The organism is Aequorivita vladivostokensis (assembly GCF_000952855.1).
Classification (GTDB): Bacteria; Bacteroidota; Bacteroidia; order Flavobacteriales; family Flavobacteriaceae; genus Aequorivita; species Aequorivita vladivostokensis.
In genome coordinates this window covers 1-114,382 of record NZ_JSVU01000007.1, presented here as the reverse complement: position 1 = coordinate 114,382, position 114,382 = coordinate 1, and the positions used below count along the sequence as shown (strand labels likewise).

Below are 114,382 nucleotides of genomic sequence, written 5' to 3'. Positions count from 1 at the left end.
TAAAATAATAGTAATAAAGGGTTAAAAACGAAAAAGCCCATTGCTGAAATTGTCGGCAATGGGCTTTTTTATCTAAGTTGTTATACTAAGCATCAATATTCGCATAAACCGCATTCTTCTCTATAAATTCACGGCGTGGTGGAACCTCGTCGCCCATCAGCATAGAGAATATTCTGTCGGCTTCGGTACCATTATCGATGGTTACCTGACGCAGGGTGCGAAACTCAGGATTCATTGTTGTATCCCAAAGCTGCTCCGCGTTCATCTCTCCAAGACCTTTGTATCGTTGGATGGAAGCACTACCTCCAAACTCCTCGTTCAATCTGTCGCGCTCTTTATCGCTCCAAGCATACGCCTTCTTTGCGCCTTTCTTGAGCAAATATAACGGCGGAGTGGCGATGTAAACGCAGCCAGCTTCCACCAGTTCTCGCATATAACGGAAGAAGAAAGTCAAAATCAAGGTTGCAATGTGGCTACCATCCACATCGGCATCACACATAATTACTACTTTGTGATAGCGCAGTTTCTCGAGGTTCAGGGCTTTGCTATCCTCTTCAGTACCGATGGTTACACCCAGTGCGGTATAAATATTTCGGATTTCCTCGTTTTCAAAAACCTTGTGGTGCATTGCTTTCTCTACGTTCAGAATTTTCCCGCGCAGCGGAAGGATAGCCTGAAAATTACGGTCGCGGCCCTGTTTTGCAGTACCGCCCGCAGAATCTCCCTCCACGAGGAATACTTCACATTTTTCGGGGTCCTGTTCAGAGCAATCTGAAAGTTTCCCGGGCAGGCCACCACCGCTCATCACGGTTTTGCGCTGTACCATTTCGCGGGCTTTTCGTGCCGCGTGACGGGCCTGTGCCGCCAATATTACTTTTTGGACGATGGTTTTTGCATCATTGGGATGCTCTTCCAAATAATTTTCAAGCATTTCAGAAACCGCTTGGCTTACTGCTGCCGTAACTTCACGGTTACCCAGTTTTGTCTTGGTCTGGCCCTCAAATTGAGGTTCCTGCACTTTCACCGAAATAATGGCCGTCAACCCCTCACGGAAATCATCGCCGGCAATTTCAAATTTCAGTTTATCGAGCATTCCGGAAGCATCTGCGTATTTTTTCAAAGTACGCGTCAATCCTGCGCGGAATCCCGAAAGGTGTGTTCCCCCCTCGTGAGTGTTGATGTTGTTTACGTATGAATGTAAATTTTCATTAAAGGAAGTATTATAAACCATAGCCACTTCCACAGGAATGTCGTTCTTTTCGCCTTCCATGGAAATTACTTCGGCAATTATAGGCTCGCGGTTTCCATCCAAAAAACGGATAAATTCCTTCAAGCCTTCCTGACTGTGGAATTTTTCAGTGGCAAATTCGCCGTTTTCGTCCTTTTGCCTTTTATCGGTAAAGTAAATCGTAATTCCCTTATTCAAAAAAGAGAGTTCGCGCATTCTGCTGGCAAGCGTATCATAGCTGTATTCCAACGACTGCTGGAATATCTGCGGATCTGGCTTAAAGGTAACGACGGTACCGCGATAATCGGTCTCCCCAATAGATTTTACAGGATATAGCGCTTTACCGCGCTCATATTCCTGTTGCCATATTTTACCATCGCGATGGACTGTGGCTGTCAAGTGCTCAGAAAGTGCGTTCACCACGGAAACACCTACACCGTGCAGACCTCCGGAAACCTTATAGGAATCTTTATCGAATTTACCCCCAGCTCCAATTTTGGTCATTACCACCTGAAGCGCAGAGACGCCCTCCTTTTTATGCAGATCTACTGGAATTCCACGACCGTTATCCTTTACAGTTATTGAATTATCTTCATTGATCCAAATTTCAATCGTGTCGCAATAGCCGCCCATTGCCTCATCGATGGAGTTATCCACTACCTCGTACACCAAATGGTGCAGCCCTCGCACTCCCACATCGCCAATATACATGGAGGGGCGCATACGCACGTGCTCCATTCCTTCCAACGCTTGAATCTGATCGGCGCCGTAGCCACCTTTTTTCTGTTCTTCGCTCATATAATAATTTGAATGATTTTCAGTTTTTTTCGTAACGAACAAATATAACCAAATCCCCAATAAAATTAAGGGTTTACGCATTTTATAAGCGGTAAGTTATTAACAAATTACTGTGAAAAAAGCCATCATTTAGGCCTGCGCGATGACGATCTGGATTTTGGCGCAATAGTTGCGCACTAAATTTGGCCAAATTAGCGTTTTATGATTGTGTTTTATTGAGTTTTGATGAAACTTTTTATTAAAAATTACGTCTAATTTGAACATTTTATAAAGTCTAAAATATTTCATATGAATAAAATATTTCTATTTGCTTGCCTTCTAATCGCATCGTTTACCTTCCAAACCGGCCAGGCGCAAAGCTTTCCGCAGATGGATGCTTCACCAATGGATTTGGTAATGGCCAGACCGGACAAGAACAGTCCGCCCTTGGCACGTGTTATCTATAGCCGACCCCAAAAAAAGGGACGCGATATTTTTGGCGATTTGGTTCCTTACGGCGAAGTGTGGCGAACTGGCGCCAATGAAGCCACCGAGCTCACCATTTATACTCCTCTTAAATTTGGAAATACGACGCTAAAGCCTGGAACCTATACCCTGTACACCATTCCGGATGAAGATAGCTGGACTATCATCATCAACAGCGACACCAATGTTTGGGGAGCGTATAGCTATAAAAAGGAAAAAGACGTGGCCAGAATGAATGTTGTTGTTAAAGATGCCGCAGCACCCATTGAGTCGCTATCCATGATCTTTAGACCCGAAAGCAACGGAACTACGCTTATGATAGGCTGGGATGACGAATATGTTGAAATTCCCTTTAAAAAAGTCTGACTAATTTTTTAAAGGGAATTTCAAAAAACAAATATTAAGCACCAAATTCCAATGGTTCACTTTTGGAATTTGGATTTTTTTACGGGATATTCAAGTATTTATGGGTTTGTAGCGAAACCTTCCATTTTGGGTTTTGCATCACGTAATCCACAATTAGCGGACTCATCTTTTCACGTTTGCTCCATTCTGGCTGCAAATAAAGAATACAATCTGGGCCTACTTTGGCAGCTTGTTCTTCCGCAAAGCGGAAATCGTCTTTGTTGAAAACGATTACTTTTAATTCGTTTGCAGCTTTATAGACTTCTTGTGTGGGCAGTTTCATTTTTTTGGGGGAAAGGCAAACCCAATCCCAAATACCGGTTAATTCATAGGCTCCCGAGGTTTCAATATGAATTTGCATACCTCTTTCCTTCAGCATTTGTGTCAATGGCCCCATATCCCAAGTAAGTGGTTCGCCGCCGGTTATCACAATAGTTTTGGAATATTTTGCGGCATTTTCAACAATTGCCTCAATTGCCGTAGGAGGGTGTAGATCGGCATTCCAACTTTCCTTAACATCGCACCAATGGCAGCCCACATCGCAACCGCCCACACGAATAAAATATGCGGCGGTTCCTTTATGAAATCCTTCGCCTTGAATGGTGTAAAACTCTTCCATCAAGGGAAGCATCACTCCTCTATCCACTAACTGCTGTACTTCTTTTTTCATTGGTGCAAAGGTAGAAAAAGTGAAGTTGATAAATTCCCGAAATCCTTTAATTAAATTGTAGAAAATGGAATGTTCATTAACCAATAATCTGATTTAAGTATGTATTAATCGAAAAATCAGACAAAAAATACTGTGATTTTTTTTTCATCCCGTTATACACCATATTTTTCACGCCAATTATTAACTCAAAGTACCCCTCAAAAATGATTTTATTTAACAAAGCATTTGGACATATTCTGTCCTGTACACTTCTTTTTGTTTTTTTCTCAACGGCCCAGTCTCAGGTTGCCATTGGCACAACCACCCCTGACGATGGATCTGCATTTGAAATTGAAAGTACTTTAGGCGCCTTTGTTCCGCCACGAATGACTGATGTTCAAATGCGAAACATACCTACCCCATTGGACGGAGCGGTAGTTTACAATACTACCACGCAGAGTTTGTTTGTTTTTTCAAATGGAAGTTGGAAAACCACTACAAATCCTACTTTGGTCCTCAATAGAGCGGGAGGAACAGTTTCAACAATGAATAATACCTATTATAACTTTCCGCTTAATTCAACCCATGTACAAATAAACGACCCAACGACCTTTACCATAAGTGCCAATGGCACTATTGTCATCAACAAAACTGGCACATATGCCATTTCGGCTTCTTTCTCAACCAGCAATATTCCTTCGGGAAGCCACAAATATATTATTGGGGCGTATAGGAACAATTCTTTGGTAGGCTATCTTTCCAGAGGCTTTGTTTCCGTTCCCGGAACAGGTACGGATTATTTTGGAGCCAGTGGCATATTGACGTATTATCTAAATGCTGGAGACATTTTAGAACTTCAGTACGTACTCAATAATGACAACAATCCCTTAAATGCGGCTTTCTTTAATATTGGGATAACCAAAATGAATTGACCCCGCAAATATTAGTATTTATATTGTAAGATATTTCAGAAGCTTCATTACAATTGCTACTTTTGAGCAAAATTTAGTGCGATGGCAGACAAGCAAGCTTTTTTAGAGTATATAAATAACGGTTACACCACAAAAGGCGATTTTATAAACCTTGGTGCGGCCATGCTCAACGGTGAGACCGTAAAGGATGCTTACGTAAAAATTCCATTGAAAACCTTAAATCGGCACGGGCTGATTGCCGGCGCCACGGGTACCGGAAAAACCAAAACGCTTCAGATAATTGCTGAAAATCTTTCGGAAAAGGGAATTCCTGTGCTTTTGATGGACATAAAAGGCGACCTCAGCGGGATTGCACAACCCGGATCCAACAATACGAAAATCGAGGAGCGCCATGCGGCTATTGGTTTTCCGTATGAAGCAAAGAAATTTCCCGTGGAAATCCTCTCGCTGTCAGACCAAGAAGGCGTACGACTGCGCGCCACGGTTAGTGAGTTTGGCCCCGTCCTACTCTCCCGCATCCTCGATTTGAGCGACGTGCAGGCCGGCATTGTTTCGGTAATCTTCAAATATTGCGACGACCACAAAATGCCTTTGCTGGACTTAAAGGATTTCAAAAAAATATTACAATACACTACCGATGAAGGCAAAGATGAGTTTGCCAAGGAATACGGTCGCATTTCCTCTTCTTCCACGGGGGCAATCCTTCGGAAAGTAGTGGAATTGGAACAGCAAGGCGCCGATCTTTTCTTTGGCGAAAAATCTTTCGATACGGACGATCTGCTTCGCATTGATGAAAACGGACGAGGTTACATCAATATCATCCGCCTGACGGATATTCAGGATAGACCGAAGCTCTTTTCAACTTTTATGCTGAGCCTTTTGGCAGAAATTTATGCCACGTTCCCAGAACAGGGCGATAGCGGCAGACCCGAACTGGTTATTTTTATTGACGAGGCACATTTAATTTTCAATCAGGCCAGCGGAGCCTTGCTCGACCAGATAGAGAGCATCGTAAAGCTGATCCGTTCCAAAGGGGTGGGGCTATATTTCTGTACGCAAAACCCCACGGACGTTCCCGATGCCGTTTTGAGCCAACTGGGGCTGAAGATACAGCACGCGCTTCGTGCCTTTACGGCGAAAGATAGAAAAGCAATCAAGTTGACGGCCGAAAATTATCCGCTTTCCGATTACTATAAAACCGATGAGATCCTAACCGCTTTAGGAATTGGCGAGGCTTTGGTGAGCGCGTTAAACGAAAAAGGCATCCCAACCCCTCTGGCCCGAACTATGCTGCGGGCGCCCATGAGCCGGATGGATGTTTTAACAGACCAAGAATTGAAGGATTTACTGAAGGCTTCAAAACTGATCCCAAAATACAACGAAGTGATCGATCGCGAAAGTGCCTATGAAATGTTGACCGAAAAGATTGAAACGGCAAATAAGGAAGAGGCCAGGGAAAAAGCCCAAAAGGAAAAGGAAGCGGCAAGGAAATCTACCTCGAGCCGCAGATCTTCCAGTGGAAGGAGGACCGCAAACCCCTGGATAAAAACGCTCTCTAGCCCCACTGTAATTCGCAGTGTTTTGGGGATTTTGGGCAAAATGATGAAATGATTAAAAAATTCCAAATACCAAATACTAAATTCCAAATACTAAATTCCAAATACCAAATACCAAATTCAAAAATTTCATCCTTTATACATTCCGAACTCAAATTCAAGACGATAAAGAAAAGTCCCATAAACCCCAAAAACTTAATAACCAAATTACTTTTTAACTCAATAACTTAATAATTCAGTAACTAAAAACTTCAATGAAAAAAACACTCTTAATAATTGGAATAGTTTCACTCGCTTTTGTACAATGCGGAAAGGACAGTGATCCTTTTTTAATTAAAAATGGCTCCGTTGGAAATTTGAACAAGGAAATAAAAATGAAGCAGATTGATTCCATTTTTGCGGAAGATTCCATCGTAAAAATCAATTCGTCGCCCAATGCTCTTGAAACACAGGGCGAGGTAGAGATTTATGAAAAAGGCGGTAAACAACTTCTGTTGCTCTCGCCAAACGACGAGAACGATCCCAATTCAACGATAACGAATATCCAGGTTTTCGATTCGCGCTATAAGACCGAGAAAGGGCTCACCACCGCAAGTACCTTTAAGGACGTAAAGGCCAATTACACCATCGACAATATCGAAACCACCATTAATGCGGTCGTCGTTTTTCTTAAGGATTCAGACGTCTATTTGACTATTGACAAAAAGAGCCTGCCCGAAGAACTTCGCTACAATATGGACATTAAAGTTGAAGCCAGCCAAATTCCGGATGAGGCCCCCATCAAATATTTTATGATAGGCTGGGACGCGCCTTCGGAATAGTTTGTATCCTGCAAAGATTTTGTTAAGGTCCATTCCTGAATGAACGTTTTGCTTTAATTTTAATCCAATTAACCATCAAAATTAATGAATTATGATTAAGATTTTAGGTTTCATTTTAACGATTATCGGTGGATTAGGATTGGTAATGGGAATATTGGGAGTGTTCGGCAGTATGGACATAGGAATGAGTCCCTGGGCACTAATAATTTTGGGCATAGTTTTCTTTTTTGCCGGTATTGGATTGTTAAAAAACAGAAAAGATACTGATCAAAACTAAATATTAACTGCAAAAACCCTTTGTAATACAGAGGGTTTTTACTTTAAAACAAATTGTTATGCCAGATCCAAGAATTAAAAACGAAGACCAATACGAAGCCCTTCGCGATAAGGGTTATAGCAAGGAAAAGGCCGCTCGCATTGCCAACACATCAGACGCAGGCGAAAAGGGTGGAAAGTCTGAACCCTACGAAGAGTGGACCAAGGACGAACTTTATGAACAGGCCAAAAAGGTTGGTATTGACGGCCGTTCAAAAATGGATAAAAAAGAATTGATCCACGCCCTAAGAAATAATTGATGGATAACACTTTAAGACCCTTCCATCTAGCCATACCCGTAGATGATTTGGACGTTTGCAGAAAATTTTACGGCGAAATTCTTGAACTCCCCGAAGGGCGAAGTAGCGATCATTGGGTTGATTTCGACTTTTTTGGACATCAGCTTGTTATACATTTAAAAGAAGCCAATTCTCAAGAAAGAGAAATCGAAAATCCGGTGGATGGTAAGGCCGTACCCATTCCCCATTTCGGAATAGTCATGGATATGGGAAGTTTCAAGGAATTTTCTGAAAAACTTATTCGGAAAAACATTACCTTCATCATTGCTCCCTACCTTCGTTTTGAAGGGCAGGTGGGAGAGCAAGCAACGATGTTTTTTAAGGATCCAGCGGGGAACGCACTCGAGTTCAAGGCCTTTGCTGATATGACACAACTATTCGCCAAATGATCAAACAAATTCCTCCCCAAATAATAAGACAGGTTTTCGTTATATTACTCGTCTTATTGATAGGCAGTCTTATTTTTAGGGAGCTTCTGCCTTATTTAACGGGGGTTTTAGGCGCCATTACCATTTACGTGCTAATGCGCAAATGGATGGCCAAGCTTGTAAATAAAAAGAAATGGAACCCTTCACTTGCGGCTGGATTTTTAATGTTTCTCTCCTTCGTCGGAATACTGATTCCCATTGCCGGAATTATTTTAATGTTGACAAACAAAATAGGGGATGCCGTACAAAATTCCGCAGAGGTTATAAGGGCACTTAAGGAACAGTTGGGGAAAATTGAAGATTATGTGGGGTATGATCTAAACTCACAAATAGATCCCTCTGCCATAACCGGCTGGATTTCTGAAAATCTGCAAAGTCTCGCGGGCGGTACTTTTAATGCTTTTATAGCTATCGGGCTAATGTACTTTATGTTGTATTACATGCTTACCAATCGCTCCGATTTGAGGGAATCGTTAAAAGAATATATTCCCATGGACCGCGGCAACCTGAAGGAGATTGGCGTAGAAGTACAGGCTATGGTCCGTTCAAATGCACTGGGCATTCCGTTGGTGGCCGTTGCTCAAGGAATCGTGGCACTTATCGGTTTTTTAATCTTTGGCATAGACGACCCATTTTTTTGGTTTGTCATTGTAACTATTGGGAGTATGATTCCTTTCGTGGGAACGCTCGTGGGCATACTACCGGTTTTTGTGCTCACGCTATCCACCGGGCATAGCTTTCAGGCGTGGGGAATCCTTATTTACGGGTTTGTAGTAGTAGGATCAACCGATAATATAATCCGTTTGTACGTGCTGAAAAAACTGGACAATGTACATCCGCTAGTAACCTTAATTGGGGTTATTGTGGGCGTGCCGCTGTTTGGGTTTATCGGCTTAATTTTTGGACCGCTACTTATCAGTCTTTTTATGGTTATAGTCCGCATTTACAGAAAGGAATATGGAAAAGAAGACACCCCTACTGATGAGGAGCGCCTGTAAGAAATGATAGCACATGTTTGCCAAAATAGAAACAACAGCCTACCCTCCCACTGAGAAACCTATGATGGTTTGGGATGGCGAATGCGGTTTTTGCAAATTCTGGATTACCCATTGGCAATCAAAATCCAATGAAAATATAACGTTTAAAACCTATCAGGAAGTTTCGGGCAGATATGCTGATATTCCCCTTAAGGAATTTAAAAAAGCATCTAGGCTTATTGAAACGGATGGGCGCATTTATAGCGGACCGAATTCTGCCTATAGAAGTTTTCTATATTTTGAAAATCCCGATAAAAAATGGCATAGGTGGTACAGTACTATTAAGTGGTTTCAAAAACTTAGCGACCATGCCTACAATTTTATAGCGAAGCATCGGGGGTTTATGTTTACGGTTACCAAAATTTTCTTCGGAAATAATCCACAGGCCCTTAAACCGTATTGGTTTTTAATCCTTCTATTCGGTTTTTCAATTATTTATTGGTTTACTTAGTTTTTATAACAAAATTTTAAAACTTTACTTTTTCCCAAAAGCTTATCTTTAAAATAAAAAAATTATGTCGTTCAAAGGAATATTATCAAAAATGTACTTCAACCCCGGAAATCGCGATACAGGTACTAAGGAATATATGGAGGAAGAAGTGACCAAAATTGAGGATGATGATGTAGAGGTGGTGCTGGAAAATGAAGAGGCCATCAACAAAAAATTTAGCGGTGCCAATTCCCTTTCAAAATATGCCGAATTGGGAAAAATTATGGTGGGCATGCTAAAGGATGTAAAGAATAGTGTTTACCCGCATGTGCCTTGGTTTACTATTGCTACCATAGTACTTGCCCTGCTCTACGTACTCAATCCTTTTGATATTATTCCAGATTTTATACCGGGAATTGGGTTTATTGACGACGTATCAGTATTGGCTATCGGCGTAGGCTGGATTGAAACAGACCTTCACAAATATTTAGACTGGAAAATTAAGGAAGGCAAAGGCCTATAAAATTATTTTCGCTGTTCTCTTGCCAAAAGCGTATTCTTAAGGAGCATGGCAATGGTCATTGGGCCAACGCCTCCGGGAACGGGTGTGATAAAGGAAGCTTTTTTGCTTACATTTTCAAAATCAACGTCGCCAGTAATTACGTAGCCTTTCGGATGACTTTCATCTTCTACCCTGGTGATTCCCACATCTATAATCACTGCATCATCCTTAACCATTTCGGCCTTCAAGAAATTGGGAACTCCCAATGCTGAAATAATGATATCTGCCTGGGTGGTTATTTGCGCTATGTTTTTTGTATTGCTGTGCGTAAGTGTTACTGTACTGTTTCCGGGCCAGCCCTTACGGCTCATTAAAATGCTCATCGGGCGGCCAACAATGTGACTTCTTCCAATAACAACCGTATGTTTGCCCTTGGTATCCACCTCATACCGCTGTAGCAGTTCAAGAATCCCAAACGGGGTGGCAGGGATGAACGTACTCATATCCAAAGCCATTTTACCGAAATTTTCTGGATGGAAACCGTCCACATCTTTTGAAGGATCTACGGTAAGCAACACTTTTTGGGTATCAATTTGTGGAGGCAACGGCAGCTGCACGATGAAACCGTCTATATTGTCATCCTCGTTTAATTCCTTAATCTTTTTCAGTAATTCCAGCTCGCTTGTGGTGTGCGCCATTTTCACCAAAGTAGATTCAAAACCAACCCGTTCGCAAGCCTTAACCTTACTCCCAACGTAGGTGAGGCTGGCACCATCGTCGCCAACAATAATTGCGGCAAGGTGAGGCACTTTTTCACCATTGGCCTTCATTTTTTCAACTTCAGCGGCTATTTCATTTTTTATGTCGTTGCTTACTTTCTTTCCGTCTAGTATTATCATGTTCTTTAGTTTTCAGTCTCAGTCGCAGTTTTCAGTGGGGAAATTATAATTAAAGACCTTCTTCATCTACTCCGAACTTCCCTGGATTGTTTATCATAAAATTGATTAATTTCCCTATTTCGATATTTTCTTGAGTCAATTCCTTATAAAGATTTTCATTCAGGTATTCACAGGCAAAGGCATAATCGAGCCATACACTTGTTTCCGAATTCTCACCATCAGAATCGGTTAATTTGCTGATATAATGTCGCGGATATTTTCTTTTTCTATAAGCCTCTGCAATATTAGCGGAAACAGAACGTGAACTTCGCCGTATTTGGTCTGTTAATGAATAGGTTTCTTCTTTTGGAAATGATTTTGAAACATTATAGATAGCCATCCCCAAATCGAATGATTTTTGATAAGCTATCAATTTTTTAAAATCCATATCTAATATCTGTACTATAACTAAATCTGAGACTGAGACTGAGACTGAGACTGAGACTGAGACTGAGACTGAGACTGTAATCTAAATCAACGCATCTTCCCCATAGCCTGCATCATCTTGCGTCCGCCGCCGCCTTGCATCATCTTCATCATCTTGCTCATTTGGTCGAACTGTTTTAGCAATTGGTTTACCTGCTGAACGCTGGTGCCGCTTCCTTTAGCGATTCGTTTTTTTCGGCTTCCGTTTATAATTGCCGGCTCGGTTCTTTCTTTTGGAGTCATTGAGTGGATAATGGCTTCAATTCCCTTAAAAGCATCGTCATCGATATCAACATCTTTCAAGGCTTTTCCTGCTCCGGGAATCATTCCCACCAAATCCTTCATGCTTCCCATCTTCTTAACCTGTTGGATCTGGTTAAGGAAATCATCAAAACCGAATTGGTTCTTCGCAATTTTCTTTTGAAGTTTTCTGGCTTCCTCTTCGTCAAACTGCTCCTGCGCACGTTCCACAAGCGAAACAACGTCGCCCATCCCCAAAATACGGTCGGCCATACGAGCAGGGTGGAACACATCAATGGCGTCCATCTTTTCACCGGTACCGATAAACTTGATAGGTTTATCTACAACACTCTTAATGGAGATGGCCGCACCCCCGCGGGTATCACCATCTAATTTGGTAAGCACAACGCCGTCAAAGTTCAATCTTTCGTTAAAAGTCTTTGCCGTGTTTACCGCATCCTGTCCGGTCATCGCATCGACAACGAAAAGGGTTTCCTGCGGGTTGATGGCTTTATGGACGTTTGCAATTTCCGTCATCATCGCCTCGTCTATCGCAAGACGACCGGCAGTATCCACAATTACGACATTAAAGCCATTTTGCTTGGCGTGGGCAATTGCGTTCTGTGCAATCTGGACCGGATTTTTATTTTCGGGTTCGCTGTAAACCTCAACGCCTATTTGGTCTCCCACCACGTGCAATTGGTTAATTGCCGCAGGACGGTATATATCACAGGCCACCAAAAGCGGTTTTTTTGTTTTTTTGGTTTTAAGATAATTGGCAAGTTTTCCAGAGAAAGTAGTTTTACCACTACCCTGCAATCCGGACATTAAAATTACCGTAGGCGAGCCACTTAAATTAATGCCAGCGGTTTCGCCACCCATCAGTTCGGTAAGTTCGTCCTTTACCAATTTCACCATCAATTGACCGGGCTGCAAGGTGGTAAGTACGTTTTGGCCCAGGGCCTTTTCCTTTACGGTATTGGTGAATTCCTTGGCGGTTTTAAAGTTGACGTCGGCATCCAAAAGGGCACGGCGCACTTCCTTTAAGGTTTCGGCTACGTTTACTTCGGTAATGCTGCCGTGACCTTTCAGTACATGCAGCGCTTTGTCCAGTTTATCGCTTAAATTATCGAACATATTCTTGCTTTCTTTTTGAGAGTTGCAAAGGTAAAAAAAAGTTGGCAGTATTCAGTTGCAGTATTCAGTATTCGGTACCCTGCAATTCGTCATATAGTTTTCTGTAGATTTGCTGTTTCCATTTTTTTTAAATGAAATTTTAAAAAATAAACAACAAAAAATATTTATACGGCTTTTGTATATTGCCAACTCGCAGAAAACTTATGATAAAAGAAAAAATACTCTCACCTTTTCAGAAATTCGTCAACCTTCAGAGCTCTACCGGGATATTGCTTTTGGCAACCACTATCATTGCACTGGTCTGGGCCAATTCGGCCTTTTCGGAGAGCTATCAATCTTTTTGGCAATATGAAATCGGTATTGTTACGGACAGCTTTGAACTCGTAAAACCATTGATACTTTGGGTAAATGACGGATTGATGTCTATTTTCTTTTTCTTAATCGGGCTGGAAATAAAACGCGAATTTTTAATCGGAGAATTAAATTCCACCAAAAAGGTAATGTTTCCACTATTTGGAGCTTTGGGCGGCATTGCCCTGCCCGTGATTCTATATTTGGTCCTCAACCAAAATCCGGACACTCTAAAAGGTTGGGGAATACCCATGGCTACTGACATTGCCTTTGCCCTGGCTGTATTGAAAGTACTCGGAAACAGGGTTCCCACCAGTTTAAAAATCTTCCTTACCGCCTTTGCGATTGTGGACGATCTTGGGGCGGTGCTGGTAATTGCCATTTTTTACAGTGGTGACTTAAATTTACTCATGTTGGGCGGCGCCTTGGGCATTTTGGTCTTTATCTATGTTTTGAGCTACAGAGGTCTGTATTCCGAATTTGTAACCATTATTGCCGGATTTATCGTGTGGTTGTTGTTTTTAAAAGCGGGTCTACACCCCACCCTGGCGGGAATCCTAATGGCATTTGCGGTTCCGGTTCGTCAGAAAATAAGCACCGATGAATTTACCGACCAATTGGACAGTATTGTAAAAAACATAAAGGAAAGCACCATTCTGCAAAAACCCGTTCTTTCTGGCGAACAGCTCGAACTGATCGACGATTTGGAGGACTGGTCTGATAAGTATCGATCTCCCTTGCAGCATTTGGAACACAAACTGCACAACTGGGTGGCATATTTGGTGATTCCTATTTTTGCACTTGCCAATGCTGGAGTAGCTATCAATGGTGAAGGTGGGCTGGAAACGGCCTTGGTCGTGAACATTATGATCTGTTTGATTTTGGGGAAAAGCATCGGGATTTCAACCGTTATCTTTGCGGCGCGGAAGTTAAAGCTAATTGATGTGCCTTCAGATATTACAAACAGACAGATAGTCGGAGTTTCATTTTTGGCGGGAATTGGGTTTACCATGGCCATATTTATTGCCGGTCTTGCCTTTAACAGTAGCCCGGAATATATAGATTCCGCTAAAATAGGAATCTTGATAGGCTCGTTTATTTCTGCCATTCTTGGGTATGGAATCCTTCGTTTCAATTCAGTAAAAGGAAAGTTCGGCCCTGCTCCGAAAGCTTAACAAAATCATTATTTAAATTATTTTAGGGAAGCCCTGTCTTCCCCGCGCCCTCCACTGCCACGATGCGATGTGGAGGGAAATTGATCATTTAAAACAGTTTACTGGCCTTTCAAAACAATAATTGGTCATTCACCGCATAATCGAATATCTCCAAACCGTTTCGACTTAATTTCACTTCCTCATACAGCTTTCACAACCAAAATTTAAGCTATAATTCGAATCTATTATGACGAAACCATTACTACTTTTCAGCCTTTGCTTCTCTTTATTTTTCGCCGAAAAAACAAGGGCACAATCCTTTGAGGAAACCACTTTTGAAGATATTACCACCACGCCTTCGGCCTCGCGAAGTGCCAATTTTATTGATGTGAACGGCGATGGATGGGATGATATATTTTTCACCAACGGACCAGCCGCGGGGCAAAACAATATGCTCTATTTAAACAATGGCGATGGCAGTTTTACCACCGTAATTGCAGACGATATTGTTTCGGACAACGACCGCTCAGACGGTGCCAGCTTTGCCGATGTTGACAACGATGGCGATTTAGATGCCGTGGTGGTCACTTACGGCAGAAATGGTACGGGGAAGAAAAATTATTTTTACCGAAATAATGGCAACGGCACTTTTACATACGAACCCGATAACGCCATTGGAATTCCGCTGACCTATTCTGAAATGGCAAATTGGATAGACCTCAACAACGATCAGTATTTGGATTCCTATATTACAAATAGCGTGGTTTCCACCCGAAATCTCTATTTTGAAAATCAGGGCAATGGTTCTTTTGAAGCGGTGTCCGGCCTGTCAATTACCAGTGAAACGCTTGCTTCGCGCTCCATAAATTGGATAGATTACGACGGCGATGGCGACAGCGATTTGTTTATTGCAAATGAAAACGATGCCAACAATTCCCTTTTCAGAAATGATGAACCTGATAATTTCACGCAAATCACCAATCTGGCCATCACCCAAAACGGAAAGAATTCCGCCGGCAGCTCGTGGGCCGATGTGGACAACGACGGCGATTTCGATCTTTTTGTGGCAAATTGGGACGGACAAAGCAACCAACTTTTCCTCAATGAAAATGGAACTTTTGTAGAACAGACAAGTTCTGCCATTGCGCTGGAAATTGGAAGTTCATTTGGTTCCGCCTTTGCCGATGTTGATAACGATGGCGATTTGGATCTATTGGTTTGCAACGCCTATTTTCCGGGCCAAATTACAAATTCACTCTTTATAAATGACGGGAACGGTGTTTTTACCAAAGACACTGGCAGTGCGCTGGCAAACCATCAGGGCAATACGTTTGGCTGCGCTTTCGGCGATTATAACAACGACGGGTGGCTGGACGTTATATTGGCGAATACCTTAAATGAAAACCAGGCCAATTCACTTTTCAAAAACACTGGCAGTGGAAACAATTGGATAAAGATTCGTTGTGTTGGCGATCCGTCCAACGGTTCTGCGGTGGGCGCCAAAGTGCGGGTTCGGGCGAACATTAACGGAAACGAAGTATGGCAAATCCGACAAATTGAAGCCGCCAGTGGCTATTGCAGCCAAAACAGTTTCACCAACCATTTTGGATTGGGCAACGCTACAAATGTGTCTGAAATTAGGGTTGAATGGCCTTCGGGCACGGTGGAAACTTTTACCGATATTGAAGAAAATAACACCTATTTGGTCGTGGAAGGCAATGGCATTCAGTTGGGAGTGACAGCTAACGCAAAGCACGATTATATAATTTACCCCATTCCGGCGAAGGATGTTTTGATGATCAATTTTCCTACAAATGGACTCGCTTCAAAGGTGGAAATTTTCGACTTGAATTCCCGTAAATTAAAGGAAGAAAGCAAGGTTTCAGAGTTGTCTTTTGCGATGGACGTGAGCCAATTGAGCGCGGGGGAATATATTCTGAAAATCATCAATAACGCCGGCATTACTTCAGAAAAAATCATAATTAAATAGCAACCTACTGTTCCTAAATGTTGGTTGGAAAATGAACGTGTTGGATTTTCACAATGAAAATTCAGCGCGTTTTTTTATCTTCACTTTGCCAATATCCAAAGTAGATGAAGCTTTTACGCACAGATTCCAACAACCCAGATTTTGTTGAATTGGTAAAACAGCTGGACGCAGATCTTGCCATTCGCGACGGGGAGGACCATGCGTTTTATGATCAATTCAATAAATTGGACGCTATAAAACACACTGTTGTGGCCTATAATGAAGCCAATCGTGCAGTGGGTTGCGGTGCCATCAAGCAGTTTGAAACAGAAACTATGGAAGTAAAGCGAATGTTTGTTCCCCTTGAAGAACGCGGAAAAGGAATTGCGGGGGAAATTTTAAGAGAACTGGAAATCTGGGCAAAGGAATTGGGCAATGACAAATGTATTTTGGAAACCGGAATAAAACAGCCGGAGGCCATTTCGCTATATAAAAAAAGTGGCTATAGATTTACTGATAATTATGGCCAATATGCCGGGGTGGAGAACAGTGTTTGTTTTGCGAAACTTTTAAAATAGAGGAAATTGAAGATAAAATCCAATGCGGCTACCGGCGAGCTCTCCTCTCCTTTTTATAAAGTGAACAAGGATTTCTGTAAAGCATTTGAAGAATTTATAGCCCATAAAAATGGAGAGGTAAAAGGAACATACAATGCTTGGTCTTATTTAGTTGAGGGAAGAATATCCCATCCAAAACCGTGGCGATTGAGGTATAAAAAAGCCACATACACCTCAACAGGCAACCTCATACTTTCCGCAAAAAAACAAAGCCTGTTAACTTTAGCTGAATGGTCGGCTCCGTGGGCTGCATCAAGCAATTCAATTTTTTCAATTGTCCGAAAGCGCGATATTGGTTTTTTAAAGAAATTTTTCAGTCCGAATTTTAATGGATATCCCTTTTCAAAAAAATATGTTGTTACGGGTGCAAATTCCAATGAAGCACTTATCAAAAATCTTTATATAAAATTGGAGCCACTTTTTCTTTCAGAAGAGTTAAAATCAATAACTTTAAAAAACAATATCCTGTTAATTTCATTAGATACCGATAAACATCATTTCAACATTTTTGAAAATCTGTTTGATTTATAGGAAAAATGAAGAATTCCAAAGACTCCATAAAACTGAAAGACGCCGTTGCCATCGGTATCGGCGGGATGGTGGGCGGAGGAATTTTTGCAGTTTTGGGGCTTGCGGTCTCGCTCTCCAAAGGCGGTACTCCCGTGGCATTTTTAATGGCAGGTATTATTGCCCTTTTTACCGCATACAGCTACTCAAAGCTGTCGCTTGCCTTTCCCGACCGTGGCGGTACGGTTAAATTTGTAAACGAAGGTTTTGGTCGGGGTATTTTTAGCGGGGGAATCAATAACGTGCTCTGGGTGAGCTATATTATTATGCTTTCGCTTTATGCCAGCGCCTTTGGCTCGTATGCGCCCAACCTTGTTTCCATTACCGGTTCAAAAGCGATGGACACACATATTTTCGTATCGGGGGTTGTATTGTTGGCAACGCTGATAAACTACTATAGTCTAAAAGTGGTGGGCGAAATTGAAAGCCTTGCGGTTTTCGTAAAACTCTTTATTTTATTGGCTTTTACGGGGATTGGAATCTACGGCCTCTTTGGCAGCGCCAATATTGACCAACTAAACCCCGCCAATTGGGAAAGTCCGTTGCAACTGCTTACGGGCGGGATGGTGATTTTTGTGGCCTATGAAGGTTTTGAGCTTATTGCCAATGCCGTCCCCGACCTAAAAAACCCAGAAAAAAATGTTGCGCGCGCCTATTTTATATCGGTTGGGTTTGTGGTTTTGCTATATATACTTATTGCCATGGTAACCGTCGGTTCCTTGAGTTTTGATAAGATTGCAACCGCCAAGGATTACGTTTTGGCCGCGGCCTCCAAACCGATGATCGGGCAGATTGGTTTTACCGTAATGACTATTGCCGCACTTATTTCAACCTTTTCTGCAATAAACGCAAGCCTGTATGGCGGGAGCCGGGTAAGCTATGAACTTGCCGAGGATGACGAACTGCCCCACGCCTTTACCGATCAGTTTTGGAACAAGCCCATTGGCCTATTAATTACCGTGGTGCTCACCCTGCTTACCGCCAATTTTTTAAACCTTGAGAGCATATCCACTTCGGGCAGTGCCGGCTTTCTGCTAATATTTGCCGTGGTAAATTATGTAAGTTTTAAAAAGGCCAAAAAGATACATGCGAGCAAAACCATCAGTTTGATGGGCGCCATACTTTCAGCCGTTGCCTTTATAGTCCTGATAATCCAGCAATCTACCTCAAACTTATTGGGTGTGTCCATTTCGTTGGGAATCATCTGTATTTGCTTTGTTATGGAGTGGATTTACAAAAGGAAAATTTCAAATAAGGATTCATAAAATTTCATTTTTATAAAAAATTTCTTTGTGCTTTTATTCTTTAATCGTAATATTGCAATGACCTTATAAAGCAATTATGGGAATCACAAAAACTGAAATATTTACCGAGCAACAAAATGAAATTGCAACTTTTGCCAAAGCTTTTGGGCACCCGGCGCGCGTGGCCATTCTTCAGCATCTTTTCAAAATAAACGCTTGTATCTGTGGCGATTTGGTGGAAGAAATCGGTTTGGCGCAACCTACAATTTCACAACATTTAAAGGAACTAAAAAACCTCGGCCTGATTAAAGGAAGTATTGAAGGCACTAGCATTTGTTATTGCATAGATACAGGAAATTGGACCAAAATGAAGAAAGTAATGATGCAGTTTTTAGATCAGGATATTTCCAAAGAAAGCTGTTGCTAAAAAAGTTTAAACTGAAACACAAACCAAAAATTTCAAAAAAATGAAAAACGAGCAACAATTAAAAGACATCGTAAAAGACCGATACGCCAAAATAGCCGAACAGGGCAAAGCTGAAAATGCTGCTTCCTGCTGCGGTGCAACAACGCCTTCAAATAAGGTTTATAATATAATGATGGATGACTACTCAGAAACGGGCGGTTATGTAGAGGATGCAGATTTAGGGTTGGGCTGTGGGCTTCCTACGCAATTCGCAAAAATCAAAAAAGGCGACACCGTAATCGATTTGGGCTCCGGCGCGGGTAACGATTGCTTCGTGGCAAGACACGAAACGGGGGCCGAAGGCAAAGTTATCGGGATCGATTTTACGCCGATAATGATAGAAAAGGCCCGTGCAAACGCGGAGAAATTGGGCTTTAATAATGTAGAATTCCGCGAAGGAGATATAGATGCGATGCCAGTAAGTAACAACGTTGCGGACGTAATAGTGAGCAATTGTGTTTTAAACTTGGTACCGAACAAACAAAAGGTAATCGGCGAGATTTTCAGGGTTTTAAAACCGGGCGGCCATTTTAGTATTTCCGATATCGTTTTGATCGGAAACCTTCCAGATGCCCTTAAGGAAGACGCCGAAATGTATGCGGGATGCGTGGCGGGAGCAATCCAAAAAACGGAATACTTACAATTTATAGAAGATGCGGGGTTTCAGAATATTCAAATTCAAAAGGAAAAACCGATCGTAATCCCGAATGATATTCTTGAAAAGTATCTTTCCGAGGAAGAAGTGAAAACCTTCAACAATGCAGGAACGGGTATTTTCAGTGTTACAGTCTATGCTGAAAAACCGGGAACAAAGCCTGAAAAACCGAAAAGACAATTGACTGAAATAAATGATGAGCCCTGCTGCTCCCCAGACGGTAATTGTTGCTAGTATGAATCTGATTGAAATTTCAGAAGAAAACTATCCGGAAGTCGCCCGAATTTATGGCGAAGGCCTGCAAACGGGCACTGCAACTTTTGAAACCACCATCCCCAGTTGGGAAAAGTGGGACGCTGGGCATCTTCACTTTGGAAGAATAATCGCCGTTGAAGATAACAACTATTTGGGTTGGGCCGCCCTCTCCCCTGTTTCCAGTCGCTGCGTTTACGGTGGCGTTGCCGAAGTGAGCGTATATGTTGCGGAAACGGCAAGAGGAAAGGGTGCGGGAGCATTTCTTCTGAAGAATTTAATAGAAATTAGTGACGCCAACAATATCTGGACATTGCAATCGGGAATTTTTCGTGACAATGTAGCCAGCCATAAATTGCACATAAAATGCGGCTTTCGTGAAGTAGGTTACAAAGAAAAAGTGGGACAACTCCATGGTGTTTGGAAAGACAACGTGCTTTTGGAACGCCGTAGTAAAGTAGTGGGTATATAAAAATTAAATAATGAAACTATTGAAACCAATCCAAGAATTTATTGATGAACTGGTTACAGCAAATCTTTCCGAAGAAAGAAAAACTGTTCTGCAACCTCTTATTGATTATATAAATTCAAAAAAGAAGGAAGACAAGCCAATCCAGCTTAACTTCATCTGCACACACAACTCCCGCAGAAGCCATTTGGCGCAGATTTGGGCGCAGACCGTGGCGGAATACTTCGGAATTAAAAATATAACGTGCTATTCCGGCGGGACGGAAGCTACCGCCGTTTACCCAATGGTTGTAGAGACCTTGGAAAACACGGGCTTTGAAATTTCGAAAGAAGGAGACAACAAAAACCCCATTTATAGCATAAAATACGCTTTGGAAAAGTCACCGATTATTGCTTTTTCAAAAAAATATGATGACGAGGCTAACCCCGCAGCAGGTTTTGCCGCAATTATGACCTGTTCCCAGGCAGATGAAGGCTGTCCTTTTGTGGCTGGTTCGGAAAAACGGATTTCAATAATGTACGAGGACCCAAAAATTTCGGACGGTACACCTCAACAACAAAAAGTATATACGGCGCGGAGCGAACAGATTGCGATTGAGATGAAATTTGTTTTTTCACAAATTATTTCATAAAAAATGGCTTCAACTAAAAAATTAAGTTTTCTCGACAGTTATCTTACTCTTTGGATTTTCATAGCGATGGCCTTGGGCGTTGGCATAGGTTATTTCGCGCCTAATTTTCCAGAGTTTCTGAATTCCTTTAATAGTGGCAGTACAAACATTCCCATAGCCATTGGTTTGATATTAATGATGTATCCGCCCTTGGCAAAGGTGAATTACGCACTATTGCCAAAGGTTTTCCGGAATACAAAAATCCTTTCCATTTCGCTTGTTCTCAATTGGATTATTGGTCCTGTGTTGATGTTTATTCTGGCAATTATCTTTTTAAGCGATTATCCAGAATATATGGTCGGACTTATTTTGATTGGTCTGGCGCGTTGCATCGCCATGGTTTTGGTTTGGAACGACCTGGCCGAAGGTAGCAGTGAATACGGTGCCGGTTTGGTTGCGCTGAATAGTATTTTCCAGGTTTTTGCCTATAGTTTTTACGCTTGGCTTTTTATTACGGTGCTTCCGCCCTATTTCGGGTTTGAGGGCGCCATTGTTGATATTTCCATAGCAACCATAGCCGAGAGTGTTGCCATTTATCTGGGGATTCCGTTTGTAATGGGAATATTGAGCAGGCTTATTTTAGTGAAATTTAAAGGCGAAGTGTGGTACAATCAGAGATTTATTCCCACAATTTCTCCCATAACCCTGATTGCGCTTTTGTTTACCATCGTAGTCATGTTTTCCCTAAAAGGTGAATTAATTGTGCAAATACCCATGGATGTTTTGATTATCGCCGTGCCCTTGCTTATTTATTTTGCATTGATGTTCCTTATTGGATTTTTCGTTACAAAAGCGATGGGGACAACCTACGACAAAACTGCAGCGGTTGCCTTTACGGCGGCCGGCAACAATTTTGAATTGGCCATTGCAGTGGCCATTGCCGTTTTCGGATTAAATTCCGGGCAAGCTTTTACGGGGGTAATTGGCCCATTGGTAGAAGTTCCAGCTTTAATTTTATTGGTGCGGGTTTCTTTTTGGCTACGGAAGAAATATTTCACAAAAGAAACACTTAAACCACATTCCTGATTTAAGTTTTGAATTTGAGTGAAAAAAATGTTTTATTTTGGCTTAATGAATCCAAAACTAAAAGCCAAAATATTCAGGTTCAGTTTTTTGCTGAATGCCTTTATCTTTTTTATTGGCGGACTGGGCCTAGTGGAGGATGGCAAGACTGGGCTGGCAATGCTTCAATTTGTAACAGCAGTTTTTAACCTATTTATGGTACTGGGCAAACTTTCCCCAAAAAAATACTTAAGACTGAACTACACTATACTCGGCCTCAATATACTTGTGGCTGCAAGTACGGCTTTTGATTATTATGTGATGGGGAAGGGAAAAATTACCTATGTCTGGTTTTTTGCAGCCGCTATGTACGCTATTGCCCTCGGAGTACAAATAGTAAAACAGCGGCGCGCCGTATAAAGGATGTGAGTCCTGGGACGGGCAAACTGGAGGCAAATAGGAAGTATCTATGGGGTATATATGAAGTATAGTCGGCATGGAGTCGGCATAAGTCGGCTTACGGTCGGCTTGCAGTCGGCATGGTGTCGGCTTGAAACACTTGTTTTTGAGAGAAAATGTTTCTAAATTTATATTAGAAACCAACAAGTGGTAATTATGGGAGGATTTAACTACGAAAATAATAAAAAAAATCCCCGGATTTACAAGAACAGCGAAGAATTAACATTGTGTAGCGTATTTGTCAAGGAATTCAAGATTTCGCTACATCCTATTCTTTGCCATTTAAATGACGGCAGCCTGCACCAACGCCTGATGCAATTATTCCTGAAAATCAAGGCGCTTGATAAAGATTCCGTCCCCGGATCCAGAAATGTAGGGCAAGGGTTAAAAACGCTAAAGGGACAGCAGTTACTACGGGAATTCGTATTTACGCCGAAGGCAGGCATACGGCAGCATTTTGGAAATCCGAGGATCGACGCCTTGGATTTTTCATTGGAGTGGGCAAGATTTAATCCTGCCGCTGCCAAATTTCCCAAAGGCGCCACCCACTTTGAGCTATTCTATTGCCTGCTTGTTTACGATGCAGCTACCAATACCTTTGTTACTTATGAGGCTCCTATCCTTAGGAGATCCAAGGAGGATCGGTCTGAAAGATTAGTGCAAACACTTGAGGGGGGACCCACAAAAGAAGAAGGACTACAGTATATACCTGTTTTGGGTTTACGGTTTATGGAGGTCCTGGGGGAAGAGGAATATGCAAATTTTGGCAAGGATGCGGTTGGGATTGAGGTTTTAGGGGTATATATGAGTTGAAGGGGTGATTTTTAAATTACAAATCACAAATTCCAAATCACAAATTCCAAATCCCAAATCCCCAAATTCCAAATTCCAATCCCAAATCCCAAATCCCAAATCCCAAATTCCAAATTCCAAATTCCAAATTCCAAATCACAAATTCCAAATCACAAATAATTTTAAATACTCAATATTTCAATACAGTATAGGAGGTTGCGAGGGGGAGATGTTTTGCGTTTAAGGGAAGGGATATTTGAAGGGATGATGGCTACATTTTTATAAAAGACAGTAAGGGCAAGCGCGACCGGCATACGGTATTGAGCCCTGTGCTCCTGGTACTCTTGCGACAATATTACAAGCAATTTAAACCCGCTTACTGGTTGTTTGAAGGCCAGGATGGGGGGCAGTATTCTTCCAAAAGTATACAGAGTATTTTTAGAAGTGCGGTGAAAGCCACCAATTCAAATCCGTGGAGCACGCCGCACACGCTTCGGCACAGTTTTGCCACACACCTTATGGAGCGCGGGGTGAACATCCGCTACATACAAAGTGCCCTAGGCCACGCCAGCACAAAAACAACTGAGGTTTACACCAGAGTTATAGGCATTAACAACAAAACTTTAAAGAGTCCTTTGGATACTTTGTATGAATCGGTTACATTTGATAAATCACAGAACACATGACATGCGCACATGTGCGGGATAGCAGCAATAGGCATGTCGTATATACACATGTTATCTCTTATTATGAAAAAGCACCTTGGGAATATAATTTTAGTAATAGGATTGATTTGTAGCCAAAACAACTTCAGTCAAGATTCTGCTGAAATCAAAATTCTGGAAACTCGTGATGGAAAAACAATTAAACTATTGCCAAATAATAGAGTTTTATTTGAAGTAATTGAAAAAGTAAACTACCCTGATAGTACGAATATAATTGGAACAACGGAGGATGGAAGGGAAATATGCGGAGTTCGAATTTCAGCTGTGATTCACCAGAGTTATGGTTTTTATGAATATGACGCACAAAATTTAGTTCTAAATCTTACGGATGAAAATCCTATCGAAAGATTAGTCATACGAACTTTAGAAGAAGAAACAAATGAACAAAAAAGCATAATTAAGGTTAGTAAGAATTTCGAAACATTTTATGATTTGTCCGTATATCAAAATAATAAATTAATTTGTTTAGTTCCGCCATTTGAGGAAAATTGGGAATTTACTATTGAAACAATTGATAGTCCATTGGTTTTAAAGTATAATAACCATATTAAAACCATTAAGCTGGATTCTTATAAGAATACGGAACTAATTATATCAATTAATGATTTAAAGGCAGAAAACTATATTAAAAATGAAAAATTAGTTTATCCAATTAACCAACTGACCGAAAAATAACAAGAGATAACAATGGTAACCGTTGCACAACCCCTTAATTTTTTTAGATCTGAACCAATATAAGCGGTTTTAAGCGGCCTTGCTTTTTTGGTCAGGCTTGAGTAGGAACCAGATTTGGTCCTCTTAAAAAATGCCATGCTACATTCTGGAGCACTGTTTTTGGCAAAAAACACAAGAAAAGGCTTTCCGCCCCGCTCTTTGCGCGTTTTTGGACGAACTTGAGGTATTTCTTGAGGTTGTAGGCCATTGCCGAGAGGTGCATGCATTTGTTGGCCTGTTTGATGCCAATGGTATTGACCTTGCGAAGCCCCATAAACTCCTTGAGGGTTCCAAAGACAGGCTCCACGGTGCTTTGCCGTTTGCTTTTTAGATACCGACCAGTGGGGCTTTTTATTCTCGCTATGTTGCGTTCATATTCTTCCCGGTAAGCAGTGATATTGATCCGCTTCTCGTGGCTTTTACCTATACAGCTTTCTTTGATGGGACATCCCTTGCAATCACTTCGTTTTGTAAAATAATTATCCTTTAATGTGCCTTTTTCAAGTTTCTGCTTGCGGAAGGTTACTTTCTTTCCCTGTGGGCACAGCCAGTAGTTACCTTCTTTTATATATTTAAAGTCTTCGGGGCCGCCTTTGTAAGTTCCGTGGGGCGGAATGTAGCTTTTAATGCCCTTGGCTTCCAGATAGGCATAGTTCTCCCCACTGCTGTAGCCGGTGTCTGCCAAGAGGTGCTCCCAAATCATTCCCTCCTTTCTCAATCGCCTGTTAAGTCTTGCCACGGTGTCCTGCAAATACTGGTTGTCTTTCTTATCGGCGTGGTAAGCCTGCACATCGGTAATCACGTGGCCCCCGGTATCTACGCTTATGTTGCACAGGTAGTTGAGCTTTCTTGCTTTCCCGGGCTTGACACTTATTCTGGAATCGGGATCGGTAGGACTATAATGGGTTTTGTTGCTGGTGTAACGGCTGCCTTTGTTCTTGGCTCCCGGGCGCATATCCTGGTCTTCGCTCCATCTTTTGTTACGGCTCTTGATCTCCTGTAATTCTTTTTTACTGGCCGTTATTTCTTGTTGTTCTTTAGGCGCTTTGTTCTCTTTGGCCTTTCTGTCCCTGCTGCTCTGTACGCGCACTTTGGAAAGGTGTTCTTCAAGTTCATCTGCCGGCACTTTGATCTCAAGACTGTCCATCGAGGCATTGGCCTTTACAGGAGCTGAATCGATGGCCTGGGTATGGCCGCTTACCAGACCGGCTTGTATGCACAATTTCAAAACACGGGTAAAGACTTCTTCAAAAATATCTTCCGGGAAAAGTTGCCGTGTGCGGCTGATGGTGCTGTGCCAAGGTAAAGGCTCGTCAATATCATAGTCCAGAAAATAAAGGATGTCCATGCGCATACTGCAGTGATCCATTAGGCCACGGTCTGTGGTTATGTTTTCCAGATAGCCCACCAGGCATATCTTAAAAAAGACCACGGGGTCTATGCTCTTTTGCCCACTTTGTCCATAGAACTTATTGGTGAGCGGGTAAAGAAAGTCCAGGTCTAGAACTTCTTTTAGCCGTCGGTAAAAATTTTCTTTTGAACCCCTGTCGCTTAGCTTAAAGCTTGTGAAGAGTTTTTCCTGATAGTTTTTCTTGCCTTGCATAGGCATGAAATTAATAAACTTCTCAATTTTATACAAGCCTTTTGCTATATTTGAAGAGGTGGTTGTGCAACAGGCACAATGTATATAAAAAATAGCGCAAGTCGTTGTTAACACGTAGTCTTGGGCATTTCAGGAAAGTCGCCAAATTTTTAAATTTGACGATTTTCCAAGTAAAAAATAAATAGTAAAATTTAAAAATTCGGCTTGTGTTTCATCCGAAAAGAAACCGCTTATTTTCAGCGCTACTTTTCATATACGGAGCCGTTGTGAGTAATTAATTTGACTCTAATTTAGCAAAACCAACTGTCTTACGATAAATATCAGGCGATACTCCTACCTTCTTTTTAAAAAAACGACTAAAATAGAATTCATCGTCAAAACCTAAAAAAGCAGCAACTTGTTTCACTGGTTTAGAAGTTAGATAAAGTTCTCGTTTCGCCTCAATAATGATCCTATTTGAAATTAAGGATGAAGTCGTTTGATTGAGATATTTCTTGACGATACTGGCTAAAGTTTTAGTACTTACACATAGTTCATCTGCGTATTCTTGGGGAGAATGGAATTTGCAATAATTACTCTCAATTGCATCGACTAAATTTTGTAAAATTTCTGTTTTTGAATCTGACAATCTGGGAGTTAATTGTTGATCAAATTGTTTCTTATGTCTGACCGCTTCTATTAAAAACACTTTTAAATATGCCACAAGAACTTCATGCTGAGCGATTGAGTCTTTGTCCATCTCTTTCGAAATTTGATCAATCAAATTAAGAAATAGGCTTTGCTCGTTTACAGTAAAATAGGGTAAACCATGGAAATTATTAAAAAGGAATCCCTCGGTCTCTATTTCGTTTTGATGTCTATATGTACAAAAAAAATCGGGATGAAAATTCAATAAATAACCCTGACACTTTTCTTCAGAACGTATCATGAAAGGTTGATACGGAGCCAAACAAATCATTTGATTTCCTTGCAATTTAAAACTTTGAAAATCAACGCTTAGTTCATAGCTAATTCCACATAACAAAACGATAGAATAATAATTTCTTCTTTGTAAATGATCAAACTGGCTTAGGTCGTTGAACTCTTCTAATCTAAACGCAAGTTCCCCGTTTTGTTTGTCTATAATTATTTGGGCCATACTAAATTTATTTTTTAACTTATTCAAATTTTTAAAAAAAAAGGAGTACCAAAAGCACTCCTTTCTTAAATCAAATATTTATTTTGAAGCTAGAATGTTAATTTTTTGAATTGCTGAAGCATCAAAGCCTTCCAAAATTACAGGCGCATTCTCCATCAACGCTGCTGCTACTTTCCCTGTCAAATGAGCATCTCTGCCAGCGTCATCTGCAAACGTATCAAAAATGGCATAGGTTTCTTCATTGATTTTAAAAGCATACCATGATAAAGTTGCAGGCTCAGAACTTACCAATGACTTGCCCGCTTGTAAGAAATCCTCCACTGCAGATGTCTTTCCTTCTTTGGCTTTCATAATCACCAACAATCCGTTATTCTGATTACCCACTTTATGATTACTTGCTTGAACATCAACGGTCTTAATGTCTCTGCTAGAATCAAAACCTTCTAAAAGACCTCCAGCATTGGCCAATAAGGCTTTTGCCACTTCTCCTTTTAAGTGTGCCTGTCTGCCTTCTTCAGCTTCAAATGTGTCATAAATTCCGAAAGTTTGTTCATCTATTTGAAATGCAAACCAAGATTCAGTTTTTGGTTCTGCATTTACCAATGATAAACCACCTAGAAGAAACTCTTTCACTTCTTGCTCCTTACCTTCTTTCGCTTTCATGATTACTAATAATCCGATTTTTTCATTTTTTGTGTTGTCCATAATATTACTTTTTTTAGATTGAGAAAATGTTTGAATTGTTATCCCTAGAATTAGAACTAGGCTACTTAATTTGATTAAACTTTTAAATTTCATTTTGACTTATTTTTGTTACACTGCAAATGTAGAACTAAATAAGGGGCCTTGGAATGGAGATAAGAGACTTAAGCATGGACAATTTTCCAGTGACAATGAAGAATGTAAAAAAGCTCATAACACTGTATATGAAATCATAGCCCCCATTCGGGCGCTACGCTTCATATACTAAACGTTGGTAGTAATTAAAACTGAAATTCATTTGGCGTAAACTCTACACGAAAATTGCAACCATCGTTTATATACCTAATCATACCTAATTGAACACCATCATAAGCAAGTATATATTTGCTACTGTCGTTTATGTGAAAAGCTCTCTGTACTTTTGGGGCATCTTCTAAAGTGAGTTCTTTACCTGTGTATTGTTTAATTACTTGTTTAATGCAATTTTCTTCACATTCTAACTGCTTTTTTGCAATATCTCGGCTTAAATCATAACTACTGCCAACATCGGTAACCGTTGCACAACCCCTTAATTTTTTAAACCTGAACCAATATAAGCCGTTTTAAGCGGCCTTGCTTTTTTGGTCAGGCTTGAGAATGAACCAAATTTGGTGCTTTTAAAAATGCCTTGCTACATTCTGAAGCACTATTTTTGGTAAAAAATATAAAACAAGGCTTTCCGCCCCGCTCTTTGCGCGTTTTTGGATAAACTTGAGGTATTTCTTGAGGTTGTAGGCCATCGCCGAGAGGTGCATGCATTTGTTGGCCTGTTTAATGCCAATGGTATTGACCTTGCGAAGCCCCATAAACTCCTTGAGGGTTCCAAAGACAGGCTCCACGGTGCTTTGCCGTTTGCTTTTTAGATACCGACCAGTGGGGCTTTTCATTCTCGCTATGTTGCGTTCATATTCTTCCCGGTAAGCAGTGATATTGATCCGCTTTTCGTGGCTTTTACCTATACAGCTTTCTTTGATGGGACATCCCTTGCAATCACTTCGTTTTGTAAAATAATTATCCTTTAATGTGCCTTTTTCAAGTTTCTGCTTGCGGAAGGTTACTTTCTTTCCCTAAAAAGACCACGGGGTCTATGCTTTTTTGCCCACTTTGTCCATAGAACTTATTGGTGAGCGGGTAAAGAAAGTCCAGGTCTAGAACTTCTTTTAGCCGTCGGTAAAAATTTTCTTTTGAAACCCTGTCACTTAGCTTAAAGCTTGTGAAGAGTTTTTCCTGATAGTTTTTCTTGCCTTGCATAGGCATGAAATTAATAAACTTCTCAATTTTATACAAGCCTTTTGCTATATTTGAAGAGGTGGTTGTGCAACAGGCACAAGGTGTATAAGCAATAGCTCGTGCAAAGCCAACTCGCAAAAGCCGCTACTGCTCATACACAAACCGTTGGCAAACATTAAAACGAACCTCTGTTCCAAACCAAAGAATTGTAGTCCATAAAAAATGAATATTGAAAAAATCTTAAATGAAATTGGAGAAACTTATTCACCAATATCCATTGAATGCCAAGAGGAATTTATTGCCAATTCAAAAATTAGCACGTTTAAAAAAGGGGAAATTGTGGTTCGTGAAGGACAATTTTCTAAAAAAGGATATCTAATTGTGCAAGGTTGTTCTAGAGCCTATTATCTAAAAGACGGAAAGGACATTTCTGACTGGTTTACTTTTGAAAATCAGATTATGGCTTCAGTAGTGAGTTTTTTCAGCAAAGAGCCGAGCCCTCATTATATTGAGTTCATTGAAGATTCAACAGTAATTGAGTTTTCAAAAGATACTGTTGATATACTTACTGATAAATATCACGATTTTGAACGTTTTATAAGCAAAGTAGTAACCGAAACTATGTTAGGTTTGTGCGAAAGATTGTATACCATTCAGTTCAATAAAGCCGAGGAACGATACAAACACCTTTTAGCCATTTATCCTGACATAACAAACAGAATTCCGCTTACTCATATTGCTTCTTATTTAGGCATTACGCTTGAAACTTTGAGTAGAATAAGAAACCCCAAAAACCGAATTTGATCTATATCAAATGATACCGCTTCCTTTAGTTTGACCTTTGCAATAAATAATTACAAATGGGAGAACAAAATACACAACTAACATCAATTTGGGGAAAATGGTGGGTATCTATTAGAAAATGGTTTTATCCTGCTTGGTTAATCTACGAAACCACCGTTCGCTTTTACGACTATTCAGAAGCTACCTATCTTTTTTTCATCACAGAAAATTATATGGGAGAACTTGGTTCACAAATCTTAGCTGTGCTCTGTAGCATTGCCACTTTTGCAATTTGCAGCTTCTTTTTAACCGTTCCTACCACTTTTATCCTCTATAAATTCTTCAAAATAGAAAATTTATCAGGAACACAATTTGAATCAAAAATCAAAAAATATTTCTAAAATAGATGAAGAAAATACTCATTATAAATGGGCATCCTGACAAGGAAAGCTTTAGTTTTGGACTTTCAGAAGCCTATAAAAAAGGTGCTGAAAAATCAAATGCTGAAATAAAAGAAATTAATATCCGAGAATTAACCTTCAACCCAAACCTAGAATTTGGCTACAGAAAACGAACCGAATTAGAACCCGATTTACTAGATGCACAGGATAAAATAAAATGGGCAGACCATATAGTTTGGGTTTATCCTGTTTGGTGGAGCTCTGTACCAGCAATAATGAAAGGTTTTTTAGACCGGATTTTACTTCCAGGATTTGCATTTAAAAAAAGAGAAAATTCATTGTTTTCTGATAAATGCCTAACAGGTAAATCTGCCAGAATAATTTGCACAATGGATCAACCAGCTTGGTTTTACAAATTGGTTTACAGAAGTCCTAGCCACAATGCGATGAAAAAAGGAACATTACATTATATTGGCATAAAAAAAGTGCGAATTACAGCCATTGGACCTATACGTCTTTCTACAGAAGAATTTAGAGCAAAATGGTTGAATAAAGTTGAAAAATTAGGACAGATGAATAAGTAATAACAGAAACAATTAATACAAGCTTGTGAAGAAATAACGTTTGCCAACACTGTATCCTATGAAAAGCACTAATCCCGTTCTTCAAAAATAATATTTTTATTTTAATTATCTCATAATGATGATTTTGGGGTGTTGGAATGTTGATAATTCCGATAGGATTATCAATATTTCAATACCATATAACTTGCTCCGCATCCTATATGTGATCCATCGTCCAAGCGCGGTCACCGGCATCTGTATGATTATAAGTTATAATAAACCTGGTCACTTGCTAAAAAGATGTGGTCTAAATTTAATCCAGCCACCTACATTGTTTTGTGATATAGGCTTTTAATACTTCTTTGTGAGCTTTGTTATCTGTTTATATTATTATTCAATGCCCTATCGCATAAGGAGTTTCTGTTTTTATGACAGCCAAGGTCCTGTTCAATAATTTACGGGCCACCTTGATTATTATTGATTTGACGTTCTTGCCCAAATGCCTGCGGTAATAGGCCTGCATTATGGGGTCTGTCCTGATGGCCTGCCAGGACGCTTCTATAAAATAACTTCGCATCAATCTATGGGCGCGCATTGTAATGCCCGTGCTCTTTTGGTTGTCGCCACTCTGGTGGATGCCCGGAGCCAGCCCAACATAGCCCGCAAGATGTTTTATGCTGTTAAAGCGTCGCAGATCGCCAAGCTCGCAGATAATGCCGCAGGCCACAATCCCGCCTATTCCCGGAATACTTTTCAATAAATAATAATCCTTCTTGTAATGCTTGCGGCAATAGGCGCGCATCTTTGTGGAGACATCGCGCAGCTCCTGGTCTATGAACCTGAAGCTCCGCATCCTGCTGTCCAGCGTCTCGCGCGCCGATGGATATGCAAAGACTACTTCGTCCACCCAACCGCGGAACTTGTGGCTCCAATGGTCATTGTCAAACTCCTCGGGAATAGCAATGCCAAAATACAGCAACTGCATTTTTATAAGGCTCTTGATACGCCTGTAATCCTTAACCAGATCGTTCCTTCTTCTGAAAAGACTGCGCAATTGCTCCCGCTCCACATGGGGAACGTGAATACTCTCAAGTCTGCCATCCTTAAGCTCTCTACTTATCAATTGGGCATCTATTTTATCGGTCTTGGTAAAACGTTCTTTTCCCTTGCGGTGGATGTCGGCAGGGTTCACTACTAGGGAATGCCAGCCGTATGCCTCAAAACTACGGTGGGCGTAATAGCCGCAACAACCTGCTTCATAAGCTGTAGTAACCTGATGGTCGGGAAAATGTTTGGCTACATACTCGTATAATACTTCAGGCTTTGGGGGCATAGCGAATGACTTGCCACCAAACAGATCGGTGGCGCAATGAACTTTCCAGCTACGCTTGTGAATGTCGATGCCAATGTATAACTTTGGTTGGGCAGTGGGTTCTAATTTCATATCTTATTGTTTTGGTGAACTTTAAAGATACGAGACTCGCTGCTTTTTCATAGATGCTAACCGCAATTACGGCGGATTCGACTACGTCCGAATCCATTCGGAATTGCTAACGTCTGTGCCAAACCGAAAAGTCTGCGTATATTAACCCGTAACTGAAGGTTATGCGAGACCGTTATGGCCAATTAAAGAATATACATTTGAAGAAACTTATACTTTTATTAGCTTTTTTACTATTTACAATAAGCTTTTCCTTCTCACAGGTTTTAGAGTTAAATTTAACCGTAGGAGAATCATATTATCACGATACTGAATCCCAGGTTACTATGACTCAGGAACTCCACGGGGAATCATTTATTTCGGATATATCTTATGGGGGTAAAATGAGTTTCTTGGTAAAAGAAAAAATAGATTCCGTTTATCATTTAGAAGTAAGATTTCTGACAATGTATTTGAAAGTGAATACTAACGGAAATGAAATCTCAGCGAACTCTCAAAAAGTTGATTCTACAGATATTCTTAGTTTGCTTCTAAACGAATTGACGAAATCACCCTTTTATATTTCTATTATGAAATATGGAATCGTTAAAGAAGTCAAAATGGAGAAAATCTTTGATAACCTATTTAGTTTCAATCCTGATATACCTAAGCTTGAAAAAGCAAGAATGATATATATGTTAAAACAATCTTTCGGAGAAAAAGCAATGAAAGGATCAATGGAAATGCTAACAGCAATCTATCCAAAATCACCTGTTAAAGAAGGAGATAGGTGGAAAAATAAAATAAGACTTGAAACTGTATCTGGCGTAACAATGGAAAATGAATTTGTATTAAAGGAACTAAACAAAGACTTTGCTATCATTAATAGCCAATCGAAAACAATCTCAGATGACAATAACTCATTTATAAAAATAAAAGGTGAATTATTAAGATTTAACTCTATCGGAAATATGACTTCGACTTTCAAGATTGACAAAAATACTGGTTGGATTAAAGAATCCGAGATAAAACAAAGTATCTCAGGAATGAACGAAAAAAAATGGCGAGAAGAATCTGAAATTATCTTAAAAATTCCATTTGAATATGTCGGTTCAATAATAGTGGAGAATGAATAACTGGTCACAACACGAGTATCAACACAATAGCGGATTAGTGCTTAATCCAATAGTAATTTTATAAATTTAATGTCAGTTATAAACCGAAGTTTAATACGTAAATCCCGCTACTGCGTTTATACCAAACGTTAGGCAACATTTGAAAAAAATTCTGCAAACATTCAAAAATATGCTTACCCTTGACGTTAGCGATTAAGCAAATATTTTGGGAATTCTGCAAAATTCTGGCTCGGTCTTCAAAATGATTTTGATATCGAAGAAGAAAAAGAACTGAGCGAAATAAAGCAACACGTGGATAAAAACGTTGCCTAACAAGGTATAATAAAATAGAGCAAGCAAGTGCCAAACCCAATGTTTTGGCATATTGGCGAGCCTGCCTGTTGTGCCTCCGGTAGGCAGGGTCGCCAAATCTTTTAATTTACGACTACTTTTTTATTTTATATTTAGGAAGTCGTAGTCCTGCGGTAGGCTTTTAGAAAATTACATCGAAAAAAATGCAAAAGATTTGCGTTTAAAAAATAAAGGAACTGCTTCTTTCCAAATTTCATTAGCAAACTTAAATTATAAATGAAGAAAAAGAAACTCAACTTAAGAGATTTAAGACCAAGTTCAGAAGCAGCACATAGTCACGACGATGGTCACGACCATAGTGGTCAACCCAGTAATTTCAAAGCCTACATTCCAGCAATAATTAGTTTTGTGATGTTGATTATTGGCATTGCATTAGACTATTTTAATGCTGTTTTTTTTAAGGATTGGCTACGCATTATTTGGTACACAATTGCATATTTGCCTGTTGGATTTCCTGTTTTAAGGGAAGGTTGGAAAAACATTAAAAAAGGCGATGTTTTTACGGAGTTTTTCCTAATGTCAATAGCCACAATTGGTGCATTCATCATTGGCGAATATCCCGAGGGGGTTGCAGTCATGTTATTTTATGCAGTGGGAGAATTGTTCCAAAATGCAGCGGTTAACCGATCAAAGACCAATATTAAAGCCTTACTTGATGTAAGACCAAATGAAGCTTCGGTGTATCGGAATGGGGACTATATTTCCGTAAATCCTGAAACGGTTGAAATAGGTGAAAAAGTCCAAGTTCGTGTTGGCGAAAAAATACCTTTGGACGGTATTTTGCTATCGGAAAAAGGGTCATTCAACGCCGCGGCTTTAACTGGCGAAAGCAAACCAGAAACTATTGCAAAAGGCGAAAAAGTCTTTGCCGGAAGTATCAATATGGGTGGAGTAATTGAAATTGAAACAACCAAAGAATTTAAGGATAGTTCAATTGCCCGAATTCTTGATATGGTACAGAATGCAACCGCCCGGAAATCAAAAACTGAATTATTTATTAGAAAGTTGGCACGTATTTATACTCCAATTGTTGTGTTTTTGGCAATAGGAGTTACCTTTTTACCTTACTTTTTTGTAGACGATTACGTTTTTAGGGATTGGTTGTACCGGGCATTGATATTTTTGGTTATATCGTGTCCTTGTGCATTGGTTATCTCTATTCCGTTGGGGTATTTTGGCGGATTAGGAGCTGCTTCCAAGAATGGAATTCTATTTAAAGGAGCTTCTTTTCTCGATGGGATGACCAAAATAAATATGTTGGTAATGGACAAAACCGGCACTATTACCAAAGGTGTTTTCAAAATTAAAGAAGTTAAGGCTATCGGTTGGAATGAAACCGAATTTATGAAATATCTAATGGCGATGGAGGAACAATCAACACACCCAATCGCAAAAGCTATTTTAGAATACAAAGCAGAAGGTTCCGATTACTACGCTACGGAAGTTTCAGAAATTGCCGGTAAAGGCTTGAAAGGAAGTGTAAATAATAAGATTGTTTTGGTTGGAAATAAAGCGTTGATGACAGCCAACAATATTGAAGTTTTATCGGAAACGGAAAATATTGTAGAATCGATTGTTATGGTAGCCATAGATAATAAGTTTGCAGGCTATGTAGTAATTGCAGATGAATTGAAAGACGATGCAAAGGTAACAATAATCAATTTACAAAAAGTAGGAATTGAAAACATTATGATGCTTTCGGGCGATAAGGATTCCATAACCCAAAAGGTCGCTTCCGAATTAAATATCATGCAAGCCAAGGGCGGATTATTGCCCGAGGACAAATTGAATGAAGTTGAAATTCTAAAGAAAAATCCAAAAAACAAAATTGCATTCATTGGCGATGGAATTAACGATGCACCAGTTTTGGCAGCAAGTGATGTTGGAATTGCTATGGGTGGTTTAGGAAGTGATGTGGCGATTGAGACCGCAGATGTAATTATTCAGACCGACCAACCTTCGAAAATTGTGAGAGCAATTAAAATAGGTCGTTCGACACGTAAAATAGTTTGGCAAAACATAGGCTTGGCCTTTGGCGTAAAGGTTATTGTACTGATTTTAGGCGCAGGCGGTTTAGCAACAATGTGGGAAGCAGTTTTTGCCGATGTTGGTGTGGCTTTATTAGCAATCTTAAACGCGGTACGGTTACAGAAAATGAAGTGGGATTGACCTTCTGAATAAAAAAGGTTTTCATAACTTCAATATTCGATAAAAGAAAATCCAACGCTACAAACCATACATAGCCACAATGGCTACAGCCAACCCATCGCCAAAAAAGTAAAGGAATATGTCTCTGCCAAAGCACCCATTTGAAACAACATCGGAAACTACACAGCTCATGCCAGTTCTGTGCACAACACCTTGGTACCACCCTATAATTTCTTAGAAATCGATGCTGGACAAGCTGCTTTAAAGGGCGTACCTTTTATTTAGGCTTGGAAGGTCGGTATTGTCAATCGTTAAAAAGAATGCTTTAGGTTTGTGAGGCGGTATCTTGGATTATGTTTTGGTATCGTACAGTTTTTAGCACCGGTTACCTCTTCCCCCTATTTCTATTGCTGTTCTTTTTAGAATGGGTATTCACTTTAGTGCCGGCATTCCGTCCACGGCTATGGCGCTGTGCCTTTTGTCGTTTCTTTTCTTCCTCTGCTTCTTTTACGTCGGCCATAGTTTCTGTAGGTTGAAAATTTGGTAGGGTTTTGGGCTGAAGGCGCTCGCCTATCAACTTTTCAATATCCTTTAAATAGCCAACCTCATCGAGACTTACCAAAGAAAGCGCTTCCCCACTGGCGCCTGCCCTTCCGGTACGGCCAATGCGGTGAACGTAATCTTCGGAAACGTTTGGCAATTCAAAATTGATAACGTGCGGCAACAACGGAATATCAAGGCCACGGGCTGCAATATCGGTTGCAACCAGAACGCGTACTTTCCCTTCCTTAAATCCGGACAATGCTCTGGTACGCGCACCTTGGCTTTTATTGCCGTGAATGGCGGCAGAAGTAATTTTCGATTTTTCAAGTTTTTCGCTCAAACGGTTTGCGCCGTGTTTGGTGCGTGTAAAAACCAAAACCTGTTGCCAATTGCCTTCAGAAATAAGCTTTATGATCAAATCTGTTTTTTGGGCTTTATCGACCCTATAAACGGTTTGGTCTATTTTTTCAACCGTGGTATTTTCCGGTGTTGCTTCAACTAAAACGGGATGTTGCAAAAACTCATTGGCCAGCTTTTTTATTTCCTTTGAAAAGGTTGCTGAAAACAATAAATTCTGTCTTTTTGAAGGCAAAAGGGCGAGTATCTTTTTAATATCACGTAGAAAGCCCATATCGAGCATTCTGTCGGCTTCGTCCAAAACAAGGATTTCTACTTTTGAAAGGGAGAGCGCATTTTGGTTTTCCAAATCGAGCAATCTGCCCGGGGTCGCCACCAAAATATCCACGCCGTTGCGAAGGGCGCGAATCTGTGGGTTCGCGCCCACGCCGCCAAAAATAACGGTGGAGCGGAGGTCTGTAAATTCGCTGTATTCCCTAAACTCATCCTGCACCTGTGCGGCGAGTTCGCGGGTGGGGGTGAGTATCAAGGCGCGAACGGGGCGTTTTCTCAATGCGGGTTCGCCGTTCAATATTTGGAGCATCGGCAAGGCGAAGCCTGCGGTCTTCCCGCTACCGGTTTGGGCGGAAGCGAGTACGTCCTTGCGTTCCAAGATTAAAGGGATTGCTTTTTGTTGAATTGCCGAAGGCGTTTCATATCCTTTTTTGCTGATTGCTTTCAGCAGGGCATCGGACAGCCCAAGGGATTTAAATGACATTTTTTAGATATTAGATTTTAGACATAAGACTTAAGATTGAATGACCTAAGACTTGAGACCAAAAAAATGAGTATTATATGATTTTGATTATTTGTGACCGCTGCGCTTGGAGATAGTATATCGCGGCGCTTTTAGATTTCGGTCTTTTTAAGAACCATTAAAACTAAGAAGACGGTTTTAATAAGTGGCGAAGGTACGGCTAATTTTCTCCACGGTGACTTTTCTTTTATTTCTCTTATAAAAACCTTTTAAATTTCACGAATTACAGAAACCCAAAACCTTTAAATGTTTTCTCGCCGTACGGGCAGGAACTATATTTGCTGGAAATAAACCTTATATGAAAACCATGAAAAATTCTACACATTCAGTTAAAAAAGCAATCCTAATTTTTTCAGTTTGTCTGGGAGCCATTTTTGCCTCCAAGGCACAAAATTTTGAGTACAAAACCACCGGAACCGATTTTATACTTTACGACCTTGCCATTCCCGAAGGTCAGAACGATATAGCATACGCCGCAGGCTCCAAATTTACTTTTGATACCGAGGGAATTATTATAAAAACCGTTGATGGCGGCGAGACCTAGACCACCATCTATCCCACCAGCGGTACTTCGCCGAGTTTTGAAAAGATTGAGTTTGTAAGTGAAACCAAAGGTTTTGTGGCTGGATACGACCTATTTATGAAAACCGAGGACGCCGGCGCCACTTGGACGCCTATGACCGTGGGTACCGACGTTTATCTTTACAACAACCTTTCCTTTTACGATGAAAACATTGGCTTTGTCTCGGCGCAGTTAAATGACGCTCCCTTTTTTGCAATATACCTCACAACAGACGGAGGCGATACCTGGACCGCCGCGACCGATGTAATGGATGCAGGGGGAATTAACGTGGGATATGCAGACCAGACTACACTGTATTCCGTAGGTGCCGATGAACGCATCGCAAAAGCTACTGACGGGGGCAATACGTGGACACAGATCTATTCAGGAGTTATCCAGAATTATTTTCTGTCGCTCCATTTTAAGGATGCCGATAACGGAGTAATAGCTGGGGAAGATGGCTTGCTCAAAACCACCCACGACGGAGGCAGTACCTGGAGCGATTTTGCCACTGGCTACCACCATTTTTACGCCTTGGCGTATAAAGGGGACCAATTGATGGCTGGGGGAACTGATACCGATATTTATTTTTCTGAAGACAACGGTGCCAATTGGAACCAAATATTTGTGGGCAACGGCCAAAATCAATTGTACGAAATTGCATTTTTTGAAAATGGCTCTGGCCTAATCTGCGGCTCTGGCGGAGTGATGCTAAAGTTTGACGATGTGTTTTTGGGAACCAATGACCATCAATTGATTGACGAATCCCTAATCGGTTTTTACAATGAGCACACCCAGAATTTCGAGATCCGCGCTTCCAAGGGAAAATTGGATACTGTTCAACTTTTCAACCTAAATGGCCAACTTTTGGGAACTTATGAAAATGAAAATGAACTGTGCCAGATAAAGGCCGCGCACCTGGCCAACGGCTTGTACATAGTCCATGTTTTAAGTGAAGGCAGAACAAGCAGTCTAAAAGTTTTGAAAAGATAGGAAATTTTGAAAGATTTGAGAAAGCCGCACTATATCGCGGCTTTCCTTATTTTGGAAAGCCCCTTAAATATTCTGGATTTTTACCATCACCATTTCCACCATCAAATCGCATTTTTGGTTTCCAAATTCATAGATAGAGGCATCGTGGGTATTTTTATATAATTCTTCCTTCAGTAATTTCTTGGCCCGATGCAGGCGCACCTTTACATTGCTGTCGCTTAATTTTAGACAGGTCGCAATTTCCGGATTGGAAAGTCCCTCTACTTGGTGCATAACAAATACAACGCGGTACTTTTCTGGCAACCTGTCCACCGCCTCTTCAATCAAATGGTGGGTCTGGGTTCTAATGGTATGCTTTTCTGGGTTCATCTGGTTTGGATCTGGCAAATGGAAAACGTTGTCTAAGCGTTCCGTTTTTCCGTAATTATTGGTTTGTCTTTTGTTCTTTCGTATTTGCTGCAAGGCTTCATTTATGGCAATCCGAATGAGCCAGGTAGAAAATGAGGCTTCATAGTTGAATTGTTCCAACTTGGTATAGGCCTTAACATAGGCATCCTGCATAATATCCTTAACGTCATCTTCTGAATGGATGTAACTACGAACCACCCTAAACAGCCGCTGGTTATACCGTCGCAATAAAATTTCAAATAGTTCCTTCTCCCCTTGCAAAACCCTTTCAACAATAGTGGAATCGGGCAATTTAGTCAAGGTAAATGATTCGAGATGGTTTGCTTTCATACTATGTTCTTTCCCTTTTGATGCCATAAGCTGCCTAAAGTTACAAATTTTGTAACCGCGACCCGTCCATGGCATCAAACCTATAGAACCAAAAAATTCATTTAATCATGGCAACAGTAACAAAAACTTCGGAAATCAACAATATCCAGAACCTCCTAAAAGCGGTGTTCATCATCGTACCCATAGTTGCGGGCTTGGACAAATTCTTCAACATTTTGGCGCAGTGGGATACCTATCTGGCCCCCGCTACTTTGGAAATGCTTCCCTTTAGCGGCGAAACCTTTATGAAAATAGTTGGTATAATCGAGATTGTGGCAGGTATAATCGTAGCCATCCGCATCCAGATAGGCGCCTATATCGTTTCACTCTGGCTGCTACTTATTGCGCTCAGCCTCATTTTTACATGGCACCACCCCGATGTTGCCGTACGCGACATCGTGATGGCCATTAGCGCCTTTATTCTGGCCTAATTAAGTACGCCCGCGTCAAATGCAGGCTAAGCGCTAATTCTATTTGCTTGTATTGCAAACTTCCCTTCGGAAAAAAATTCCAAAGGGAAGTTTCGTACTAAATGCAAGGTGGCTGTTGGCCTGAAATATTATAAAATATTGATTTTAAGACGCTTTGGCTCGTACGCTATTTTGAATTTTTATTCGGTATTTTCTATTTCCAAAAAAATAGTCGTACATTTAAAATCAACAAACAACCCATCACAACCAAAATGAAACGACTATTACTCTTTGTAGTATTAGCGTGCGTTTCGTGGAGCAGTCTTCCCCAAACTCCTTCCAAAACAAAAGAAGACACGCTTAAAAATTCCGATCGGGAAGCAATTCCAGGGGTTGAAGATACGCTTCAGCAGTACAAAAATTTCAAAAAAACCATTCAGCTTTCCCAAAAAAACAAGGATTTCCAGACTCTTGGCGAGGCCTATATCGGGTTGGCGAAATGGCACGAGGACCATACCGTGCTGGATTCTTCCATCGTTTATTTGAAAAAGGCCATTTCGGTTTACGAAAAACAGAAAATGACCAAACAACTGGCAGACACCTATCTCCTGTTGGTTATGAATTACAGCGGCACGGCCGAATACGACAAGGGTTCCGAAGCCGTTTACAAAGCATTGGCGCTCTACGAAAAAACAGGTGACCAGCGCGGCATTGGGCAATGCTACACAAAAATTTGCGACCTACTTTATTATTCGGACAGCTATGCCGAAGGGGCGGAATACTGCCAAAAAGCAATTGCAATCCAGGAGAAAAACGGGTATGAGGAAGACTTGGCGCTCTCCTATCGCCGGCTTGCCGAAAACCAATTGTTTTTGGGAAATCTGGACGAAAGTTTGGCGAGCATGAATACCGCCATCAACACATATAAAAAGATGGGCGAAACCGGGCCACCGCTATTGGCGTGTTACAACGGCCGCGGAAATATCTATAAATATATGGAGCGTTACGAGGAAGCCATTGCCGATTACAACCGCTGCTACGAGGGCGCGAAAGCCATAGGGCTGGAACGCTATATGATGCCGCCCACCGCAAACATCGGGCACGTATATATTTTGCAGGGAAAATACGCCGAGGCCCTACCCTACAATCTGCGCGCGATTGAAATTATGAAACGCTTAGGCAACACCAAAAATCTTTGGGAAAACTATATGCACGTTTCCAACATTTACAGTGAATTGGGCGACTATAAAAATGCCCTGGAATATCATGAATTATACGAACAAGGCCATACGGAATACCTCAACACCATCATTGCGCGTAAGGACAGCGAGTTGCAAGTAAAATATGAAACGGCCCAAAAGGATATGGAAATCATGGACAAAGAGGCCAAGATTGCACAACAGCGAAAGACCCAAACCCTTTATATTGTCTTGGCCGGAATGCTTGCAATTATACTGTTTGGAATGTTTTTTACACTGAGAAATATTCGCAAGAAGCGAAAAGCGCTGGCCACGTTAAACGCCGAACTGGATGCAAAGAACAAACAAAACGAACTGCTGCTAAAAGAAATTCACCACCGCGTAAAGAACAATCTGGAAATGGTGAAAAGCCTCATTGCCCTACAATCGGCAAAACTGGAGGACGGGGCAAGCAAGGAAGCCATGCTCGCCAGCCAGAACCGTGTGCAAAGTATGGGCATTATCCATCAAAAGCTGTATCAGGGTGAAAATTTGGGCAGTATAGAAATGAAGAATTATTTTATGAATTTAAGCGAAGGTATTTTGGATACATTCAATGCCGAGGAAAAGGTGAAAATAGAATGCGCCATGGACAATCTCAACCTGGATGTGGACACCGCGGTTCCCATTGGACTTATTGTAAATGAACTTTTGACCAACGCCTTAAAATACGCTTTTCCGGAAGGAGAAAAAGGAAAGATCAACATCAGTTTAAAACAGGAAAACGAAAGACTATTTCTAAAAGTCTCAGACAATGGCATTGGGAAGACCAAGGATTCAAAACCTCAGGGCACTGGTTTTGGCACACAGCTAATCCAACTGCTCACACAACAACTTAACGGCACCATAACCGAAGAACACATTAATGGCACCACGGTTTTCTTCAACTTTAAGAACTTTAAAATTGCTTGATGGACAAAGCCGTAAAAATATTGATTGTAGAGGACGAAATGGTAATTGCCGCCAATATTTCACTGCAGTTAAGCGAGTTGGGCTATGAGATAACGGGCATACTTCCGCAGGGCGACGAAGCCATTTCGCATATACAGATTAACAGGCCCGATATTATATTGTTGGATATTCGGCTCAAGGGCGATTTGGACGGTATTGAAACGGCACAAGCAATCCACAAGATACACCCTATCCCCATTATTTATTTAACGGCAAATACCGACGAGGCACATTTTAACCGCGCCAAGGAAACGCATCCGTATGCCTTTATTTCAAAACCCTTTAAAAAACTTGATCTGCAACGCGCCATTGAATTGACCGTTGACAGGATTTCGTTGGAAAAAGATTCAGAAAACGACAATGGGCCAACGGCAGCCACCGGAAACGATACCGACTTTATTCTGAATGACAGAATTTTTGTGCGCCATAACGAAAGGATGCTGAAAATAGACATCAAGAATATTCTCTATATTGAGGCAGACCGCAATTATTGCCGCATATTTTCGGAGGGCAGGGAATATCTCTTGGTGATGACCCTCAAGAATATTGATGAGAAACTTCCACAGAAACACTTCCTCAGAATACACCGCTCCTATATTATCAATCTTTCCCGAATAGACGAAGTGGCTGGCACCCATGTAGTTATAGCCAAAAAAGCCATCCCTATGAGCAGGGCGATGCGCACGGAGCTCCTTAAACGGTTGCAAACTATTTAAATGCAGGCAAGTCTTATTCGGGCAACGCATACATCTTCTATAACATACTGACACCCTACACTTTAAAATTCCAAATTCAGGTTATTATCTTCAAATAGGGTCTTCGCAATAGGCCCAATCCACGTTTTATTCTTGGGGAACAAATATTATCCCTTCGGACAACCTCAACCCCTTTTCATCCTAACTCACTTGTTTTCAGATAGTTTATTCAATTCCTTTGGTATAAACCATAAATAAATAGAATTATGAAAACACTTAGCACCATTATTATTTTCTGTTTCCCATTATTAATTGGTTTTCAGGCCACGGCCCAAATACACAAAAAGGGTGGGGCGGAATATCTGGGACCGGACTGGTACCGGACTATCGAAAACTTTAATAACAGTCCCCTTCCGGTCGTTCCCATAGACTATGTTCCCTATGCACTGCGAAAGGTGGAAAAAGCGGAGCAACTTCCTTCTCTTGATGTGTTCCATACAAACGAAACATCCAGATTTTCTCTGGCAGATGAAAAGAGACGTGATTCAATGCAACTGAAAAACAAGTTGCAGAAACAGAAGCTCGCGATAAAAAATAATAACCAATAGATAAATAATTCTGAGAACACATGAAAAAATTACTCTTTTTAGGACTTGCAATAGTCCTTTCCGTGGCAGCTTGCCAACAACAGGAAAAGCGCTACACCCAACAATCGCCTGAAATAAATTCATTAAAAGAAGTTATTGCATCGTATGAAAACCGCGATTGGGAAGCATTGGCAAGCCACTACGCAGATACGGCCAAGATAATGTACAATGTAGTTGAAGAAGATGGAAAAACACTGGCTCAACTAATGACAATGCACAAAGAAGACGCAACTATCTTTTCAGACTGGAAATATGTAGATGATGAATCTGAATATGAAATGGTAGTGACCGATAAGGGCAAAACCTATGTAAACTTCTGGGGCCTCTGGAAAGGCACACTCGCGGCCACCAACAAGACATATACCATTCCTACACACATTACGGCCCAATTTGTAGATGGCAAAATCGTAAAGGAATTTGGCTATTGGGACCTTTCAAAAATAATGCTGGATATGCAGGCTCTGCAAGAGGCCGATAAAAGTTCTGCCGAAGCAAGTGAAATGGACGGCGCCACTACCCCTGAAGCAGCGGGCGAACAGTAATTACCCAGGCCTAACGGGCATTACAAGTGAGGATGTAGTTAACCCGTTAGGTCTAATTTAAAACCAAAATTATGAAAACAGTAGGTATCATAGGAGGCTCTGGCTTTATAGGAAGTTACACCACCAAGAAATTTCTGGAAGAAGGATACAATGTAAAAGTATCTGTAACCGACATCAAAAAGAGCGAAAAGTACCAACATCTCTTCAGTCTGGAAAATTCCGACAACCTCAACATCAGCGGGCTGAAGGTAGAGGACTTGGAAGTGTTGAAAGATTTTGTGAGCGATTGCGAAATTGTAATCCACGGCGGCACGCCCTTTCAACTGGATGTAAACGATCCGCAAAAAGAGCTCTTTGACCCCACCATCAAGGGCACCGAAAACTTTTTGGAAGCCATTAAGGATGCGCCTTTAATTCAAAAAGTGGTTTTCATAGCCTCGGTGGCAGCCTATAACACCAACTTTCCATTAGCGGCATACGGCAAGACCACCACCGATTCCTTTGATGAAACCGATAAAAAATACATAAGCGTCGAAAGCCATCCGTATGCACAGGCCAAGTTTATGGCCAACCAAACGGTGGAAAACTTTATAAAGAAAAACCCAAATCTTTCCTTTGAAATCACTTCGGTATCGCCGGTTGGGGTTATGGGGAAATCTCTGTCAAATAGGGAAGATTCTACTTCCACTGGAATGCAGTTTCTCTTTAAGAACAAAATTGCCCCCAATCCATTTGTGCAAATGCTTTATGACACCAATCCCGAAATGGCCGTAGTAGATGTTAACGATGTAGCGGAAGCCATTTTTAAAGCCGCAACAATTTCCGGCCTGCACGGCAAAAACTATTTGCTGAGCAGCGAAAGTTACCCAGTGAGCGATATGAGCTTAATGCTGAACCACAAAGAACCGAAAAGCAAAGGAAACATAATTTACAAAAACCAATTGGCAAGGCACGATCTGGGCGTGAAATTCAGACCAGTTCAAGAGACTTTAAACAGTTATTCAAAATAGTAAAAAGAAAGAAGTTATTGAGTTATTGAGTTATTTAAGAAGCCCTCTTAATCATTTATAAACCAACAATATAAAACCAAATATTAACCAAATACATACATAAAAATGAAAACAACAATTCTATCGGCAATGCTACTCATAGCTTTCATTGCCACAGCACAGAAAAAGAACGGAACGGTCTATATAGAGCATCCGGCAATTGACGTAGTTAATGATTTCACCAAAGCATCGGCAGCGGGCGACAGAGCCAAAATGGCGAGCTACCTGACCGACGACTTCAAGGCCTATAACGGTACTTCAGACAACGACAACGACAAGGGGATGGATAAGGAAGCCTTTCTGGACAACCAAATGCTTTACCACGATAATTTGGACTACTATGCCATTGAGACATTTCCCGGATCCTACCCAGATGCCATAGAGTATAAAAAGGACAATCCGGATGGCGATGTGTGGGTACAGACCTGGGATTTAATAAAGGGCGTCCACAAAACCACTGGCGTGAAGATTGATGCCGCTTCGCACCGGCTTTATACCCTTACCAAAAACAGTAAAATAAGCAGGCTCATCACATACAAAAACGACGGGGTAATTGATGAAATACGCTCCAGTTTTTCCGACAGGAAAAACGGCACAATCTACAACCACCACGATTTTATAAATACAGTGAGGAAAATGATGTACGCCATCGAGAACAACGACTGGGACAAGGCATACAGTTTTTATGATAAAGACGCCCGGTTTGTCGATTCCAGTTCACCCGATTTCAAGAGCATTTCGCTGGCAGAGCAGAAAGCCATAGACAAGCAGATACTGGACAAATTTGACGTAGCCAGTATTGATGTGGTGGGCTATCCCGATTATTTACATTACGAAATGGGTGATGCCCACGTAGTGCAGTCCTGGTGGAACATCAACTTTATGCGCAAATCGGACAAAAAAGCAATCACGGTCCCCATCCACTACCAAATGTATTTTAATGAGGATGGTAAGATAACCAGTGAAACCGCCTATTACAACCCGAAATTGTTGGATTAGAGCGAAATCGAGGCGAAATCGAAAGCGAAATCGAAATCGAAATCGAAATCGAAAGATGAAGCTGAAAACGAAGTTGGAAATATTGCGGAAATGACAAGCATTGCAAATTCGTCCTACGTCCTAAAGTCTTAAGTCAAAAGAAACTCCCCGGTTTATAAAGCGAAACAATTCAATTTTAACCCGTTTCCGCCTATCGTGGAAACACAAATTTAAAATCATGAGAAAATTACTTTTTACACTGCTTTTACTGCCTTTTTTGGCACTATCGCAAAACAGCACCGAATACGCCGTATTCGAAAATGACGTGTTAACGCCAAATCCCACACAGATAAGCCAATTTGAAAGAGGGATTACCGCGCACAACAAAAAATACCACGGCGACGGACCCCATGGAGTTCGCGTGTATTGGATTTCCAATGGACCCAGAACCGGTCGCTACGTTTGGGTTATGGGCCCATTCCCATGGAGCTCCATGGACCATGGCCCCGCACAAAAAGAAGGCCACGATGCCGATTGGCGCGACAACGTAAGTCCATACCTCATGCCTGGTAGCGGATTCGAGAGTTCATATTGGAAATTCAATGCAGACATGTCGCGCTTTCCAAAGGACTTCACCATTAAGAACATGGCCGTGGATATGTGGGATATTAAACGCGGTAAATACAAAGAGGCAATGGCCTTGGTTAAAAAAGTCCACGATGTGTACGCCGCAAAATCGCCTAATGAAACCTTTGGTATTTACACCAACGAATTCCCCAGTACCAAGGAAGGAAAGGATCTGGCGGTCATTTCATTTTTTGACAAATCGGCATGGCTGGGCGAAGACCACAGCATCGCCAAAAAATACGATGAAATGAACGGCACCGGAAGTTGGGACCAGTTTTTAAAGGACTGGATGGACGTGACCAATGGCGGCGAGACCGAAATTTGGATGTATGTCCCGGAATTAAGTGGCATTAGTGGCGACGTAAAAGCCGCTGCTAGAAACTAACAAAACTTTGCGCCCTTTGCGCCCCTGCCTACCAGACGGTAACGGCAGGCAGGTTTGCGGTAAAATGTACCCACCGCAGAGGCGCAGAGTACGCTAAGAAATTGTAGAAACAATAGTATGAAAACTTACGAAACCCAATGGAGCAAAGCATAGCTGAAAACATACATTCTGATGCTCTGCGCCAAAGCAGATAAATTGGAAACCGAGGAAGAAATAGCCCTGATAAAAAAGAAACTTCTGAAGAAATGTTCGAAAAAATGTACCGGGAATTTCAGAATGATGACGAAGATGAAAGCCTTGAAAAAATACAGGACGCACTGGAACGGCACCAATACTCTGAACTGGAACTGTGCGAGCTGAAAAACGAAATCCAGCAAATCTTTGCCGCAGACCGCAAGGTTCCGATGGCCGAAAGCAATCTGGGAAGGATTTTGGAGAATATTATTTACTGAAATCGAAATCGAAATCGAAATCGAAACTGAAACTGAAACTGAAGATGATCGTGGTAACCACGTGAAAAGATGAATTTCCTGCAAAATATTCCCCGCCCTTCAGCGCGGCTCCTTGTAGGTATAATCATCGAAGTTGTAAATGAAAATTAAGAAATAATGAAAATTATAATACAAATCCTGTTTTTGTTATTTGTGGGTTTCGCAATAAACGCCCAAGGCGCAGACCCGCATGGGAGTGCCGAATCTGCAATTACAGGAATGGTTTCTACGGGAATAAAAAACCATAAAAACTTAGATAAAATGGGTAGTCAAAAGCAACTAACTACTTCGGAAAAAGTTTATGCCAAAGACGAAGCAGAAATAAAGGCAACAATCGAACAATTTCTGATTGTAGCAGGCAACTACCAGCTCGACAAAATGGAAAAAATGATGGCCGACAATGCAAGTCTCGCAACCAAAAGATTAAGGGACGGCAAATGGACTACTGAAACCATGTTGATGCGCGACTATTTTGAAGCGGGGAAAATTAGAACAAACCGGCCTTATTTTGAACCCGTAAAAGAATACACAATACATGTAAGCGAGGGGCAATTGGCATTCGTAAAAGCCGATGCCGTTTTACATGCCTTTGGAGTGCCGCTTTTGCACAACATCGATTATTTCACATTGCTAAAGGAAAACGGAGCTTGGAAGTTTATCAATATTTCGTTCACCTCAACCCGTATTCCAGAAACTGAAAGAATTTACGACCCAATCGTCTTCGCCAAAAGTTACGCCCAGGCTTGGTGCAGCCAAAACCCCGATTTTGTGGCGTTGTTTTATTCCGAAGATGGCTCGCTTAACATAAACAATAGCACGCCTTCAGTTGGAAGAAATGCCATTGCAAAGTCTGCCAAGGCCTTTATGGAAAATTTCCCTGACGATATGGTCGTGGCTTTTGACAAATTGGTCAAAACTCCAATGGGAACAGAATTCCATTGGACATTGACCGGAACCAACACCGGCCCCAACAGCACCGGGAAAAAAGTAAACATAAGTGGTTTTGAACTTTGGCAGTTGGACGAAAACGGTTTGATAAAAGAATCCAAAGGCAGTTTTGATACTGAAGAATATAGCAGGCAGATTAAATATGGCGTGGGATATTGAAATAGATTTTTTACTCAAAATAAGTTTAAATGAAACCACAAAGAACACTAAGAAGACAAAGCACACAAAGCAATTCTTTGTGTACTCTGTGCAAAACATTGTGCCCTTTGTGGTTCAATATCGATAAACAACCATTAAAAACGATTCATAAAATGAAAACAACAAAACTTACAACAATAGCACTCGCTTTGGTAGCAGCAATTTCGCTATCTAGCTGTAACCAAAAGACCAAGACTGAAACAACAGTAGAAAAATCCGAACCCACGGAAACAGTTGTAGTAGATGAAACCCCGGACTATTTCCTGCTGCGTCCCGAAGTTGAAAAAGCCTATGGCTACTCGCATGCCGTAAAAATTGGCAACGACATAAAAATTTCCGGAGCGGTAAGTATGGACGACCAAGGCAACCCAACCGCTGTGGGCGACATAGAACAACAAATGAAAAACTGCTATGCCGATCTAGAAAAAGTATTGGCGCATTACGGCTGCACTTTTGACGATGTGGTCGTGGAAAATGTATTTACTACCAACATGCCCAAGTTTTTGGAAGTGGCGGCCTTTAGAGCAGAAATCTATAAAAACCATTTCCCCACAGGCTCGTGGCTTGGGGTAAAGGAATTGGCACTCCCGGAATTTATGATAGAGATTGAGATGGAAGTATACAAAAAATAGATTTACGAATACTAAAAAACATAATATGAAAACACTTAGAAATTACCTGTTAATCATTGCTGTCTTTGCAATAACGGCAGCTTCATTTGGCCAACAAAAATTGGATGCTTCAACTTTTGCCTATAATACAGGAAATCCTGCCGATTGGCCCGCAGCGCTGGACGCAGTGGTAGCCGCACCCCAAAACCATAAAATTTTATTGGAAAACGACAAGGTGAGGGTTTTGGAGGTAACACTTTTACCGGGCGAAAAGGAACCGCTGCACCATTATCAATGGCCAAGCACGCTTTATATACTAAGTGCGGGAGATTTTGTGGATTATGACGCCCAAGGCAATGTAATTCTCGATTCGCGAAAATTCCCCGAACAACCAAGGTTTCCGCTAACCATATTCAAAAATGCCGAAGCGCCGCATCAAGCCGAAAACCTGAGTAAAACAGAAACCATCAAGCTTATCCGCGTTGAGATGAAAAATGGAAATACGGCTCAAAATATAGCCGCTGTGGATGGTCTTTACAAAGCTTTTGCGGTTGGCGATATTCCAACCGTCCTCGCCAGCATGGACCCAAAAATAGTTTGGAATGAAGCCGAAAGCAATTCCCTTGCAGATGGCAATCCATACATTGGTCCGGACGCGGTGTTAAATGGCGTTTTCGCAAGGCTTGGCGCGGACCACGAATATTTTAAACTGGAAGACATCAAATTGCACAATATGGACAACGATCAAGTGCTGGCAACGCTTCGTTATGATGCCAAAGTAAAGAAAACCGGAAAGACCTATAACGCCCAAGTTGCACATCTTTGGACACTCAAGGATGGAAAGGTTGTCGCATTTCAGCAGTTTTTGGATACCGAGAAAGTGGCCGAGGCGATGGAAAATTAAATTTTCAACTAAAACGGAGCAAGCCGTAAACTGAAAAGAGTAGGCATTAACAATTTAAATCAAACAAAATTCAAGCAGAAAAGGCAGTTTCCCCATGTCGCCAATAAAAAAGGAGGATTTTAATCCTCCCCCTTAAAACCTAAAATCATGGCAAAAGAAACTATTATCAGAAAAAAAAGATTGGGCAGAATCTTAACCGATAATGCCTTAACCAGGTATATTACCTTTTCGGCACTTTATATCGCCCAGGGAATTCCCGAAGGCATTACCTTTTTTGCAATTCCCGCCTGGTTGGCGATGAACGGCAAGTCGGCCATGGAAATCGCAGCCTATGTGGGGGTTGTTGGGATTCCATGGAGCTTTAAAATTGTGATTGCGCCTTTGATCGATCGTTTCACCCTGTTGGCAATGGGCAGAAAAAGACCGTGGGTCATTTTTGGGCAGCTTGGTTTAATTATAAGTTTTTTATGTATCGGGTTGATTCCAGATCCATTGAACAATCTCTCCGCCTTAATGGTTGCGGGTTTTTTCATCAGTTTTTTCGGCGCATTTCAGGACGTGGCAACCGATGGGATGGCCGTGGATGTAATTCCCGAGAACGAACAGGCCCGGGCCAATGGCCTTATGTGGGGGGCGAAAACCATTGGCATTTCGGCGTCCTTGCTTATCGGTACTTGGCTTATCAATACGTTTGGTTTCCCAACGGCTATCTCTTCCCTTTCCATTGCGGTGGCAACCATTATGCTTTTCCCGATTTACTTTAAGGAACGGCCCGGCGAAAAGACAATGCCCTGGACAGCCGGGGCAGTTTCCCCAGATTCAAAGCAGACACAATTGCGGAGCTGGAAACACATTTTTAAATGCCTTTACAAGGTTCTTCGGTTAAAATCGAGCTTGGTGTTTGGCCTCGGGGTTTTTGCCGTGGGTTTAATGTTCGGACTTATTGACACGCTACTGCCTATTTTCAGCATTCAGGAATTGGGGTGGACAAATTCGTATTTTTCAAATGTATTTTCCATTACAACGGTTATTGGAGGCTTTTTGGGCATGTTCATCGGGGGCTATTTGGTGGACTATTTTGGAAAAATCAAAATGCTTTCATTGTATTTATTTTTCTTGACCCTACTTATAGCCGTATTTGCATCCCTATCCAATCTATGGGGCAATAATTTAATTGTTTACGCCTTTATCCTTTCCTATTACACGCTATATACGTTTTTGTGTATTGCGGTGTTCGCATCGGCCATGCACCTTTGCTGGAAAACCGTTGCCGCGACCCAATTCACACTTTATATGGCGCTTTCAAATATGGGGCGCGCTGCCGGGGCTGCAATGCTCGGGGTCTTGAAAACAAATTTTACTTGGGAAATCGTCTTTCTCATTATAGCCGCTATGCCCGTGATTATGATAATCCTTATTCAACTTATAAACTTTAAGAAACACCGGGTGACCGTGGATAGCTTTGTTATTTTGAAACAAACGGTCGTGGCGCCACCGGTATTAAAAGATTGATTTCAAAAAAGAAAATCCATTGCGGGAATTTTTTCGGGTTTTCAATGCGAATGAAAAAAATAAATTAGCACCACAGAGACACAGAGAACACGAAGAAATCTCTGTGCGCTCTGTGCGCTCTGTGCCTCTGTGGTGAAAAATTCAACTAACAAACAACAAATGATTCAAAAAGAAGAAGGATTAAAAAGAAGAGTTGGTGTATTCGGCTTATCGGCTAATATCGTCAACATCATCATCGGGTCCGGTATTTTTGTGCTGCCTGCTATTGTAGCAAGTTATATGGGAGCATCCAGCATCATTGCTTATCTGTTTTGCGGACTTTTAATGGCAATGGTAATGCTTTGCTTTGCAGAAGCTGGAAGTAAAGTTACAAACACCGGGGGACCCTACACCTACATTGAAACCGCTTTTGGAAATTACGCTGGCTTTGTAGCTGGTTTTTTTGCCGTTGGAAGCAACTTGTTTGCAGATGCCGCAGTTTCAAATGCGTTAGTAAATGTGGTCGCATCAGCATACCCAATATTTGAAACCGGATGGCTCCGTTTTTTGTTTTTATTTATTCTTTTTTATGGTTTGGTTTACGTCAATGTAATTGGGTTAAAACAAGGCATAGGCTTGGTGAAATTCAATACAATTGTAAAGCTAATACCATTGCTTTTACTAATTACTATTGGCTTTAAAGATGTATCGGTAAGCAACCTGTATTTTCAAAATATGCCAAGTCTCAAAACATTGGGTGAAACCTCGCTTATTTTATTTTTTGCTTTTCAGGGTTGTGAAACGGGAATTATTGTTGGCGGGGAAGTTGTCAACCCAAAACGAACAATTCCGAGGGCTATCTTAATAAGTATTACAACTGTTGCGGTTGTATATATCTTGATTCAAACTGTTTCACAAGGCGTTTTAGGCGATGCTTTACCAAATTTTACAGCGGCTCCACTCGCAGAAACCGCTAAAGTAGTTTTTGGCAATTTTGGATATATACTTTTAATTGTTGGCGCTGTTATCTCTATGTTTGGATATATGAGCGGCACTATTCTTAACAGTCCAAGGATTGTTTACGCACTTTCCAGAGATAAGGTAATCCCAATAAAAGCACTTTCCAAAATTCACAAATCGTTTGCTACGCCATACATATCCATTATTATTTATGCAACCATTGGCTTTATGCTGGCTGTTTCTGGCAGTTTTGAGCAATTGGCAGTCATAGCTAGTAGTTCTATGTTAATTCTTTATTTAGGTGTAGCACTATCTGTAATCAAGCTGCGTAATTCTAAAAAAGAATACGGTGGCGGATTTAAAATTCCCGGAGGTTGGGCGGTTCCCATAATAGCAATTGCTATAATTCTATACTTTTTATCAAGTCTTTCAGCAAATGAAATGATTGGTACGGGAGTATTTATAGGGGTGCTGTCTCTTATATTTTTCATTATTAAATTTCTAAAAAAGAAAGTGGTATGATAAAACTGTTCCGAAACCTACCCCGCCGGCAGCCATCTGCAAAAACCAGTTCGCAGACCCGGCTTGCGTAACTTTAGCGAAGGGTGGAGATAAAACGTCAAACAACTTTAAATCAATGATTCAATTTAAAAAAAAGAAAACCAAACTATTATTATTCGTTTTACTCGGAACGCTTCAACTAAGCGCGCAGAACTATCAAAAATATCCTTGGCGGTAATCTGCTCGGGTATTTAGAGCAAATGAAAACAACTAACCTAAAACCAACCATAATGAAAAATCTCAAGCAAATTTGTACTTCAGCTGTCCTACTATTTTTTGCCGGCAATAGTTTTTTAATGGCACAAAATAATACGGGCAATAACGAATTAACTTTTAAATCGCCTACTTATATAGCGTCAGCAATATTTAACTGGCCGCAATTAGATGCTGACAGCAAGGGTTATAATAATTTAGATTTCTTTCTTACCATAGAAAAAGAAGCCCCCAATTTCTATTGGGCACAGCAATTCTCTTTTAAAAATGGTAAAACAGGATATATGGGCCTTCAAAATTCGGCTTCATATAAAGGTGAGAAAACAAAAATTGCCATTTTCTCAATTTGGGAAGCAAAAACTGTCGAAAGTCCAAATGGTTTTGCCAAAGCCTTTGGGCATGAAGGTTTCGGGTATTCTTGCAGGATAAAATACAATTGGCAGGAAGGACGTAAATATCGCGTAAGGGTTTGGGAACTTGGCAAGGCAGAAGCACCAAATAGCGGAACTTGGTGGGGCTCTTGGGTTATGGATATGGAAACTGGAAAAGAGGAATTTATAGGAAAAATCTTGGTTCCGGATACTTGGGAATGGCTTAATGCTACATCCTACAATTTTACTGAATATTGGGGCTCACAAGATGGCAATAGACATCCATGTAGTAGTATTGGGTATACAAAAACCATTTATGATTTTCCAACAATGGCCAACGGAACTGTAAAACCTACCAAAGCTATTTTTGAAAGAAATGACGAATGCGCATCACTTACAACAACGGGACAAATTGGGCCAAATACCTATAAAGTAGAAGCAGGAAGCCAATAAATTCTGCAAAGTTATATAAACAATCAATCATCAAGTTACCCAATATCAACCCAATTGCAGGTTTTGGAAGTTCCAGAAAAGACCAATCAACATAAATAATGTTCAAAATTAATAACTAACAGAATATATTTTGAAGTTGCAAGCAAAACTGCTTTTACTGTATCTTTATAGCCTGAATAAAATCTTCAGAAAAATATGGATATAGCACAAATTTTTAAGAACAATCAAACCTGGGTGAGTGAAAAATTAGGCAACGATCCCGACTATTTCAAGAACCTAGCCAATGGGCAAAACCCTGACATCCTTTATATTGGTTGTAGCGACAGCCGTGTAACAGCAGAAGAGATTATGGGTGTAAAGCCGGGCGATGTTTTTGTGATGCGAAACATCTCTAATATGGTTTCCAATCTTGACCTCAGCGCAATGAGCGTTATTAATTATGCGGTTGATGTTTTAAAAGTGAAGCATATTGTAGTTTGTGGCCACTACGGTTGCGGGGGCGTAAAGGCGGCTATGGAATCAAAAGATCTGGGGATTCTCAATCCGTGGTTGCGAAACGTTCGGGACGTTTACCGACTGCACCGGGACGAGTTAAATAAAATAACCGATGAGGAAGAAAAATACCGAAGGTTGGTAGAACTGAACGTACAGGAACAGTGCGTAAACATTATAAAAACAGCTGACGTGCAATTAGGCGTGCGTCATGGCAATCTCACCGTTCATGGCTGGGTAATGGATATGGCCTCAGGAAAACTAATAGACCTGAAAATAGATTTCGAAAAGGTGCTGGAAGGCATTATGGAAATTTATCATTTGGATAAAGATGAGATAGAATCCAAGTAAAAATTCTATCATCAAATACCAATAAAAAGAAAGAGGCTGTTTATATAAACAGCCTCTTTCTTTAATGTAGCAGTTTTACCGCTTAACAACTTTAAAGGTTGCCTGCATATCTCCAGAGGTGGCATTGATAAAATACATACCGCTTTCCAAGCTGGCCATGTCAATTTCAGTAATATTGCCATCAGCAGCGCCTTGGGCCACTAATTTCCCCAGAATGTTATATATTTTATAACTATCCAATTTGTAAAGGGATGCCACCGTCAATTTGTTAGCAACAGGATTGGGGTAGAATGAAATATTCATTCTAAATTTATCCGCAATCGAGGCTACATTATCCACGGTAATAGTACCTTCCATACTGGAATGCACATCACATTCGTAAGGATTTACTCCTACTTGCGTAAACGTATAGGAAAATTGGCTGCCAGCACCGGTAAGGATTCCACTGTCAAAACTTTCCTGGCTGCCAGAATCACTTGTTACCGAATGCGGTACCTCATCTGTCCAAGTCCATCTTACAGTGTCGCCCGGTTCTATGGTTATACTCGCATTGGCATTCGAAATGCCTACAAACCAGTCCAGGTCAAAAGTTGTTTGTGCATTTGCCATGGAGACTGTAAGTGCCATCAAAAAAAATAGTTTAATTTTTTTCATAATATTTGATTTTAGATTAATAATTAATTGAACTGTCTTTATATTTTTTTTTACAATCAAGATTCTTAGAAAACACGACTGATATTAAAGCCAAAAAAGAAGTTGCCATCGCTCCAATCTCCCTGTCCCTGAACAATAAATCCTTCTTCAAACATAGCTTGTGCATTGGTAAAATGCATTTGGAATACGTGGCCACCCGTTTCAATATCTACCCCTACCGACAACGGATTTCTAAAACTGGAGTGATCATTTCGGTTCAAATGAAGGCCGTAGTCTGCGTTAATACTTACTCGATTTGAAATTTTATATCTGCCTCCCAAGCCGAGGGCGAATTGGTTTGCTTCTTCATCGTAATTTATTGTGGTTCCATTTGCCAAAACTTCGCGGCTGCGGGTTGCCAAATTTTCATGGATATAAGTTGGAGCAAGTAATAATGAAAATGATTCGCCAAATTTTTTCGATAACAATAATTGCGAAGTGTAGGTAAGCCTATCCTCAAATTCCAGCTTTGCGTATTGGTCTTTTTCCAAAGATGTGTTTATGGTAACCAAATTATAACCCACTATGGTTATTGGAAACCCTTCCCGCTCCTGCGGAATTAGGCGATATTTGAGATTCGCCCCGTATTTTTGTTGAAATGAGCTGCGTGCAACCCCTACATTCAACCAATTTGTAAACCCGTATATAAATTTCAACTGGGTTACAGCGTTGTCCAGACCGAAAAAATCTTTGAAACCATTTTTTACCGAACCAAAACGATGTGCTACAACAAAGTAAAAATCGTTTTTATCGGCCAGTTTTGTAGATTCAAAATTTACAACCTTCAGTCCTTTAAAAGTAGCAGTTACCGTTTTATCGATTACCGCTTCACTTTCAAGGTTGTTCAAAAGATCATCTTGCGAAAAAATTGATACCGGAAGTAAGAATATTAAAAATGCCCATTTTTTCATCATTGCGCTATTTTATAAGTGAACATTGATCCAGTTTCACGATTTCGAACAATTCGTCATACCCAATGCATCTACCTTTGATGCTTACTTTTTGATTTACCGATACATTTGAAAAAGACTCGTTGAAACTGGCGTAAACGCTTTCTTCCAAAGTAATTGCACCTTCTTCCAGATCTGTAACTATGCCCGTTACCGTTATAGTTTTATTCAGCAAGTCTTCGGCATCATTTTTTTTGAAACGTTCCAATAAATAGGGTGCCGTAATCTCCAGCTGTGAAGTCTCTGTCTTTATGTCTCTGTGATCCTGATAGAGGTAGTTATAGCCAAAAAAGCCTATCAATGCGAGTATCAGAACCAAGATTAGAAATTTTCTTTGCTTGCCCATGGGTTCCATTTTTATTGTTGCTGTAAATTGAATTCCACTGAAACGTTTACATCTTCAGCAATTTTATTACTTACAATTGAAGGAATTTTAATATTGAAATCTTCCGGATGCATTACAAAATGGGCTGTAAGCGATACAACATCGCCATTGACCGAAATAACCGCCGGCACCTCCATATTTTTATCCACACTATGAAGATTGAAAGTACCTTTGATTAAATACTCTTTCTTTCCAGCAACTTCAGAAATGTCAAAATCCTGAATTGTTCCTTTAAAAGTCGCTTTTGGATATTTGGACGATTCAATATAGTTTTCGTTAAAGTGTTCTTCCATCAGAGCCACTTTAAACCGAAAGCCTTTCATTAGCGCGAGTGCTGCAAAATTTCCAGAAGCCGCATCTAAAACTGCACTTACATCGGTGTTTTTCGCCTTTACCTCTTCAAATGAAGGAACGGAAGCTTCAAAGTTTATTTGTCCTGTTTTGGTGGCGTATTTTCCCTGCCCCATTGCCGAAGCAACACATGCAAAACAGATGATTAAGAAAATGGTTGTAGTTTTCATAATTATTAATTTTCCAGTAGTCCATCAATGTTCCACTGCATTATTAAATCAATTTGTTGTTGTGGCAGGCGCGGACCGCCCAAAGGCATCAATCCTTGCTCGCCTTCCTCTCTACTAATACGGTCTAAAAGGTCTCTATCTTCCACCGCATCTTTATTTTCGGAATAATTGGTTAACCCCATCGGCGCACCATTTTGCGGAGGATTGCTGTGGCAAACCGTACAATTATTTTGAAATATAAAAGCCACATCGTTGTAGGTTACCAGCTCCCCTTGATTTTCCTCTGGCATTTCTTCAATGTCATCATAGGTACTTGTGGTACAACCTACCAACAAAAGAGAAATTAAGATCTGCGCAACGGTTTTCATAAAGAGTTGTGTTTTCAATTTATATTTATTGAACTTGGGTTTTCAAAAGAAAATGAGCGATACTAGTTGGATGAAAAAAATCATCAGTGGTTACACAGTATCAATATTCCCCCAGCCCATAGTCAAAATTTAGGGCAGTTATAGTTTTTCAAAAGTCAAATAATCTGTGCCACCGTTACCACCACTAACATCAAAGAGTTCTACTCTAGTGGTTGTGTAGGTAACAACATCCCAATCGTCGTTCAATTCGTCAAAAGGAATTGCAGTTCCAAAATCTAGTATTACATCAAGACCGCTTCCGCTTGTTACGACACTCCATGTTCCGCTAATGGTATTATTGCTATTTACTGTAAGGACACTTCCATCTGCATTAAATGTAAGCGCATAGCCGTTGTAATCGTTTGTTTCGTCATCGCCGTCGTCTATGTAGCTTGCTACTAACCATTGGCCATCAATTAAGATATTTGTAAGCTCCGTTGTGTTTCCACCACCGCTGCAACCTTGGTACGGGTTTCTTCCGAAATCGAGATAATCCGTACCGCCATTTCCGCCGCTAACATCAATCAATTTTATTATTTGGGCATCAAAACTTAGTACGTCCCAATCGTCATTTAAGTCGTCAAAAGGATCGTCGCCGCCAGTTATTTCGAAGTTTAAAATAAGGTCTATGCCGCTGCTACTACTCGTAACCGCCCAAGTACCGTTTACTGTGTTGGTGGTGCTGGTAGCTGTAACCGTTTCATTTGCATTAAAGGTGAATTGGTAATCCACATAATCACAAGTTTCGTCAGTTCCATCGTCGTCTAAAAGGTTCACATACTAAACACTAGTTGTAAGATTATCAACAAAATTTGAAGTGTTTCCGCCCCCGCCGCCGTTAGGTGTGCGCTCAAAAGTTAAAAAATCTACGCTGCCATCGCCGCCGCTCATATGTTTCAATTTAATAATGTCTTGGGTGGCTTCAATAATATCCCAATCTTCGTCAAGCTCATCAAACGGATCGCTATTGCCGAAAAACAGTATTAAATCTGGAGTTGTGCTCGGCGTTAGTTGCCACGTGCCCGAAACAGTATTTGTGGAATTTTCGGCTTGCGCTGTATTGTCTGGTGCGAATGTAAATTCATAACCCGCAAAATCATCGGTTTCATCTTCATCGTCAAAGAAATAGGTAACAAACCAAGAGCCTGAAGTTAAAATAGATTCAAAGTTTGAAGGAGCCCCACCGCCATTTGAGATGCAGTCTGAAATTAAGGTTGTCAATTCCGCATTGCTATTAACCCCTACTACTGTTCCGTCATGTAAGACCACATTTATGGGAAACTGCAACGCTATATAAGTTCCATTTTCTAAAGAAAGCAGTAACGCCAAAAGTTCGGCATCGCTCCCAACCGTTTGGGTTCCGGTTTGCTGCTGATTTGAATTATATATAAAAAAAGTTACTGGGTAAACAAGGTCTATACCATCAATTGAGGATGTATTATTGCCGTCCGTGGTGCGAAGCAGCAAATCACCCAATTCAGAATCTACCGCTATTATATTGGTATCTGGGTTTTCAACGATGGGAGCGTCGTCTTCTGAACAAGCATTGGCCACAAGCAATGTGAGACAAATAAAAACGGTTAATTTGATCAATCGGTTCATTAAAATTTCTTTTAGGTTATATATGAATAAGACAGCCAAGCGATAAAAAACCCTACCCTATTTTTGAGAATTTTGAAAAATCCAGCAAGGGCACTGAAAATTTGGGCAAAAAAAATCACCCGTATATAGGGTGATCTGATGTGAATTAAAAAGATATGAAGTTTTACAAGTGCGTTTTCAATTTTTCCTGAAGATTAACGTATCCTCTATTTCTCCTTGGCTATTCCGGGTTATAAAAGTGACCCTAGTAGGAACGTATTGTAAAGCCTTATAATTTTGGTCGTCTGCCCTGTTAATTGGACTGTCCATATCAAATTCAAAATTGAGTTCTTGGCCGGTCACCGTAACAACCCAAATTCCGTAAACGTTCTCGGTTCCGTTTGTAGCATAAACAGTTTCGTTGTTGTAGAAGTTGAAATCGTAACCATTAAAGTCTGCAGTTTCATCATCGCCATCGTCCAAGAATTTTTCGACATACCAAGTGCCAGATATAAGAATATCGCGCAGTTCCTGTGGATCGGGACCTCCTCCACCGCCGCCATTTGGTTCACGGCCAAAAGTAAGGTAGTCTGTTCCGCCGCCACTTACATCGGAAAGTCTGATAATGGTTTGAGTTGCTTCCAGCACATCCCAATTATCGTTCAACTCTCCAAAATCACCATTGGTTGTAGTTTCAAAATTTAAGATAAAGTCTAAATTACCACTGTCCATTTGGGCAGTCCAGTATCCGTTGACCGTATCGTTATTGCTTACTGCGGTGGCAGAGCCATTTCCGAAAAAAGTAAATTCAAATTCATTGAAATTTGCGGTGTGGTCAACGCCATACTCTTCCAACAAATTAACGTACCAGCTGCCGGTTATCAAATTTTCAATAAAAAGATTGAGCTCTGTATTTGTCCCGCCAGTGTTCGGTTCGCGACCAAAAGTCAAGTAATCTATACTTCCATCGCTACCGCTAATGTGTTTCAATTTAATAAATTCTGCATTGGCTTCAATTATTTCCCAATCTTCGTCAAGTTCGTTGAGCGGAACACTACTTCCAAAGAATAAGTCCAATTTAAAATTTTCTACCAGGGCCCAAGTTCCACTTATCACCACCCCAGATTTTACGCTCTGTGCGGTGCCGTCTAGAGCAAAAGTAAACTCATATCCGGCATAGTTGTCAGTCTCATCGTAATCGTCAAAAAAGTAATCTACATACCAAATGCCGGTGGTTAAATCTTCTTCAAATTGCGAAATATCTATCGGGTCTTCATTGGTATTGGCTACACAATCTACAATTAATGCTTGCAGTTGCTGATTGGTGTTAACTTCCACTGAAGAACCATCTTCCAATTGTACCGTAATAGGAAAATCTATACTGATAAAATCATCTGGCCCCAAACGATGCAAAAAATCAAAAAGCTCCCAATCATTAGTAATAGTCACCGTTCCCGTTTGCTGCTGATCGGTATTATAGGTGAAAAAAGAAATAGGATAAACAATATTCAAACACCCAATTTCGGCATCGGCAATATCACAAGTTGCAGCAAGGGCATCCAAATCGGTTTGATTAGTTATCGTTACTTGGGTATAATCAAACAATTCCAAAGAAATTGGAAACATAATTTCCAAAGTATCCGTATCGTTAGGAAACAGATTAAAAATATCTTTAATAATATTTATGTCTTCAGGAGTATTTACCGTCACTTGCTGTCCGTTGGCAATTACCGTTACGGGTAAAATTACTGATGCGCAGCTATTTCCATCAATTATATCGTCATACGCGCCAGGATTTTGGGACGTTCGCAATAATAAATCGGTTAATTGCGAATTGGAGTTAATGGTTTCCTCTTCGGTTTCATCAATGTGCTCCTCTTCTTCTTTTTGGCAAGAAAAGATAAAAACACCTAAAAAAACCAACAATATTAAACGGAGGAAATATGTTTTTTTCAAATTATAGACCTTTATGCTACAGTAATAACAAATTAATAAAAATTAACCCTACCCTCCAAGTTGAATAACTTTTAAATATATTTGAAAACCATCAATTTCACGTATGAAACAATCTGAAAACGTCTGTAACGAAAATACATTCAACCAGCTGTATGAAGTGCATGGAAAACCAGTGTGGCGATTTATCTATTTTAGGTGTGGTGACCCGGCACAGGCAGACGATTTGGTACAGGAGGCATTTATAAAACTTTGGCAAAATTGCGCAAAAGTTACCCGAGAAAAGGCAAAATCATTTCTGTACACCGTTTGCAACAACGCATTTTTAAATGAAGTGGCCCACAAGAAAGTAGTTTTAAAACACGCCAAGAGACAAGCTGATAAAACCAATTATCAATCGCCAGAATTTTTGATGGAAGAAGACGAGTTTCGCGAAAAGTTGAAAAAATCACTTGAAAACCTCACGGAAGCCCAGCGCACCGCCTTTCTTTTAAATAGAATTGAAGGAAAAAAATACGCCGAAATAGCCCAAATGCTCAATATTTCAGTAAAAGCCGTGGAGAAAAGAATGAGCCAAGCCTTGGCAGTGCTTCGGAAGGAAATAGGAAATGTTTAAGATAAATGGTAGGGTAATGGTTTGCTGAACTGTTTCACCAATGAATACACTTGAAAATGGAAAATGATTATTTATTGCATAAATGGCTGAACAACGAGGCCACGCCGGAAGAACTGGAACAGTTAAAAGCCGATCCTAAATACGCTTCCTATATAAAGATTGCAGATGCCAGCTCAGATTTTGAGATTGCTGAAATGAATTCCCAAGCAAATTTTGAGGCTATTTCAAACAAAACAAAATCTGTGGGGCGCTTACAAAACCGGAATATTTTTTCAGTAGTCTGGAAGGTGGCTGCCGTATTTGCATTGTTGCTTGCAGGATACTATTACACAACAACCCTTGATACTTCAGTAAAAACCGAGATTGCACAAACCCAAAGATTTCTGCTCCCCGATGGGTCTGAAGTAGCGTTGAACGCTGCCTCCAAAATTACATACAACAAAAAAGATTGGGCCAATATCCGCGAACTTACGCTGGATGGGGAAGCATATTTCAAAGTAAAAAAAGGCAGTAATTTCAGCGTAAAAACCGATGAAGGAACGGTTAGCGTACTTGGCACACAGTTCAATGTCTCGGCTCGGGACGGTTTATTTACCGTCGCGTGTTTTGAAGGTTTGGTGAGTGTAGCCTTTAACGATACTTTGTTAAAACTTCCTGCGGGACAAAAAATACAGATAGAAAATGGTAAATTGATGCTAAATGAAGCCAACCCCAACCATTTGCCCGTATGGCTGAATGATGAAAGTAGTTTTGAAAATGTGTCACTTCAGCGGGTATTGGAGGAATTGGAAAGACAGTTTGCCGTTAAGGTAACCGTAAATAATGTAAATCTCGACAAGAAATTTACTGGCACTTTTACACACAAAAATCTTGAACTCGCATTAAAATCAATTTGTGAGCCCCTGCAATTGACCTATAAAATTAGTAATAACGGAGCAGTAACCATTGATGCCAAACATAGCAAGTAGCTACAAAGTCTTTCTTTTAATTTTGGTGTTCTGTGTTTTGGGAGCCAATGCCACAGCACAGAAAACCGAAGAAACCACACTTTTAGCTTATCTGGAAACTTTGGAAAAGAAGCACGATGTACGTTTTTCGTATGTTCACGAAGAAATTGAAGGGATAAAATTGATAAAACCTTCCGAAGATGTTGTGGGCATTGAGAATGTACTTTTATATCTTCGGGAAAATACACCCTTTCACTTTAACCGAATCAATGAGCGATATATTACCATAACTTCCCATAAAAATTCCGGACTTCTTTGTGGTAGGCTAATTGATTATGAGACTCAATTGCCGCTGGAAGGCGCAACCATTATTGCAGCGGATAATTCGTTTAAGACAATCTCGAATGCCGAGGGTTTTTTTTACGTCCCGCAGCAACCTGCAAATACCAATTTCACCATTAGCTTTGTGGGCTATTCACGGCTTGCATCGAGCACGTCAAAATTATCAACAGATTGCAGCGCATTACTGATGTTCGCATCTATTTCTGCACTTGAGCCGGTTCTAATAAACAATATTTTTACAAAGGGGATCAATAAAAACCTGGACGGTTCCGTTGTTCTTTCCACCGAGCATTTTGGTCTGTTGCCCGGACAGGTTGAAAACGATGTATTGCAGATAGCACAAGCGTTGCCCGGCGTGGAAAGTGTGGACGAAACTATTTCAAATATCAACATACGTGGCGGAATGCACGACGAAAATTTATTGCTCTGGGACGATATAAAATTATATCAAAGCGGTCACTTTTTCGGTCTTATCTCTGCCTTCAACCCGAACCTCACAAAAAAGGTAACGCTTTATAAAAACGGAACAAACATACGGTATGGCGAGGGAGTATCGGGGGTTTTGGATATGCACTCAAAAAATACAGTTTCAGCCAAAACCGAGGCCGGAATAGGTTTCAATCTAATAAACGGAAGCGGATATTTAGACCTTCCACTTTCTGCAAAGGCAAGCCTTGAGGTAGCAGGAAGAAAATCCAGCAACGAAGTTTGGGAATCGCCCATTTACAAAAATTATACGAAACGGATTTTTCAGGACAGTGAGATCAGCAATTCCGAAAGCACCCAAAATAATATTGGAATTGGTACGGACGAAAATTTCAGTTTTTACGATTTCGGCGCCAAATTATTGTGGGATATTTCTGAAAATGACAAGCTTCGTTTTAATTTTCTGACCATAGACAATTCCTTGGATTTCACTGAAACCTTGGCCATCAATTCCCAATCAAAAACAAGTAAATTGGACCAACGCAGCTTACTTGGAGGCATTTCGTGGAATCGTTTATGGGGGAACAGTATTGAAACTACCATTTTGGGATATGGCAGCTATTATTTGCTGGATGCCCTAAACCGAGATATTTTTACCAGTCAGGAACAAATTCAAAAAAATGAGGTTTTGGAAACTGGGGTTAAAATTGACGCTAAGGTGGTGCTTTCAAAAAACTTAAACCTTCAAACGGGTTATCATTTTTCTGAAGTTGGAATTGCCAATACCCAGGATGTAAACCTACCGCGATTTCGCAATTATGAAAAAGACGTGTTGCGCAGTCATGTGGTATTTGGCGGCATTAACTATCTCTCTAGCAATCACAAAACCTTTGTAGCTGTGGGTGTTCGCGGAAATTATTTTAACAAGTTTGATGAAATTTTAATTGAGCCGCGGTTAAGCCTGCACCAAAAATTGGGCAATGGTTTTGCAGTTGAAGTTTTGGGAGAATTCAAAAGTCAAAGTGCCACCCAACGCGTTGATTTTGAAAGTGATTTCCTCGGTATTGAAAAAAGACGCTGGATATTAGCCGATGAGGAAGACACTCCAATTTTAAAAAGCAAGCAAGCCTCGGCAGGGCTGGTTTACAGCAAAAATGGCTATTTTATAAATATTGAAGGATTTTATAAAGTTGTATCAGATATAAATAGTGCCAACCAAGGTTTTCAAAACCAATTTCGTTTTTCAAAGGCAATTGGCAATTACAAGGTTAAAGGAGCTGAAATTGTAATCAACAGAAAATCAGAATCGTTTAGTGCTTGGGTCAGCTATGTGTTGAGCGAAAACAATTATGAATTTGAAGATCTCGTACCTTCAACCTTTCCAAACAATCTGGATATGCAACACGCCGCAACATTGGCCGGAAGCTATTCGTGGAATGCATTAAAACTTGCCTTGGGTGTAAATTGGCACAGCGGAAAACCGTACACTATTCCATTGGCGGGGGCAGAAACAACAACGGAAGGTAGTTTAACAACCGTACAATATGATATGCCGAATAGCCAAAGGCTGCTAGATTATCTTCGCGCAGATTTTTCCGCAGAATACCTCTGGAAACTTTCCCCCACTTTTGATGCAAAAATTAACATTGCCCTATTAAATCTGTTAAATACCAAAAATACGGTAAACATTCGCTATGCCTTGGTGAGAGATGATACTAATGAAGTGACCGTAAATAAAGTAGAAGAATTGTCGCTGGGTATTACACCCAACTTTTCTATTCAACTTATGTTTTAGAAAGTGGTTAATTGGGTGCTGGGCGCGGGATGCTGGATGCTGGGTGCTGGGTGCGGGGGTGATGAACGAACGACGAGTGACCAGGTATGAGGTGTTAGGTGTGAGGTGTGAGGCGTGAGGTGTGAGGCGTGAGGTTTGAAGTGTGAGTTTTGAATTTTCACAAATCTTTGCGTCTTTGCTTCTTTAAATTTTCTGGCAAAAACGCAAAGACGCTTTAATTACATCCGATCTGGAACCTCGATCCCCAAAAGGGTAAAGGCACTTTTAATAATTTCCCCCACTGCTTGTGAGAGTTTTACGCGGAAGATTTTTTCTGTTTCATTGTCCGTTGCGAGAATTGGAACATTTTGGTAAAAACTGTTGAATTCCTTTACCAAATCGTATGTATAGTTTGCAATCAAAGCCGGACTGTAATTCTCCGCCGCCAACTGAATGGTTTCAGGGAACTGCTGGATAATTTTTATGAGCTCTTTTTCCTTTGGATGCATTTCGACAGATGTCAGGTCGAGTGCTCCTGAGGCTTCGAGAGAGACCTCTCCAGCTTTTCGTAGAATAGACTGAATCCGCGCGTAGGTATATTGTATAAAGGGTCCCGTATTTCCCTGAAAATCCACGCTTTCCTCAGGGTTGAAAAGAATCCGTTTTTTTGGATCTACCTTTAGTATGTAATATTTTAGCGCGCCCAAACCGATCATTCGGTAAAGCGCTTCCTTTTCTTCTTCTGAAAAATCGTCAATCTTCCCCAGTTCTTCTGAAATGGTTCGCGCAGTATCGGTCATTTGCGCAATCAAATCATCAGCGTCAACCACTGTTCCCTCACGGCTTTTCATTTTCCCCGAAGGCAGGTCCACCATTCCGTAACTTAAATGGAACAGATTTTCAGCCCAACTGTAACCGAGTTTTTTCAAAATTAAAAACAGCACTTTAAAGTGGTAATCCTGTTCGTTGCCCACGGTATAGATCATTCCGCCCACATCTGGGTGGTCTTTCACCCGCTGTACGGCAGTGCCGATGTCCTGCGTCATATAAACCGCGGTGCCGTCGCTACGCAGCACAAGTTTTTCATCCAGTCCCTCCTCGGTTAAATCGCACCAAACGGAACCATCATCCTTCATAAAAAATACATCTTTTTTTATGCCTTCCTCAATAATATCTTTCCCCAAAAGATAGGTGTCGCTTTCGTAATAATAAAAATCGAAATCTACGCCAATGGCTTTATAGGTTTCCCCAAAGCCTTTATAGACCCAGCCGTTCATTTTGTTCCAAAGCGCTACGGTCTCTTCATCGCCGGCTTCCCATTTACGGAGCATTTCCTGTGCCTCAAGAATTAGTGGGGCCTGTGCCTTCGCTTCTTCCTCGGTCTTCCCTTCGGCTTTTAGGGCTTCAATCTGCTTTTTGTATTCCTTGTCGAATTTTACGTAATAATTCCCAACCAGCTTATCCCCTTTCAAATCAGTCGAATTCGGTGTTTCCCCATTTCCGAATTTTTCCCACGCCAGCATACTTTTACAAATATGGATGCCACGGTCGTTGATAATCTGGGTTTTGTACACTTTTTTTCCGGCAGCTTTTTCAATTTCAGCAACCGAATAGCCGAGCAATACATTTCTAACGTGTCCCAAGTGCAGAGGCTTGTTGGTGTTCGGTGAAGAATATTCCACCATTAATGCTTCCTTTCCCTGCGGAACTTTTCCGAAGGAAGCAAAATCTTTCACGGAATTGAAAAAATTTAAATAATACAAATCGCTCAGGACAATATTCAAGAAGCCTTGGACGACGTTGAATTTTTCAATTTCCGAAACATTTTCAACCAAATAGCTGCCAATGGCCTGCCCAATCTGCACGGGATTTCCCTTTACTACGCGCAACATTGGAAAAACCACTGCGGTGATGTCGCCCTCAAAATCCTTGCGGGTGGGCTGTAATTCTACCGATTCAAGTTTTGCACCATACAGGTTTTCCACTGCGGCTTTAATTTGGGTTTCCAATGTTTGCTGAAATGTCATACTGAAATTTTAAAGTGCAAAGATACTTTTTTTGAATTCTTAATTCTGTATTCTATTTTCTGAATTTTCCGAAGCCATCATATAACTTTAATTTAAAGTTTTGGTAATCTTCAAATAGAAAAACCAAACGTCCTTTGCCGAAAAAAATATGGATATTTTTTTATACGTGTTTGCTGCTCTTTTTTCGGTAATAAACCCATTGGGAACGGTGCCCGTATTTGTAGGGTTGACGAGCGATGAAAGCACTCAGGAACGCAACAAAACTTCACTTTTGACCACGATAAACGTGGTGGTAATATTAATTATTTCCTTTTTCGCCGGAACGTATCTTTTGGCTTTTTTCGGAATAAGTTTGAATGCATTGCGTATTGCGGGCGGGATGATAATAGTAACCTCTGGCTTTGCGCTGTTGACGGGAACTTTTTCAAAGCACAAAGGAATGAAGAACAAAAGGGTTCAAAAGGATTTGGACAAACGCGAAAAGTTTTCGCTCACTCCGCTGGCAATACCTATGCTTGCTGGTCCTGGCTCCATTTCGTTACTAATAACTTTTAATCAGCAGTATCAAAAAACAGTAGAGATAATTTGGATTGTAATGGCCGTTTTTGCAGTTGGATTGGCGACGTTTATCATTTTGAGAAGTTCACATTACATCAGCAAATTTTTGGGTGCTTCGGGAATCAATGCCATTTCGCGGATTGTGGGTTTTATTGTAATTTCAATAGGTGTGGAATACATCAGCGCTGCCGTGATTTCTATTCTAAAAACAATAAACCCTTAAAAATTAGCGGCGGTTTTTAAGCAATGCTCCGGCTATAAGTGCCAAAACCCCAATGCCGATCATCCCTAGCGTTTGGTTGGTCAATCCTTCCTTAGCATTAACTTCCAAAGGGCCTATATCCAAAACCTGTTGCGGCACAAAAGCATTGTAAAGTCCGAAGATTATCAAAACAACCCCTACAATTAGCAATACGATTTTTAAGATTTTCATGGTTTTTGGATTATTTGGTTGAAGATTTAAAGATACCGTTTTGGAAAATAAGGCAAACTATAACTTAACGGGTTTTTAACTAATGTTTAATTATTAAAAATTATCTTTAAACAAAATATTTTAAATTGAAAATTCTACTCACAGGCGCCAATGGATACATTGGTATGCGATTACTTCCCGAACTTTTGCAAAACGGACACGAAATAATTTGTGCCGTTCGGGATAAAAATAGATTACCGCTCGATCCCGAAACAACAAAAAAGATAACCGTCGTGGAGGTGGATTTTGCCGAAGAAGTAAACACCGAATCATTCCCAAAAGATATTGATGCCGCTTATTATTTAATACACTCGATGAGCGGCTCCACCAAAAATTTTGATGAAGTTGAAGCCCGCTCAGCCGAAAACTTCAATAAATACATGGCTTCCACTACTGTGAAACAGGTCATCTATTTAAGTGGTATTATAAATCAGGACGAACTTTCAAAACACCTTTCTTCCCGAAAAAAGGTAGAGGAAATTTTATACAAGGGCAACTATCATCTAACCGTGCTTCGCGCCGGAATTGTTGTTGGTAGCGGCAGTTCTTCTTTTGAAATTATTCGGGATTTGTGTGAAAAACTGCCAATAATGATCGCTCCAAAATGGTTAAAGACTAAAATTCAACCCATTGCCATTCGCGACGTGATTGCGTTTCTATCGCGGGTTTTGGACAATGAAAAATGTTTTGACAAATCCTTCGATATCGGCGGTCCCGATGTTTTGACATATAAGGAAATGTTGATGAAATATTCCAAAATTCGTGGCCTAAAACTTTGGATAATTTCGGTTCCTGTTATGTCGCCACGGCTTTCTTCGTATTGGCTTTACTTTGTAACCTCAACTTCATATAAACTCGCTGTAAATCTTGTGGACAGTATGAAAATGGAAGTTGTAGCAAGAGATAACGACTTACAGGAAATTTTAGACATCCAGCCCATTTCATATGAGGAAGCCATTAAAAAAGCCTTTGTAAAGATTGAGCAGAATCTTGTTATCTCGAGTTGGAAAGATTCCTTGGTAGCGGGCAGGATTTCAAATTTGAAGGAATATATACAAGTGCCCAAATACGGTTGCCTTAAAGATGAAAAAAAGCTTGAGGTTACCAATCCCGAAAGGGCACTGAACAACATTTGGGCTATTGGTGGCTCGCACGGTTGGTATTATGCCAATTCGCTCTGGAAAATCAGAGGCTTTATGGACCGCTTGGTGGGTGGCGTGGGCCTTAGGCGTGGAAGAACCCATCCCGACCAAATATATACGGGTGATGCGCTCGATTTTTGGCGGGTGCTCTACGCCGATAGAGAAAGTAAAAGACTCCTACTTTTTGCCGAAATGAAACTTCCCGGAGAGGCGTGGCTGGAATTCTGCATAAATGAAAACAACGAATTGATACAGACCGCAACTTTTCGGCCAAAAGGTTTATGGGGCCGTTTGTATTGGTACTTAATGTTACCCTTCCACTATTTTATTTTCGGAGGAATGATAAAAAAGATTGCTGAAGGCGATTACGTTTCCCAACCCAATTAGGCCTTGGGCAGAAATACTTCGGCCATCATACAGCGGGCACTTCCACCGCCACAGGTTTCAATGGTGGTAAGGTCGCTGCTCAAGATTTCACAATGTTTCTCAATTGCCGCAATTTGATTTTGGGTCAAACTACTATGCGCCGCCGCACTCATTACTAAATATTTTTTGTCGCGTCCCTGTACTTGGAGCATATTGCCCGCAAAATGATGCATTTGGGCTTCGGTAATTGAGATAATCTCCTTCCCGTCCGTCTTCAAATGCTGCACCACATTTTTCTTTTCCTTGGCATCATCTATACTGTCCAAACAGATAACACAAAATTCTTCGGCAAGGCACATCATTACATTGGTGTGGTAAATGGGCACCCGCTTGCCATCAACGGTTTGGTTTGCAGTGAAGATTACGGGCAGATATTCAAAATCCTCGCAAAATTCAATAAGCAATTCTTCATCAGCACGTGGTGAAAGCGCGCAATACGCTTTATGATTTACCCTGTCGAGCAACAGACTTCCCGTACCTTCAAGAAAAAATCCTTCATCTTCCGCAGGGGTGTAATCGTAAATATTATTGATCTTAAAACCTTCATTTTCCAAACGGATCAAAACCTCCTCACGTCTTTCGCGACGGCGGTTTTCAGCAAACATTGGGTAGAGACCAATGTCGCCGTTTTCGTGAAAACTGATCCAGTTGTTAGGGAAAATGGAATCAGGGGTGTCCATTCTCAAATCGTCATTCTCTACAATCACATGTACGCCAACACCTCGCAATTTCTGCACAAAGGCATCAAACTCTGCCTGGGCTTTGGTATTTATTTCAGCATTTTTAAGGGCGATGTCTTCCTGAAAAAAATTATTGACCGCCGTCTGCTCGTTCATACGGAACGCGACCGGGCGAATCATTACGATGGTATCTGTGATCTGTTTTGCCAATTGAGGGAATTTTAGGCTGCAAATTTACAGGAATTTCCTGTTGAAAAAATGCTTTTAAATAGTAAATTAGATGTACAAAGTAGAATTACGTTTTTATTAACCGAAACATTCAAAAATTATGGATACGTTAAAAAATTTAAAGGACGAACTTACCGAAGAGTACAACACCACCAAAAAATTCCTGGATAATTTTCCAAAGGACAAAAACGATTATGCCCCGCATACCAAAAGTATGAAGCTTATGGACTTAGCAACGCACATTGTGGATATTTTTGGCTGGCCGCAGGTTATTTTGAATACCGATTATTTGGATTTTGCTGATGGCTATAATCCCGAGAAAATGGGCACTAAAGAAGATTTGTTGCAACAGTTGGAAAAACAGCACAAAGCCGGGATGCAAGCTTTGGAAAACGCAAAAGAAGCAGATTTAAAACTGAACTGGAGCATTCGGATGAACGGTGAAAAAATTATGGAATGGAGCAAGTACGGCGCCATCAGGCACGGGCTAAACCAAGTAACCCACCACCGCGCGCAGCTGGGCGTTTATTATAGATTGCTGAATATTCCGGTGCCGGGAAGTTATGGGCCTTCGGCAGATGAGCAGAATGGGTAAACTCTTTAGTTATTCTAGAATATTTTCAAGCACTCAGCATATCCCCATCTTTAACGGAATCGCCATATTCGAGAAGCATTTTTCTATAAAAATTATGCTGAAGCTGACCATCTTCAAGACAACCGATTAATGTTTCCTCTAAATCGTTGTAGCCTACCCTATCTGAAATTGCTTTGTTTAAATCATAAAGCCTAACCGGATCGGTAGTCAATGGTTTGGAATTCCAGATAGAAATCAATTTGTTTTCATAGTTCACATCTACATCTACTGAACTGAAGAAGAAATTGAGAAACGCTTTATGGAAATCGCGAAATTGCTCGTTCGGACGTTTATCAAATTGACAGCTTTTGGATATCAGCCTTTGCATTTTCTCTCGAATTATTTCATCTCTATCTTCCATAACATATCAATTTGTGTATTGAAGATACGAAGCGTATGCCTTTATAGATTTTAAAAAATAAGACTTTAGCGTCAGTTTAACTTGTGCTTTTGGATTACGTTAAAAAAATTAAGACTAAAAGCTAGTTTTCAGCTTTATAACCATTACTTTCCCATTCCAAAAAACCGCCCTGCAAGTCATAAATTTCCTTAAAACCGGCTTCTTTTAAAAGGGCAGATGCCTTGGCACTTCTTCTTCCGCTTCTACAATATAGATACACTGGCTTTTCGGGGTCTAACTTTTCAACTTTGGTTAGAAATTCTGATTCCATCACATTAATATTTTCAGCATCTACAAGATGTCCTTCGGCAAACTCCTCGGGAGTACGCACATCCAATAGTTGGATTTCAGGATTGTTATCAATTGAATCCTTAAATTCCTGTGGAGTTAGCACACGTACTTCCTGTGCTATCGTTTTCTCTTTGCACGCCGTAAAAAAAATGGCGCCGCAAAGAAGCAGAAGTATTGATATCTTTTTCATTTTTTGAGATTTTAATTAATAGTTTCACCTTCCCATTCCATAATCCCGCCTTTAAGATTGAAGGCATTTTTAATACCTATGGAATTGAGCAACATACACGCTTGTCCGCTTCTGCCACCGGAACGGCAATACACATAATAATTTTTTTGCGGGTCAAGCTGTCTTGCCTGTTGAAGAAATTCAGCTCCGTTGTAAATATCTATTTGGATAGCTCCCGGAATATAGCCTTCCTCAAATTCAGCATCGGTACGCACGTCCAAAATCACCGAATTCTCGTCCTTTTCCAACTGCTCGCTCCACTGTTGTTGTGTCAAATCTGCCATTTTAAAAATTTTCAGTAAAAATAATAAATGTGAAACGTTTAAAATTAAAAAAACCAGAAACAAAACGTTTTGGTTTTTAAAGAATATTTTTTTAGAGTTCTATTGCTTAACGGAACAGCCTATAGCTTTTGTTTCCTTTACGGAAACTTCTTTTCCTTCCAAAAGCTCATTTACGGCATTCGCCAAAAATCTTTCCTTTACTTCAGCAGCATTGCGAACGTTATCATCAATGGCACCAATGTATTTTACAATATTTTTACCGCCTTCCTTTTGAAGCAGATAAACGTGCGGTGTTTTTGTGGCTCCGTATTTTGCATAGATCGTTTGGCTTTCGTCATATAAATACGGAAAAGTAAATCCAGCTTCCTTGGCTTTTTCCTGCATAAGTTCAAACGTATCATCTGGCTGAACCTCCGGATTGTTTGGGTTAATTGCTATCACAGGATAGCCTTTTGATTTAAATTCCTTGTCCAAGGCAACCATTCTTTCTTCACTAGCAACCGCATACGGGCATGTATTGCACGTAAAAATCACGATAAAACCTTTGGCATCCTTATAATCGGAAAGCGAAACCATTTTTCCGTTTACGTCCTTCAGTTTAAAATCGGTAGCTTCATCACCGATAGTATATCCTTTCGTTTCGGTTTCGGAGTTAATTTCCGTGAATTCGGGCTGGACAATTTCGTTGATGGCAAACTCCTCGCTTTTATCTGTTGATTCATTTTTGCAGCTGCTAAAAGCGATTAATAAAAGGGCTGCAAATGATATGCTCGAAAATATAGTTTTCATAATTCAAATTTTTATAGAAATGTTTTTAATTCAGTTTCAAGTTCTTCAAAAGTAAAAGATTGCTCGTAAAATTTTCGAATGTCTTTTTTATAAATAACCGTTGCGGGAATGGCACCACTCCATTGCGGTGAAACCTTTGGAATCCAACTATTGGCGTCAGAATCATCCAATAACACCACTTCAGATTGTATGTTGTTCTTTTTAATAAAAGGAATTACTTGGCTCTCCAATTTGTCCGGAAAATCAAGGCTGACCAACAACAGTTTCACATTTTTATTGGAATAGTCCGAAGCCAATTTTTCAAAAGCTGGAAGCTCTTTTATACAGGGTTTGCACCATGTAGCCCAAAAGTTAATAACATAAATTGAATCGTTTTTCTTTTGAAGATATTGCCGTTCAAGTGCTTCAAAATTTAGGGAAACAACTTTTTTTGAATTGAAATCTTCTTTATTAATTGAAACATTTTCTTTCATTGCAAGTTCAGAAGTTGTTTCAGATTTTTTATCCAAACAGCCTTGAAACATCAAAACAAAAAGTATAAGCGGAAGTAATTTCATTTGCTAAAAATATTGAAAGTGTTACAATTAGAACAAATCATTAACGTAAGATTAATAGACTCAAGTTTTGGCGAAAAGTTTCATTTCAAACTTGAATTCTTAAATTTTGCAATAAAAGAAAACTGTCTTCCAAAAAAAATTCTATATTTGAACCCGAAACAATGAACACATTTACACAAAATACTTGGTGGTGGAAAAACTTACGGAAAATCTCGTGAGCGGAACACCTATAGTATAAAATATACGAAAAGGCTTGTCAATCACGACAAGCCTTTTTTTATTCACATATTTTGACGAAATGAAATACAATTTAAAAACATATTCAAAAAAACTGTTGGCAGACACGCTAACGCCGGTTTCGGTGTATTTGCGGTTGCGCGATAAATTTCCGAACAGCCTTTTGCTGGAAAGCAGCGACTATCACGCTAACGACAATAGTTTCAGCTATATCTGCTTTAATCCAATTGCTTCCATAAAAGTGGAAAACGAAACCATTTTTCAGCATTTTCCGGATGGAAAAAGCACCACAATTGAAATTTCAGAAAAAACGAATGTTCCAACTATTTTAGACGAATTTGCCTCCTCTTTTTCTTCGGAAGAAAGTAAATTTAAATTCATCAACAACGGTCTTTTCGGTTTTATGGCTTTTGATGCGGTGCGCTATTTTGAGGATATTGAGCTTCAAAAAAAAGAGGTAAATCTTGAAATGCCCGATTTGTTTTATGCGGTTTACCAAAACATAATCGCGATAAATCATTTCAATAACGAAGCATACATTTTTGCGCACACTTTTGAAGCTGAAAATAATATTCCGCAGATTGAGCAGATTTTAAAGTCCAAAAGTTTTGCCGAATATCCTTTTAAAAGAAACGGTGAGCGAACCACAAACTTAAACGATGAAGATTTTAAAGCATTAGTTCGAATATGTAAAGAGCATTGCCAGCGCGGTGATGTGTTCCAAATTGTGCCCAGTAAACGATTTTCACAAAAATTCACGGGCGATGAATTCAATGTTTACAGGGCTTTGCGCAGCGTTAATCCCTCGCCTTATCTTTTCTATTTCGATTACGGAAATTTTAAAATCTTCGGCAGTTCGCCCGAAGCGCAGTTGGTCGTAAAAGAAAATGCGGCTGAAATTCACCCCATCGCAGGAACTTTTAAACGTACAGGAAATGATGAACAGGACGCCGAGCTCGCCAAAAAACTTTCCGAGGACAAAAAGGAAAACAGCGAACACGTGATGTTAGTCGATTTGGCGCGAAACGATTTAAGTCGGCACGGCACGAACGTAAAAGTGGAAACCTATCGTGAAGTCCAGTTTTTTTCGCACGTAATCCATTTGGTTAGCAAAGTTACGGCAACGCAAAACCCCGAAACATCAACGATGCAGATTGTTGCGGACACTTTTCCCGCCGGAACTTTGAGCGGCGCACCAAAACATAAAGCGCTGCAATTGCTGGAAAAATATGAAAACCGAAGTCGAGAATTTTACGGCGGAGCCATCGGGTTTATGGATTTCAGCGGCAATTTTAACCACGCTATTATCATTCGGTCTTTTGTGAGCAAAAACCATACATTGCATTATCAAGCTGGCGCGGGCGTGGTTTCGGAAAGCAATGAGGAAAACGAATTACAGGAAGTTTATAACAAATTGGGGGCTTTGACAAAAGCACTGGAATTGGCGGAAAACATATAAGTCCCCCAGCCCCAAAGGGGAGCAAAAAATAATAATTCATGAAAGAAGAAATAAATAAAATTAAAAATCAGGCTCCCTTCCCCCAGGGGGAAGGGCTGGGGAAGAGGATTAAAATATTAGTCATCGACAGCTACGACAGTTTTGTTTATAATCTGGTCCACTATTTAGAGGAATTGGATTGCGAGGTAACCGTAAAACGAAACGATAAATTCTATTTGGAAGAAGTAGAAAATTACGATAAAATTCTACTTTCTCCCGGCCCAGGAATTCCCGATGAAGCGGGTTTGCTGAAAGAAGTAATTCAAAAATATGCAACATCAAAACCAATTTTTGGCGTGTGCTTGGGTCAACAAGCAATTGGTGAAGTTTTCGGTGGAAAGTTGGAAAATTTGAGCAAAGTTTTTCACGGCGTTGCTACAAAAGCAATTATTACTTCCGAAAACGAACCACTTTTCAAAGGAATTGAAAAGGAATTTGAAATAGGTCGTTACCACAGTTGGGTGGTTTCAAAAGAAGGATTTCCCGAGGTTTTGGAAATCACTTCAGTCGATGAGAATGGGCAGATTATGTCCCTTCGCCACAAACTTTATGATGTTTGCGGCGTACAATTTCATCCCGAAAGTGTACTGACACCTATGGGGAAACAGATTATTAAAAATTGGATTGAAAGCTGATTTGAAAAAGTATACAGTATTCAGTCAAAGTTTGCAGAATTGCAACTAAACCGATAAACTTTTAAACTTATAAACACATAAACTTATCGACTCATCGACTCAAATAGAAGATGAATTAAAAACAAAAGATACCCGCCTTCGCGGGCATGATATGAAACAGATTTTAAACAGATTAATAAACCACGAACAACTCAACAAAGACGAGGCTCGATCCGTTTTGGTAAATATTTCTGAAGGAAAATACAATCAAAGTCAGATAGCCGCTTTTTTAACGGTTTATATGATGCGGAATGTGAGTTTGGAAGAGCTGGAAGGTTTTCGTGATGCTTTGTTGGATTTATGTTTGGCGGTGGATTTCCACGAATACAACACCATTGATTTATGCGGAACGGGCGGCGATGGAAAGAATACGTTTAATATTTCAACGTTGGCTTCATTTGTTACGGCTGGCGCGGGAGTAAAAGTTACAAAACATGGCAATTATGGGGTTTCATCCGTTAGTGGTAGCAGCAATGTGATGGAAGCTTTGGGCATTAAATTCAGTAATGAAAAGGATTTTTTAAAGCGTAGTTTGGACGAAGCGGGAATCTGCGTTTTGCACGCACCACTCTTCCACCCTGCAATGAAAAATGTGGCACCAATCCGCAAGGAATTGGGCGTAAAAACTTTTTTTAATATGCTCGGGCCGATGGTGAATCCAGCCTTTCCAAAAAACCAATTGGTCGGCGTTTTCGATTTGGAATTGGCACGGATGTACGGCTATCTCTATCAAAAAAGCGAAAAAAATTACGCCGTTTTGCACGCGATGGATGGCTATGATGAAATTTCGTTGACCGGGCCCGTAAAGGTTATTTCAAAAAATTCAGAAAATATTTTGACTGCTGAGAATTTCGGTGTGAAACAAATTGAGGAATCAGAAATTTTTGGTGGCGAAACGGTAAAAGATTCCGCTGAAATATTTTTGGATATTTTAAACGGAAATGGCACCGAAGCGCAAAATAATGTGGTCTGCGCAAATGCCGCAATGGCGATTTCAGTAGTTCAAAATTGTTCAATTAAAGATGGTTTTGAAAAGGCGAAAGAATCTTTAAAATCTGGAAAAGCCCTGAATTCATTAAAGAAATTACAGCAAATATCCGATTGAATCAAGAATCAAGAACCAAGAAACACGAACCACGACTCAATACTCAATACTCAATACTCAATACTCAATACTCAAAAATGACAATTTTAGATAACATAATTGCTTATAAACTTAAAGAGGTTGCAGCCAAAAAAGAAGCAATCCCAACTCGTTTGTTGGAGAAATTTCCACTTTTTGCAAAGGAAACCAAATCATTGGCGGAAGCGTTGCGCATTTCAACAACGGGAATTATCGCCGAGCACAAGCGCCGTTCGCCCAGCAAATCGGTGATCAACGACAAGGTTTTGTTGCCCGAAGTTGTTTCAGGCTACGAACTTGCGGGCGCAAAGGGAATTTCGGTTTTAACGGATTCCAACTTTTTTGGCGGTTCGCTCGATGATCTTTTGGTTGCTGAAAAAACGGTTTCCATCCCCATTCTTCGGAAGGAATTTATCATCGATCCCTATCAAATTTACGAGGCAAAAGCTTACGGTGCCGATGCAATTTTGTTGATTGCGGCTTGTCTTTCGGCGGAAGAATTGAAACAGTTTTCGTTTTTGGCAAAAAGCTTAAAACTTGATGTTTTATTGGAAGTTCACAATTCCGAAGAACTTCAAAAATCATTATTGCCGAATGTGGATATGATTGGCGTAAACAATCGAAACCTTAAAAATTTCAAGGTAAATATCGACATCAGCAAAAAACTGTCCGAAGAAATTCCGGCCGATTTCGTGAAAATTTCCGAAAGCGGAATCAGCGATGTGGAAACCATAAAAGAGTTGAGAACTTACGGTTTTGAAGGATTTTTGATTGGTGAAAATTTTATGAAAACCGAAAATCCCGGCGAAACGGCCAAACAATTTATTCAAAATTTGAGATGAAACCACTTTTAAAGATTTGCGGAATGAAACACAACATTGCCGAAGTCGCCGCGCTTCAGCCCGATTATTTGGGTTTTATCTTTTACGAAAAAAGTCCGCGTTATTTTGAGGGGGAGATTCCTTCGCTATCGCCCGGAATTAAAAAGGTTGGGGTTTTTGTGGATGAAAAGATTTCAAAAGTGATTGATTTGTGCAAAAAATATTCTTTGGATGTAATCCAACTTCATGGCAATGAAACAAAAGAATATATCCTCGACTTACAGGGCTATCTCACCTTGCTTTATCCCGATGTGCTGGTGTGGAAGGCTTTTAGCGTTGACGAAGAATTCGATTTCAGCGAAATAAAAATTTTTGAAAATAAAGTGGATGCATTTCTTTTTGACACAAAAGGAAAAGAAAAAGGCGGAAACGGTTATACTTTTAATTGGGAAATTTTAAAAAATTATCCATCGAAAAAGCCTTTTATTCTTAGTGGTGGAATTGGTTTGGAAGAAGTTGATCCATTGAGAGAAATACTAAAAACAGACCTTCCCATTCACGCAATTGATGTGAACAGCAAATTTGAAACTGCACCTGGTTTAAAGGATGCAGTTCTCCTGCAAGGTTTCAAAAACCTTGTAGGTATAAACAGAAACTTATGAAATTAAACAAACAGATTCCTTCGGCTGTGTCTCGGAATTATAACGTAAACGAAAAGGGGTACTACGGCGATTTTGGCGGCGCGTATATTCCCGAAATGTTGTACCCAAACGTGGAGGAACTTCGGCAGAATTATTTAAAAATTATGGCCGAGGAATCTTTTCAAAAGGAATTCCGACAATTGCTGAAAGATTATGTGGGGCGACCTACTCCACTGTATTTTGCAAAGCGTCTTTCGGAAAAATACAGTACTAAAATTTATTTAAAACGCGAAGACCTCTGCCACACGGGGGCGCACAAAGTGAACAACACCATCGGCCAGATTTTAATGGCTAAACGGTTGGGCAAAACACGAATCATTGCGGAAACTGGCGCGGGCCAACACGGCGTAGCCACCGCCACGGTTTGTGCTTTGATGGGATTGGAATGCATCGTTTTTATGGGCGAAATCGACATAAAACGCCAAGCGCCAAACGTAGCCCGAATGAAAATGCTGGGCGCGAAAGTGGTTCCCGCAACAAGCGGCAGTAAAACCCTGAAAGACGCCACAAACGAAGCCATCCGCGATTGGATAAACAATCCTTTGGACACACATTATATTATCGGCAGCGTGGTTGGTCCGCATCCGTACCCCGATATGGTGGCGCGGTTTCAAAGCGTGATTTCAGAAGAAATAAAAATGCAGCTCCGTGAAAAAGAAGGACGCGAAAACCCAGACTTTGTCGTAGCCTGCGTGGGTGGCGGCAGTAATGCCGCAGGTGCTTTTTATCATTATTTGAACGAACCGGAAGTTGGAATAATCGCCGTGGAAGCCGCCGGAAAAGGAATTGACAGTGGAGAAAGCGCCGCAACCTCGGTTTTGGGAAAAGTGGGGATTATCCACGGCAGTAAAACCTTGTTGATGCAAACCGCGGACGGACAAATCACCGAGCCCTACTCTATTTCGGCAGGTTTGGATTATCCCGGCGTGGGGCCTATGCACGCCCATCTTTTTGCCAGTGGCCGCGGTGAGTTTATTTCGATAACTGATAAAGAAGCGATGAAGGCAGGACTTGAACTTTGCAAACTTGAAGGCATTATTCCTGCCATTGAAAGCAGCCATGCTCTGGCAATTTTTGAAACCAGAAAATTCAAAAAAGATGATGTGGTTGTAGTGAATTTGAGCGGACGCGGGGATAAAGATTTGGATACGTACATTAAATATTTCAACCTGTAATTAAGACCTCACAGGTTTCAAAAACCTGTGAGCTATTTCTATATTATGAACAGAATTCAAAGTAAACTTTCAGAAAACAACCTACCTGCCAAACTGCTTTCCATCTACTTCACCGCAGGTTATCCAAAATTGGACGACACGGTGGAAATACTTCAGCAATTGGAAAAAAACGGCGTGGATATGGTAGAAATCGGGTTGCCTTTTAGCGACCCTTTGGCGGATGGACCTACCATTCAAGCCAGTTCGCAAACGGCTTTAAAAAATGGCATGACTACCGATTTGCTTTTTCGGCAATTGAAAGACATCCGAAAAACGGTTTCCATTCCCTTGATTTTGATGGGATATTTCAATCCCGTGCTCCAATTCGGGGTGGAAAATTTCTGTAAAAAATGTGCTGAAATTGGTATTGACGGCTTGATTCTTCCCGATCTTCCTTTGGCGGAATATGAGGAACATTATGCCGAAATTTTCAGAAAATACAACCTTATAAATATTTTTTTGATAACGCCCCAGACTTCCGAAGAACGCATCCGGCAGATTGACGCAGCTTCCGAAGGCTTTATTTATATGGTGAGCAGCGCGAGTGTTACCGGAAGCTCCTCTGGTTTTGGAGAGGAACAGGAAAATTATTTTAAAAGGATTGCTTCGCTTTCACTTAAAAATCCACAGATTATTGGTTTTGGCATAAATAATTCGGAAACATTTCAGCAAGCAACAAAACATGCCAAAGGGGCAATCATTGGCAGTGCCTTTATAAAAATGCTTTCGGCAAAAGGAATAGCAGGAATTTCAGCATTTATAAGCGCTATCCGCAAGGTTTAACCATTCTTTAGCAAGGGTTTAAGGGAATTTGTGATTTGGTTTTTCTATTTTAGAGGTTCAATTAAAAACGAAAAATAGAACTATTATGGAAAAGAAATTTGAAAGAAAGACAGAACAAAAACATCCCACAAACCCAACGGGAAAGACAAATAAGCAAACCAATGAGTTTGACATAGATGAGAAAACCATCAAAAAACAACAAAATAAGAAGTAATGGGCAAAGGTGACAAAAAAACAAAACGGGGCAAGATTAGTATTGGCAGTTTCGGCAAATTAAGGCCGAAACGAAAAAAATTTAACGTGCGCCCAAAACCAACCAAGGACGCCCAAATTAAAGAAACTTAAAATAGATTGATTTTCGTTTTAAGTTGAATAAAAAGGTTTTTGAGAACAGATTTTAGTTCTTAAAAACCTTTTTTAATGCCAATAATCGTCAATAAAACAATTTTTTTAGGAATTCCCCCTGCAAGGGCTAGGAGGCTTCACTATCTTTGCAACCAAATGATATTTACGTAAATGAACCAACCCGTTTCTGGATTTTCAAAAAAAACCAAGCAGGAAAAGATTGATTGGCTTGCAGAAAATTATCTGCAAAACAATCCTGATGCCGTGCAAATCCTAAAAAAGTATTGGAATGAAGACGCCCAACTACAGCAGCTTCACGACGATTTTATAGAAAATACACTCTCCAACTATTACTTGCCCTTTGGCATTGCGCCCAACTTTTTAATCAACGGAAAACTCTTCGCATTACCGATGGTTACCGAGGAAAGCTCGGTGGTTGCAGCCGCCAGCAATGCCGCAAAATTTTGGCTTGAACGCGGCGGATTTAAGGCTGAAGTGTTTTCCACTGAAAAAAATGGTCAAATCCATTTCAATTTCTACGGAAGTGAAAAAAGTATCGAAGCATTTTTTGAAGCAGTAAAACCGAAACTTCGCAAAAGCATCCAATCCATCGAAAAAAATATGAAAGCCCGTGGCGGCGGTCTTTTGGAGCTTTCTTTAGTAGATAAATCGCATATTCTCGATGGCTATTTTTACATTCACGCAACTTTTGAAACGCTGGACGCCATGGGCGCCAATTTTATAAACAGTTGTTTGGAGCAAATGGCACATACGTTTGAGGAGGAAGCGAAGCATTTTGAACCTTTTCAGCAAAAGGAAACTTATCCCGAAGTGGTGATGAGTATCCTTTCAAACTACGTTCCCGAATGTTTGGTGCGTGCCGAAGTAAGCTGTAAAGTAGAGGAATTGACTACCAAACATTACGATGGAAAGCAGTTTGCTGAGAAATTTGTCCGTGCCATTGACATCGCAAAAACCGAAAGCCGCCGCGCAGTGACTCATAATAAAGGCATTATGAACGGGGTTGACGCGGTTGTTTTGGCAACGGGAAATGACTTCCGCGCGGTGGAAGCGGGGGTTCACGCCTATGCCGCCCGAAACAGCTATTACGGCAGTTTGACGCACGCAAAAATTGAGGATGATGTTTTCACTTTTTGGATTGAATTGCCATTGGCCGTTGGAACTGTTGGCGGATTGACATCACTCCACCCATTGACAAAACTGGCTTTTGAAATCCTCCAGAAACCAAATGCCAAGGAGTTGATGAAGATTATGGCCGTTGCAGGGCTTGCTCAAAACTTTGCTGCTGTGCGATCATTAGTTACTACCGGGATTCAGAAAGGCCATATGAAAATGCACCTGATGAATATTTTGAACCAGTTGCACGCTACAAAAGAAGAAAAAAATGAGGCTTTAAATTATTTTAAAGAGAATGCAGTTTCACATAGCGCAGTTGTTTCTTTTTTGGAAAACTTTAGAATGTAGTTATGCAGAAATTCCATAGCAACGGAAAATTATTGCTCACTGGCGAGTACGTGGTGCTGGATGGTGCCATCGCTTTGGCCATTCCCACAAAATACGGGCAGTCTTTGGAAGTTACCGTTTCAGAAAAAGAAGGAATTCACTGGAAAAGCTTCGATGAAAATGGAGCGGTTTGGTTTGAGGGTTTCTTCGACTTAAAAACTCTTGAAGGTAAAAACCAGCGGAGTGAACTTTCCAAAACACTTTCAAAAATACTTATTGAGGCCAAAAAGCTGAATCCAGATTTTCTGCTAAAGTGTGATGGAATTTTAGTTGAGACCCAGTTAGACTTTCCGCTGAATTGGGGCCTGGGCACCTCCTCAACCTTGATAAACAATATAGCGCAGTGGGCAGAAGTGGATGGTTTCGCTTTGCTCGCCAACAGTTTTGGCGGAAGCGGGTATGATATTGCCGCCGCGCGAAGTGACGCTTCTATTTTATACCAATTGAACCACGGAAAACCACAGTTCAAAAAAATAAAACTGCCGTGGAACTTTTCAGATTCCTTATTTTTTGTGCATTTGAATGAAAAGCAGGATAGTAAAGAAGGTATTGCGCATTACAGAAATGCTTTGGTGAAAGAAAAAGACATTCAAAGAATTTCAGACATCAGCAATAAGCTGTTGGCTTGTGATTCGCTTTCAGATTTTGAAAATTTGATGGATGCACACGAGGAAACTATTTCAGAAATTATAAATCTTCAAACGATAAAATCAAAACTTTTTAAGGATTTTCCAGGAACTATTAAAAGTCTGGGCGCCTGGGGCGGCGATTTTGTTTTGGTTACGGGCGATGTTTCTGATATGGATTATTTCAGAAAAAAGGGGTATAAAACGGTAATTCCTTTTGATGAGATGATTCTGAAAACAACTTCTTAAGAAAAGGTTATAAAACAAAAATCCCCAAACAGAAACCGTTCGGGGATTAAATGTGGTGCCTCCAAGAATCGAACTAGGGACACACGGATTTTCAGTCCGTTGCTCTACCAACTGAGCTAAGGCACCATTATTGAGACGGCAAATATAAAGCTATTTTCGTTTTTGCAAAACAATAATTAAAAAAATAAACAGATAATCTTTTCTCAATTTAATAGAGCCTTAACAATTACTTCCTTAGGGTAGTTGTATTTTTATCGCCTTATTGAAAAAAATGAATCTTGTAATTGACGTTGGGAACACACTTGTAAAGCTCGCTGTGTTTGATTCTGGAATTCTCAAACACAAAAAAACCTGCGTAAAGACAGATTTTTTACCCACGCTTGCCGAATTTTCGGAAAATTTCAACTCCATAACCAATAGCATTGTTTCCTCGGTTGCCAATCTTTCTGACCATCAACTTTCAAAACTGGAGCAGCTCGGCAATGTTCTCTTGCTAGATCATGAAACCAAGGTTCCATTTAAGAATAAATATGGCACCCCAAAGACTTTGGGCATAGACCGCATTGCGTTAGTAAGTGCGGCAGCCCATACATATCCAGACACTAATGTTTTGGTTATCGATGCCGGCACGTGTATTACCTACGATTTTTTGAACTCCGAAAACGAATATTTGGGAGGTGCTATTTCACCCGGCCTGGCTATGCGCTATAAATCATTGCATACGTTTACTGATAAATTACCGTTATTGGAAGCAAACAATCCAAAAGCATTAACCGGAAATAGCACCGCAACCTCTATACATTCTGGAGTCGTTAATGGAATTTTGTATGAAATAGATGGTTTTAGTAAAGCATACAAAAATCATTACGAGAATTTAACAGTTATTTTAACAGGAGGAGACGCACATTTTTTGCGAGATACCATAAAAAATGACATCTTTGCCAACTCAAATTTTTTATTGGAGGGCTTGAACCATATTTTAGAATATAACAAACATTGATGTTTAGACAGATATTAGTCGGTTTATTTATACTTATTGCAGGTGTAACAGTGGCCCAAGAAGGAACCACATCTCCATATTCCTATTACGGTATTGGTACATTAAAATTCCGTGGTACGGTTGAGAACAGGTCTATGGGAGGATTAGGGGTTTTCTCAGATAGTATTCACCTGAATCTTCAAAACCCCGCTTCGTATTCAGGTTTACGTTTGGTCAACTTTTCGGTGGGCGGAAGCCACAAAGCCTCAACCCAGAAAAACGAAACTGCAAGTCAAAATACTTCCACTACTACCTTGGATTATATTGCAATGGGCATTCCCATGGGCAAGTTTGGGATGGGGTTTGGAGTAATTCCATATACGGCAGTAGGCTATGATTTTAATTCTGAATTACCCGACGGACTTACTCAATATGAAGGAAGTGGCGGGTTAAATAAAGCATACCTTTCTCTTGGCTATCAAGTAACACCTGAATTGAGTTTGGGGGTTGATGCCAATTACAACTTTGGAAAGATAGAAAATACGGCAACCACCCAAAAGAACAACCTGCAGTATGGCACTCGGGTTTTTAACAGGTCAGATATTTTGGGCTTCAGCTTTAACTTTGGAGCTATGTACAAGCGCATGGTTACCGAAAAACTAGAATTTACCGGATCCGTTACCTTTACGCCCGGCACGAGTTTTACATCAGAAAATTACAGAAGGATTGCTACGGTATCCATTCTTCCTGTTGGAATTTTCACCGTGGATGAAAGAGAGATTACAGTAGCCGATACCGATTTTACCTTTCCCTCACAATTTACCGTTGGCGCTGGTATTGGCGCTCCGAAACATTGGGCGTTGGGCGTAGAATACACCAATCAAAAAACCAGTAACTTTACCAATCGGTCTTTTAATATTGATAATATAACCTATGAAAACGCCTCAAAGTTTCGATTGGGAGGATATTATATTCCGAACTATAATTCTTTTGGAAATTACTTTAAAAGAGTGGTTTATCGCGCAGGAGCTAGGTTTGAGCAAACAGGCTTAAACGTGAACGGACAGGACATAAACGAGTTTGGCATATCTTTTGGACTAGGGTTACCCGTAGGACGATTATTCTCTAATGCAAATTTAGGATTTGAAATCGGCCGACGCGGAACCACCGACTTTGGATTGATTCAGGAAAACTTTTTTAATACATTCATTAGTTTCTCTCTAAACGACCGTTGGTTCGAAAAAAGATTATATGATTAATACCAATACATTAAATACCATGAAAACTAGATTCATTTTACTATTTACCGTTATCTTACTTTCCTTCTCGGGAAACAGTTTTGCCCAGGCACCTGACGATTGCGCTATCACTCTATCGTATTTTACAGAGCCGGCCAAAATTAAAAATTATGAAGCAGCACTTCCTTATTACGAAAAGTTAATAAAGGAATGCCCGAACTACAATCTGGCTATTTATCAATATGGCGTAAAAATGTTCGAATATTTTATCGAAGAAAAAGGCGATAAGACCAAGGTAAATGATCTTATTGAGGCTTGGGAATTGAGACTGCAGAACTTTCCCGATCAAACTAAGGAAGGTGATGTGCTTTCAACCATTGCACAGATAAAATATGATAACAACATTGGTTCAAAAGCTGAGCAATTCAAGGCGTTTGACGAAGCGTTCAAAAAAGATCCAGAAAACTTCACCAGTGGAAAGAGTCTATACGCTTACTTCTCATTGGCGGTAGATCTGCACAATGAGGGCCAAAAAGATCTTCAGGATATTTTTAATCTTTATGATGTGGTAATCGATAAAATTGATACCGAGAAGAACAGTCTAGCTTCCAAACTTACTCCTTTAATGGATAAAGAAGAAGCGGGTACAGCGCTTACCGATAAAGAACAGCGCGCAAAGGATGTTTATGAAAACAACCTTGGAGTTTACGCAACGGTGGAAGGAAGTGTAAACGGCAAATTGGGTCAATTGGCAGACTGCCCTAACCTAGTTCCGTTATATACTAAGGATTTTGAATCTAAGAAAACCGACGTAAACTGGTTGAAAAATGCAGCTGGCCGTTTAAGCGCAAAAGACTGCGACGATCCATTGTTCTTTAAATTGGTACAGGAACTTCACAAGCTTGAGCCTTCTGCAGAATCTGCTTATTATCTTGGGAAACTTGCTGAAAAAGATGGAAAGGCAAGTACGGCTCTGGACTACTTTAACCAAGCCGCAGATCTACAAACTGATAAAGGAAAAAAAGCCTCAATTTATTATAGTATAGCTGAAAACTACCGTAAAAAAGGTAGCTATGGCACGGCAAGAAATTACTACAACAAAATGCTTGAAGTAAAACCATCTGCTGGTATGGCTTATTACAAAATTGGCTCTATGTATGCCGATAGCGCCAACAACTGTGGAACAACTGTATTTGAAAAAAGAGCAATGTACTGGTTAGCCGCAGATATGATGGATAAAGCAGCCCGTGTTGACGGTACAATTGCAGGAAATGCAAAAGCCGCAGCAAGTTCTTATAGAGCTCGTGCCCCACAAGCTAGCGATATCTTTTCTGAAGGCATGGCTGGAAAAACCGTTAAGTTCAACTGTTGGGTTGGAGGAAGCGTAAGAGTTCCTAACTTATAAGAATGTACACCTATATAAATATGCTAAAAAGCGTGATGGTCCTGGTATTGGCCATCACGCTTTTTGCATGTGAAAGCAATTACCAAAACGTAAAAAAACTTAGCCTTTCAGACGGAGCTCCTATTGCCGAAGGAAAGGACATAAACTTCAAATATACCGACTCAGGAAAACTGGTGACAAATCTTTTGGCCGAAAAACTTTTGGATTATTCAAATCTCGAATTTCCCTACAAGGAGTTTCCCAAAGGGATTGAAGTTAGGTTTTGGGATGAAGACGGCAAGAAAAACACAGTGACCGCAGACTATGCAATTCAGTTTGATGAAACGGGATTGGTCGATCTGCGGGATAATGTAATAGTCATTACCGCAGACAGTGTGGTTTTAAAAGCGAATCAGCTTTATTGGGACCAAAAAAACAAATGGGTCTTTACAGACCAGCCCTATCAAATAAAATTTAAGGACGGTTCCTATAATGATGGAGCCGTTGGGTTTGACAGCAGTGAAGATTTCACTACCTTTCTATCCAGAAAAAACCAAGGAGTACAATTAGTGGACAAAACCAAAACCGAAAATGTTGAATAAAGTTTACCGTTTTTTTGAATATGCCTATCTTATCATAGCCGCGTTTTTTGCCTATGAAGCCGTAATGAACTGGCAAAGCCAGCCTTATCGGGCCTATCTATTTCTATTCTTTGTTGTTATCGCAATATTTATGTTTTTTTTCAAAAGAAATTTTAGAAAGAAAATGGAAGACCGAAATAAAAATTAGTTGGAAGTTATTAATCATCCTGAAATTTCAGCATCCGAACCCATAACTATTAACTCATAACCCTTAACCCAAAACCCTAACCCAAGCATTGGATTCCAGCATACTTATCATTATTAGCATGCTTATACTCTCTGCCTTCTTTTCGGGCATGGAGATTGCATACGTTTCCTCAAACAAGATCCATATTGAAATTGAGAAGAAACAAAACACTTTTCTCGCCGGCATCCTTAAAAAAATAACCAGGCGCCCTTCAAAATTTATCGCCACCATGCTCGTGGGCAACAACATCGCATTGGTTGTGTATGGTTTCTTTATGGGCGACCTGTTAATGGAGTTTATTCCCATTGCCGGATTCTCGGGCCTGCTTATCCAGACTTTAATTTCCACCCTCATCATCTTGCTAACGGCAGAGTTTCTTCCAAAGGTTTTCTTCCAGATTTACGCCAATAGCTTAGTGAAGATATTTGCCGTGCCCGCCTATTTTTTCTACTTTCTTTTTTCATTGATTTCCGAATTTATCATTTGGATTTCAGATTTGGTCCTAAAGTTGATTTTTAAATCGGAAGGCGATACGGTGCAATTGACCTTCAGCAAACTGGAACTTGGAAATTATATTTCGGAACAGATGGAGATTGCCGAAACCAAGGAGGAAATGGATTCGGAGATTCAGATTTTTCAAAACGCGCTGGACTTTTCCGAAGTAAAATCGCGCGAGGCCATGATACCAAGGACCGAAGTGGTAGCCGTTGATATTAATACCACGCCAAAAGAACTTGCCAAAATTTTTACGGAAACCGGCCTTTCCAAAATTCTTGTTTATAAGGAGAATATAGACGATATTCTGGGATATGTGCATTCTTTTGAACTTTTCAAAAAACCAGCAAGCATCAAGAAAGTGTTGATGCCGGTAGTTTTTGTTCCCGAAACCATGCTCATCAAGGACGTGTTGGGCATCCTGAGCAAAAAGCGAAAGAGCATAGCGGTAGTAATTGATGAATACGGTGGCACCAGCGGTATTATCACGGTGGAGGATATAATTGAAGAACTTTTCGGCGATATTGAGGACGAACACGACAGCATCGCCCTTATTGAAGAAGAATTGGGCGACGGCCATTATAAATTCTCCGCCCGGCTGGAGGTTGACTACCTAAACGAAACCTATAAACTGGATTTGGAGGAAAGTGAAAACTACGAAACCTTGGGAGGTTTGATTGTAAACCATACCGAAGAAATTCCGGAACAGGGCGAAACCGTTGAAATTGAAGATTATGTCTTTACTATTCTGCAGGTTTCAAGCACCAAGATTGAGCTGGTGGAAGTAAAAAACATTTCGGAAGATTAGATTTTCAATTATTCCACACTTTTTTCAATATACTTTTTTATTAATGGTAGGAAAATGGTATTTTCGCCCCCTAAATAGCTAAAAAAACATCCTTTAAACTTTGTCTATTTCGGCAATTAAAGGAATTTACAACCAAACCCTTTGTCTTCACGTGTGTGAAAGCGAAGCAATATAAATTACGAACATCAAATGGCAATCTTAAACAGTATTAGAAAACGCGGGATATTTCTTATCCTTATTATTGCATTGGCGCTTTTCGCCTTTATCTTAAGTGATGTATTAACCAAAGGCGGCGGCACAAAGGTCCAGGATACTATTGCCACCATAAACGGTACGGATATTTCCCGACAAAGTTTTATGGAAGAGGTTGAAGCCACACAACGCAATATGGGGCCAAACTCAAACACCTCACAAGCCATGAACATGGTTTGGGACAGAGAACTGCGAAGGGTTATTTTAGAGGAACAGTATGAAAAAGCCGGACTTTCCGTTGAAAAGGCACAGTTGGACGATGCCTTAAAATCTTCCTTGGCAAACAACCCCACTTTTTTAAATGAAGCTGGACAGGTTGATGACGGTAAAATCCAAGAGTATATTGCCAGCATTAAAGCTTCTTCCCCCGAAATGTACCAGCAATGGATCAATTTTGAACAAAATGCGGCCCAAGGCGTATTGCAACGCACCTATTTTAATATGATAAAGGGTGGCTTGCGCACAACGGTTGCCGAGGGTGAACAAGAATATCATTTTCAGAATGACAATTTGAATTTCAGCTATGTATTGATTCCCTATAGCAAAATAGCCGATGCAGATATTAAGATTACCGACGATGAAATAAAAAAATACATTGCCGCTCACCCCAACGATTACGAAGTGGATGCACAGGCAGATATTCAATATGTTTTCTTTTCTGAAGAGCCATCAGAAGCCGATATTGCAGAAGCGCAAACCGAGACAAGTGCTTTATTGAACAGCAAAGTTGAGTTCAATCAAGACACAAAGAGCAATGATACCATCCCGGGTTTCAGTAACACTAAAGATTACGAAGAATATGTAAATGCTAATTCTGACGTGCCCTATTTTGACAGTTGGATGTTCAAAAGCCAATTGCCTCCCACGGTTGCCGATACGCTTATCAACTTGAACGAAGGCGATATCTACGGTCCTTTTAAAGTTGACAACGCCTTCTATCTTACTAAAGTTTTGGAAACCAAAAGAATGCCCGACTCTGCGGACTCCAAGCATATTTTGATTCGTTACGCAGGCACAATGCGCGCACCCGAAACTATAACCCGTACCAAGGAAGAAGCGCAGAAACTTGCCGATAGCCTTTTAGGGGTGGTAAAAAAAGACAAAACAAAATTTGCTGAACTTGCATCTGAATTTTCAGATGATGGCTCCAGCCAAAACGGTGGCGACTTGGGAACCTCCACTCCTGGCAGAATGGTACCTCCATTCGACAAGTTTATCTTCAACAACCCAACAGGAACAATCGGCTTGGTAGAAACGGATTTTGGCTTTCACGTTGTGGAAGTTGGAAAGCAGTCGGAGCCTAAAAAAGCGATTAGACTTGCAACTGTTGTGAAAAACATCGAGCCTTCCAAGAAAACGACCGATGATGTTTTCTTTAGAGCTTCCAAATTTGAAGTAGCTGTTAAAGATGGCGATTTTTCTGAATTGGCAAAGTCACAAAATCTTGAGGTAAAACCAGTAAACAACCTGGGCAAAATGGAAGCCAACATTCCTGGATTAGGTGCAAACCGTCCTATTGTTAACTGGGCTTTCAATGAAGATACTAAGGTTGGTGACATTAAGCGTTTCAGCGTACCGGAAGGTTATGTAATTGCACAACTTACCCGCAAAAATGAAAAAGGCTTAATGAGCGTAGCACAGGCAAGCCCTACCGTAAAGCCTATTCTTTTAAATGAAAAGAAGGCTGAAAAAATACGTGAATCCATCAAAGGAAATACCCTAGAGGAAATTGCCCAAAATCAAAATGTAAGCGTTCAGAACGTCACAGGCGTAACTATGGCCAACCCAATGATTGCGGGAAGCCTAGAGCCCAAAGTTGTAGGCGCAGCCTTCGGCACCAAGCCAGGGGAATCTACCGGATTGATTAACGGCAGAAATGGTGTCTATAAGGTAAAAGTAACAGCTTTTAATCCTGCACCAAAAATGGAATCATACGTAAATTATGCGAACCAATTGAGCACAAAGAACGCACCGGCATCGCAAAGTGCGGTTTATAACGCCCTTAAAAAGAAAGCGGAGATTGAAGACAATCGCGCCACTTTTTATTAATAAAACCGCAACCTAATTATTAAGCCCTGTCGCAAAATTTGTGACAGGGCTTTTTCTTTAAAACTGAATCTGTAATACTTCGGAAAAACCGAAAATAACCTTTATTTTTAGGGGATTTTTATCAAAATGCACAAAATGGACAATACAGAACTAATTAAAGCAATTGAAGAAAAATATAAAAGTTTGGGCGAAAACCCCGAAACCTACCTCAAGGGGCTGCTGCAGGCAAAGCCCATAACATATTGGGACTATATTCAGGTGGACACCTTGCTTTCTCTTCAAAAAACACGAACCGATTTTAAGGATGAGGAAATCTTCGTGATGTACCATCAGGTTACGGAATTAACCTTAAAAATGATGATTCACGAAATAAAGCAACTTTCTGAAGGCGACAATCTTTCGGAAGAAATCTGGCTGACAAAATTAGACCGATTAAAAAGATATACCCGAATGCTCATTACTTCTTTTGACATTATGAAAGATGGCATGAGTTACGAGGATTATAACACATTTCGCGCTACCCTTACCCCTGCCAGTGGCTTTCAGAGTGCCCAATTCCGCATTTTGGAATTGTACAGTACAAGACTTGAAAATTTAATCAATTCTGAAGGAAGGGAAAGGTTGCCACTAAACCCGACGTTTGATGATTATTTTAAGCATGTATACTGGAAAGACGCCGGCCTAGATCGCAAAACGGGTAAAATGACACTCACGCTAAGGCTTTTCATTGAAAAATATGAAGCAGATTTTAAGGCGCTCGCGGAAAATGTGAAGGGCAAAACCTTGGAAGAACGCGTGGGCCAAATGGATAATCCTTCGGAAGAATTAAAGGATAGGCTAAAACAGTTTGACCATTTTTATAATGTGGCCTGGCCGATGGTACATTTGGACACCGCCCAGCATTACCTTAACAGCAAGGGTGAAAGCAAGACCGCCACGGGAGGCTCGGAATGGAAAAAATATTTGCACCCAAAATACCAACAACGCAAATTTTTCCCCGCACTTTGGTCTGCGGAAGAAATTGCAAATTGGGGGGAATGATTCTTTTGGGAATCGGGATTTGTTAATTTGGGATTCGTTAATTCGGGATTCGTTAATTCGGGATTTGGGTCCCGATTGCTGTCGGGCTGGGATTTGTTTTTTGGAATTTTAAAACACTATGGATATACAAATAAAACGCATATACGAAAAAGCTGCAAACCGTGACGGTACCAGGATTTTGGTAGACCGCGTTTGGCCGCGCGGCGTAAGCAAGGAAGACGCAAAACTCGACGAATGGATGAAGGAGATTGCTCCCTCAAAAGAACTTCGGAAATGGTTTGACCACAAAAAAGAACGTTTTGATGGGTTTTCAAAAAAATATAAAAAAGAATTAAAAGACCATTCCGATTTGGTGGAACAACTGTTAGAAAAAGCCAAAGAAAAACGCCTCACCCTCCTCTATGGCGCAAAAGATGAAAAACACAACCAGGCCGTAGTCTTGAAAGAATATTTGGAAGACCAATAAATTCTCCTTTATAAAACCTTTTCAGTATTTTTAAAACCAGTAAACCATCTTTGTATTATAGAATGAAGTATTTTCTTGCGCTTTTATTTCTCAGTTTTTCATTAATCGCCCAATCGCAAATCCTAAATGCCGAATCGCTTCGAAAGGTTACAGACACTTCAGGTTTTTCGGGTTCGGTAAGTCTAGGTTTTTCACTGAAACGCGATGTGAATGACTATTTCGCCTTTAGCAGTAGTACCCATCTGCAATACAAAATGAACAAACATTTGGTGCTATTGAAAAATGATATTGAACTGAAAAACATTGAAGGCAACAAATTTGAAAATGCCGGGATAACCCATTTGCGATATAACTACAAATTTCACCCTCGGATAGCTTGGGAAATATTCGCACAGGCCCAATACAACAAGGTTTCAAAAATAAATTTCAGAGGACTTGTGGGAATGGGGCCGCGTTTTAAATTGACTACTTCGGAAAATTACAAATTCTATTTGGGCACCCACATTATGTACGAGCAGGAAGAACTCAGCGATGGCGTTACCCCGATGCAACGCGATTTTAGGAGCACTTCCTATCTTTCCTTTAGTCTGTACCCAACGGAGACCATCAGTTTTGTCAGCACTACCTATTACCAACCAAAACTTAAGGATTTTGGCGATTATCGCCTTTCAAACCAGACCTCATTGCTCATAGACCTCTTTAAAAATTTCGCCTTTAAAACCAGCTATACTTTTATTTACGACGAAACCCCAGCCGTGGGAATTCCGAATTCCCAGTACAATCTGGAAAGCGGCTTTGTTTATTCTTTTGATTAAAAGTTTAAAACTTTCGTAAACATTTCCCTTTTTAAAAGACTACTTCCCTATATTTACCTTAATCACTAAAAACCACAATCACTAAAATTCCGTAACTATTATTAAATCGCAATTATGGCCACAAACAATTACTACGACCCAGCCGACCTTAAAAAATTTGGAAAAATCTCAGAATGGAGCCAAGAACTCGGCGATAAATTTTTTGAATATTACGGAAAAGTTTTTGAAGAAGGCGCCCTTTCCGCCCGTGAAAAATCGCTCATCGCCCTTGCCGTAGCACACACCGAAATGTGCCCATATTGTATTGACGCCTACTCGCAGGATGGCCTGCAGCGCGGCATAACCAAAGAAGAAATGATGGAAGCCGTACACGTGGGGGCGGCCATTAAAGGCGGTGCTACCCTAGTCCATGGCGTTATGATGATGAATAAAGTAAACAAATTGGAAATGTAGGCACGCCATTCATCGCGCGCACAGAAAAAACATACGAATATTCAGAAAAAATTTATGCTGAAAGAAAAAAAGAAAAAGCAACAGTCACTTCACAAACGCGATAGCGAATATGCCCTTGCAAATAAACAGCTCGAAAAACTCTCCAACGGTATTTTTGCCAACGGGGAGCTCCCAACGTTTTCCGAAAAAATAAAGCAGACGGACCAATTTCCGTTGCGCCCCAACAAGCTTGAGATTCTCCAAATTAACGTAGGCTATATGTGCAATCAGGTTTGCGAGCACTGCCACGTAGATGCAGGGCCGGACCGGAAGGAAATTATGACGCGCGAAACCATGTTGCAATGCTTGGAAGTAATTAAAAACACCGGCGCCCACACCTTGGACCTAACTGGCGGCGCCCCGGAAATGAACCCGAATTTTCGCTGGTTTGTAGAAGAGGCCAGCAAAGCCGGAATTCAGGATTTTATCGTTAGAAGTAATTTGACAATCATTCGCGCTAACAAAAAATATTACGACCTGCCCGAATTTTTTAAGAAACACAACGTGCACGTGGTGAGCAGCATGCCGCACTGGACCCGTGGCAAAACTGACAAACAGAGAGGCGAAGGCGTTTTCGACCTTTCGATCAAAGCCTTGCAGGAATTGAACGCGGTAGGTTACGGCATGCCGGACAGCACCCTGCGGCTGGATTTGGTGTATAACCCCAGCGGCGCCTTCCTTCCGGGCGACCAGGCCAGTATGGAAAAGGATTTTAAAAAAGCCTTGCTTGAGGATTTCGGGATACATTTCCACAATCTTTTTGCTATTACCAACCTGCCGATTTCCAGATTTTTGGATTATTTGATTGCTTCGGAAAACTATGAGGATTATATGTATTCCCTGGTGGAAGCGTACAATCCCGCAGCGGTAAAAAACGTGATGTGCCGTAATACCATTTCGATAAGTTGGGATGGGTTTTTGTACGATTGCGATTTCAACCAAATGCTGGAATTGAAGGTCGCAAGTAAGATTCAACACGTTTCGGAATACAACGAGGATGTTTTAAACGATAGAAAAATAATTATTTCGCAGCACTGCTATGGTTGTACGGCGGGCGCCGGGAGCAGCTGCCAAGGCGCCGTGGCGGAGTAAAGGATCGATTGTAAATATGCTTCCATGAAACAATTTTCACTTCTCACATTACTGTTTCTAATGGCAACGAGCAGCATCGCCCAAAAAAACGTGGAAGAATTGCTCGAAGCCTACAATACCCGCAGCGTACCTTACATGTCAGTGGAAGAATTGCGAATGTTTCAAATGAACGATGCCGTAACAGTTCTGGACGCCCGCGAGCCTGAAGAATTTGCGGTAAGCCATATAAAATCTGCAATAAATGTGGGTTACAACGACTTTACTTCTGAAGAAAAACAACTTCAAAATCTAAACAAGAATATTCCCGTAGTCGTTTATTGTTCGGTGGGAATCCGTTCCGAAAAGATTGGCGAAAAATTAAAAAAAGCAGGATTTACGAAGGTTAAAAATCTCTACGGTGGTATCTTTGAGTGGAAAAACAAGGGCTACCCCGTCTTCGATTCCGCGGGAAAGGAAACTGAAAATGTACACGCCTTTTCCACGCATTGGAGCCAGTATTTGAACGCGGGAAACCCTGTTTATTGAAACAAATTTACTTTAACGCGCTTCATAAGGCGCGTCAGCAGAACTCTACAAAATGGCATTATTAAATTCCAAAGAAACCAGTAGCGATAACGAAATGGCCCGTGATTTCTACTTTCCTACCTCCAAAAAAGCGCTGATTATTTTCACCCGAAACCCAGAACTTGGTAAAGTGAAGACCCGGCTCGCCAAATCGGTGGGCGATGAAAGTGCTTTGGAAATCTATAAATTTCTGCTGAAGCACACCGTAGCAATTACCAAAAATTTAAACGTTGATAAATACGTGTTTTATTCCGAGAATATCCACCGTGAGGATATTTGGGATCCTGAAATTTTCAGAAAAAAACTGCAAACCGGCACCGATTTAGGCGAAAAGATGCAAAATGCTTTTTCAGAATTATTCGAAATGGGCTACGAAAAAGTTCTCATTGTGGGAAGCGATATTTTCGAACTGGGCCAAAGTGACATTGAAAACGCCTTCGAAGTTTTGCAGACAACCGAAACGGTAATAGGCCCTGCCACCGATGGCGGCTATTATTTACTGGGAATGAAAGAACGGAACGCTGCATTATTTCAAAATAAAAACTGGGGCACGAGTACGGTTTTGGAAGAAACGGTGGCCGATTTAAGGCAAAAGAAATACGTTTTATTGGAAGAGCGTAATGATGTGGATTATTATCAAGACATTAAAGAGATTGATGCTTTTCAGCAATTTTTACCTCCTTATTTAGACAAAAACTTTTTATAAAAATGAGCATTTTAAAATACATTGAGGAAGCCGCAGATTTTCTAAAACAGCGCGGTTTCGATACACCCGAAGTTGGAATTATTTTAGGCACGGGCCTCGGAAAATTAATTGAAAAAGTGGCAATTGAAGCCGAGGTAAGCTACAACCACATTCCAAATTTTCCCACCGCCACCGTGGAATTCCACAAAGGAAAATTGATTTATGGCACTTTGGAAGGAAAAAAGGTAGTATTGATGCAGGGTCGATTTCACGTTTATGAAGGCTATTCGCTGCGCGACGTTACCTTTCCCGTGCGCGTAATGCACCTTTTGGGAATCAAACATTTGCTGGTGAGCAACGCATCGGGAGCTATAAACCTCAACTTCAAAAAAGGCGAAATAATGCTGATTGACGACCATATCAATCTTCAAGGCGACTCGCCTCTCGCCTTCCGCGGTGTTGAGAAAATGGGCGAACGTTTTGTGGATATGAGCGCGCCCTACAATGTTGAAATGAACCAGAAAATGGAGCAGATTGCTTCCGAAAAACATATAAAATTGCACCAAGGCGTTTATGCCAGCGTGGTTGGGCCGCAATTGGAAACCCGCGCGGAATACCGCTATTTAAAAATTATAGGTGCCGATGCCGTGGGAATGAGCACCGTGCCAGAGGTTATCGTAGCCAATCATTTGGGCTTACGCGTTTCTGCCGTTTCAATCCTTACCGATGAATGCGACCCCGACAACCTGCAACCTGTGGATATTGAAGAAATAATCGCAATGGCCGCCAAAGCAGAGCCGGATATGATTACATTATTCACAGAATTAATCAAACAACTTTAAAAGTATACCATGAGCTATCTCGATACCACCAACGATGTTTACAAACAAGCCGCACTCACCCCAGATGTTGGGTTATGTTGCACCACCAACCCTATTTGGGAACTTCCCGGATTGAAAATTCCGAAGATTATGCAGGAAATGAATTACGGCTGCGGAAGTACCGTAAACGCCCGCGACCTCACCAACAGTCCGAAAATATTGTACGTAGGCGTAGGCGGTGGAATGGAACTGCTTCAATTTTCATATTTCAACAGAAACAAAAGCGGCGTCATAGGCGTTGATACTGTTGATGAAATGCTGGAAGCATCCCGAAAAAATTTCATGGAAGCTGAAAAATTAAACCCATGGTTTAAAAGTGAGTTTGTCGATTTAAAAAAAGGCGATGCGCTAAACCTTCCCGTGGAAGACAACAGCATCGACGTGGCCGCACAGAACTGTCTTTTCAATATATTTAAGGCCGAAGATCTTAAAAAAGCAATTGAGGAAATGTACCGCGTTTTGAAGCCCCACGGACGCTTGGTAATGAGCGACCCGACCTGTGAGCAGCAAATGAACGAAACCCTTCGGGAGGATGCACGTCTTCGTGCATTATGCCTCAGCGGCAGTCTTCCCATCGCCGAATATGTAAAAGCATTGACTGATGTTGGTTTTGGTACTATAGAAATCCGAGCGCGCAAACCTTACCGCATCCTCGACACAAAAAACTACCCAACGGATGAGTTGATTTATATTGAATCCATTGAAGTGGCTGCAATAAAAGACCCGATGCCCGAAGACGGCCCCTGCGTTTTCACGGGAAAAGCCGCAATCTATTACGGAAGCGAAGACTATTTTGATGATAAAAAAGGCCACGTTTTACTGAAAAACCAGCCTTTGGCAATCTGCGATAAAACAGCGGGAGCCATTGCAAGTTTAAATCGAGATGACATTTTTATCAGCGAATCAACTTTTCATTATGACGGCGGCGGATGCTGCTAAAATGCATTGAGAATTTCCATATAAAAACCGGACAGCTAAAAAGTACGTAAGTCTTTTATCCATCGAAAAAACCTTAAAAGATGATATTGATAATACTTTTTATTGCTGCCTGTTTTTTGGCTTTCAGCAATGGTGCCAATGATAATTTTAAAGGAGTTGCCACGCTTTTCGGAAGTGGCACCACCAATTACAAAAAAGCGATAACTTGGGCCACGGTAACCACCTTTGCTGGGTCTGTTGCCGCAATTTTTTTGGCTGAAACTTTAGTAAAAAATTTCTCCGGAAAAGGATTAGTGCCGGATAATTTGATACAGAATCCCACTTTTGCAATCTCCATTGCCTTGGGAGCGGCATTGACGGTTTTTCTGGCCACAAAAATAGGAATGCCCATTTCTACCACCCACGGCTTAGTTGGAGCATTGTTCGGCGCCGGATTTATGGCTATCGGCTCAGATTTCAATTTTGAAAAATTGGGAAGTGCGTTTTTAATTCCACTTATTGCAAGTCCACTGATGGCGGCGGTTTTGAGTTATCTCTTGTATATTATTTTTCGGAACACGCGTAAAAAGCTCGGCATCGGCAAAAAGAGTTGCCTTTGTGTTTCAGAAAAGCAAACCGCCGCGCAACTAGCCAATTCAAATTTAAAAATCCAAACCCATTCCAGCATAGAAATAAGCACCTGTAAAGCAGGCTGTTCCGAAACTTACGATGGAAGGATTTTAGGCATCACTTCGCAAAAAGTGCTGGACACTTTACATTACATCAGTTCAGGTGTGGTAAGCTTTGCCCGTGGTCTAAACGATACGCCTAAAATAATGGGATTGTTGATAATTATAAGCGCACTGGAATTGCACTGGGGAATGCTGGCAATCGCAATTACAATGGCGCTCGGGGGTCTTCTCAACGCAAAAAAAGTAGGAGAAACCATGAGCAAAAAAATTACACCGATGAATTCGGGACAGGGCTTTACCGCAAATATGATTACCGGGCTTTTGGTTACTACTGCAAGCATCCACGGAATGCCGGTTTCAACTACGCACGTTTCCGTGGGATCTATTTTTGGAATTGGCACCGTTACCAAAAAGGCCAATCCGAAAGTGATTTATAAAATTCTTCTATCTTGGGTGTTGACCCTGCCAATGGCTGCCATAATAAGCGGACTTTTGTTTAAAATTTTTGAAAGTATATTGTAAGCAATTGTTTGAAAAGTGACTATGTTAAGTCATTGATGGAAAAATATATTGAAATATTTAAAACATCCTACCACGGCTACTTCAACTATCTGTGGAAGGAGATAACGCATTTCCATTGGGAAAACTATTTCTATGGATTGATACTCGTTTCTTTAATAGTCTGGGTTTTGGAGTTGCTCTTTCCGTGGCGGAAGAACCAAAAAGTTTTTCGAAAAGACTTTTGGCTGGACACTTTTTATATGTTCTTCAATTTTTTTCTGCTGAATTTAATCGTGCTCATTTTTCTCTCAAATGCCACGGCTGAACTGTTCAACGATCTTTTGGGAATGGTTGGATTGGAACTTTTGGATTTCCAACTTCTGGATTTGGATGCGCTTCCCTTCGGATTAGGGCTTTTAATATTCTTTCTCGTTACCGATTTTGTGCAATGGAACACGCATCGTCTGCTGCACTACTCCCCTTTTCTGTGGAATTTTCACAAACTGCACCATTCGGTAAAAGAGATGGGATTTGCGGCGCATCTTCGCTACCATTGGATGGAACCCGTGGTTTACAAATCTATTCTTTACATACCGCTCGCCATCATTGGAGGTTTTGATGTGGAATCGGTTGCGATTGTCCATTTCTCGGCACTCGCAATCGGGCATTTAAACCACGCCAATTTGGGTTGGGATTACGGGTTTTTAAAATATATTTTCAACAATCCAAAAATGCACATTTGGCATCACGCTAAAGTTTTGCCAAAACACGCACAATACGGTGTTAATTTCGGGATCAGTCTAAGTGTTTGGGATTATCTTTTTAAGACAGATCACATTCCGCATGACGGCCGTGACATTGCTCTGGGCTTTGATGGTGATGAAAATTTTCCATCAAAATTTATCTCGCAGGAGTTATATCCCATAAAAACCAAACGTCGAAATAGTTCGTAACTATTTTAAAAATAAAACCATACAAAAATGAAAACCGCATTAAATCTAGCCACCCTATTCTTCCTCACCTTCTTTTTGCAAAGTTGCAATCTGCTTTCAGCCGCGGGCGTTAGCAGTCAAGGCCAGCCTACAAAGGAAGTGAAAAACGAACTTACCTCGACCACCGCAAATTCGGCCGTGAATATAGATCATTCGCAATGGGATAAATTGCTGAAAAAATATGTGGACGACGAAGGAATGGTAAATTTCAAAGGCTTTAAAAAGGACGAGGCCAAGCTGGATGAATATCTGCAAGTGCTTTCGGAAAAAAACCCGACTGATGATTGGAGCGTGCAGGAATTGCTAGCGTATTATATCAATCTTTACAACGCAGCCACCGTAAAATTGATCGTGGAAAACTACCCCGTAAAAAGTATAAAAGATATTGATGGTGCCTGGACCAAAGGCCGTGTGGCAGTAGGCGATAAAATGCTATCCCTCGGCGGAATTGAAAACGGAATCCTTCGGAAAATGAACGAGCCACGTATCCATTTCGCTATCAATTGTGCTTCCATTTCATGTCCAAAACTTTTGGATGAGGCTTACACCGCTTCAAAAATCAACGAACAATTAGATCGCGCCACCAGAGAATTCATCAATAGCGATAAAAACGAAATTTCAGCCAGCAATCCAAAGGCTTCCTCTATTTTCGACTGGTATGCCAAGGATTATAAGGTTAATGGAAAACAGGATGTCATCGGGTTTATCAACAAATATTCAAATACGAAGATAAATCCCGGAGCGACTTTGAGCTACAAGAATTATAACTGGGAATTGAACGAACAATAATTAAGTGGCCAGTTTTCAGTGGCAGTAAACGGTATTTTTAGGCATAAATCAATTGCGAGTCTAATCATAACATTATATTTGAAACGGTTCGATTTACTTTGGAACTGAAACCTGAAACCAAATAATGCTTTCCATCATCATCCCGGTTTTAAACGAGGCCGAAACCATTACGGAATTACTGAATTTTCTTTCGAAAAATCTTTCGGGGGAAAATGATATTGAATTGATTTTGGTTGATGGCGGCAGTAGCGATGGCACCCAAGACATCATCCTTGCTTTTAAACCTAACAGGTTTTTAAAACCTGTTAGGTTTATAGAATTTGACAAAGGTCGCGCCAGGCAAATGAACAAAGGCGCGCAAGCAGCTTCGGGCGAAATACTTTACTTTCTGCACGTCGATTCCTTTCCGCCAAAAAATTTTGACAGATACATTCTTTCCGAAGTAAAAAAAGGAAATCCCGCAGGCTGTTTCCGAATGAAATTTGACAGCGACCATTGGTGGCTAAAGCTGGCCGGATGGCTTACGCAATTCCGTTGGAGAGCTTGTCGCGGTGGCGACCAAAGCCAATTTATAACCAAAGAACTTTTTGAGGAAATTGGCGGTTTCGACGAAACCTACACGATTTACGAAGACAATATTTTAATCAACGAACTTTACAAACGGAAAAAGTTTGTGGTAATCCAAAAATGCATCACTACCTCTGCTCGTCTTTACAGACAAAAAGGCGTTTGGAATCTTCAATACCACTTTTGGGCAATTTATGTGAAACGCTGGTTTGGCGCAGATGCCGATGAATTATACCAATATTATTTGAAGCATATCAAGCAAGCGAATGCCACGGAAATTTCAGAAGAAAAATTCTCCAATCAAGTTGCTGAAAATTAAACAGATTTAAAATCTTTCGATTTTCAAAGTGGTTTCTTTCCAAAATTTTTAGGATATTGTAAAGAAAAACTAACAAAAACATAGCTATGAACATTTTTGAAGCAATTAGAAAAGACCACGACAAACAACGCGAACTCTGCCGTTTGGTAACCTCCACTTCGGGCGATTCAAAAGGCAGAAAGGAAATGTGGGAAAAACTGAAGCACGAATTAAAAATACACGCAGACACCGAGGAACGCACGTTCTATTCGCCATTGATCCATAACGATATGATGCAGGAACACGCCCGCCACGGGATAGCCGAACATCACGAAATGGACGAACTAATGGAAAAAGTAGACGAAACCGATATGGATTCTCCCGCCTGGCTTGTGTACGCAAAACAACTATGTGAAAAGGTAGAGCACCATTTGGACGATGAGGAGCACAGCTTTTTTCAATTGGCAGGAAAGGTTTTTACCGAAACCCAAAAAACGTCCATCGCGAAGGATTATTTGGAAGAAATGAAAAAGAACAGATAGCCTAAATTGTTACTCTTTTTGGGTTGAATAATATTTTGAAACCACTCGTAGGGCTGGTTTGTTTTGTGGCGTAAACTGATTGTCATCGGGGCCTCCCACTTTTTCGTTCAAAACAAACCATTTCCACAGAAAACCACCCGCAAACCAATCCTCTTCCCAAACCGATTTGTAGAGTCCTTCCAGCAAATTTGCCTGTGCCTCTAAATTCACGGAGGTCATTTCCCTATCGCTTTTCCAAGGTTCTTTCCCGCTGAAATTGACACTTCGGTAGCCGTATTCCGCAAAGAGGATTTTTTTGTTTTCCTTTTCAGAAAAATCTTTCAATTCTTTTTTCCATCGCTCCCAACCTGCTATTGCCTCTTCCACTGTTGGAGTTTCGCTCTCCGAAACTGGGAAATAAGCATCCACGCCAATATAATCCAGCGCATCCCAAAACGGTACGCGCCTGTATTCGTCCCAATTGGCGGCATAGGTCAATTTCCCGTTGTAAACCTTTTTTACTTCCGCAATCAATTCGCGCCAATAATCGGGACGGTGCTCTATAAATTTTTCCAATTCGGTACCGATACAGAAAATTTCAATACTTTTTGCCTCGGCAATTTTCGCAAAATCGAGGATAAAATTTTTATAGGTTTCCTCAAGTTGGCGCCAATCTGCCTCCGAAGCCATTTCAACATAGCCTGTATATTCGCCATTCCAAACCCAAATTTGGGGTTTCATCATTACCTCTATTTCGTTATTGTGAAGCAATTCAACATATTGTGTTACCCCTAGGCGCGCTTCGCCAAACCATTGGCGTTCTTGGTCGTAGATTATTTCGGGGTGACATAAACTTCTTATAAAACCGAACGGCATTACGGTAACATAATTGGCATTGACTTCCTTTAAAGAAGCAACATTTTTGTGCGAAAGTGAATCGGGAGCTGCCACAAGGCTCACACCGTTTATTTTGGAAACGGTCGAATTTTGGATTAGTTTTTCTTCGGAAGAATTCTTCTTTTGGGCGCACCCAGTTATTATGGCGAAAAGAAGAATACCGTACACTAAGCGATGAAGCAATATCATTTTGAAATATTAAAAGTTGAATTTAAGGCTTTATTTGAGAAATTAGGGAAATATTAATACCTGTTTTGAAACTGCCCCAATTGTAATTGCGTAAATTTATAAACGACTGAAGAAACCAATCACCAAAAGTATGGAGCACATCGTCATTATAGGCAACGGAATTGCAGGTATTACGGCCGCTCGACACATTCGTAAACTTTCCAATAAAAAAATAACCATTATTTCCGCTGAAGCCGATCATTTTTTTTCCCGCACTGCCTTGATGTACGTTTATATGGGCCATATGCGCTGGCGCGATATTGAGCCGTATGAACATTGGTTTTGGGAAAAAAATAGATTGGAACTTAAAAAAGCCTATGTTGAAACGGTCGATACCAACAACAAAACGCTTCATTTTAAAGGCGGCGGCACCTTAACGTATGACAAACTGATTATTGCCTCAGGCTCGGTGACAAATACCTTTGGTTGGGAAGGTTTGGATCTGAATGGCGTACAGGGTTTGGTTACGAAACAGGATTTGGAAAAACTTGAAAAAAATGCGCCAAACAATAAAGAATGTCCCCGGGCGGTAATCGTCGGCGGTGGTTTGATAGGCGTTGAAATGGCCGAAATGCTCCGCACCCGCGATATTGAAGTTACGATGCTCGTGCGCGAAGATGGGTTTTGGAGCAACGTCCTTCCAAAACAGGATGCCGAAATGATTTCGCGGCATATCGTTTCGCACGGGGTGGATCTTCGGCATAATTCAGAACTCGATAAAATTTTGGACGATGGTAGCGGCAACGTTCGTGCCGTACTAACCAAGGATGGAGAGGAAATTCCCTGTAGCGTGGTTGGAATTACCACGGGTGTAAAGCCACAGATTTCCTTTCTTCAACATTCAAAAATTGAAACCGACAAAGGTATTTTGGTAAACCGAAAACTGGAAACAAACATTGAAGACGTATATGCCATTGGCGATTGTGCCCAACAGCGCGAGCCCATCGGCAACCGCCCACCCGTAGAGGCAGTGTGGTATACCGGCCGAATGATGGGTGAAGCCTTGGCGCAGACTATTTGCGGAAAACCTTTTGAGTACAATCCCGGAAACTGGTTTAACAGCGCTAAGTTTTTTGATATTGAATACCAAACCTACGGCTGGGTTTTTTCACAAAGCAAACGAAAGGATTACGAAATACAATTCCACTGGAAATGTGCGAGCGACCTTCGCTGCGTAACGATTTCATATAATAAAAATTCAAATGAATTTCTGGGGATAAACACCTTCGGAATACGGATGAAACACGAGGTTTTTGACAAATGGCTAAATGAAAAGCGAAGCGTGGATTACGTTATCCAAAATTTAAAGGAAGCCAATTTCGACCCGGAATTTTATAGAAAATATGAAAAAGAGATTTTGAAGGAATATGAGATTTTTACCAATATAGTAACGTCTTAAAACCTCACAGGTCTCAAAGACCTGTGAGGTTTAATTTCCATTTACCCATGCAGTACGAACCATTAAAGTCTGAACAATACTATCATATTTTCAACCGTGGAAACAACCGGGAAGATATTTTTTTGGAGGAAAAAAATTATTATTATTTCTTAAATCTAATGAAAAAGTATGTCGTTCCCATTGCAGATGTTTTGGCCTATTGCTTACTTAAAAATCATTTTCATTTATTTATCAGAACGAAACAAGTTGATGATGAGTCTCTTATTTCAAAGAAATTTTCAGACTTCTTCAATGCCTATGCGAAAGCAATAAACAAACAATACAATAGAAGCGGAAGTTTATTCAAGGATAGATTTTCCAGAAAAATCATTAAAGATGAAAATCAAATGAGAAATTTGATAATCTATATCCATACAAATCCAACCCATCACGGATTTGAAGTAGATTTTGCAAAGTATAAATATTCGTCCTACAATTCTTTTCTTTCAGATCGAGAAACACTATTGGATAGGGAGTTTGTTTTAAATCAATTTGGAGATAAAGAAAACTATAAATATGTCCACCAAACGAAAAATTTTGAAATAGATGAAAGTTTTAGTTTGGAGTAAGACCTCACAGGTCTTGAAGACCTGTGAGGTCTGGTCCCGCAATCACTAATTCTTTAAAAAACGACAAACATGAGTACGGTCCAAAGAAATATGTCGCTTACGGGCGAACCGCCAAAAACGATAAACACCCAGCAAAAACTTGCATCGGCCATCGGGTTGATAGGTTTAGCGGTGCTTTTTTTGGCGTTATTCAATATAAATTTTCCCAATAAAACCCTTTGGCTTACCGCCTCATTAATCGCCATTGGCGGCGGTACGGTTTGGTTTTCAATTGCTGCCTACCGCAACAAACACGAAGGGATTAAAAACGACGGCGTATATTTTAAGTCGCTTACTTCCAAAGGATTTTGGGCATGGGTTTTGGGCATTACCCTTACTTTATTTTACGTGGTGCTCTATTGGTTTCCGCAGTATTTGGGCTTGGTACAGGATGGCGACAACAAAGGCTTGGTAGCGCTTTTTGACCCTTTGAGCCAGTTGCTGAATGGCGGCCCCGCGAGTCAATGGTTTGTTTACGGAACGCTTTATACGCTGGCTATTTTGGCTTTTGGAATTAAATTCATCTTAAAATACCGCCACAACAAATACGAAAAACTGCGAACCTATTCCGTGATGTTTTTCCAGTTGGGGTTTGCGTTTCTGATTCCGGAATTGATGCAACGGCTGAACAGTGAATCCTTTTCCCTGCCCTATTACGACCTTAAAAACATCTGGCCGCTCAATTACTACAATTTTGAGCAATACCGGGTAGATCAGTTTATTTCCGCCGGAGATATTGGCTTGGCGTTATTGATTTTTGGCATCCTCTCCATTTTTATAATCACGCCAATTTTAACCTATAAATATGGCAAACGTTGGTACTGTAGTTGGGTGTGCGGTTGCGGGGGATTGGCAGAAACCGCCGGCGATCCGTTTCGGCATTTGAGCGACAAACGGCAAATAGCCTGGAAGGTGGAACGCTGGGTAATCCACAGCGTGCTGGTGTTTGTGGTTTTGATGACCACGGCGGTGGTGCACAGTTATTTGGACGATGACAGTTCAAAATATTGGTTGACGAAAGACGTATTCCTAATTTCCGTGGCAGTAATCTTAACCGCCGTTTTTGCGGGAACCTTTATTTTTAAAAGGGAGGAATTGCAAAAAGACGCCCGTTACGGGGCAATCGGTTATTTCGTGATTATTATTTGGTTGATCGGGTTTCACTATTTTTCAGGAAAAACCCTGTTTCTATTTGAAGCCGAAACCCTTCGCCAAAGCTATGGCTTTTTAATAGGCGCCGTTTTTAGCGGGGTGATTGGCGTAGGATTTTACCCAATCTTCGGAAGCCGTGTTTGGTGCCGGTTCGGTTGCCCGATGGCTGCCATTTTGGGTTTTCAGCAACGGCTTTTTTCGCGTTTCAGAATTACTACCAACGGTGGGCAATGCATTAGTTGTGGCAATTGTTCCACCTATTGCGAAATGGGAATTGATGTACGCACCTATGCTCAAAAGGGCGAAAATATTGTGCGTTCCAGCTGTGTGGGCTGCGGAATCTGCTCGGCAGTTTGTCCGCGCGGGGTTTTGAAACTTGAAAACGGGCCACTGGAAAAACGAATTGATTCCAACGAAATTCTTTTGGGAAATGATGTGGATTTGATGAAATATGTGAATAATTGATTGGTTTTCAGTCGCAGTTTCAGAGGTCAGTGAAAAAATTGTTCTTTTTTCTGTTGAAAAAGTTCACCCAAAGCGAACAAATTAAGGCCAGCAACGTGAAAACCAAGGTCAAAATTTCCACGAGTTGTGCATCCGGCCGCCAGCCCGAAAGGTTTTCCACCAAAAAGGTTATATAACTATTCGGAAGGTTGGTTTTTCCCAATTTGCGCAGGATGTCGTAATGCCAATCGGTGAGGAAGCAGTAGCCAAAACCTTTCCAAATGCCAAGCACGAGCCACGAAAAAAGGGTAACCGCCAAAGTGAAAAGATGTAATTTTCGGGTCTTCAGAAAAATCCAACCAAAAAGATTAAAAACAATAAGCACCGTATGAAAAACGATAAAAACCCAATTGCCCAGATGGAGCCAGAAATTTTCCAAGGTTAAGTATGAATTTTGAATTTGCAATTAGCTACAATTTAAAGTTTATTTTTCTGAAATTCGCATTCGAAAAATAATGCAAAGACCTCACAGGTCTCCAAGACCTGTGAGGTCTCATTTTTACCTTCCAAATGGAACAAAACATTAAAGTAATAATTCCCGCCTATAACGAAGAAGCCTCGATAGGGAAAGTGATTGCCGAAATTCCAAACATCGTTTCAGAAATAATTGTGGTCAATAATAATTCTACGGACAATACTTCGGAAATTGCTAAAAATGCAGGCGCAACAGTACTCTTTCAACCCAAAGCTGGCTATGGCAATGCTTGTTTGAAAGGGATGGAATACATTTCAGAAGAAGACATAAAACCTGAAATCATAGTTTTTCTCGATGGCGATTACAGCGATTACCCTTCGGAATTGACAAAAATAGTTGCCCCCATTTTAGAGGATGACATAGATTTTGTGGTGGGCGCACGCGTAAAAGCATTGCGGGAAGCTGGTTCGATGACTTTTCCGCAGCGCTTCGGAAACGCATTGGCAACCAGGCTGATGAAACTTTTTTTCAACTCAAAATTTACGGATCTTGGGCCTTTTCGCGCCATTAAATACGATAAATTGCTCGCCCTAAATATGGAGGACAAAACCTACGGCTGGACCGTGGAAATGCAGCTAAAAGTGTTAAAAAAGAAATTTACCTACGTGGAAGTACCCGTAAAATACAAAAACCGCATTGGCACCTCAAAAGTTTCGGGTACCGTAAAAGGTGCTATCTTTGCGGGCGTAAAAATCCTAAGCTGGATCTTTAAATACAGTTTCAAAAAATGATTCTTGAATCAATAATCATTGCCGTTTATTCCGTTGCCCTGCTCCTCATTTTTATGTACGCTTTGGCGCAACTCAATTTGCTGTTCAATTATCTAAGTGCCCGAAAACACCACAAAAACGCACCGACTTTCGATTTTTCAAAAGAAGAAGAAATTCCCTACGTAACCATCCAATTGCCAGTTTATAACGAATTGTATGTTATGCAACGCCTGTTGGACAATATTTCAGAAATTGATTATCCGAAGAAGAAACTGGAAATACAAGTGCTGGACGACAGCACCGACGAGTCTTTTGAAGAGACCGCAATTCATATAAAAGAACTCCGAAAAACGGGTTTGGACATTCAGCACGTAACCCGGAAAAACCGTGAAGGTTTTAAGGCCGGCGCGCTAAAGGAAGGTTTAAAGACCGCTAAAGGCGATTATATCGCAATTTTTGATGCAGATTTTCTTCCGAAGAAAAACTGGTTGAAAAATACCATCCCTTATTTTAAAGACCCCGAAATAGGCGTCGTACAGACCCGTTGGGGGCACTTAAATCGCGATTATTCGATACTCACCCGCGTGCAGGCTTTTGCACTCGACGCGCATTTCACTTTGGAACAAGTGGGCCGAAACAGCAAGGGACATTTTATAAATTTCAACGGCACGGCGGGCGTTTGGCGCAAAGAATGCATCCTCGATGCCGGCAATTGGGAGGGCGACACGCTTACCGAAGACCTCGACCTCAGCTATCGCGCACAACTTAAAAACTGGAAATTTAAATATTTGGAAGAAGTAGAAACGCCGGCGGAGCTTCCTGTGGTTATTAGTGCTGCGCGTTCGCAACAATTCCGATGGAACAAAGGCGGCGCGGAAAACTTTCAGAAAATGGCTTGGCGCGTTTTTAAAAGTAGGGATATTTCCCTTAAAACCAAGATGCACAGTTTTCTGCATTTGCTGAACAGCACTATGTTTTTGAACATTTTGATAGTGGCAATCTTGAGCATCCCGATGCTTTACATCAAAAACGAATACGAGCATTTGAAGCTCTATTTCTACGTTATGAGCTTTTTCGTGATAAGCACGCTTATCTTTTTTATCTGCTATTGGTTTACCTACAAAAGTATTTATGGCGGCGGATTCAAACATTTTCTGAAATACACGGCAATGTTTTTTACCTTCTTTTCAATAGCAATGGGATTTTCGCTTCACAACTCAATTGCGGTTTTGGAAGGCCATTTTGGGAAGAAAAGCGAATTTATCCGTACGCCCAAATTTAACATTGGAGCGCTGAAAAATGGTTGGAAAGGCAATAAATACCTCACCAAAAACATATCGCCAAACGTGATTATAGAAGGAGTTTTGATGCTCTATTTTGCCTTTGGAATGTACAGCGCCTTCGTTGTGGGCGACCAAGGTGGCGATTTCGGGCTATTCCCATTCCATTTGATGCTTTTTTTGGGGTTTGGGTTTGTGTTTTTTAAATCATTGACTTCCAAAGCATAAATACTTTGTGAAACTTTGAGAATCTTTGTGCAACTTTGTGCAATAGTTTTACCACAGAGAACCACAGAGTAGGCAAAGAGGACCACAGTGTTTGTCCACTCAGCAATCAAAAATCAGCAATCGTAAATTGTAAATCAAAAATGGTAAATCGTAAATCGTAAATCAAAATGTATCCACCGCCGCACCACCAAAGCCACGATATTGAAAAAATGATTTCGGTACTAAAACATTTTCCGTTGGGAATGCTGGTTACTGCGAAGGATGGAAAACCGTTTGTAACGCACATACCTTTTATTTACAATGAAACTTCCAAAAAACTGGTCGCACACCTAGACCGAAGCAATCCGCAAATGGGAACTTTAAAAGATGGCGCAGAAGTTACCGTCGTGTTTAAAGGTCCCGATACTTATATTTCGCCAAGCATTTACACTACGCCCCAATTGCCAACTTGGAATTATATTATAGTGCACGTCACAGGAAAACTTCAACTTATAAATGAGCCAGAAGCGATAAAGCAAACCATGGTGGATATGACTAAATTTCTGGAAGGCAAAGAACGAAATTTCATTCTAAAACAAGACGATCCGAGAATGGAGCGTTTGATAGATTACATTCAAGCATTTGAAATTGAAATCACTAATTGGGAAGGGAAATTTAAGCTTTCGCAGGATAAAAATTCGCAGGATTTTGAGAATGCGAAGGAGGAATTAAAGCGAAATTCCCAGAAGGACGTTTCAATATTTATTGAAGAAATTTACAAGAAAATGACATAAGGCTTTAGGACAAAGGACGTAAGACGAAATTCCTGTTAACAGAGTCTTAAGTCCTATGTCTTATAGCGCAGCGGTCTTACTTCTTTTCAACATATCCCTTTACCTCCTCAAAATTCAACCCACCATAATTCCCACTGCTCATCAATAGCAGACAGGTATTGTCATAATCCTGCGAAAAAAGATAGGTTTTAAAATCTGCTGGATTTGTAAAAACTACCAAATCATCTCGCTCAAATGCCTCCTCAATTTGTTCGCCTTTTATTTCTTCCAACTGTTTAATCATCACTGCGTGTGGCGAATAAAAAACCACAGCACTATCGGCAGCGTCCAATGTGCCTTTGTATTCTTTTAAAAATTCCGGATTTAAGCTGCTGTAGGTGTGCAGTTCCAAACACGCGATAAGCTTTCTGTCGGGGTATTGGTTTTTTACGGCCTGGGTAGTTGCTTTTACTTTACTGGGCGAATGTGCGTAATCTTTATACGCCACCGCGGTCTTGGTTTCGGCAATTTTTTCAAGTCGTTTGCTGGCGCCTTTAAACGTTGCAATGGCTTCGTAAAAATCTTCGGCATCCACGCCCATCAATTGGCAAATCCAGCGGGCGCCCTCAAGATTGTTTAAATTGTGTTTTCCGAAGATTTCAACAGGCATTGGGCCTTCGGGAGTTTCCAAAAGCGTGGTTCCGTTTTCCAAGGAATATTCGGGAGTTTGGTACGGATATTTTTTTATGGGATATGTCGCTGCTTCCACAACGCGTTTTACCTCGGCGTCTTCTTCATTGTAAATTATTGCGCCACCGTTGGTTATTTCCTTCAGAAAAATTTCAAACTGTTCCACATAGTTTTCATAGGTTGGAAAAACGTTGATGTGGTCCCAAGCAATGCCGCTCAGCAAGGCAATATTCGGTTTGTAAAGGTGAAATTTTGGGCGACGGTCTATGGGCGAGGAAAGATATTCATCGCCTTCAATGACCATAAAATCATTGTCGTCGGTAATTTTCACCATCGTATCAAACCCTTCCAATTGGGCTCCCACCATATAATCCACATCCTTTCCGTGATAGTTCATTACGTGCAGAATCATGGAGGTGATTGTGGTTTTCCCGTGCGAACCGCCAATGACCACGCGGGTTTTGGTTTTGGACTGTTCGTAAAGAAATTCGGGATAACTGTAGATTTTTAATCCGAGTTCCTTCGCCCTTAAAAGTTCGGGGTTGTCTGCTTTGGCGTGCATTCCGAGGATAACGGCATCAATTTCCGAAGTCAGTTTTTCGGGAAACCAGCCTTCTTTTTCGGGCAACAAGCCTTTGTTTTTCAACCTACTTTTTGAAGGCTCAAAAACCTCATCGTCGCTTCCGGTTACCGTATCTCCTTTTTGATATAATGCCAATGCAAGATTGTGCATCGCGCTGCCGCCAATGGCTATGAAGTGAATTTTCATTGAATAGTTTCTGGTTTCTGGTTTCAAGTTTCAAGTTTCAAGTTGCAGGTTGCAGGTTGCAGGTTGCAGGTTGCAAACTTGTAGAGTACTAAATAAGGTTGACCTTTTTTGAAGTTGGTTATTTAATTTAAAGTTACTAATTCTTTTTTCATTTTTATTTCCTTTTCAAATTGTACGGGAGTTTTATGGTTGATTGAACTATGGGGTTTTTCATGGTTGTACATATATACTGCTTTATTTAAACTTCTTACTAATCCTTCAAAACCTATGGGGTTATATCCTTTCAGATAGTTGTTCTTTATAGTGCCATTGATCCGCTCCGCATGGGGATTCTCATAGACGTTCACACACATACTGTTCCTTAATCGCCCCTCTGT

123 protein-coding genes, 1 tRNA gene and 2 pseudogenes are annotated in these 114,382 nt (G+C 40.7%); 92 read left to right on the top strand and 34 right to left on the bottom strand.

Annotated features, from left to right (window positions below; translation table 11 throughout):
* Positions 1-85 precede the first annotated feature (85 nt).
* Entirely contained in the window at positions 86-2,026 is a 1,941-nt protein-coding gene (gene gyrB / locus MB09_RS11770; protein ID WP_045081137.1) for a DNA topoisomerase (ATP-hydrolyzing) subunit B, read from the bottom strand.
* A gap of 288 nt (positions 2,027-2,314) precedes the next feature.
* On the opposite strand from gyrB, the gene MB09_RS11765 reads away from it, so the two are divergent.
* On the top strand, positions 2,315-2,857 hold the full coding sequence (locus MB09_RS11765) for a DUF2911 domain-containing protein (protein WP_045081099.1): 543 nt from the start codon (positions 2,315-2,317) through the stop codon (positions 2,855-2,857).
* 79 nt (positions 2,858-2,936) lie between these two features.
* Here the strand turns inward: MB09_RS11765 and MB09_RS11760 are convergent, their stop codons facing one another.
* Complete coding sequence (locus MB09_RS11760; RefSeq protein WP_045081136.1) at positions 2,937-3,566, bottom strand: 7-carboxy-7-deazaguanine synthase QueE; 630 nt, start codon at positions 3,564-3,566, stop codon at positions 2,937-2,939.
* A gap of 203 nt (positions 3,567-3,769) precedes the next feature.
* Here MB09_RS11760 and MB09_RS11755 point away from each other — a divergent pair, with 203 nt between their 5' ends.
* The 9 genes from MB09_RS11755 (at position 3,770) to MB09_RS11710 (ending at position 9,886) form a co-directional block, all read left to right on the top strand.
* A complete protein-coding gene (locus tag MB09_RS11755; protein ID WP_045081098.1) occupies positions 3,770-4,477 on the top strand; it encodes a hypothetical protein in 708 nt (235 codons plus the stop codon).
* Between the two features lie 81 nt (positions 4,478-4,558).
* Entirely contained in the window at positions 4,559-6,088 is a 1,530-nt protein-coding gene (locus tag MB09_RS11750) for a helicase HerA-like domain-containing protein (protein WP_045081097.1), read from the top strand.
* A gap of 199 nt (positions 6,089-6,287) precedes the next feature.
* A complete protein-coding gene (locus MB09_RS11740; RefSeq protein WP_045081095.1) occupies positions 6,288-6,854 on the top strand; it encodes a hypothetical protein in 567 nt (188 codons plus the stop codon).
* 91 nt (positions 6,855-6,945) lie between these two features.
* Positions 6,946-7,131: a hypothetical protein gene (locus MB09_RS11735; protein WP_045081094.1), complete on the top strand. Its 186-nt coding sequence runs from the start codon at positions 6,946-6,948 to the stop codon at positions 7,129-7,131.
* A gap of 58 nt (positions 7,132-7,189) precedes the next feature.
* A complete protein-coding gene (locus MB09_RS11730; protein WP_045081093.1) occupies positions 7,190-7,429 on the top strand; it encodes a DUF7218 family protein in 240 nt (79 codons plus the stop codon).
* On the top strand, positions 7,429-7,857 hold the full coding sequence (locus MB09_RS11725; RefSeq protein ID WP_045081092.1) for a VOC family protein: 429 nt from the start codon (positions 7,429-7,431) through the stop codon (positions 7,855-7,857). The genes MB09_RS11730 and MB09_RS11725 overlap by 1 nt, the downstream gene beginning before the upstream one ends.
* Positions 7,854-8,894 carry an AI-2E family transporter gene (locus MB09_RS11720; RefSeq protein ID WP_045081091.1) on the top strand — a complete coding sequence of 347 codons (1,041 nt, stop codon included), beginning with the start codon at positions 7,854-7,856 and terminating at the stop codon, positions 8,892-8,894. The genes MB09_RS11725 and MB09_RS11720 overlap by 4 nt, the downstream gene beginning before the upstream one ends.
* A gap of 13 nt (positions 8,895-8,907) precedes the next feature.
* Entirely contained in the window at positions 8,908-9,384 is a 477-nt protein-coding gene (locus MB09_RS11715; RefSeq protein ID WP_045081090.1) for a thiol-disulfide oxidoreductase DCC family protein, read from the top strand.
* A 64-nt stretch (positions 9,385-9,448) separates the two neighbouring features.
* Complete coding sequence (locus MB09_RS11710) at positions 9,449-9,886, top strand: YkvA family protein (RefSeq protein ID WP_084709101.1); 438 nt, start codon at positions 9,449-9,451, stop codon at positions 9,884-9,886.
* A 2-nt stretch (positions 9,887-9,888) separates the two neighbouring features.
* On the opposite strand, the gene MB09_RS11705 is transcribed toward MB09_RS11710, so the two are convergent.
* The 3 genes from MB09_RS11705 to ffh form a co-directional block, all read right to left on the bottom strand.
* On the bottom strand, positions 9,889-10,764 hold the full coding sequence (locus MB09_RS11705; protein WP_045081089.1) for a bifunctional 5,10-methylenetetrahydrofolate dehydrogenase/5,10-methenyltetrahydrofolate cyclohydrolase: 876 nt from the start codon (positions 10,762-10,764) through the stop codon (positions 9,889-9,891).
* A 49-nt stretch (positions 10,765-10,813) separates the two neighbouring features.
* A complete protein-coding gene (locus MB09_RS11700; RefSeq protein WP_045081088.1) occupies positions 10,814-11,191 on the bottom strand; it encodes a four helix bundle protein in 378 nt (125 codons plus the stop codon).
* A gap of 86 nt (positions 11,192-11,277) precedes the next feature.
* Positions 11,278-12,606: a signal recognition particle protein gene (gene ffh / locus MB09_RS11695; protein WP_045081087.1), complete on the bottom strand. Its 1,329-nt coding sequence runs from the start codon at positions 12,604-12,606 to the stop codon at positions 11,278-11,280.
* 203 nt (positions 12,607-12,809) lie between these two features.
* Here ffh and nhaA point away from each other — a divergent pair, with 203 nt between their 5' ends.
* The 14 genes from nhaA (at position 12,810) to MB09_RS11625 (ending at position 24,673) form a co-directional block, all read left to right on the top strand.
* A complete protein-coding gene (nhaA, locus tag MB09_RS11690) occupies positions 12,810-14,132 on the top strand; it encodes a Na+/H+ antiporter NhaA (protein WP_045081086.1) in 1,323 nt (440 codons plus the stop codon).
* Between the two features lie 226 nt (positions 14,133-14,358).
* The gene (locus tag MB09_RS11685) at positions 14,359-16,101 is read left to right on the top strand and encodes an FG-GAP-like repeat-containing protein (RefSeq protein ID WP_045081085.1); all 1,743 of its coding nucleotides are present in this window, start codon (positions 14,359-14,361) and stop codon (positions 16,099-16,101) included.
* A 104-nt stretch (positions 16,102-16,205) separates the two neighbouring features.
* Complete coding sequence (locus tag MB09_RS11680; RefSeq protein WP_045081084.1) at positions 16,206-16,658, top strand: GNAT family N-acetyltransferase; 453 nt, start codon at positions 16,206-16,208, stop codon at positions 16,656-16,658.
* Positions 16,659-16,664: 6 nt separating this feature from the next.
* A complete protein-coding gene (locus MB09_RS11675; RefSeq protein WP_045081083.1) occupies positions 16,665-17,228 on the top strand; it encodes a hypothetical protein in 564 nt (187 codons plus the stop codon).
* Positions 17,229-17,233: 5 nt separating this feature from the next.
* Positions 17,234-18,529: an APC family permease gene (locus MB09_RS11670; protein ID WP_045081082.1), complete on the top strand. Its 1,296-nt coding sequence runs from the start codon at positions 17,234-17,236 to the stop codon at positions 18,527-18,529.
* Positions 18,530-18,605: 76 nt separating this feature from the next.
* On the top strand, positions 18,606-18,935 hold the full coding sequence (locus MB09_RS11665; RefSeq protein WP_045081081.1) for an ArsR/SmtB family transcription factor: 330 nt from the start codon (positions 18,606-18,608) through the stop codon (positions 18,933-18,935).
* Positions 18,936-18,975: 40 nt separating this feature from the next.
* The gene (locus tag MB09_RS11660) at positions 18,976-19,863 is read left to right on the top strand and encodes an arsenite methyltransferase (protein ID WP_045081080.1); all 888 of its coding nucleotides are present in this window, start codon (positions 18,976-18,978) and stop codon (positions 19,861-19,863) included.
* A 1-nt stretch (position 19,864) separates the two neighbouring features.
* Positions 19,865-20,353, top strand: coding sequence for a GNAT family N-acetyltransferase (locus MB09_RS11655; RefSeq protein WP_045081079.1), 489 nt, complete (start codon positions 19,865-19,867; stop codon positions 20,351-20,353).
* Between the two features lie 10 nt (positions 20,354-20,363).
* Positions 20,364-20,981: an arsenate-mycothiol transferase ArsC gene (locus MB09_RS11650; protein ID WP_045081078.1), complete on the top strand. Its 618-nt coding sequence runs from the start codon at positions 20,364-20,366 to the stop codon at positions 20,979-20,981.
* Between the two features lie 3 nt (positions 20,982-20,984).
* Positions 20,985-22,046 carry an ACR3 family arsenite efflux transporter gene (arsB, locus tag MB09_RS11645; RefSeq protein ID WP_045081077.1) on the top strand — a complete coding sequence of 354 codons (1,062 nt, stop codon included), beginning with the start codon at positions 20,985-20,987 and terminating at the stop codon, positions 22,044-22,046.
* A gap of 27 nt (positions 22,047-22,073) precedes the next feature.
* Positions 22,074-22,442 carry a hypothetical protein gene (locus MB09_RS11640; protein ID WP_045081076.1) on the top strand — a complete coding sequence of 123 codons (369 nt, stop codon included), beginning with the start codon at positions 22,074-22,076 and terminating at the stop codon, positions 22,440-22,442.
* A 195-nt stretch (positions 22,443-22,637) separates the two neighbouring features.
* Entirely contained in the window at positions 22,638-23,294 is a 657-nt protein-coding gene (locus MB09_RS11635) for a hypothetical protein (protein ID WP_045081075.1), read from the top strand.
* Positions 23,295-23,548: 254 nt separating this feature from the next.
* Positions 23,549-23,959: a tyrosine-type recombinase/integrase gene (locus tag MB09_RS15940; protein WP_117624781.1), complete on the top strand. Its 411-nt coding sequence runs from the start codon at positions 23,549-23,551 to the stop codon at positions 23,957-23,959.
* A gap of 63 nt (positions 23,960-24,022) precedes the next feature.
* The gene (locus tag MB09_RS11625) at positions 24,023-24,673 is read left to right on the top strand and encodes a hypothetical protein (protein WP_045081074.1); all 651 of its coding nucleotides are present in this window, start codon (positions 24,023-24,025) and stop codon (positions 24,671-24,673) included.
* A gap of 91 nt (positions 24,674-24,764) precedes the next feature.
* On the opposite strand, the gene MB09_RS11620 is transcribed toward MB09_RS11625, so the two are convergent.
* From MB09_RS11620 to MB09_RS11600, 5 genes and pseudogenes are all read right to left on the bottom strand, one after another.
* Positions 24,765-26,315, bottom strand: coding sequence for an IS1182 family transposase (locus MB09_RS11620; protein ID WP_045081134.1), 1,551 nt, complete (start codon positions 26,313-26,315; stop codon positions 24,765-24,767).
* Between the two features lie 274 nt (positions 26,316-26,589).
* Positions 26,590-27,453, bottom strand: coding sequence for a helix-turn-helix domain-containing protein (locus tag MB09_RS11615; RefSeq protein WP_045081073.1), 864 nt, complete (start codon positions 27,451-27,453; stop codon positions 26,590-26,592).
* Positions 27,454-27,531: 78 nt separating this feature from the next.
* Positions 27,532-28,251, bottom strand: coding sequence for a putative quinol monooxygenase (locus MB09_RS16450; RefSeq protein WP_052671367.1), 720 nt, complete (start codon positions 28,249-28,251; stop codon positions 27,532-27,534).
* A gap of 614 nt (positions 28,252-28,865) precedes the next feature.
* Positions 28,866-29,261 (bottom strand): annotated as a pseudogene (locus MB09_RS16445) (transposase); the annotation flags it as partial.
* Complete coding sequence (locus MB09_RS11600; RefSeq protein WP_131459904.1) at positions 29,227-29,445, bottom strand: hypothetical protein; 219 nt, start codon at positions 29,443-29,445, stop codon at positions 29,227-29,229. The pseudogene MB09_RS16445 and the gene MB09_RS11600, both read right to left, overlap by 35 nt.
* A 201-nt stretch (positions 29,446-29,646) precedes the next feature.
* Here MB09_RS11600 and MB09_RS11595 point away from each other — a divergent pair, with 201 nt between their 5' ends.
* The 3 genes from MB09_RS11595 to MB09_RS11585 are packed head-to-tail and all read left to right on the top strand — an operon-like array spanning position 29,647 to position 31,192.
* Complete coding sequence (locus MB09_RS11595; RefSeq protein ID WP_045081070.1) at positions 29,647-30,228, top strand: Crp/Fnr family transcriptional regulator; 582 nt, start codon at positions 29,647-29,649, stop codon at positions 30,226-30,228.
* A 56-nt stretch (positions 30,229-30,284) separates the two neighbouring features.
* Complete coding sequence (locus MB09_RS11590) at positions 30,285-30,608, top strand: hypothetical protein (protein ID WP_045081069.1); 324 nt, start codon at positions 30,285-30,287, stop codon at positions 30,606-30,608.
* A gap of 5 nt (positions 30,609-30,613) precedes the next feature.
* On the top strand, positions 30,614-31,192 hold the full coding sequence (locus tag MB09_RS11585) for an NAD(P)H-dependent oxidoreductase (protein WP_045081068.1): 579 nt from the start codon (positions 30,614-30,616) through the stop codon (positions 31,190-31,192).
* A 373-nt stretch (positions 31,193-31,565) separates the two neighbouring features.
* Here MB09_RS11585 and MB09_RS11580 read toward each other — a convergent pair whose 3' ends face one another.
* On the bottom strand, positions 31,566-32,615 hold the full coding sequence (locus MB09_RS11580; protein ID WP_045081067.1) for an IS110 family RNA-guided transposase: 1,050 nt from the start codon (positions 32,613-32,615) through the stop codon (positions 31,566-31,568).
* Positions 32,616-32,812: 197 nt separating this feature from the next.
* Here MB09_RS11580 and MB09_RS11575 point away from each other — a divergent pair, with 197 nt between their 5' ends.
* The 3 genes and pseudogenes from MB09_RS11575 to MB09_RS11565 all read left to right on the top strand — a co-directional run bounded on the left by MB09_RS11575 (position 32,813) and on the right by MB09_RS11565 (position 36,247).
* Complete coding sequence (locus MB09_RS11575; protein ID WP_131459902.1) at positions 32,813-33,727, top strand: DUF6263 family protein; 915 nt, start codon at positions 32,813-32,815, stop codon at positions 33,725-33,727.
* A gap of 189 nt (positions 33,728-33,916) precedes the next feature.
* A pseudogene (locus MB09_RS16440) lies at positions 33,917-34,039 on the top strand (helix-turn-helix transcriptional regulator); the annotation flags it as partial.
* A gap of 255 nt (positions 34,040-34,294) precedes the next feature.
* Complete coding sequence (locus tag MB09_RS11565; protein WP_045081064.1) at positions 34,295-36,247, top strand: heavy metal translocating P-type ATPase; 1,953 nt, start codon at positions 34,295-34,297, stop codon at positions 36,245-36,247.
* A gap of 364 nt (positions 36,248-36,611) precedes the next feature.
* Here the strand turns inward: MB09_RS11565 and MB09_RS11560 are convergent, their stop codons facing one another.
* Entirely contained in the window at positions 36,612-37,883 is a 1,272-nt protein-coding gene (locus MB09_RS11560; protein ID WP_045081063.1) for a DEAD/DEAH box helicase, read from the bottom strand.
* Positions 37,884-38,229: 346 nt separating this feature from the next.
* Here MB09_RS11560 and MB09_RS11555 point away from each other — a divergent pair, with 346 nt between their 5' ends.
* Both MB09_RS11555 and MB09_RS11550 read left to right on the top strand, forming a co-directional pair.
* The gene (locus MB09_RS11555) at positions 38,230-38,466 is read left to right on the top strand and encodes a hypothetical protein (protein WP_131459900.1); all 237 of its coding nucleotides are present in this window, start codon (positions 38,230-38,232) and stop codon (positions 38,464-38,466) included.
* Between the two features lie 75 nt (positions 38,467-38,541).
* A complete protein-coding gene (locus MB09_RS11550; RefSeq protein ID WP_131459898.1) occupies positions 38,542-39,477 on the top strand; it encodes a YCF48-related protein in 936 nt (311 codons plus the stop codon).
* A gap of 63 nt (positions 39,478-39,540) precedes the next feature.
* Here MB09_RS11550 and MB09_RS11545 read toward each other — a convergent pair whose 3' ends face one another.
* Positions 39,541-40,215 (bottom strand): RNA polymerase sigma factor, encoded by a 675-nt coding sequence (locus MB09_RS11545; RefSeq protein WP_045081132.1) that lies wholly within the window; start codon positions 40,213-40,215, stop codon positions 39,541-39,543.
* Positions 40,216-40,322: 107 nt separating this feature from the next.
* On the opposite strand from MB09_RS11545, the gene MB09_RS11540 reads away from it, so the two are divergent.
* The 16 genes from MB09_RS11540 to MB09_RS11465 all read left to right on the top strand — a co-directional run bounded on the left by MB09_RS11540 (position 40,323) and on the right by MB09_RS11465 (position 55,820).
* On the top strand, positions 40,323-40,685 hold the full coding sequence (locus MB09_RS11540; protein ID WP_045081060.1) for a hypothetical protein: 363 nt from the start codon (positions 40,323-40,325) through the stop codon (positions 40,683-40,685).
* A 251-nt stretch (positions 40,686-40,936) separates the two neighbouring features.
* A complete protein-coding gene (locus tag MB09_RS11535) occupies positions 40,937-42,814 on the top strand; it encodes a tetratricopeptide repeat-containing sensor histidine kinase (protein ID WP_045081059.1) in 1,878 nt (625 codons plus the stop codon).
* A complete protein-coding gene (locus tag MB09_RS11530) occupies positions 42,814-43,569 on the top strand; it encodes a LytR/AlgR family response regulator transcription factor (RefSeq protein WP_045081058.1) in 756 nt (251 codons plus the stop codon). Before MB09_RS11535 ends, MB09_RS11530 begins: the two co-directional genes overlap by 1 nt.
* A 245-nt stretch (positions 43,570-43,814) precedes the next feature.
* Positions 43,815-44,156, top strand: a complete 342-nt coding sequence (locus MB09_RS11525) for a hypothetical protein (RefSeq protein ID WP_045081057.1) — start codon at positions 43,815-43,817, stop codon at positions 44,154-44,156.
* A gap of 20 nt (positions 44,157-44,176) precedes the next feature.
* A complete protein-coding gene (locus tag MB09_RS11520) occupies positions 44,177-44,737 on the top strand; it encodes an ester cyclase (RefSeq protein WP_045081056.1) in 561 nt (186 codons plus the stop codon).
* Between the two features lie 71 nt (positions 44,738-44,808).
* Positions 44,809-45,747, top strand: coding sequence for an NAD-dependent epimerase/dehydratase family protein (locus tag MB09_RS11515; RefSeq protein WP_045081055.1), 939 nt, complete (start codon positions 44,809-44,811; stop codon positions 45,745-45,747).
* Between the two features lie 105 nt (positions 45,748-45,852).
* Entirely contained in the window at positions 45,853-46,785 is a 933-nt protein-coding gene (locus MB09_RS11510; protein ID WP_045081054.1) for a hypothetical protein, read from the top strand.
* 217 nt (positions 46,786-47,002) lie between these two features.
* Positions 47,003-47,776, top strand: coding sequence for a hypothetical protein (locus MB09_RS11505; protein WP_235811016.1), 774 nt, complete (start codon positions 47,003-47,005; stop codon positions 47,774-47,776).
* Positions 47,777-48,033: 257 nt separating this feature from the next.
* The gene (locus MB09_RS16435) at positions 48,034-48,228 is read left to right on the top strand and encodes a hypothetical protein (protein ID WP_240484836.1); all 195 of its coding nucleotides are present in this window, start codon (positions 48,034-48,036) and stop codon (positions 48,226-48,228) included.
* 156 nt (positions 48,229-48,384) lie between these two features.
* Entirely contained in the window at positions 48,385-49,374 is a 990-nt protein-coding gene (locus MB09_RS11495) for an ester cyclase (protein WP_205618097.1), read from the top strand.
* A gap of 152 nt (positions 49,375-49,526) precedes the next feature.
* Entirely contained in the window at positions 49,527-50,045 is a 519-nt protein-coding gene (locus MB09_RS11490) for a RidA family protein (RefSeq protein WP_045081129.1), read from the top strand.
* 25 nt (positions 50,046-50,070) lie between these two features.
* The gene (locus tag MB09_RS16430; protein ID WP_240484835.1) at positions 50,071-50,928 is read left to right on the top strand and encodes a nuclear transport factor 2 family protein; all 858 of its coding nucleotides are present in this window, start codon (positions 50,071-50,073) and stop codon (positions 50,926-50,928) included.
* A 147-nt stretch (positions 50,929-51,075) separates the two neighbouring features.
* On the top strand, positions 51,076-52,440 hold the full coding sequence (locus MB09_RS11480) for an MFS transporter (protein ID WP_045081053.1): 1,365 nt from the start codon (positions 51,076-51,078) through the stop codon (positions 52,438-52,440).
* A gap of 159 nt (positions 52,441-52,599) precedes the next feature.
* Complete coding sequence (locus MB09_RS11475; protein WP_045081052.1) at positions 52,600-53,901, top strand: APC family permease; 1,302 nt, start codon at positions 52,600-52,602, stop codon at positions 53,899-53,901.
* Between the two features lie 269 nt (positions 53,902-54,170).
* Positions 54,171-54,977, top strand: coding sequence for a DUF3472 domain-containing protein (locus MB09_RS11470; RefSeq protein ID WP_165586703.1), 807 nt, complete (start codon positions 54,171-54,173; stop codon positions 54,975-54,977).
* Between the two features lie 195 nt (positions 54,978-55,172).
* Positions 55,173-55,820, top strand: coding sequence for a carbonic anhydrase (locus MB09_RS11465; RefSeq protein WP_045081050.1), 648 nt, complete (start codon positions 55,173-55,175; stop codon positions 55,818-55,820).
* Positions 55,821-55,895: 75 nt separating this feature from the next.
* On the opposite strand, the gene MB09_RS15545 is transcribed toward MB09_RS11465, so the two are convergent.
* From MB09_RS15545 to MB09_RS11425, 8 genes are all read right to left on the bottom strand, one after another.
* Positions 55,896-56,474 (bottom strand): T9SS type A sorting domain-containing protein, encoded by a 579-nt coding sequence (locus MB09_RS15545; protein WP_131459896.1) that lies wholly within the window; start codon positions 56,472-56,474, stop codon positions 55,896-55,898.
* Positions 56,475-56,539: 65 nt separating this feature from the next.
* Positions 56,540-57,427, bottom strand: a complete 888-nt coding sequence (locus tag MB09_RS11455) for a DUF5777 family beta-barrel protein (protein ID WP_317619485.1) — start codon at positions 57,425-57,427, stop codon at positions 56,540-56,542.
* Between the two features lie 4 nt (positions 57,428-57,431).
* Positions 57,432-57,809 carry an OB-fold protein gene (locus MB09_RS11450; protein ID WP_045081126.1) on the bottom strand — a complete coding sequence of 126 codons (378 nt, stop codon included), beginning with the start codon at positions 57,807-57,809 and terminating at the stop codon, positions 57,432-57,434.
* 11 nt (positions 57,810-57,820) lie between these two features.
* Positions 57,821-58,369 carry a YceI family protein gene (locus MB09_RS11445; RefSeq protein WP_045081048.1) on the bottom strand — a complete coding sequence of 183 codons (549 nt, stop codon included), beginning with the start codon at positions 58,367-58,369 and terminating at the stop codon, positions 57,821-57,823.
* A 5-nt stretch (positions 58,370-58,374) separates the two neighbouring features.
* Positions 58,375-58,755, bottom strand: coding sequence for a hypothetical protein (locus MB09_RS11440; protein ID WP_240484834.1), 381 nt, complete (start codon positions 58,753-58,755; stop codon positions 58,375-58,377).
* Between the two features lie 120 nt (positions 58,756-58,875).
* Entirely contained in the window at positions 58,876-59,553 is a 678-nt protein-coding gene (locus tag MB09_RS15540) for a hypothetical protein (protein ID WP_052671364.1), read from the bottom strand.
* Between the two features lie 3 nt (positions 59,554-59,556).
* The gene (locus MB09_RS15535) at positions 59,557-60,378 is read right to left on the bottom strand and encodes a hypothetical protein (RefSeq protein WP_052671363.1); all 822 of its coding nucleotides are present in this window, start codon (positions 60,376-60,378) and stop codon (positions 59,557-59,559) included.
* A 177-nt stretch (positions 60,379-60,555) separates the two neighbouring features.
* Positions 60,556-62,313 carry a hypothetical protein gene (locus MB09_RS11425; RefSeq protein WP_131459894.1) on the bottom strand — a complete coding sequence of 586 codons (1,758 nt, stop codon included), beginning with the start codon at positions 62,311-62,313 and terminating at the stop codon, positions 60,556-60,558.
* A gap of 103 nt (positions 62,314-62,416) precedes the next feature.
* Between MB09_RS11425 and MB09_RS11420 the strand changes: the two genes are divergently transcribed.
* Genes MB09_RS11420 through MB09_RS11410 form a run of 3 tightly spaced genes read left to right on the top strand, consistent with a single transcriptional unit; the run spans position 62,417 to position 66,436 of the window.
* A complete protein-coding gene (locus MB09_RS11420; RefSeq protein WP_045081045.1) occupies positions 62,417-62,926 on the top strand; it encodes an RNA polymerase sigma factor in 510 nt (169 codons plus the stop codon).
* 56 nt (positions 62,927-62,982) lie between these two features.
* Complete coding sequence (locus MB09_RS11415; protein WP_045081044.1) at positions 62,983-63,894, top strand: FecR family protein; 912 nt, start codon at positions 62,983-62,985, stop codon at positions 63,892-63,894.
* The gene (locus tag MB09_RS11410) at positions 63,875-66,436 is read left to right on the top strand and encodes a TonB-dependent receptor (protein ID WP_052671362.1); all 2,562 of its coding nucleotides are present in this window, start codon (positions 63,875-63,877) and stop codon (positions 66,434-66,436) included. Before MB09_RS11415 ends, MB09_RS11410 begins: the two co-directional genes overlap by 20 nt.
* Positions 66,437-66,654: 218 nt before the next feature.
* Here MB09_RS11410 and argS read toward each other — a convergent pair whose 3' ends face one another.
* Positions 66,655-68,442 (bottom strand): arginine--tRNA ligase, encoded by a 1,788-nt coding sequence (gene argS / locus MB09_RS11405; RefSeq protein WP_045081043.1) that lies wholly within the window; start codon positions 68,440-68,442, stop codon positions 66,655-66,657.
* 148 nt (positions 68,443-68,590) lie between these two features.
* On the opposite strand from argS, the gene MB09_RS11400 reads away from it, so the two are divergent.
* The gene (locus MB09_RS11400; protein WP_045081042.1) at positions 68,591-69,223 is read left to right on the top strand and encodes a MarC family NAAT transporter; all 633 of its coding nucleotides are present in this window, start codon (positions 68,591-68,593) and stop codon (positions 69,221-69,223) included.
* 3 nt (positions 69,224-69,226) lie between these two features.
* Here MB09_RS11400 and MB09_RS11395 read toward each other — a convergent pair whose 3' ends face one another.
* Entirely contained in the window at positions 69,227-69,433 is a 207-nt protein-coding gene (locus MB09_RS11395; protein WP_045081041.1) for a hypothetical protein, read from the bottom strand.
* A gap of 125 nt (positions 69,434-69,558) precedes the next feature.
* On the opposite strand from MB09_RS11395, the gene MB09_RS11390 reads away from it, so the two are divergent.
* Positions 69,559-71,001: an SDR family oxidoreductase gene (locus MB09_RS11390; protein ID WP_045081040.1), complete on the top strand. Its 1,443-nt coding sequence runs from the start codon at positions 69,559-69,561 to the stop codon at positions 70,999-71,001.
* Here MB09_RS11390 and ctlX read toward each other — a convergent pair.
* Positions 70,998-71,900, bottom strand: coding sequence for a citrulline utilization hydrolase CtlX (gene ctlX / locus MB09_RS11385; protein WP_084709104.1), 903 nt, complete (start codon positions 71,898-71,900; stop codon positions 70,998-71,000). The two genes, MB09_RS11390 and ctlX, sit on opposite strands and share 4 nt — an antisense overlap.
* A gap of 148 nt (positions 71,901-72,048) precedes the next feature.
* On the opposite strand from ctlX, the gene MB09_RS11380 reads away from it, so the two are divergent.
* Positions 72,049-72,543, top strand: a complete 495-nt coding sequence (locus MB09_RS11380; protein WP_045081039.1) for a DinB family protein — start codon at positions 72,049-72,051, stop codon at positions 72,541-72,543.
* Between the two features lie 25 nt (positions 72,544-72,568).
* Here the strand turns inward: MB09_RS11380 and MB09_RS11375 are convergent, their stop codons facing one another.
* From MB09_RS11375 to MB09_RS11355, 5 genes are all read right to left on the bottom strand, one after another.
* Entirely contained in the window at positions 72,569-72,943 is a 375-nt protein-coding gene (locus tag MB09_RS11375) for a hypothetical protein (RefSeq protein ID WP_045081038.1), read from the bottom strand.
* Between the two features lie 121 nt (positions 72,944-73,064).
* Complete coding sequence (locus tag MB09_RS11370) at positions 73,065-73,463, bottom strand: rhodanese-like domain-containing protein (protein WP_045081037.1); 399 nt, start codon at positions 73,461-73,463, stop codon at positions 73,065-73,067.
* A gap of 11 nt (positions 73,464-73,474) precedes the next feature.
* A complete protein-coding gene (locus MB09_RS11365; protein ID WP_045081121.1) occupies positions 73,475-73,786 on the bottom strand; it encodes a rhodanese-like domain-containing protein in 312 nt (103 codons plus the stop codon).
* Between the two features lie 99 nt (positions 73,787-73,885).
* Positions 73,886-74,575, bottom strand: a complete 690-nt coding sequence (locus MB09_RS11360) for a thioredoxin family protein (protein WP_052671361.1) — start codon at positions 74,573-74,575, stop codon at positions 73,886-73,888.
* Positions 74,576-74,586: 11 nt separating this feature from the next.
* On the bottom strand, positions 74,587-75,132 hold the full coding sequence (locus MB09_RS11355) for a TlpA disulfide reductase family protein (protein WP_045081036.1): 546 nt from the start codon (positions 75,130-75,132) through the stop codon (positions 74,587-74,589).
* A 298-nt stretch (positions 75,133-75,430) separates the two neighbouring features.
* Between MB09_RS11355 and MB09_RS11350 the strand changes: the two genes are divergently transcribed.
* The 11 genes from MB09_RS11350 (at position 75,431) to MB09_RS11310 (ending at position 84,927) form a co-directional block, all read left to right on the top strand.
* Positions 75,431-76,828 (top strand): anthranilate synthase component I family protein, encoded by a 1,398-nt coding sequence (locus tag MB09_RS11350; RefSeq protein WP_045081035.1) that lies wholly within the window; start codon positions 75,431-75,433, stop codon positions 76,826-76,828.
* 107 nt (positions 76,829-76,935) lie between these two features.
* Positions 76,936-77,502, top strand: a complete 567-nt coding sequence (locus MB09_RS11345) for an anthranilate synthase component II (RefSeq protein WP_045081119.1) — start codon at positions 76,936-76,938, stop codon at positions 77,500-77,502.
* Positions 77,503-77,653: 151 nt separating this feature from the next.
* Entirely contained in the window at positions 77,654-78,646 is a 993-nt protein-coding gene (trpD, locus tag MB09_RS11340) for an anthranilate phosphoribosyltransferase (RefSeq protein ID WP_045081034.1), read from the top strand.
* A 77-nt stretch (positions 78,647-78,723) separates the two neighbouring features.
* Positions 78,724-79,506 carry an indole-3-glycerol phosphate synthase TrpC gene (trpC, locus tag MB09_RS11335; protein WP_045081033.1) on the top strand — a complete coding sequence of 261 codons (783 nt, stop codon included), beginning with the start codon at positions 78,724-78,726 and terminating at the stop codon, positions 79,504-79,506.
* Positions 79,503-80,147, top strand: a complete 645-nt coding sequence (locus MB09_RS11330) for a phosphoribosylanthranilate isomerase (RefSeq protein WP_045081032.1) — start codon at positions 79,503-79,505, stop codon at positions 80,145-80,147. The genes trpC and MB09_RS11330 overlap by 4 nt, the downstream gene beginning before the upstream one ends.
* Entirely contained in the window at positions 80,144-81,361 is a 1,218-nt protein-coding gene (gene trpB / locus MB09_RS11325) for a tryptophan synthase subunit beta (protein ID WP_045081031.1), read from the top strand. Before MB09_RS11330 ends, trpB begins: the two co-directional genes overlap by 4 nt.
* Positions 81,362-81,406: 45 nt before the next feature.
* The gene (trpA, locus tag MB09_RS11320) at positions 81,407-82,183 is read left to right on the top strand and encodes a tryptophan synthase subunit alpha (protein ID WP_045081030.1); all 777 of its coding nucleotides are present in this window, start codon (positions 81,407-81,409) and stop codon (positions 82,181-82,183) included.
* Between the two features lie 85 nt (positions 82,184-82,268).
* The gene (locus tag MB09_RS16535) at positions 82,269-82,397 is read left to right on the top strand and encodes a hypothetical protein (RefSeq protein WP_262987129.1); all 129 of its coding nucleotides are present in this window, start codon (positions 82,269-82,271) and stop codon (positions 82,395-82,397) included.
* Positions 82,397-82,528 carry a 30S ribosomal protein THX gene (locus MB09_RS15775; RefSeq protein WP_076692428.1) on the top strand — a complete coding sequence of 44 codons (132 nt, stop codon included), beginning with the start codon at positions 82,397-82,399 and terminating at the stop codon, positions 82,526-82,528. Before MB09_RS16535 ends, MB09_RS15775 begins: the two co-directional genes overlap by 1 nt.
* Before the next feature lie 171 nt (positions 82,529-82,699).
* On the top strand, positions 82,700-84,013 hold the full coding sequence (locus MB09_RS11315) for a hydroxymethylglutaryl-CoA reductase, degradative (RefSeq protein ID WP_045081029.1): 1,314 nt from the start codon (positions 82,700-82,702) through the stop codon (positions 84,011-84,013).
* A gap of 2 nt (positions 84,014-84,015) precedes the next feature.
* A complete protein-coding gene (locus MB09_RS11310) occupies positions 84,016-84,927 on the top strand; it encodes a GYDIA family GHMP kinase (RefSeq protein ID WP_045081028.1) in 912 nt (303 codons plus the stop codon).
* A gap of 53 nt (positions 84,928-84,980) precedes the next feature.
* Here MB09_RS11310 and MB09_RS11305 read toward each other — a convergent pair.
* A tRNA-Phe gene (locus tag MB09_RS11305) sits at positions 84,981-85,053 on the bottom strand.
* A 145-nt stretch (positions 85,054-85,198) separates the two neighbouring features.
* Between MB09_RS11305 and MB09_RS11300 the strand changes: the two genes are divergently transcribed.
* From MB09_RS11300 to MB09_RS11200, 21 genes are all read left to right on the top strand, one after another.
* Entirely contained in the window at positions 85,199-85,927 is a 729-nt protein-coding gene (locus tag MB09_RS11300) for a type III pantothenate kinase (RefSeq protein WP_045081027.1), read from the top strand.
* Complete coding sequence (locus MB09_RS11295; protein ID WP_045081026.1) at positions 85,927-87,165, top strand: membrane protein; 1,239 nt, start codon at positions 85,927-85,929, stop codon at positions 87,163-87,165. The genes MB09_RS11300 and MB09_RS11295 overlap by 1 nt, the downstream gene beginning before the upstream one ends.
* A 19-nt stretch (positions 87,166-87,184) precedes the next feature.
* Complete coding sequence (locus MB09_RS11290) at positions 87,185-88,549, top strand: tetratricopeptide repeat protein (RefSeq protein ID WP_045081118.1); 1,365 nt, start codon at positions 87,185-87,187, stop codon at positions 88,547-88,549.
* 2 nt (positions 88,550-88,551) lie between these two features.
* Positions 88,552-89,130, top strand: coding sequence for an LPS export ABC transporter periplasmic protein LptC (lptC, locus tag MB09_RS11285; protein WP_045081025.1), 579 nt, complete (start codon positions 88,552-88,554; stop codon positions 89,128-89,130).
* Positions 89,120-89,317 (top strand): hypothetical protein, encoded by a 198-nt coding sequence (locus MB09_RS11280; protein ID WP_205618096.1) that lies wholly within the window; start codon positions 89,120-89,122, stop codon positions 89,315-89,317. Before lptC ends, MB09_RS11280 begins: the two co-directional genes overlap by 11 nt.
* An 88-nt stretch (positions 89,318-89,405) precedes the next feature.
* A complete protein-coding gene (locus MB09_RS11275) occupies positions 89,406-90,659 on the top strand; it encodes a hemolysin family protein (RefSeq protein ID WP_045081024.1) in 1,254 nt (417 codons plus the stop codon).
* Between the two features lie 189 nt (positions 90,660-90,848).
* Positions 90,849-92,960 (top strand): peptidylprolyl isomerase, encoded by a 2,112-nt coding sequence (locus tag MB09_RS11270; protein WP_045081023.1) that lies wholly within the window; start codon positions 90,849-90,851, stop codon positions 92,958-92,960.
* Between the two features lie 135 nt (positions 92,961-93,095).
* On the top strand, positions 93,096-94,001 hold the full coding sequence (locus tag MB09_RS11265; protein WP_045081116.1) for a tryptophan 2,3-dioxygenase family protein: 906 nt from the start codon (positions 93,096-93,098) through the stop codon (positions 93,999-94,001).
* A 118-nt stretch (positions 94,002-94,119) separates the two neighbouring features.
* Entirely contained in the window at positions 94,120-94,467 is a 348-nt protein-coding gene (locus tag MB09_RS11260; protein ID WP_045081022.1) for a DUF488 domain-containing protein, read from the top strand.
* Between the two features lie 62 nt (positions 94,468-94,529).
* Entirely contained in the window at positions 94,530-95,282 is a 753-nt protein-coding gene (locus tag MB09_RS11255; RefSeq protein ID WP_045081021.1) for a DUF481 domain-containing protein, read from the top strand.
* Between the two features lie 114 nt (positions 95,283-95,396).
* Positions 95,397-95,735 carry an arsenosugar biosynthesis-associated peroxidase-like protein gene (locus tag MB09_RS11250; protein WP_045081020.1) on the top strand — a complete coding sequence of 113 codons (339 nt, stop codon included), beginning with the start codon at positions 95,397-95,399 and terminating at the stop codon, positions 95,733-95,735.
* Positions 95,736-95,789: 54 nt separating this feature from the next.
* On the top strand, positions 95,790-96,866 hold the full coding sequence (arsS, locus tag MB09_RS11245; RefSeq protein ID WP_045081019.1) for an arsenosugar biosynthesis radical SAM (seleno)protein ArsS: 1,077 nt from the start codon (positions 95,790-95,792) through the stop codon (positions 96,864-96,866).
* 24 nt (positions 96,867-96,890) lie between these two features.
* On the top strand, positions 96,891-97,391 hold the full coding sequence (locus tag MB09_RS11240; protein ID WP_045081018.1) for a rhodanese-like domain-containing protein: 501 nt from the start codon (positions 96,891-96,893) through the stop codon (positions 97,389-97,391).
* 52 nt (positions 97,392-97,443) lie between these two features.
* Entirely contained in the window at positions 97,444-98,136 is a 693-nt protein-coding gene (locus tag MB09_RS11235) for a TIGR04282 family arsenosugar biosynthesis glycosyltransferase (RefSeq protein WP_084709098.1), read from the top strand.
* 8 nt (positions 98,137-98,144) lie between these two features.
* Positions 98,145-98,957, top strand: a complete 813-nt coding sequence (locus MB09_RS11230) for a purine-nucleoside phosphorylase (protein WP_045081114.1) — start codon at positions 98,145-98,147, stop codon at positions 98,955-98,957.
* Positions 98,958-98,966: 9 nt separating this feature from the next.
* Positions 98,967-99,935, top strand: coding sequence for an arsenosugar biosynthesis arsenite methyltransferase ArsM (arsM, locus tag MB09_RS11225; RefSeq protein ID WP_045081017.1), 969 nt, complete (start codon positions 98,967-98,969; stop codon positions 99,933-99,935).
* Positions 99,936-100,015: 80 nt separating this feature from the next.
* On the top strand, positions 100,016-101,128 hold the full coding sequence (locus MB09_RS11220) for an inorganic phosphate transporter (protein ID WP_045081016.1): 1,113 nt from the start codon (positions 100,016-100,018) through the stop codon (positions 101,126-101,128).
* Positions 101,129-101,163: 35 nt separating this feature from the next.
* Entirely contained in the window at positions 101,164-102,060 is an 897-nt protein-coding gene (locus MB09_RS11215; protein WP_045081015.1) for a sterol desaturase family protein, read from the top strand.
* Positions 102,061-102,087: 27 nt separating this feature from the next.
* The gene (locus MB09_RS11210) at positions 102,088-102,888 is read left to right on the top strand and encodes a DUF547 domain-containing protein (protein ID WP_045081014.1); all 801 of its coding nucleotides are present in this window, start codon (positions 102,088-102,090) and stop codon (positions 102,886-102,888) included.
* A gap of 124 nt (positions 102,889-103,012) precedes the next feature.
* Positions 103,013-103,774, top strand: a complete 762-nt coding sequence (locus MB09_RS11205; RefSeq protein WP_045081013.1) for a TIGR04283 family arsenosugar biosynthesis glycosyltransferase — start codon at positions 103,013-103,015, stop codon at positions 103,772-103,774.
* Between the two features lie 86 nt (positions 103,775-103,860).
* The gene (locus MB09_RS11200; protein WP_045081012.1) at positions 103,861-104,295 is read left to right on the top strand and encodes a hemerythrin domain-containing protein; all 435 of its coding nucleotides are present in this window, start codon (positions 103,861-103,863) and stop codon (positions 104,293-104,295) included.
* Positions 104,296-104,304: 9 nt separating this feature from the next.
* Here the strand turns inward: MB09_RS11200 and MB09_RS11195 are convergent, their stop codons facing one another.
* Positions 104,305-105,360, bottom strand: coding sequence for a glycoside hydrolase family 113 (locus MB09_RS11195; RefSeq protein ID WP_084709097.1), 1,056 nt, complete (start codon positions 105,358-105,360; stop codon positions 104,305-104,307).
* 130 nt (positions 105,361-105,490) lie between these two features.
* Here MB09_RS11195 and MB09_RS11190 point away from each other — a divergent pair, with 130 nt between their 5' ends.
* The 3 genes from MB09_RS11190 (at position 105,491) to MB09_RS11180 (ending at position 109,062) form a co-directional block, all read left to right on the top strand.
* The gene (locus MB09_RS11190) at positions 105,491-106,798 is read left to right on the top strand and encodes an NAD(P)/FAD-dependent oxidoreductase (protein ID WP_045081011.1); all 1,308 of its coding nucleotides are present in this window, start codon (positions 105,491-105,493) and stop codon (positions 106,796-106,798) included.
* A 158-nt stretch (positions 106,799-106,956) separates the two neighbouring features.
* On the top strand, positions 106,957-107,406 hold the full coding sequence (locus tag MB09_RS11185; protein WP_407637646.1) for a transposase: 450 nt from the start codon (positions 106,957-106,959) through the stop codon (positions 107,404-107,406).
* A 69-nt stretch (positions 107,407-107,475) separates the two neighbouring features.
* On the top strand, positions 107,476-109,062 hold the full coding sequence (locus MB09_RS11180; protein ID WP_045081009.1) for a 4Fe-4S binding protein: 1,587 nt from the start codon (positions 107,476-107,478) through the stop codon (positions 109,060-109,062).
* 19 nt (positions 109,063-109,081) lie between these two features.
* Here MB09_RS11180 and MB09_RS11175 read toward each other — a convergent pair whose 3' ends face one another.
* Entirely contained in the window at positions 109,082-109,480 is a 399-nt protein-coding gene (locus tag MB09_RS11175; protein WP_045081112.1) for a DUF2784 family protein, read from the bottom strand.
* 131 nt (positions 109,481-109,611) lie between these two features.
* On the opposite strand from MB09_RS11175, the gene MB09_RS11170 reads away from it, so the two are divergent.
* The 3 genes from MB09_RS11170 (at position 109,612) to MB09_RS11160 (ending at position 112,567) form a co-directional block, all read left to right on the top strand.
* Positions 109,612-110,307, top strand: a complete 696-nt coding sequence (locus tag MB09_RS11170) for a glycosyltransferase family 2 protein (RefSeq protein ID WP_045081008.1) — start codon at positions 109,612-109,614, stop codon at positions 110,305-110,307.
* The gene (locus MB09_RS11165; protein WP_045081007.1) at positions 110,304-111,794 is read left to right on the top strand and encodes a cellulose synthase family protein; all 1,491 of its coding nucleotides are present in this window, start codon (positions 110,304-110,306) and stop codon (positions 111,792-111,794) included. Before MB09_RS11170 ends, MB09_RS11165 begins: the two co-directional genes overlap by 4 nt.
* A gap of 167 nt (positions 111,795-111,961) precedes the next feature.
* On the top strand, positions 111,962-112,567 hold the full coding sequence (locus MB09_RS11160) for an FMN-binding negative transcriptional regulator (RefSeq protein WP_045081006.1): 606 nt from the start codon (positions 111,962-111,964) through the stop codon (positions 112,565-112,567).
* Between the two features lie 76 nt (positions 112,568-112,643).
* Here the strand turns inward: MB09_RS11160 and MB09_RS11155 are convergent, their stop codons facing one another.
* Together MB09_RS11155 and MB09_RS11150 are read right to left on the bottom strand one after the other, a co-directional pair.
* Positions 112,644-114,005 (bottom strand): UDP-N-acetylmuramate--L-alanine ligase, encoded by a 1,362-nt coding sequence (locus tag MB09_RS11155; protein ID WP_045081005.1) that lies wholly within the window; start codon positions 114,003-114,005, stop codon positions 112,644-112,646.
* Positions 114,006-114,127: 122 nt separating this feature from the next.
* Positions 114,128-114,382: integrase core domain-containing protein (locus tag MB09_RS11150; protein WP_165586702.1), on the bottom strand; the 255-nt coding region annotated here is incomplete at its 5' end.

What these genes read in the sequence shown, in the direction of transcription:
- gyrB (WP_045081137.1), bottom strand. Translation starts at nt 2,026, where the DNA reads ATGAGCGAAGAACAGAAAAAAGGTGGCTACGGCGCCGATCAGATTCAA.
- MB09_RS11765 (WP_045081099.1), top strand. Translation starts at nt 2,315, where the DNA reads ATGAATAAAATATTTCTATTTGCTTGCCTTCTAATCGCATCGTTTACC.
- MB09_RS11760 (WP_045081136.1), bottom strand. Translation starts at nt 3,566, where the DNA reads ATGAAAAAAGAAGTACAGCAGTTAGTGGATAGAGGAGTGATGCTTCCC.
- MB09_RS11755 (WP_045081098.1), top strand. Translation starts at nt 3,770, where the DNA reads ATGATTTTATTTAACAAAGCATTTGGACATATTCTGTCCTGTACACTT.
- MB09_RS11750 (WP_045081097.1), top strand. Translation starts at nt 4,559, where the DNA reads ATGGCAGACAAGCAAGCTTTTTTAGAGTATATAAATAACGGTTACACC.
- MB09_RS11740 (WP_045081095.1), top strand. Translation starts at nt 6,288, where the DNA reads ATGAAAAAAACACTCTTAATAATTGGAATAGTTTCACTCGCTTTTGTA.
- MB09_RS11735 (WP_045081094.1), top strand. Translation starts at nt 6,946, where the DNA reads ATGATTAAGATTTTAGGTTTCATTTTAACGATTATCGGTGGATTAGGA.
- MB09_RS11730 (WP_045081093.1), top strand. Translation starts at nt 7,190, where the DNA reads ATGCCAGATCCAAGAATTAAAAACGAAGACCAATACGAAGCCCTTCGC.
- MB09_RS11725 (WP_045081092.1), top strand. Translation starts at nt 7,429, where the DNA reads ATGGATAACACTTTAAGACCCTTCCATCTAGCCATACCCGTAGATGAT.
- MB09_RS11720 (WP_045081091.1), top strand. Translation starts at nt 7,854, where the DNA reads ATGATCAAACAAATTCCTCCCCAAATAATAAGACAGGTTTTCGTTATA.
- MB09_RS11715 (WP_045081090.1), top strand. Translation starts at nt 8,908, where the DNA reads ATGTTTGCCAAAATAGAAACAACAGCCTACCCTCCCACTGAGAAACCT.
- MB09_RS11710 (WP_084709101.1), top strand. Translation starts at nt 9,449, where the DNA reads ATGTCGTTCAAAGGAATATTATCAAAAATGTACTTCAACCCCGGAAAT.
- MB09_RS11705 (WP_045081089.1), bottom strand. Translation starts at nt 10,764, where the DNA reads ATGATAATACTAGACGGAAAGAAAGTAAGCAACGACATAAAAAATGAA.
- MB09_RS11700 (WP_045081088.1), bottom strand. Translation starts at nt 11,191, where the DNA reads ATGGATTTTAAAAAATTGATAGCTTATCAAAAATCATTCGATTTGGGG.
- ffh (WP_045081087.1), bottom strand. Translation starts at nt 12,606, where the DNA reads ATGTTCGATAATTTAAGCGATAAACTGGACAAAGCGCTGCATGTACTG.
- nhaA (WP_045081086.1), top strand. Translation starts at nt 12,810, where the DNA reads ATGATAAAAGAAAAAATACTCTCACCTTTTCAGAAATTCGTCAACCTT.
- MB09_RS11685 (WP_045081085.1), top strand. Translation starts at nt 14,359, where the DNA reads ATGACGAAACCATTACTACTTTTCAGCCTTTGCTTCTCTTTATTTTTC.
- MB09_RS11680 (WP_045081084.1), top strand. Translation starts at nt 16,206, where the DNA reads ATGAAGCTTTTACGCACAGATTCCAACAACCCAGATTTTGTTGAATTG.
- MB09_RS11670 (WP_045081082.1), top strand. Translation starts at nt 17,234, where the DNA reads ATGAAGAATTCCAAAGACTCCATAAAACTGAAAGACGCCGTTGCCATC.
- MB09_RS11665 (WP_045081081.1), top strand. Translation starts at nt 18,606, where the DNA reads ATGGGAATCACAAAAACTGAAATATTTACCGAGCAACAAAATGAAATT.
- MB09_RS11660 (WP_045081080.1), top strand. Translation starts at nt 18,976, where the DNA reads ATGAAAAACGAGCAACAATTAAAAGACATCGTAAAAGACCGATACGCC.
- MB09_RS11655 (WP_045081079.1), top strand. Translation starts at nt 19,865, where the DNA reads ATGAATCTGATTGAAATTTCAGAAGAAAACTATCCGGAAGTCGCCCGA.
- MB09_RS11650 (WP_045081078.1), top strand. Translation starts at nt 20,364, where the DNA reads ATGAAACTATTGAAACCAATCCAAGAATTTATTGATGAACTGGTTACA.
- arsB (WP_045081077.1), top strand. Translation starts at nt 20,985, where the DNA reads ATGGCTTCAACTAAAAAATTAAGTTTTCTCGACAGTTATCTTACTCTT.
- MB09_RS11640 (WP_045081076.1), top strand. Translation starts at nt 22,074, where the DNA reads ATGTTTTATTTTGGCTTAATGAATCCAAAACTAAAAGCCAAAATATTC.
- MB09_RS11635 (WP_045081075.1), top strand. Translation starts at nt 22,638, where the DNA reads ATGGGAGGATTTAACTACGAAAATAATAAAAAAAATCCCCGGATTTAC.
- MB09_RS11625 (WP_045081074.1), top strand. Translation starts at nt 24,023, where the DNA reads ATGAAAAAGCACCTTGGGAATATAATTTTAGTAATAGGATTGATTTGT.
- MB09_RS11620 (WP_045081134.1), bottom strand. Translation starts at nt 26,315, where the DNA reads ATGCAAGGCAAGAAAAACTATCAGGAAAAACTCTTCACAAGCTTTAAG.
- MB09_RS11615 (WP_045081073.1), bottom strand. Translation starts at nt 27,453, where the DNA reads ATGGCCCAAATAATTATAGACAAACAAAACGGGGAACTTGCGTTTAGA.
- MB09_RS16450 (WP_052671367.1), bottom strand. Translation starts at nt 28,251, where the DNA reads ATGAAATTTAAAAGTTTAATCAAATTAAGTAGCCTAGTTCTAATTCTA.
- MB09_RS11600 (WP_131459904.1), bottom strand. Translation starts at nt 29,445, where the DNA reads ATGCAAGGCAAGAAAAACTATCAGGAAAAACTCTTCACAAGCTTTAAG.
- MB09_RS11595 (WP_045081070.1), top strand. Translation starts at nt 29,647, where the DNA reads ATGAATATTGAAAAAATCTTAAATGAAATTGGAGAAACTTATTCACCA.
- MB09_RS11590 (WP_045081069.1), top strand. Translation starts at nt 30,285, where the DNA reads ATGGGAGAACAAAATACACAACTAACATCAATTTGGGGAAAATGGTGG.
- MB09_RS11585 (WP_045081068.1), top strand. Translation starts at nt 30,614, where the DNA reads ATGAAGAAAATACTCATTATAAATGGGCATCCTGACAAGGAAAGCTTT.
- MB09_RS11580 (WP_045081067.1), bottom strand. Translation starts at nt 32,615, where the DNA reads ATGAAATTAGAACCCACTGCCCAACCAAAGTTATACATTGGCATCGAC.
- MB09_RS11565 (WP_045081064.1), top strand. Translation starts at nt 34,295, where the DNA reads ATGAAGAAAAAGAAACTCAACTTAAGAGATTTAAGACCAAGTTCAGAA.
- MB09_RS11560 (WP_045081063.1), bottom strand. Translation starts at nt 37,883, where the DNA reads ATGTCATTTAAATCCCTTGGGCTGTCCGATGCCCTGCTGAAAGCAATC.
- MB09_RS11555 (WP_131459900.1), top strand. Translation starts at nt 38,230, where the DNA reads ATGAAAAATTCTACACATTCAGTTAAAAAAGCAATCCTAATTTTTTCA.
- MB09_RS11545 (WP_045081132.1), bottom strand. Translation starts at nt 40,215, where the DNA reads ATGAAAGCAAACCATCTCGAATCATTTACCTTGACTAAATTGCCCGAT.
- MB09_RS11540 (WP_045081060.1), top strand. Translation starts at nt 40,323, where the DNA reads ATGGCAACAGTAACAAAAACTTCGGAAATCAACAATATCCAGAACCTC.
- MB09_RS11535 (WP_045081059.1), top strand. Translation starts at nt 40,937, where the DNA reads ATGAAACGACTATTACTCTTTGTAGTATTAGCGTGCGTTTCGTGGAGC.
- MB09_RS11530 (WP_045081058.1), top strand. Translation starts at nt 42,814, where the DNA reads ATGGACAAAGCCGTAAAAATATTGATTGTAGAGGACGAAATGGTAATT.
- MB09_RS11525 (WP_045081057.1), top strand. Translation starts at nt 43,815, where the DNA reads ATGAAAACACTTAGCACCATTATTATTTTCTGTTTCCCATTATTAATT.
- MB09_RS11520 (WP_045081056.1), top strand. Translation starts at nt 44,177, where the DNA reads ATGAAAAAATTACTCTTTTTAGGACTTGCAATAGTCCTTTCCGTGGCA.
- MB09_RS11515 (WP_045081055.1), top strand. Translation starts at nt 44,809, where the DNA reads ATGAAAACAGTAGGTATCATAGGAGGCTCTGGCTTTATAGGAAGTTAC.
- MB09_RS11510 (WP_045081054.1), top strand. Translation starts at nt 45,853, where the DNA reads ATGAAAACAACAATTCTATCGGCAATGCTACTCATAGCTTTCATTGCC.
- MB09_RS11505 (WP_235811016.1), top strand. Translation starts at nt 47,003, where the DNA reads ATGAGAAAATTACTTTTTACACTGCTTTTACTGCCTTTTTTGGCACTA.
- MB09_RS16435 (WP_240484836.1), top strand. Translation starts at nt 48,034, where the DNA reads ATGTACCGGGAATTTCAGAATGATGACGAAGATGAAAGCCTTGAAAAA.
- MB09_RS11495 (WP_205618097.1), top strand. Translation starts at nt 48,385, where the DNA reads ATGAAAATTATAATACAAATCCTGTTTTTGTTATTTGTGGGTTTCGCA.
- MB09_RS11490 (WP_045081129.1), top strand. Translation starts at nt 49,527, where the DNA reads ATGAAAACAACAAAACTTACAACAATAGCACTCGCTTTGGTAGCAGCA.
- MB09_RS16430 (WP_240484835.1), top strand. Translation starts at nt 50,071, where the DNA reads ATGAAAACACTTAGAAATTACCTGTTAATCATTGCTGTCTTTGCAATA.
- MB09_RS11480 (WP_045081053.1), top strand. Translation starts at nt 51,076, where the DNA reads ATGGCAAAAGAAACTATTATCAGAAAAAAAAGATTGGGCAGAATCTTA.
- MB09_RS11475 (WP_045081052.1), top strand. Translation starts at nt 52,600, where the DNA reads ATGATTCAAAAAGAAGAAGGATTAAAAAGAAGAGTTGGTGTATTCGGC.
- MB09_RS11470 (WP_165586703.1), top strand. Translation starts at nt 54,171, where the DNA reads ATGAAAAATCTCAAGCAAATTTGTACTTCAGCTGTCCTACTATTTTTT.
- MB09_RS11465 (WP_045081050.1), top strand. Translation starts at nt 55,173, where the DNA reads ATGGATATAGCACAAATTTTTAAGAACAATCAAACCTGGGTGAGTGAA.
- MB09_RS15545 (WP_131459896.1), bottom strand. Translation starts at nt 56,474, where the DNA reads ATGAAAAAAATTAAACTATTTTTTTTGATGGCACTTACAGTCTCCATG.
- MB09_RS11455 (WP_317619485.1), bottom strand. Translation starts at nt 57,427, where the DNA reads ATGATGAAAAAATGGGCATTTTTAATATTCTTACTTCCGGTATCAATT.
- MB09_RS11450 (WP_045081126.1), bottom strand. Translation starts at nt 57,809, where the DNA reads ATGGGCAAGCAAAGAAAATTTCTAATCTTGGTTCTGATACTCGCATTG.
- MB09_RS11445 (WP_045081048.1), bottom strand. Translation starts at nt 58,369, where the DNA reads ATGAAAACTACAACCATTTTCTTAATCATCTGTTTTGCATGTGTTGCT.
- MB09_RS15535 (WP_052671363.1), bottom strand. Translation starts at nt 60,378, where the DNA reads ATGAACCGATTGATCAAATTAACCGTTTTTATTTGTCTCACATTGCTT.
- MB09_RS11420 (WP_045081045.1), top strand. Translation starts at nt 62,417, where the DNA reads ATGAAACAATCTGAAAACGTCTGTAACGAAAATACATTCAACCAGCTG.
- MB09_RS11415 (WP_045081044.1), top strand. Translation starts at nt 62,983, where the DNA reads ATGGAAAATGATTATTTATTGCATAAATGGCTGAACAACGAGGCCACG.
- MB09_RS11410 (WP_052671362.1), top strand. Translation starts at nt 63,875, where the DNA reads ATGCCAAACATAGCAAGTAGCTACAAAGTCTTTCTTTTAATTTTGGTG.
- argS (WP_045081043.1), bottom strand. Translation starts at nt 68,442, where the DNA reads ATGACATTTCAGCAAACATTGGAAACCCAAATTAAAGCCGCAGTGGAA.
- MB09_RS11400 (WP_045081042.1), top strand. Translation starts at nt 68,591, where the DNA reads ATGGATATTTTTTTATACGTGTTTGCTGCTCTTTTTTCGGTAATAAAC.
- MB09_RS11395 (WP_045081041.1), bottom strand. Translation starts at nt 69,433, where the DNA reads ATGAAAATCTTAAAAATCGTATTGCTAATTGTAGGGGTTGTTTTGATA.
- ctlX (WP_084709104.1), bottom strand. Translation starts at nt 71,900, where the DNA reads ATGATTCGCCCGGTCGCGTTCCGTATGAACGAGCAGACGGCGGTCAAT.
- MB09_RS11380 (WP_045081039.1), top strand. Translation starts at nt 72,049, where the DNA reads ATGGATACGTTAAAAAATTTAAAGGACGAACTTACCGAAGAGTACAAC.
- MB09_RS11375 (WP_045081038.1), bottom strand. Translation starts at nt 72,943, where the DNA reads ATGGAAGATAGAGATGAAATAATTCGAGAGAAAATGCAAAGGCTGATA.
- MB09_RS11370 (WP_045081037.1), bottom strand. Translation starts at nt 73,463, where the DNA reads ATGAAAAAGATATCAATACTTCTGCTTCTTTGCGGCGCCATTTTTTTT.
- MB09_RS11365 (WP_045081121.1), bottom strand. Translation starts at nt 73,786, where the DNA reads ATGGCAGATTTGACACAACAACAGTGGAGCGAGCAGTTGGAAAAGGAC.
- MB09_RS11360 (WP_052671361.1), bottom strand. Translation starts at nt 74,575, where the DNA reads ATGAAAACTATATTTTCGAGCATATCATTTGCAGCCCTTTTATTAATC.
- MB09_RS11355 (WP_045081036.1), bottom strand. Translation starts at nt 75,132, where the DNA reads ATGAAATTACTTCCGCTTATACTTTTTGTTTTGATGTTTCAAGGCTGT.
- MB09_RS11350 (WP_045081035.1), top strand. Translation starts at nt 75,431, where the DNA reads ATGAAATACAATTTAAAAACATATTCAAAAAAACTGTTGGCAGACACG.
- trpD (WP_045081034.1), top strand. Translation starts at nt 77,654, where the DNA reads ATGAAACAGATTTTAAACAGATTAATAAACCACGAACAACTCAACAAA.
- trpC (WP_045081033.1), top strand. Translation starts at nt 78,724, where the DNA reads ATGACAATTTTAGATAACATAATTGCTTATAAACTTAAAGAGGTTGCA.
- MB09_RS11330 (WP_045081032.1), top strand. Translation starts at nt 79,503, where the DNA reads ATGAAACCACTTTTAAAGATTTGCGGAATGAAACACAACATTGCCGAA.
- trpB (WP_045081031.1), top strand. Translation starts at nt 80,144, where the DNA reads ATGAAATTAAACAAACAGATTCCTTCGGCTGTGTCTCGGAATTATAAC.
- trpA (WP_045081030.1), top strand. Translation starts at nt 81,407, where the DNA reads ATGAACAGAATTCAAAGTAAACTTTCAGAAAACAACCTACCTGCCAAA.
- MB09_RS16535 (WP_262987129.1), top strand. Translation starts at nt 82,269, where the DNA reads ATGGAAAAGAAATTTGAAAGAAAGACAGAACAAAAACATCCCACAAAC.
- MB09_RS15775 (WP_076692428.1), top strand. Translation starts at nt 82,397, where the DNA reads ATGGGCAAAGGTGACAAAAAAACAAAACGGGGCAAGATTAGTATTGGC.
- MB09_RS11315 (WP_045081029.1), top strand. Translation starts at nt 82,700, where the DNA reads ATGAACCAACCCGTTTCTGGATTTTCAAAAAAAACCAAGCAGGAAAAG.
- MB09_RS11310 (WP_045081028.1), top strand. Translation starts at nt 84,016, where the DNA reads ATGCAGAAATTCCATAGCAACGGAAAATTATTGCTCACTGGCGAGTAC.
- MB09_RS11300 (WP_045081027.1), top strand. Translation starts at nt 85,199, where the DNA reads ATGAATCTTGTAATTGACGTTGGGAACACACTTGTAAAGCTCGCTGTG.
- MB09_RS11295 (WP_045081026.1), top strand. Translation starts at nt 85,927, where the DNA reads ATGTTTAGACAGATATTAGTCGGTTTATTTATACTTATTGCAGGTGTA.
- MB09_RS11290 (WP_045081118.1), top strand. Translation starts at nt 87,185, where the DNA reads ATGAAAACTAGATTCATTTTACTATTTACCGTTATCTTACTTTCCTTC.
- lptC (WP_045081025.1), top strand. Translation starts at nt 88,552, where the DNA reads ATGTACACCTATATAAATATGCTAAAAAGCGTGATGGTCCTGGTATTG.
- MB09_RS11280 (WP_205618096.1), top strand. Translation starts at nt 89,120, where the DNA reads ATGTTGAATAAAGTTTACCGTTTTTTTGAATATGCCTATCTTATCATA.
- MB09_RS11270 (WP_045081023.1), top strand. Translation starts at nt 90,849, where the DNA reads ATGGCAATCTTAAACAGTATTAGAAAACGCGGGATATTTCTTATCCTT.
- MB09_RS11265 (WP_045081116.1), top strand. Translation starts at nt 93,096, where the DNA reads ATGGACAATACAGAACTAATTAAAGCAATTGAAGAAAAATATAAAAGT.
- MB09_RS11260 (WP_045081022.1), top strand. Translation starts at nt 94,120, where the DNA reads ATGGATATACAAATAAAACGCATATACGAAAAAGCTGCAAACCGTGAC.
- MB09_RS11255 (WP_045081021.1), top strand. Translation starts at nt 94,530, where the DNA reads ATGAAGTATTTTCTTGCGCTTTTATTTCTCAGTTTTTCATTAATCGCC.
- MB09_RS11250 (WP_045081020.1), top strand. Translation starts at nt 95,397, where the DNA reads ATGGCCACAAACAATTACTACGACCCAGCCGACCTTAAAAAATTTGGA.
- arsS (WP_045081019.1), top strand. Translation starts at nt 95,790, where the DNA reads ATGCTGAAAGAAAAAAAGAAAAAGCAACAGTCACTTCACAAACGCGAT.
- MB09_RS11240 (WP_045081018.1), top strand. Translation starts at nt 96,891, where the DNA reads ATGAAACAATTTTCACTTCTCACATTACTGTTTCTAATGGCAACGAGC.
- MB09_RS11235 (WP_084709098.1), top strand. Translation starts at nt 97,444, where the DNA reads ATGGCATTATTAAATTCCAAAGAAACCAGTAGCGATAACGAAATGGCC.
- arsM (WP_045081017.1), top strand. Translation starts at nt 98,967, where the DNA reads ATGAGCTATCTCGATACCACCAACGATGTTTACAAACAAGCCGCACTC.
- MB09_RS11220 (WP_045081016.1), top strand. Translation starts at nt 100,016, where the DNA reads ATGATATTGATAATACTTTTTATTGCTGCCTGTTTTTTGGCTTTCAGC.
- MB09_RS11215 (WP_045081015.1), top strand. Translation starts at nt 101,164, where the DNA reads ATGGAAAAATATATTGAAATATTTAAAACATCCTACCACGGCTACTTC.
- MB09_RS11210 (WP_045081014.1), top strand. Translation starts at nt 102,088, where the DNA reads ATGAAAACCGCATTAAATCTAGCCACCCTATTCTTCCTCACCTTCTTT.
- MB09_RS11205 (WP_045081013.1), top strand. Translation starts at nt 103,013, where the DNA reads ATGCTTTCCATCATCATCCCGGTTTTAAACGAGGCCGAAACCATTACG.
- MB09_RS11200 (WP_045081012.1), top strand. Translation starts at nt 103,861, where the DNA reads ATGAACATTTTTGAAGCAATTAGAAAAGACCACGACAAACAACGCGAA.
- MB09_RS11195 (WP_084709097.1), bottom strand. Translation starts at nt 105,360, where the DNA reads ATGATATTGCTTCATCGCTTAGTGTACGGTATTCTTCTTTTCGCCATA.
- MB09_RS11190 (WP_045081011.1), top strand. Translation starts at nt 105,491, where the DNA reads ATGGAGCACATCGTCATTATAGGCAACGGAATTGCAGGTATTACGGCC.
- MB09_RS11185 (WP_407637646.1), top strand. Translation starts at nt 106,957, where the DNA reads ATGAAAAAGTATGTCGTTCCCATTGCAGATGTTTTGGCCTATTGCTTA.
- MB09_RS11180 (WP_045081009.1), top strand. Translation starts at nt 107,476, where the DNA reads ATGAGTACGGTCCAAAGAAATATGTCGCTTACGGGCGAACCGCCAAAA.
- MB09_RS11170 (WP_045081008.1), top strand. Translation starts at nt 109,612, where the DNA reads ATGGAACAAAACATTAAAGTAATAATTCCCGCCTATAACGAAGAAGCC.
- MB09_RS11165 (WP_045081007.1), top strand. Translation starts at nt 110,304, where the DNA reads ATGATTCTTGAATCAATAATCATTGCCGTTTATTCCGTTGCCCTGCTC.
- MB09_RS11160 (WP_045081006.1), top strand. Translation starts at nt 111,962, where the DNA reads ATGTATCCACCGCCGCACCACCAAAGCCACGATATTGAAAAAATGATT.
- MB09_RS11155 (WP_045081005.1), bottom strand. Translation starts at nt 114,005, where the DNA reads ATGAAAATTCACTTCATAGCCATTGGCGGCAGCGCGATGCACAATCTT.